88 protein-coding genes, 1 tRNA gene and 4 pseudogenes (1 of these 93 cut by a window edge) are annotated in these 106,695 nt (G+C 69.1%); 32 read left to right on the forward strand and 61 right to left on the reverse strand.

Annotated features, from left to right (window positions below; genetic code table 11):
* From ACIHCQ_RS18975 to ACIHCQ_RS18990, 4 genes are all read right to left on the reverse strand, one after another.
* Positions 1–3,277, reverse strand: partial view of a nitrate reductase subunit alpha gene (locus ACIHCQ_RS18975; protein ID WP_399663373.1) — the 5' portion only. 425 nt of this gene lie to the left of the window's left edge; the window shows 3,277 of its 3,702 coding nt (coding positions 1–3,277); it begins with the start codon at positions 3,275–3,277; its stop codon lies off the left edge, out of view.
* A gap of 643 nt (positions 3,278–3,920) precedes the next feature.
* The gene (locus ACIHCQ_RS18980) at positions 3,921–4,364 is read right to left on the reverse strand and encodes a pyridoxamine 5'-phosphate oxidase family protein (protein ID WP_399663375.1); all 444 of its coding nucleotides are present in this window, start codon (positions 4,362–4,364) and stop codon (positions 3,921–3,923) included.
* Positions 4,365–4,764: 400 nt separating this feature from the next.
* Positions 4,765–5,244, reverse strand: coding sequence for a hemerythrin domain-containing protein (locus ACIHCQ_RS18985; protein ID WP_399663377.1), 480 nt, complete (start codon positions 5,242–5,244; stop codon positions 4,765–4,767).
* A complete protein-coding gene (locus ACIHCQ_RS18990) occupies positions 5,237–6,478 on the reverse strand; it encodes an MFS transporter (protein ID WP_399663379.1) in 1,242 nt (413 codons plus the stop codon). The genes ACIHCQ_RS18985 and ACIHCQ_RS18990 overlap by 8 nt, the downstream gene beginning before the upstream one ends.
* 451 nt (positions 6,479–6,929) lie before the next feature.
* On the opposite strand from ACIHCQ_RS18990, the gene ACIHCQ_RS18995 reads away from it, so the two are divergent.
* The gene (locus tag ACIHCQ_RS18995) at positions 6,930–7,211 is read left to right on the forward strand and encodes a hypothetical protein (RefSeq protein WP_399663568.1); all 282 of its coding nucleotides are present in this window, start codon (positions 6,930–6,932) and stop codon (positions 7,209–7,211) included.
* A 311-nt stretch (positions 7,212–7,522) separates the two neighbouring features.
* Here ACIHCQ_RS18995 and ACIHCQ_RS19000 read toward each other — a convergent pair whose 3' ends face one another.
* Positions 7,523–8,395 carry a universal stress protein gene (locus tag ACIHCQ_RS19000; protein WP_399663381.1) on the reverse strand — a complete coding sequence of 291 codons (873 nt, stop codon included), beginning with the start codon at positions 8,393–8,395 and terminating at the stop codon, positions 7,523–7,525.
* A gap of 445 nt (positions 8,396–8,840) precedes the next feature.
* On the opposite strand from ACIHCQ_RS19000, the gene ACIHCQ_RS19005 reads away from it, so the two are divergent.
* Complete coding sequence (locus tag ACIHCQ_RS19005; protein ID WP_399663383.1) at positions 8,841–9,713, forward strand: universal stress protein; 873 nt, start codon at positions 8,841–8,843, stop codon at positions 9,711–9,713.
* Between the two features lie 251 nt (positions 9,714–9,964).
* On the opposite strand, the gene ACIHCQ_RS19010 is transcribed toward ACIHCQ_RS19005, so the two are convergent.
* Positions 9,965–10,444 carry a DsbA family oxidoreductase gene (locus ACIHCQ_RS19010; RefSeq protein WP_399663385.1) on the reverse strand — a complete coding sequence of 160 codons (480 nt, stop codon included), beginning with the start codon at positions 10,442–10,444 and terminating at the stop codon, positions 9,965–9,967.
* Positions 10,445–10,670: 226 nt separating this feature from the next.
* Between ACIHCQ_RS19010 and ACIHCQ_RS19015 the strand changes: the two genes are divergently transcribed.
* A complete protein-coding gene (locus ACIHCQ_RS19015; RefSeq protein ID WP_399663387.1) occupies positions 10,671–11,303 on the forward strand; it encodes a DDE-type integrase/transposase/recombinase in 633 nt (210 codons plus the stop codon).
* On the opposite strand, the gene ACIHCQ_RS19020 is transcribed toward ACIHCQ_RS19015, so the two are convergent.
* From ACIHCQ_RS19020 to ACIHCQ_RS19040, 5 genes are all read right to left on the reverse strand, one after another.
* Positions 11,260–12,573 carry a glycoside hydrolase family 30 beta sandwich domain-containing protein gene (locus ACIHCQ_RS19020; protein ID WP_399663389.1) on the reverse strand — a complete coding sequence of 438 codons (1,314 nt, stop codon included), beginning with the start codon at positions 12,571–12,573 and terminating at the stop codon, positions 11,260–11,262. The two genes, ACIHCQ_RS19015 and ACIHCQ_RS19020, sit on opposite strands and share 44 nt — an antisense overlap.
* Positions 12,574–13,097: 524 nt before the next feature.
* Positions 13,098–13,817 carry an IS6 family transposase gene (locus ACIHCQ_RS19025; protein WP_399663391.1) on the reverse strand — a complete coding sequence of 240 codons (720 nt, stop codon included), beginning with the start codon at positions 13,815–13,817 and terminating at the stop codon, positions 13,098–13,100.
* Between the two features lie 185 nt (positions 13,818–14,002).
* Positions 14,003–14,701 carry an ABC transporter ATP-binding protein gene (locus ACIHCQ_RS19030; RefSeq protein WP_399663393.1) on the reverse strand — a complete coding sequence of 233 codons (699 nt, stop codon included), beginning with the start codon at positions 14,699–14,701 and terminating at the stop codon, positions 14,003–14,005.
* A gap of 4 nt (positions 14,702–14,705) precedes the next feature.
* Complete coding sequence (locus ACIHCQ_RS19035) at positions 14,706–15,362, reverse strand: FtsX-like permease family protein (RefSeq protein WP_399663395.1); 657 nt, start codon at positions 15,360–15,362, stop codon at positions 14,706–14,708.
* Positions 15,308–16,147 carry a hypothetical protein gene (locus ACIHCQ_RS19040; RefSeq protein WP_399663397.1) on the reverse strand — a complete coding sequence of 280 codons (840 nt, stop codon included), beginning with the start codon at positions 16,145–16,147 and terminating at the stop codon, positions 15,308–15,310. The genes ACIHCQ_RS19035 and ACIHCQ_RS19040 overlap by 55 nt, the downstream gene beginning before the upstream one ends.
* Before the next feature lie 190 nt (positions 16,148–16,337).
* Here ACIHCQ_RS19040 and ACIHCQ_RS19045 point away from each other — a divergent pair, with 190 nt between their 5' ends.
* From ACIHCQ_RS19045 to ACIHCQ_RS19055, 3 genes are all read left to right on the forward strand, one after another.
* Positions 16,338–17,000: a response regulator transcription factor gene (locus tag ACIHCQ_RS19045; RefSeq protein WP_399663399.1), complete on the forward strand. Its 663-nt coding sequence runs from the start codon at positions 16,338–16,340 to the stop codon at positions 16,998–17,000.
* Positions 16,997–18,193 (forward strand): sensor histidine kinase, encoded by a 1,197-nt coding sequence (locus ACIHCQ_RS19050; RefSeq protein WP_399663401.1) that lies wholly within the window; start codon positions 16,997–16,999, stop codon positions 18,191–18,193. Before ACIHCQ_RS19045 ends, ACIHCQ_RS19050 begins: the two co-directional genes overlap by 4 nt.
* A gap of 193 nt (positions 18,194–18,386) precedes the next feature.
* The gene (locus ACIHCQ_RS19055) at positions 18,387–19,901 is read left to right on the forward strand and encodes a transposase (protein WP_399663403.1); all 1,515 of its coding nucleotides are present in this window, start codon (positions 18,387–18,389) and stop codon (positions 19,899–19,901) included.
* Between the two features lie 452 nt (positions 19,902–20,353).
* Here the strand turns inward: ACIHCQ_RS19055 and ACIHCQ_RS19060 are convergent, their stop codons facing one another.
* Positions 20,354–20,962 (reverse strand): TetR/AcrR family transcriptional regulator, encoded by a 609-nt coding sequence (locus ACIHCQ_RS19060; RefSeq protein WP_399663405.1) that lies wholly within the window; start codon positions 20,960–20,962, stop codon positions 20,354–20,356.
* A 121-nt stretch (positions 20,963–21,083) separates the two neighbouring features.
* Between ACIHCQ_RS19060 and ACIHCQ_RS19065 the strand changes: the two genes are divergently transcribed.
* The 5 genes from ACIHCQ_RS19065 to ACIHCQ_RS19085 all read left to right on the forward strand — a co-directional run bounded on the left by ACIHCQ_RS19065 (position 21,084) and on the right by ACIHCQ_RS19085 (position 26,001).
* The gene (locus tag ACIHCQ_RS19065) at positions 21,084–21,845 is read left to right on the forward strand and encodes an SDR family NAD(P)-dependent oxidoreductase (RefSeq protein WP_399663407.1); all 762 of its coding nucleotides are present in this window, start codon (positions 21,084–21,086) and stop codon (positions 21,843–21,845) included.
* Positions 21,846–21,876: 31 nt separating this feature from the next.
* Positions 21,877–22,281 carry a DUF4345 family protein gene (locus ACIHCQ_RS19070; RefSeq protein WP_399663409.1) on the forward strand — a complete coding sequence of 135 codons (405 nt, stop codon included), beginning with the start codon at positions 21,877–21,879 and terminating at the stop codon, positions 22,279–22,281.
* Positions 22,282–22,354: 73 nt separating this feature from the next.
* Complete coding sequence (locus ACIHCQ_RS19075; RefSeq protein WP_399663411.1) at positions 22,355–23,062, forward strand: type 1 glutamine amidotransferase domain-containing protein; 708 nt, start codon at positions 22,355–22,357, stop codon at positions 23,060–23,062.
* Positions 23,063–23,133: 71 nt separating this feature from the next.
* A complete protein-coding gene (locus ACIHCQ_RS19080) occupies positions 23,134–23,829 on the forward strand; it encodes a type 1 glutamine amidotransferase domain-containing protein (RefSeq protein ID WP_399663414.1) in 696 nt (231 codons plus the stop codon).
* 591 nt (positions 23,830–24,420) lie between these two features.
* Entirely contained in the window at positions 24,421–26,001 is a 1,581-nt protein-coding gene (locus ACIHCQ_RS19085; protein ID WP_399663416.1) for a sigma-70 family RNA polymerase sigma factor, read from the forward strand.
* A gap of 87 nt (positions 26,002–26,088) precedes the next feature.
* Here ACIHCQ_RS19085 and ACIHCQ_RS19090 read toward each other — a convergent pair whose 3' ends face one another.
* A complete protein-coding gene (locus ACIHCQ_RS19090) occupies positions 26,089–27,405 on the reverse strand; it encodes an LPXTG cell wall anchor domain-containing protein (RefSeq protein ID WP_399663419.1) in 1,317 nt (438 codons plus the stop codon).
* A gap of 382 nt (positions 27,406–27,787) precedes the next feature.
* On the opposite strand from ACIHCQ_RS19090, the gene ACIHCQ_RS19095 reads away from it, so the two are divergent.
* Positions 27,788–28,552 (forward strand): cobalt-precorrin-6A reductase, encoded by a 765-nt coding sequence (locus ACIHCQ_RS19095; protein ID WP_399663570.1) that lies wholly within the window; start codon positions 27,788–27,790, stop codon positions 28,550–28,552.
* 284 nt (positions 28,553–28,836) lie between these two features.
* Here the strand turns inward: ACIHCQ_RS19095 and ACIHCQ_RS19100 are convergent, their stop codons facing one another.
* Together ACIHCQ_RS19100 and ACIHCQ_RS19105 are read right to left on the reverse strand one after the other, a co-directional pair.
* Positions 28,837–29,490 (reverse strand): class I SAM-dependent methyltransferase, encoded by a 654-nt coding sequence (locus tag ACIHCQ_RS19100; RefSeq protein WP_399663422.1) that lies wholly within the window; start codon positions 29,488–29,490, stop codon positions 28,837–28,839.
* A gap of 1,488 nt (positions 29,491–30,978) precedes the next feature.
* Complete coding sequence (locus tag ACIHCQ_RS19105) at positions 30,979–31,395, reverse strand: MarR family winged helix-turn-helix transcriptional regulator (protein WP_399663425.1); 417 nt, start codon at positions 31,393–31,395, stop codon at positions 30,979–30,981.
* Between the two features lie 155 nt (positions 31,396–31,550).
* Here ACIHCQ_RS19105 and ACIHCQ_RS19110 point away from each other — a divergent pair, with 155 nt between their 5' ends.
* From ACIHCQ_RS19110 to ACIHCQ_RS19125, 4 genes are all read left to right on the forward strand, one after another.
* On the forward strand, positions 31,551–33,101 hold the full coding sequence (locus tag ACIHCQ_RS19110) for an MFS transporter (protein ID WP_399663427.1): 1,551 nt from the start codon (positions 31,551–31,553) through the stop codon (positions 33,099–33,101).
* 87 nt (positions 33,102–33,188) lie between these two features.
* A complete protein-coding gene (locus tag ACIHCQ_RS19115; protein ID WP_399663571.1) occupies positions 33,189–34,532 on the forward strand; it encodes an aldehyde dehydrogenase family protein in 1,344 nt (447 codons plus the stop codon).
* 88 nt (positions 34,533–34,620) lie between these two features.
* A complete protein-coding gene (locus ACIHCQ_RS19120; RefSeq protein ID WP_399663573.1) occupies positions 34,621–35,001 on the forward strand; it encodes a PPOX class F420-dependent oxidoreductase in 381 nt (126 codons plus the stop codon).
* A 106-nt stretch (positions 35,002–35,107) separates the two neighbouring features.
* Positions 35,108–35,632, forward strand: coding sequence for a hypothetical protein (locus ACIHCQ_RS19125; RefSeq protein WP_399663429.1), 525 nt, complete (start codon positions 35,108–35,110; stop codon positions 35,630–35,632).
* Positions 35,633–35,749: 117 nt separating this feature from the next.
* Here the strand turns inward: ACIHCQ_RS19125 and ACIHCQ_RS19130 are convergent.
* The 4 genes and pseudogenes from ACIHCQ_RS19130 to ACIHCQ_RS19145 all read right to left on the reverse strand — a co-directional run.
* Positions 35,750–35,971 (reverse strand): annotated as a pseudogene (locus ACIHCQ_RS19130) (transposase); the annotation flags it as partial.
* Positions 35,972–36,081: 110 nt separating this feature from the next.
* Complete coding sequence (locus tag ACIHCQ_RS19135) at positions 36,082–36,678, reverse strand: CAP domain-containing protein (protein ID WP_399663575.1); 597 nt, start codon at positions 36,676–36,678, stop codon at positions 36,082–36,084.
* Positions 36,679–36,704: 26 nt separating this feature from the next.
* Entirely contained in the window at positions 36,705–37,406 is a 702-nt protein-coding gene (locus ACIHCQ_RS19140) for a hypothetical protein (protein ID WP_399663432.1), read from the reverse strand.
* Positions 37,378–37,836: an RNA polymerase sigma factor gene (locus tag ACIHCQ_RS19145; RefSeq protein WP_399663435.1), complete on the reverse strand. Its 459-nt coding sequence runs from the start codon at positions 37,834–37,836 to the stop codon at positions 37,378–37,380. The genes ACIHCQ_RS19140 and ACIHCQ_RS19145 overlap by 29 nt, the downstream gene beginning before the upstream one ends.
* Before the next feature lie 477 nt (positions 37,837–38,313).
* Between ACIHCQ_RS19145 and ACIHCQ_RS19150 the strand changes: the two genes are divergently transcribed.
* Positions 38,314–38,688, forward strand: coding sequence for a GntR family transcriptional regulator (locus ACIHCQ_RS19150; RefSeq protein ID WP_399663437.1), 375 nt, complete (start codon positions 38,314–38,316; stop codon positions 38,686–38,688).
* Positions 38,689–39,355: 667 nt separating this feature from the next.
* On the opposite strand, the gene ACIHCQ_RS19155 is transcribed toward ACIHCQ_RS19150, so the two are convergent.
* The gene (locus tag ACIHCQ_RS19155; protein WP_399663439.1) at positions 39,356–41,623 is read right to left on the reverse strand and encodes an MMPL family transporter; all 2,268 of its coding nucleotides are present in this window, start codon (positions 41,621–41,623) and stop codon (positions 39,356–39,358) included.
* Positions 41,624–41,745: 122 nt separating this feature from the next.
* A pseudogene (locus ACIHCQ_RS19160) lies at positions 41,746–41,961 on the reverse strand (TetR family transcriptional regulator); the annotation flags it as partial.
* Here ACIHCQ_RS19160 and ACIHCQ_RS19165 point away from each other — a divergent pair.
* From ACIHCQ_RS19165 to ACIHCQ_RS19175, 3 genes are all read left to right on the forward strand, one after another.
* Entirely contained in the window at positions 41,869–42,315 is a 447-nt protein-coding gene (locus ACIHCQ_RS19165) for a hypothetical protein (RefSeq protein WP_399663583.1), read from the forward strand. The pseudogene ACIHCQ_RS19160 and the gene ACIHCQ_RS19165 sit on opposite strands and share 93 nt — an antisense overlap.
* A 333-nt stretch (positions 42,316–42,648) precedes the next feature.
* A complete protein-coding gene (locus tag ACIHCQ_RS19170; protein WP_399663441.1) occupies positions 42,649–42,924 on the forward strand; it encodes a hypothetical protein in 276 nt (91 codons plus the stop codon).
* Between the two features lie 59 nt (positions 42,925–42,983).
* Entirely contained in the window at positions 42,984–45,722 is a 2,739-nt protein-coding gene (locus ACIHCQ_RS19175; RefSeq protein ID WP_399663444.1) for a helix-turn-helix transcriptional regulator, read from the forward strand.
* Here the strand turns inward: ACIHCQ_RS19175 and ACIHCQ_RS19180 are convergent.
* The 16 genes from ACIHCQ_RS19180 to ACIHCQ_RS19255 form a co-directional block, all read right to left on the reverse strand.
* A complete protein-coding gene (locus ACIHCQ_RS19180; RefSeq protein ID WP_399663446.1) occupies positions 45,673–46,755 on the reverse strand; it encodes an XdhC family protein in 1,083 nt (360 codons plus the stop codon). The two genes, ACIHCQ_RS19175 and ACIHCQ_RS19180, sit on opposite strands and share 50 nt — an antisense overlap.
* Positions 46,756–46,759: 4 nt before the next feature.
* Complete coding sequence (locus tag ACIHCQ_RS19185) at positions 46,760–48,994, reverse strand: xanthine dehydrogenase family protein molybdopterin-binding subunit (RefSeq protein WP_399663448.1); 2,235 nt, start codon at positions 48,992–48,994, stop codon at positions 46,760–46,762.
* Positions 48,991–49,971 (reverse strand): FAD binding domain-containing protein, encoded by a 981-nt coding sequence (locus ACIHCQ_RS19190; protein WP_399663451.1) that lies wholly within the window; start codon positions 49,969–49,971, stop codon positions 48,991–48,993. Before ACIHCQ_RS19190 ends, ACIHCQ_RS19185 begins: the two co-directional genes overlap by 4 nt.
* 2 nt (positions 49,972–49,973) lie before the next feature.
* Positions 49,974–50,582, reverse strand: a complete 609-nt coding sequence (locus tag ACIHCQ_RS19195) for a (2Fe-2S)-binding protein (protein WP_399663454.1) — start codon at positions 50,580–50,582, stop codon at positions 49,974–49,976.
* Positions 50,583–50,812: 230 nt separating this feature from the next.
* The gene (locus ACIHCQ_RS19200) at positions 50,813–52,807 is read right to left on the reverse strand and encodes a ricin-type beta-trefoil lectin domain protein (RefSeq protein WP_399663455.1); all 1,995 of its coding nucleotides are present in this window, start codon (positions 52,805–52,807) and stop codon (positions 50,813–50,815) included.
* Positions 52,808–53,017: 210 nt separating this feature from the next.
* Positions 53,018–54,670, reverse strand: a complete 1,653-nt coding sequence (locus ACIHCQ_RS19205) for an RICIN domain-containing protein (RefSeq protein WP_399663457.1) — start codon at positions 54,668–54,670, stop codon at positions 53,018–53,020.
* A 184-nt stretch (positions 54,671–54,854) separates the two neighbouring features.
* On the reverse strand, positions 54,855–55,355 hold the full coding sequence (locus ACIHCQ_RS19210) for an ATP-binding protein (protein WP_399663459.1): 501 nt from the start codon (positions 55,353–55,355) through the stop codon (positions 54,855–54,857).
* Positions 55,352–55,498: a hypothetical protein gene (locus ACIHCQ_RS19215; protein WP_399663462.1), complete on the reverse strand. Its 147-nt coding sequence runs from the start codon at positions 55,496–55,498 to the stop codon at positions 55,352–55,354. Before ACIHCQ_RS19215 ends, ACIHCQ_RS19210 begins: the two co-directional genes overlap by 4 nt.
* A gap of 194 nt (positions 55,499–55,692) precedes the next feature.
* Positions 55,693–58,146, reverse strand: a complete 2,454-nt coding sequence (locus tag ACIHCQ_RS19220) for a ricin-type beta-trefoil lectin domain protein (RefSeq protein WP_399663464.1) — start codon at positions 58,144–58,146, stop codon at positions 55,693–55,695.
* A gap of 373 nt (positions 58,147–58,519) precedes the next feature.
* Positions 58,520–60,004, reverse strand: a complete 1,485-nt coding sequence (locus ACIHCQ_RS19225) for an RICIN domain-containing protein (RefSeq protein WP_399663466.1) — start codon at positions 60,002–60,004, stop codon at positions 58,520–58,522.
* Positions 60,005–60,647: 643 nt separating this feature from the next.
* Complete coding sequence (locus ACIHCQ_RS19230) at positions 60,648–61,538, reverse strand: carbohydrate ABC transporter permease (protein ID WP_399663468.1); 891 nt, start codon at positions 61,536–61,538, stop codon at positions 60,648–60,650.
* Positions 61,535–62,560 (reverse strand): carbohydrate ABC transporter permease, encoded by a 1,026-nt coding sequence (locus ACIHCQ_RS19235; protein ID WP_399663471.1) that lies wholly within the window; start codon positions 62,558–62,560, stop codon positions 61,535–61,537. The genes ACIHCQ_RS19230 and ACIHCQ_RS19235 overlap by 4 nt, the downstream gene beginning before the upstream one ends.
* Entirely contained in the window at positions 62,557–63,867 is a 1,311-nt protein-coding gene (locus ACIHCQ_RS19240) for an ABC transporter substrate-binding protein (protein WP_399663474.1), read from the reverse strand. Before ACIHCQ_RS19240 ends, ACIHCQ_RS19235 begins: the two co-directional genes overlap by 4 nt.
* A gap of 262 nt (positions 63,868–64,129) precedes the next feature.
* Positions 64,130–64,717 carry an RICIN domain-containing protein gene (locus ACIHCQ_RS19245; protein WP_399663577.1) on the reverse strand — a complete coding sequence of 196 codons (588 nt, stop codon included), beginning with the start codon at positions 64,715–64,717 and terminating at the stop codon, positions 64,130–64,132.
* Positions 64,638–65,006, reverse strand: coding sequence for an RICIN domain-containing protein (locus tag ACIHCQ_RS19250; protein ID WP_399663476.1), 369 nt, complete (start codon positions 65,004–65,006; stop codon positions 64,638–64,640). Before ACIHCQ_RS19250 ends, ACIHCQ_RS19245 begins: the two co-directional genes overlap by 80 nt.
* A 305-nt stretch (positions 65,007–65,311) precedes the next feature.
* Positions 65,312–65,473, reverse strand: coding sequence for a hypothetical protein (locus ACIHCQ_RS19255; protein ID WP_399663478.1), 162 nt, complete (start codon positions 65,471–65,473; stop codon positions 65,312–65,314).
* A gap of 596 nt (positions 65,474–66,069) precedes the next feature.
* Here ACIHCQ_RS19255 and ACIHCQ_RS19260 point away from each other — a divergent pair.
* Complete coding sequence (locus ACIHCQ_RS19260; RefSeq protein ID WP_399663480.1) at positions 66,070–66,837, forward strand: group II intron maturase-specific domain-containing protein; 768 nt, start codon at positions 66,070–66,072, stop codon at positions 66,835–66,837.
* A gap of 84 nt (positions 66,838–66,921) precedes the next feature.
* Entirely contained in the window at positions 66,922–67,254 is a 333-nt protein-coding gene (locus ACIHCQ_RS19265) for a hypothetical protein (RefSeq protein WP_399663483.1), read from the forward strand.
* Positions 67,255–67,305: 51 nt separating this feature from the next.
* Here ACIHCQ_RS19265 and ACIHCQ_RS19270 read toward each other — a convergent pair whose 3' ends face one another.
* The 10 genes and pseudogenes from ACIHCQ_RS19270 to ACIHCQ_RS19315 form a co-directional block, all read right to left on the reverse strand.
* Complete coding sequence (locus ACIHCQ_RS19270; protein ID WP_399663487.1) at positions 67,306–68,073, reverse strand: transposase; 768 nt, start codon at positions 68,071–68,073, stop codon at positions 67,306–67,308.
* A 1,161-nt stretch (positions 68,074–69,234) separates the two neighbouring features.
* Positions 69,235–69,308, reverse strand: a tRNA-Pro gene (locus ACIHCQ_RS19275).
* A 119-nt stretch (positions 69,309–69,427) separates the two neighbouring features.
* Positions 69,428–69,797 (reverse strand): annotated as a pseudogene (locus tag ACIHCQ_RS19280) (MmcQ/YjbR family DNA-binding protein).
* Positions 69,798–70,037: 240 nt separating this feature from the next.
* Positions 70,038–70,886: an ABC transporter ATP-binding protein gene (locus ACIHCQ_RS19285; RefSeq protein WP_399663489.1), complete on the reverse strand. Its 849-nt coding sequence runs from the start codon at positions 70,884–70,886 to the stop codon at positions 70,038–70,040.
* A complete protein-coding gene (locus ACIHCQ_RS19290) occupies positions 70,883–71,902 on the reverse strand; it encodes an ABC transporter substrate-binding protein (protein ID WP_399663492.1) in 1,020 nt (339 codons plus the stop codon). The genes ACIHCQ_RS19285 and ACIHCQ_RS19290 overlap by 4 nt, the downstream gene beginning before the upstream one ends.
* Before the next feature lie 55 nt (positions 71,903–71,957).
* Positions 71,958–72,827, reverse strand: coding sequence for an ABC transporter permease (locus ACIHCQ_RS19295; protein WP_399663495.1), 870 nt, complete (start codon positions 72,825–72,827; stop codon positions 71,958–71,960).
* A 459-nt stretch (positions 72,828–73,286) separates the two neighbouring features.
* Complete coding sequence (locus ACIHCQ_RS19300; protein ID WP_399663498.1) at positions 73,287–73,880, reverse strand: GTP-binding protein; 594 nt, start codon at positions 73,878–73,880, stop codon at positions 73,287–73,289.
* On the reverse strand, positions 73,858–74,229 hold the full coding sequence (locus ACIHCQ_RS19305) for a DUF742 domain-containing protein (protein ID WP_399663501.1): 372 nt from the start codon (positions 74,227–74,229) through the stop codon (positions 73,858–73,860). The genes ACIHCQ_RS19300 and ACIHCQ_RS19305 overlap by 23 nt, the downstream gene beginning before the upstream one ends.
* A gap of 2 nt (positions 74,230–74,231) precedes the next feature.
* On the reverse strand, positions 74,232–74,666 hold the full coding sequence (locus tag ACIHCQ_RS19310) for a roadblock/LC7 domain-containing protein (RefSeq protein WP_399663504.1): 435 nt from the start codon (positions 74,664–74,666) through the stop codon (positions 74,232–74,234).
* A 7-nt stretch (positions 74,667–74,673) separates the two neighbouring features.
* Positions 74,674–76,419, reverse strand: a complete 1,746-nt coding sequence (locus tag ACIHCQ_RS19315; RefSeq protein ID WP_399663506.1) for a sensor histidine kinase — start codon at positions 76,417–76,419, stop codon at positions 74,674–74,676.
* 649 nt (positions 76,420–77,068) lie between these two features.
* On the opposite strand from ACIHCQ_RS19315, the gene ACIHCQ_RS19320 reads away from it, so the two are divergent.
* Positions 77,069–78,109, forward strand: coding sequence for an iron-containing redox enzyme family protein (locus ACIHCQ_RS19320; RefSeq protein ID WP_399663509.1), 1,041 nt, complete (start codon positions 77,069–77,071; stop codon positions 78,107–78,109).
* Here ACIHCQ_RS19320 and ACIHCQ_RS19325 read toward each other — a convergent pair.
* From ACIHCQ_RS19325 to ACIHCQ_RS19340, 4 genes are all read right to left on the reverse strand, one after another.
* Positions 78,083–78,403 carry a CDGSH iron-sulfur domain-containing protein gene (locus tag ACIHCQ_RS19325; RefSeq protein ID WP_399663512.1) on the reverse strand — a complete coding sequence of 107 codons (321 nt, stop codon included), beginning with the start codon at positions 78,401–78,403 and terminating at the stop codon, positions 78,083–78,085. The two genes, ACIHCQ_RS19320 and ACIHCQ_RS19325, sit on opposite strands and share 27 nt — an antisense overlap.
* Before the next feature lie 17 nt (positions 78,404–78,420).
* Positions 78,421–79,086, reverse strand: a complete 666-nt coding sequence (locus ACIHCQ_RS19330; RefSeq protein WP_399663514.1) for a HemK2/MTQ2 family protein methyltransferase — start codon at positions 79,084–79,086, stop codon at positions 78,421–78,423.
* Between the two features lie 68 nt (positions 79,087–79,154).
* The gene (locus ACIHCQ_RS19335) at positions 79,155–79,985 is read right to left on the reverse strand and encodes a 2OG-Fe dioxygenase family protein (RefSeq protein WP_399663517.1); all 831 of its coding nucleotides are present in this window, start codon (positions 79,983–79,985) and stop codon (positions 79,155–79,157) included.
* Between the two features lie 57 nt (positions 79,986–80,042).
* Positions 80,043–81,164: a glutamate--cysteine ligase gene (locus tag ACIHCQ_RS19340; protein WP_399663520.1), complete on the reverse strand. Its 1,122-nt coding sequence runs from the start codon at positions 81,162–81,164 to the stop codon at positions 80,043–80,045.
* 295 nt (positions 81,165–81,459) lie between these two features.
* On the opposite strand from ACIHCQ_RS19340, the gene ACIHCQ_RS19345 reads away from it, so the two are divergent.
* Both ACIHCQ_RS19345 and ACIHCQ_RS19350 read left to right on the forward strand, forming a co-directional pair.
* Positions 81,460–81,909, forward strand: a complete 450-nt coding sequence (locus ACIHCQ_RS19345; protein WP_399663579.1) for a hypothetical protein — start codon at positions 81,460–81,462, stop codon at positions 81,907–81,909.
* 7 nt (positions 81,910–81,916) lie between these two features.
* Complete coding sequence (locus ACIHCQ_RS19350; protein WP_399663523.1) at positions 81,917–85,846, forward strand: AAA domain-containing protein; 3,930 nt, start codon at positions 81,917–81,919, stop codon at positions 85,844–85,846.
* A 40-nt stretch (positions 85,847–85,886) separates the two neighbouring features.
* On the opposite strand, the gene ACIHCQ_RS19355 is transcribed toward ACIHCQ_RS19350, so the two are convergent.
* A complete protein-coding gene (locus ACIHCQ_RS19355; protein WP_399663526.1) occupies positions 85,887–86,057 on the reverse strand; it encodes a hypothetical protein in 171 nt (56 codons plus the stop codon).
* 81 nt (positions 86,058–86,138) lie between these two features.
* Here ACIHCQ_RS19355 and ACIHCQ_RS19360 point away from each other — a divergent pair, with 81 nt between their 5' ends.
* Positions 86,139–87,359, forward strand: coding sequence for a right-handed parallel beta-helix repeat-containing protein (locus tag ACIHCQ_RS19360; protein ID WP_399663529.1), 1,221 nt, complete (start codon positions 86,139–86,141; stop codon positions 87,357–87,359).
* Between the two features lie 62 nt (positions 87,360–87,421).
* On the opposite strand, the gene ACIHCQ_RS19365 is transcribed toward ACIHCQ_RS19360, so the two are convergent.
* The 5 genes from ACIHCQ_RS19365 to ACIHCQ_RS19385 all read right to left on the reverse strand — a co-directional run bounded on the left by ACIHCQ_RS19365 (position 87,422) and on the right by ACIHCQ_RS19385 (position 93,548).
* Positions 87,422–89,158 carry an amylo-alpha-1,6-glucosidase gene (locus ACIHCQ_RS19365; protein WP_399663531.1) on the reverse strand — a complete coding sequence of 579 codons (1,737 nt, stop codon included), beginning with the start codon at positions 89,156–89,158 and terminating at the stop codon, positions 87,422–87,424.
* Positions 89,159–89,241: 83 nt separating this feature from the next.
* Positions 89,242–90,111 (reverse strand): carbohydrate ABC transporter permease, encoded by an 870-nt coding sequence (locus ACIHCQ_RS19370; protein WP_399663533.1) that lies wholly within the window; start codon positions 90,109–90,111, stop codon positions 89,242–89,244.
* Positions 90,108–91,091 (reverse strand): carbohydrate ABC transporter permease, encoded by a 984-nt coding sequence (locus tag ACIHCQ_RS19375; protein ID WP_399663535.1) that lies wholly within the window; start codon positions 91,089–91,091, stop codon positions 90,108–90,110. Before ACIHCQ_RS19375 ends, ACIHCQ_RS19370 begins: the two co-directional genes overlap by 4 nt.
* 20 nt (positions 91,092–91,111) lie before the next feature.
* Positions 91,112–92,356: an extracellular solute-binding protein gene (locus tag ACIHCQ_RS19380; protein WP_399663537.1), complete on the reverse strand. Its 1,245-nt coding sequence runs from the start codon at positions 92,354–92,356 to the stop codon at positions 91,112–91,114.
* Between the two features lie 175 nt (positions 92,357–92,531).
* The gene (locus ACIHCQ_RS19385) at positions 92,532–93,548 is read right to left on the reverse strand and encodes a LacI family DNA-binding transcriptional regulator (RefSeq protein WP_399663539.1); all 1,017 of its coding nucleotides are present in this window, start codon (positions 93,546–93,548) and stop codon (positions 92,532–92,534) included.
* 608 nt (positions 93,549–94,156) lie between these two features.
* Here ACIHCQ_RS19385 and ACIHCQ_RS19390 point away from each other — a divergent pair.
* Together ACIHCQ_RS19390 and ACIHCQ_RS19395 are read left to right on the forward strand one after the other, a co-directional pair.
* Positions 94,157–96,781 (forward strand): cellulosome protein, encoded by a 2,625-nt coding sequence (locus tag ACIHCQ_RS19390; RefSeq protein WP_399663581.1) that lies wholly within the window; start codon positions 94,157–94,159, stop codon positions 96,779–96,781.
* Between the two features lie 787 nt (positions 96,782–97,568).
* The gene (locus ACIHCQ_RS19395; RefSeq protein ID WP_399663541.1) at positions 97,569–98,141 is read left to right on the forward strand and encodes a hypothetical protein; all 573 of its coding nucleotides are present in this window, start codon (positions 97,569–97,571) and stop codon (positions 98,139–98,141) included.
* Between the two features lie 4 nt (positions 98,142–98,145).
* Here the strand turns inward: ACIHCQ_RS19395 and ACIHCQ_RS19400 are convergent, their stop codons facing one another.
* Positions 98,146–101,859 carry a helix-turn-helix domain-containing protein gene (locus ACIHCQ_RS19400; protein ID WP_399663543.1) on the reverse strand — a complete coding sequence of 1,238 codons (3,714 nt, stop codon included), beginning with the start codon at positions 101,857–101,859 and terminating at the stop codon, positions 98,146–98,148.
* A gap of 459 nt (positions 101,860–102,318) precedes the next feature.
* On the opposite strand from ACIHCQ_RS19400, the gene ACIHCQ_RS19405 reads away from it, so the two are divergent.
* Together ACIHCQ_RS19405 and ACIHCQ_RS19410 are read left to right on the forward strand one after the other, a co-directional pair.
* Entirely contained in the window at positions 102,319–103,494 is a 1,176-nt protein-coding gene (locus ACIHCQ_RS19405; RefSeq protein WP_399663545.1) for an acyltransferase family protein, read from the forward strand.
* 46 nt (positions 103,495–103,540) lie between these two features.
* Positions 103,541–103,882, forward strand: coding sequence for a hypothetical protein (locus tag ACIHCQ_RS19410; protein ID WP_399663547.1), 342 nt, complete (start codon positions 103,541–103,543; stop codon positions 103,880–103,882).
* On the opposite strand, the gene ACIHCQ_RS19415 is transcribed toward ACIHCQ_RS19410, so the two are convergent.
* Both ACIHCQ_RS19415 and ACIHCQ_RS19420 read right to left on the reverse strand, forming a co-directional pair.
* Positions 103,876–104,229 carry a VOC family protein gene (locus ACIHCQ_RS19415; RefSeq protein ID WP_215016539.1) on the reverse strand — a complete coding sequence of 118 codons (354 nt, stop codon included), beginning with the start codon at positions 104,227–104,229 and terminating at the stop codon, positions 103,876–103,878. The genes ACIHCQ_RS19410 and ACIHCQ_RS19415 overlap by 7 nt on opposite strands.
* Positions 104,230–104,302: 73 nt before the next feature.
* A complete protein-coding gene (locus ACIHCQ_RS19420) occupies positions 104,303–104,434 on the reverse strand; it encodes a hypothetical protein (protein WP_399663549.1) in 132 nt (43 codons plus the stop codon).
* A 23-nt stretch (positions 104,435–104,457) separates the two neighbouring features.
* Here ACIHCQ_RS19420 and ACIHCQ_RS19425 point away from each other — a divergent pair.
* A pseudogene (locus ACIHCQ_RS19425) lies at positions 104,458–105,018 on the forward strand (transposase).
* Positions 105,019–105,247: 229 nt separating this feature from the next.
* Positions 105,248–105,796, forward strand: coding sequence for a DUF1062 domain-containing protein (locus ACIHCQ_RS19430; RefSeq protein ID WP_399663551.1), 549 nt, complete (start codon positions 105,248–105,250; stop codon positions 105,794–105,796).
* A 227-nt stretch (positions 105,797–106,023) separates the two neighbouring features.
* Here the strand turns inward: ACIHCQ_RS19430 and ACIHCQ_RS19435 are convergent.
* Positions 106,024–106,695 (reverse strand): IS4 family transposase (locus tag ACIHCQ_RS19435; protein WP_399663553.1); only part of this gene is annotated, 672 nt, incomplete at its 5' end.

A 106,695-nucleotide genomic window follows, 5' to 3' on the forward strand; every position in this document is an offset into this window, starting at 1 on the left:
AGTGCGGGGTCAGATAGCGGACGGTGACCTCCGCCCGGCCGTTCTCGCGCAGGTGCTCGTCACCGTAGTGCCGAGGTGTGTTCAGCGGCGGCCGGAACACCGGCAGCTGCTCGCCGAGCTCGGTCATCCAGTCGTGGTCGACGAAGAAGTGCTGCCGTCCGGTGAGCGTGTGCCAGGGCTTCTTGTGCTCGGTGTTGATGACGAACGGGGAGTAGCGGCGGCCTCCGGTCTCGCTGCCCGACCACTCGTACGACGTGATGACGGCGCGCGGCTGGGTGCGGGTGTCGTCGAAGGTGATCCGCTCGGCCTCCCGCTCGGACGCCAGCTCCACCAGGCCCTTGCTGCCGGTGCGCTTCTCCAGCTCCCGGAATCCCTCCGTCGCCAGCCGGCCGTTGGTGGTGCCCGACAGGGCGAGGATGGCCTCGCACATGTCGGACGCGGTCGCCAGCGAGGGCCGCCCGGCGGCCACCCCGTCGCGTACGGTGCCGCAGCGGCGCCGCAGTTCCTCGATCTCCTGATTCGGGTGGACGGTGACGCCCTTGGTGGTGGTGCCCAGGGTGTCCAGCAGCGGGCCGATCGCGCGGATCTTCTGCGCGACGGCGGCATAGTCCCGCTCGATGGTGACGAGCTTGGGCATGGTGCGGCCGGGCACCGGTTCACACTCACCCGCCTTCCAGTCCCGGACGACACCGCCGGGCTGCGCCAGCTCGTCGGGGGTGTCGTGCAGCAGCGGCACGGCGAGGACGTCGGTACGGGTCCCGAGGTGATCGGCGGCGAGTTCGCTGAACCGGTCGGCGATGCCCAGGAATGTGTCGTAGTCGGTGCGTGCCTGCCAGGGCGGGGCGATGGCCGGTGTGAAGGCGTGCACGAAGGGGTGCATGTCCGTGGAGGACAGGTCGTCCTTCTCGTACCAGGTGGCGGCCGGGAGTACGACGTCGGAGAGCAGCCCGGTGGAGGTCATCCGGAAGTCCATGGTGACCAGCAGGTCGAGCTTGCCCTCGGGCGCCTCGTCGTGCCACACCACCTCCTCGGGGCGCGCCTCGGGGGGTGTCTCCTCGGAGCGTACGGCGCTGTCGGCGCCGAGGAGATGCCGCAGGAAGTACTCGTTGCCCTTGCCGGAGGAGCCCAGCAGATTGGCCCGCCAGACGGTGAGGACACGCGGGAAGTTGGCCGGGTCGTCGGGGTCCTCGGCGGCGAACCGCAGCCGCCCGGACTTCAGCTCGTCGACGATGTGGTCGGCGACCGGCCGGTTCGCGGCGGCGGCCTCGTCGGTGAGGTCGAGCGGGTTGCGGTTGAACCCGGGGTGGCCTGGCGTCCAGCCCATGCGGATGGCCTGGGCGAGGCAGTCGGCGAACGCCTTCCCCTTGAACCGGCCCTCGCCGAGCGGTGAGGCCAGCTCTTCCGGGCCGAAGGCCTCGTACCGCCACTGGTCGGTGTTGAGATACCAGTAGGAGGTGCCGGCCATGTGGCGGGTGGGCCGCTGCCAGTCGAAGGCGAACGCCAGGTGCTGGAGTCCGGTGAGGGGCCGGACCTTCTCCTGGCCGACGTAGTGGGCCCAGCCGCCGCCGTTGACGCCCTGGCAGCCGGTCATGGTGGTCAGCGCCAGGAAGGCGCGGTAGATGGTGTCGGAGTGGAACCAGTGGTTGGTGCCCGCCCCCATCGCGATCATGGAACGGCCGTTGGTGCGCTCCGCGTTGCGCGCGAACTCGCGGGCGATACGGGCGGCCTGCTCCGCCGGGACGGAGGTGATCGTCTCCTGCCAGGCGGGGGTGTACGGCTCGGTGGCGTCGTCGTACGAGGACGGCCAGGAGCCGGGCAGACCCGGCCGCTCGACCCCGTACTGCGCGAGCATCAGATCGAAGACGGTGGTGACAAGCCGGCCGCCGATCCGGCGCACCGGGACGCCGCGCATCATCACCGAGCCGCCCTCGGTGGCGCCCTCGTCGAAGCGGGGCAGGGAGACCTCGACCAGGTCCTCGGCCCGCTCCAGCAGACTCAACTCAGGCTCTATATCACCGAGTTCGAGGTTCCAGCGGCCTCGCCCGGCTTCCCCCCACCGGAAGCCGAGCGAGCCGTTGGGGACCACCGGTTCACCGGTGGCCCGGTCCAGGAGGACGGTCTTGAACTCGGCGTGCTCACTGCTCTCGCCGAGGTCGGCGGCGGTCAGGAACCCGTCGGGTGCCATGTCACCGCCGTCCCGCTCGCGGAGCGTCACCAGGAACGGCGCGTCCGTGAACTTGCTCAGATAGTCCTGGAAGTACGGCACCTGCCGGTCGACCAGGAACTCGCGCAGGATGACGTGGCCCATGGCCATCGCCAGCGCCCCGTCGGTGCCCGGGTGCGGGGCCAGCCACTCGTCGGCGTGCTTGACGTTGTCGGCGTAGTCGGGGCTGACCGCGACGACCTTGGTGCCGTTGTAGCGGGTCTCGGTCAGGAAATGCGCGTCGGGTGTGCGGGTGACGGGGATATTGGAGCCCCACATGATCAGATAGCCCGCGTTCCACCAGTCGGCCGCCTCCGGTACGTCGGTCTGGTCGCCGAAGACCTGCGGCGAGGCGATCGGCAGATCGGCGTACCAGTCGTAGAACGACAGCAGGGTGCCGCCGATCAGCGACATGAACCGGGCACCGGAGGCGAACGACGCCATCGACATCGCTGGGATCGGCGAGAAGCCCGCCACCCGGTCGGGGCCGTACGTCTTGACGGTGTGCACATGGGCGGCGGCGACCAGTTCGTTCACTTCGTCCCAGTTGGCGCGCACCAGCCCGCCCTTGCCGCGGGCCCGCTTGTAGGCCCGTGCCTTCGCCGGGTCACCGGTGATCTCGGCCCACGCCGCGACCGGGTCGCCGAGCCGCTGCCGCGCCTCCCGCCACATCTTCAGCAGCACGCCCCGCACATAGGGGTAGCGGACCCGGCTGGGCGAGTAGGTGTACCAGGAGAACGACGCCCCGCGCGGGCAGCCGCGGGGCTCGTACTCAGGGCAGTCGGTGCCGATGGACGGGTAGTCGGTCGCCTGGTGCTCCCAGGTGATGATCCCGTCCTTCACGTACACCATCCAGGAGCACGAGCCGGTGCAGTTGACCCCGTGGGTGGAGCGCACCACCTTGTCGTGAGCCCAGCGGTCCCGGTAGAAGCTCTCCCACTTCGGGTCGCCCTCGCCGAACACCGCGCGGCCGTCGGCGGACACCTCGCGGCGGGTCAGCAGTCGGCGGGCGGCGAGCGGCCAACTGTGTTCGGCGCCGGGCCCCGAAGGCCGCGCAATGCTCTCGTTCTCCATGGCACGGAACGCTAGGCGCGGCCCTGACCTCCCGCCTTGGGCCGAACGGCCCTGCCGAGCCGGCCGCAGGGCCCTCACTCGCGCCTTGAACAGGGCCTTTCGGCAGACGTTGAGGGCCGGTCGGCGCAGGTGCCGACCGCGGGCAGCGTCGCATGCTGTCGGTGATCGAACCGGAGGTTTGACGACGGCACACCAGCCGGCTGCCGTTCACCGGCCGCCCCGTGCCCGAGCCGGTTGTGGCGGACATGGTCAAGGGCGCGCAGGACGAGGGCGGACACCTGTTTGTCCCGGCGTCGCAGGGACTCGCCGGCTGCTCTTCCTGACCGCCGCGGCCGAGCAACGCAACGCCGCCGACCAGGCGCGCACCGCGGAGAGCCGGGCGTGGGTCACTGCCCCGGGAGCGGGCCCCTACGGCATCCCGGCCTCCGCGCTGGGAGCACAGGACATGGCAGGGCGGATGCCGATGCGCGACTTCGCGTCCGGCCGGCAGCAGCCGACCGACACCAGCGCGGAGGCCGGACCGGAGGGATGATCCGGAGGCGGCGCGGGCCTCCTCGGTGGCGGCACGTAAGAATGCCTCCGGATGTGCGACTCACCGCATCTGCGTCAGGCACCCTGCCGCGGGCCGGGCGCCCACCGGCACTCAGGACGACGTATCCGGCCCGGGCATGGTTGGTGCGCCAACAAGTTCCCGCCCCGTGAGCATCTCGGATTCGATCCGTAGGAAAACGCCGCCTGCCGCGTCCACCACCCAGGAACGAGGACCGGTCCGCGACAGCCGCTCATATTGGGCCTGATCGGTCACCACGGTGGCGCGGCCGGTGACAACGACGCTCCATCCCGACTGCCGCGCGGTGTCGAACTCGTCTGCCTCGAAGGCGACCACGACGCCGTCCACCGCGCGTACCAGGTCAGAGGTGGCCGACGTACGCAGCACTACAGAGGAGTCCGTGTCGAGGGAGAAATTGACCGGAAGGATAGCGGGCATCGCCTGACGGGTGAAGACAATGCGGCCGAGAGGCACTGTAGCCAGCCGGCGCAAACACTCCTGTCGATCGAGTGAGCGGAAGCCGTCGTTCTGGGACATCACCCCATTCTTCGACCCGCCGCTGGACGTCGCTAGGGCCGATCGGCCCTCATCTCTGCCCGACCTGACCCTGGGGTCGGCATCGGGCAGTTGCCGAGCGGGTAAGGGGTGTCCGTGCACAGCGCATGGTCGGCCGGGGAACGGCCGGCGCGCGTGACTGTCACCGGAGGGGTGGTTCCCGTGGCCGCAAGGTGTTCCAGCATGTCACCGGCGCGCACTGTGCGGCTCGGCAGGTCGTGGTCGGTCCAGCCGCGAGCGACTCTACGGCCACGGCCCGCTCGTCACACCACGAGAAACCGGTGAATGCGTACAGCGCATGGGTACGCGGACGGACAGCTACCCACACCCCCCGTAGCACGCCGTCGGTCATTCGGTCATTACGGATGGTCGGCGAGCCCGGTCACCCGGGCGGCGGCCGGGAAAGTGTGCTCCCCGCCTCCGCCCGTACAGCCTCGACCGCCTCCCACTGCTCGGTGGTCAGGTTCGCCAGCGCCGCAGGGAAGACGCCGTCCTGCTCCTTGAGGATGTGCTCCCGCAACAGCGCCAACGTATCCATCAGCCGGTCCGGCCAGTCCGGATCCTGCGGTGCGACAAGGTCGGCACCCTCGGCGAGAACCCCCTCGATGCGGCGGTGCTCGGCTTCCAGCGCGGCGATCTGATCGGGGAAGTCCCCGGCCAGGGCGGGAAACAGCGCGTGCTCCTCGACCTTCGTGTGAGGGCCGAGCACGGCCGCCACCTCCCGGGCGATCTGTGCCATTCGGGGTACGTCACCGTCGCGGTGAGCGGCGCGGACGCCGCTGATCAGGCTCACGACCTGGTCATGCTCGCGGGTCAGCTCATCAATGGAGACAAGGGACTGGCAGCCGCAGTACTCACACACACCGGTTCACTCCTCCTTCCGTACTCACACCGTGGTGTTCGGCGGAGCTGTGCCGGTGCCGGCGGCTCGCGCTGCCCGGCCCCTGACGATTCCCGTCGCGGCCTTCGGCGGCGGCGCGGACCCCGGTGAGCGTGTAACCCAGTGCCGCGGCAGCGACGATCGCGAGGAGGACGAGGCCGATCGCATACGAGTCGTAGGCCCCGTACAGCGAGCCCATCACCAGCGGTGGCAGGAAGCCGCCCAGTCCGCCGGCAGCGCCCACCACACCGGTCACCGAGCCCACCGAGTTCGCCGGGGCCAGCAGCGCCACCATCGCGAATGTCGCCCCGCTACCCGCGCCGAGGGCTGCCGCCAAGGCCAGGAAGGCGATGGTCCCCACCGGTGCCAGGGAAGGTGTGAAGGCCTGCACCGTCGACCCCAGGACGACGACCGCCAGCGACGCGGCAAGCACCCGGACCGGGCCCAACCGGTCCGAGAGCCAGCCGCCGACGGGCCGCATCGCCACCGCCACCAGCACAAACCCGGCCATCCGGTTCGCCGCGTCGGCCTGCGACAGCCCGTAGGCCGTCTTCAGATAGGTGGGCAGGTAGACGGAGAAGGCCACATAACCGCCGAACGCCACCGCGTACAACGCCGACGCCTGCCAGGTGATGCCCAGCCGAGCGGTGGCCGCCAGCCGGCGGACCAGCGGCTCGGTCGGCACCATGCGGCCAGGAGCGTCGCGCAGCAGCAGCGCGGCCACCGCCGCGTAAGCGACCAGCCCACCCGCTGTGATCAGGAACGGGGCCGCGGTCCCCCTCGCGTCGACCAGTTTCACCGTCGTCAGCGCACTGATCGCGGTCCCACCCATGCCCGCGCCGAAAACGCCGATGGCCAGCCCGCGCCGCTCCGGCGGGAACCAGGCGCTGACAAAGGGCACTCCGACCGCGAACGAGGTGCCGCCGATACCGAGGAAGAACCCGCCCACCAGCAACCCGGCCAGCGAGGTATGCCCCGCCAGCCCCAGATACAGAACCGGCACCACCGTGGCCGCCGACACCAGCGGGAACATGACCCGCCCGCCGAACCGGTCGGTCAGCGCCCCTACCGGGATCCGCCCCACCGCCCCGACCACCACGGGAACCGCCACCAGCAACGACTGCTGGAAGGAACTCAGCTCCAGGATCTCCTTGAACCTGGGACCCATCGGACTCAGCAGCGCCCACGCCCAGAAGTTCACCGCGAAACCAGTCATGGCCAGCGTGAGCATCAGGCCCCGCCCAGGCCGAGCGGGTGCGACCGGCTCAGGTGGCTCAACTGCCGCCCTTTCCGTCGTCCCTCCCATCGCCGGCTCCTTCTGTTGTCTGCCGTTCGTCCCGTCCACGGACGTCTCCTTCCAGCCGCGGCGCCGTGTGTACGGCACCGCAGCCCAGAGTCACCTGCCCGGCAGGGGGCTGGTAGGGCCCAGTGGCCTCCCCCGAGCGGGCCGGTTGTCCCCACCGCCCGCCCTTCCCTCGACGAGCCTTCGGTCTCGGTGACACAGGAGATCCTCGCCGGGCAGGAGGACGTCACCTGGGACGACGTTTTATGTCTCGTCGACGGACCGGGGAAAGTCGTCAGCACCCGCTCGACAATGTTCTCCGAGCGGGCCGGCTCCAACTCTCCGCTGCCTGGCCACCCCCGAAGGGCATCTGGACGGCAAGCGGATCACCGATTGCTTCGGCGAACACTTCTTCACCACGAACTTCTGGTTCGTGTGGTGCTCCACCCAGAACCTGGTCCTGGGCACCAACGGCTCCGTGGCCGACGACTCCGGGCCTCGGCTCGCACACCACCGCACCGCTGGCACCTCCCCCGGCGCTCGGACGCGTGGCTGTTCTGGCACCGACCGGCCGGGCAACCACACCGGCAAGCCTGTGACGGAGTGCTCCGGCTGGGAGATCCTCGATGAGATCCTGCAACCATCTCTCAGCACGGCTGGCACCTGATGTTCCCGAGCGGCCCAGCTGCCGCGGGACACCGTCTCCGTCGAACGTTCCTTCCGGACGCCGGCCGTCGACAAGCGCGCTTTCCTCGACGCTCTGCCCCAACAGGCCCTGAACGCTACGAGGACACCGGTCAGGTCTTGCGCACGGCGCAGAACGGGTTGGCACCGCCTCGGGCGGCGCCAACCCGCCATCCTGCCATTCGTTCAACCTCCCGAGGAGGTAAGTCCGTCGTGCCCGTTGGGAGCTCTTTCGCCGACGCTTCAATGCCGATCTACGGAGTTGTCACCGCGGCGTGGCGGCGCCGGAATGGTTCAGTCGTGCGGCACGACCGCGACGGGAGCCAGGGAGTGGTGCACAACCGCATGGGTGACGGGCCCGATGTGCGTGCCAATCCGTGTGTGACGGTTCCTGCGGCCCACTACGACCAGGCGGGCAGTGCGCGAGGCTTCCGTAAGATCCTGCGTCGACCTGCCTTGGTGGCACTGGCGGACGACGGGCACGGCGGGGTGCTTCTCCGTCCAGGGGGCGAGCGCCTCGTCGAGCGCTCGACGCCAATCCTTCGTCAGTTCGGTCAGCAGCAACGGCAGCGCGCCGGCCATGTCGGGCCCGTACACAGCCGGCCCCGCCCAGCTGTACAACACCCGCACCCCGCAGCCGTACCGGTCGGCTGAGGTGAAAGCGAACTCAAGCAACTCACTGCTCGGCTGGGACACATCCAGTCCCAGCACTACATCACCGGCCGGGCGTGGCGCCTCCGGCACGGCGGTGTCGTGCGGGCGGACGAGGACAGCGGGACGTTCTGTGCGGGCGAGTACGGCCAGTGAGACGGATCCGGCCAGAAAGCCGGTCAGACCGCTCAGGCCACGAGATCCCAGCACCAGCAGCTCCGCCTCATCGCCTGCCGCGCACAGAGTGGGGACCGCGTCTCCGGGAATCCAGGCCGTCTGCACCTGCAGGTCGGGATGGCTGCGCCGCAGACGCCTTGCCGCCGTACTGAGCCTCCGCTCGCCCCAGCCACGTGCCGCTGCGGGATCGACCAGTCGCGTGCGGCGGCCCTCCTCGCTGCTCCACGCGTGCAGCAGCCGCAGCGGTACTTCTCGACGACGTGCCTCCGCGGCGGCCCAGTCCGAGGCCGCCGCACTTTCCTGAGATCCGTCGATGCCGACGATGACGGTGCGGGACATGAACGGCTCCTGAATGCTTGAGGACGGGCCAACACTTTTCACAGTGGTCGACCCGCGCCGCACCTCATAGGGGCCACAGGTCCCTGCCTGGGGACGGACTGGCCCGGGACTGCGCGCCCAGTGGACGTGACCGTCTCGTCCACGGTCATTCGAGGCAAAGAGGCATGCGGCAGGCACGGTGGATACCTGAGGGAATGATGGCGCGGTCTGGCCGGACTGAGTAAGTGGGGTGGGCCGGTGGTTCCACCCGTGCCGGCATCGTGTCTCGCCGGAGTGGCAGCGGCAGGCCTCGGTCCGTCAGGAGTCACCCGGGCGCGCATTGTGGCTGAACGGGCCCGGGTGTCGGGCCGACCGGCCCTCCTCGAACAGCGTCGGTTCCCTGATGATGGGAGGACAGAAGGGCCGGCGACGTGGCCGTGCCCATCGAACCGACGGAGGCCATCCCATGACCCGCGCGATCGTTGTAGGAGTGGACGGATCCCCGGAAAGCCTGGCTGCGGCCGACTGGGCGGCACGTGAGGCCACGCTGCGCGGAATGCCGCTCCGTATCGTGCACGCCTGGCTCTGGGAGCCACTGGATGTACCTATTGTCCAGGACAGGGAAACGCAGGGCCAGTCGGCCATCGCCGTACTGCGAGAGGCCGAGACACGCGTAACCGGCGGGTACCCGAACCTGTCCGTCACCGCCGAAGTCGTGCCCGACACGGCGGTTGCCGCTCTGCTGAACGAGGCCGAACGGTCCGACATCCTGGTGCTCGGATCACGGGGACACGGCGCCCTCGTCGGCTTCCTGCTCGGCTCGTACGGCCAGCAGGTCATCGCGGCGGCGACGCGGCCCGTGGTCTCGGTCCGGATCCGCGACGGGGAGGCACGTGACCTGGACGGCGGTGAAGTCGTCGTGGGCCAGCAGGGCAGACCGGAGGACAGCAGCGCTGTCCTGGCATTCGCCTTCGAGGCCGCCGCCGCGCGAGGCGCGACGGTGCGAGCAGTGCGTGCGTGGAGTCTGCCGCCCGTCTTCGCGTACAGCCCGGGTTCCATGCTGCTCGCCGACGAGGCGGGAGGGCTGGAGCCGTTCGAGAAGAAGTCGCTGGCGGAGGCGCTCGCTCCGCTGCGGGAGCGGTTCCCCGACGTGCCGGTGATCGAGCACGTCGAAATCGGCAGCGCGGGACAGGTGTTGCTGTCGGCTGCCTCCCGCGCGGAGTTGCTCGTGGTCGGACGCCGGGTACGCCGCTCCCCCGTCGGCACTCACATCGGGTCCGTCGCCCACGCCGCACTCCACCATGCGACCTGCCCCGTCGCAGTCGTACCGCACGCCTGAGAAGCGGTCCTCCCCGCCGCTGGAACAGCAACTTCCGCTCCCTCCCGGACGCGGGGGCCCCGGCGCCTGCGCACGAGGCCGATGACTGAAGGAGCGCAACATGGACCAGGACCACACCTGACACCCCATCAGAACAAGCGTCAAATGAGCGTTACGGGCGTCATTTCAGCGTCACGATATCCCCCGTAACGCACACACCACACATAGCGCACACTCGAAAAGCGGCAGGTCAGACGGCCTTTGCCAGGGGCTCAAGGCATCCGGCGGGTCTGGTCCTCGGGTACGCCGGCCTCGGCACCGAGCCATACCAGCGTGTCGGGGTCGGCGACGATCTCACCCTCGCCCAGGTGGGCGCGCAGCAGCCGCTCGTGCATCTGATCGCCCAGCCCGTGGGCGGCGGCCAGGTGGCTCAGGGGGTGGGCGTCGATCGTGTTGACCGAGACGGACCGCTCCAGGTCGTACGTCAGGCCCTCGGCGGCGGCGAGGTCGCTGACCTGCCGGGTCATCGCCCGCACCTGGGCGGTCGACGCTCCGGTCTTCTTCGCCAGCATCTCGAAGGCGGGCTCGCGGTGGCCCTTGGGGTGGGAGGGGTCGAGCTGAAAGCTGTGCCAGTGCAGCTCGACCTCGTCGGCGTGCTGGAACCGGTCGAGCGCCGTCTCCAGACGCCGCTTGCCGATGTAGCACCACGGGCAGACGACGTCGGACCAGATGTCGATGCGCAGCGTGCTCACAGGACACACACCCCGTCCGTGCAGACGGCCGCGTTGTCCGAGCCGAGGTTCGTGAGGGGAAAGGTGGCCATTTGGGGACCCGGGTGGTCCTCGACCGCGGAGTCACGTCCGCCGGACGCGGGTTCGCCGGACGCGGGTTCGGCGGACGCCTCCGGGGTGTCGTTACGGAGAAGGGGGTCCCGCCCCGGACCTGCTCCGCCGCGACTTCACCGCACCGGCACCCGGGATGAAGCTGGTCGGCGACATCATCTACATCGCCACCGGCGAGGGCCGGCTGTACTTGGCGACCTGGCTGGACCTGGCCACTCGGGAGATCGTCGGTTACTCGATGGCCGACCACCACGCATCCCTGGTCGTGGGCGCGTTGCGGATGGGCGCCGGACGCGGTCGGCTCCAGCCCGGATACATCGCCCATTCGGACCACGGCAGTGAAGACACCTCAGACGAACACCGATGTGAAATAGGCTGGTTGGGGCTGCGGCAGAGCATGGTCCGCACCGGCTCGTGCTTCGACAACGCCGCCGCCGAGTCGTTCTTCGCACTGCTGAAGGAGGAGATCGGCACCCGCCAGAGGCCGACCGGGTCGGCGCCCGCACGGAGATCTTCACCTTCATCGAGACCTTCCTATAACCGCAAGCGACTGCGCAGACATCCAGTCCGGGGCTACCTCACCCCGCTGAGACCCGACAGCGACACGAGCAAGGACACGCCCTCGCAGCGTAAGCATCGAGTGTCCAAGATCACGGGGGAGCTTCACTGTCGCGGGTTCACCAGTACGTACTGCGCAGTGCTGTCGATCCCGCCGGGAGCCTCGGTCACGCCGTCACGAAGGTCGTCACGCTTCGAGCGGGAAGCGTGACGGTGAAGGAGCCGTCCGACACGCCGGTCGTGCCCTGGGGCGCGACGTTCCTGCTCGCGTCGGTCAGCCAGGACGAGACACTGGACGCCGTGCTGTTCGCCAGGGTGAACTGCTGGCTCACCGCAGAAGTCCCCTTGTTGATGACAACGACGACGACCGAGGACGTACCGCCCCGGTACGCCGAGACGTAAACGTTCGACGCCGGGTTCGCCGTCGCCTCGATCCGCACATATCCGGGGCGGACGAACCTGGCGAAGTGCGCCATGCAGGCGCCGCGCTTGCTGATCCGGCCGTCCTCCCGCATGGGGCCGTAGCTGCGCCGGATGTACCACCAGATGTACGCCTGGAACTCGGCGTTCACCATGGCGCGGTGGATGTGCTCTCCCACGTCGAGCGCCTGTGGCCAGAGGTCCGCCGAATCGCTGCTATTGGGGTAGTAGACCTCGGTCATCCAGAGTTCTTTGCCCGCGCCCTTTTGCTTGAAGAGGGGATAGGGGAAGTCCGCGGACGGCGTGCCGTAGAGGTGGGCCCCGATGATGTCCACGTTGGCGAGTGCCGCGGAGTCGTTGAGGATCGGGTCCGAGATGTTCTTCCGGTACTGGAAGGATTCGGGCGCGATGACCCTGGTGCCGATCGAGCCGGCGTTCTCCCGCAGGAACCGGACCATTTCGGCGGGAGTCCACCACGTCCAGTCCTGAGCGTAGTCGGGCTCGTTCTGCACCGATATGCCGTACAGGTTCACCCCGTTGTTCCGCATGAACGCGTTGAAGTCGTTGAGGTGCTGGGCATAGGCGCCGTACATGTTGTACCTGAGGCGTTTCGCGTTGGTCTGACTGCCGTGGACGAAGGTCTCGACCATGCGGGCGGGGGGATTCCACGGCGACGCGATGACGGTCGCACCGAGCTCGGTCGCGCGCCTTGCCGTCGCCACATCACGGCTCCAGTCCGCCTGGTTCTCGGGGACGGGGATCCTCAGCACGGAGAACCCCAGTCGGCCCTCGCCGGTGCCGAACGCCGTGTCCCGCTGTGCGGCTGTCAGGTCGCCGATCCAGGCCGTGTGGGTCATGCCGCCGAAGCCTCGGATCGTCTGCCGCCGCGCCGACGGGTCAATGACCGCCGTGGCGGCGGCCGTCACGGCCGCCGCTCCCGAAGCCCCCGCGGTCGACGTCGTGGCGGTGAGGACCGGCAGGGCCCCTATCGTCGCCAGGACGGTTCTCCGGCTCGGCGATCTCCGCTCGCTGCTCACGGGCTCATTGCGACCTTGCGTCATGTCTCCTCCTCTTGGCCGTCGGTGCTGATCCACGCCGCGCCCCCTATGGGAGCGCTCCCACTCTCAGGAATGACTACGCGCTAGTCTTGTTCGGGGAGGTGCTGCTGACCGTTGCCTCGGTCTGCCCTCGGCGACTCGGGACGACGCCACGACCGTTCGACATTACGAACGGCATGCGGAATTTCGCATATTTGGTAAGCGTGTAAATTAACGATTGGTCTCGCCACCGTCAAGCCTCAGCGCGCGAAGAAGCGCGGGTGGGGTACAGGGTCGTGTGACGTGCGTTCATCCGGACCTCCGAAAGGATCCTCCGGCATTTGACGCGCCGTGGCCGACCGTGGCCGCCCCGCTGGAAGACCGGCGGTTGCAGGTGATCGCGTACTGGCGGACGAATTGATCGTGGACGGCTCACAGTCGCGCCGCGTCTCCGCCGCGCGCTCGGGGGGCGGCGCTGTCACGTTATTGGGTGCGTGGGTCTCTGACGGCGTGTCGGGGCGTGGTGGGGGCTGGGTTTCGGGCCGGTGTCAGGCCTCGGTGGTCTGGCCGTAGGCGCCGGTGATCTGGTCCCAGATCGCGAAGCGGATGGTCATCTCGGCTCGGTGGCCGGGGGCACTCATCAGGTGGCGGCGGGGTCGGAAGTGGGGTGAGATGCCGCTGAACGCGGCCAGGAACTGCTGGGCGCCGCCGACGCTGCGGAAGCCTTTCATGGCGCGTTCGCGCTGCCTCGTCGGCTGATTACTGTTCTCGGCCCGGTTGTTCAGGCCCTTGTGGGCGCGGTGCTCGACGGAGGGCATGACCTCGCGGTGGGCCGCGCCGTAGGAGCGCAACTTGTCGGTGACCACCACCCGCGGCACCGAACACGTCTTCTTCATCAGGCTGCGGAACAAACGCCTGGCGGCGGCGGTGTCCCGGCGGTCCTGCATGAGAACGTCCAGCACCATCCCGTCCTGGTCGACAGCCCGCCACAGGTACTTCAGCTCGCCATTGATCTTGATGAAGACCTCGTCCAGGTGCCACTTGTCCCCGGGCCGGGGCTGCCTGCGGCGCAGGCCGTTGGCGTAGGTCTGCCCGAACTTGGCGCACCACCGGCGGACCGTCTCGTGGGAGACGAGCACGCCGCGCTCGAGCATCAGTTCCTCGACCTCGCGATACGACAGCGGGAAGCGGTGGTACAGCCACACGCAGTGCGCGATGATCTCGACCGGGTACCGGTGCCCTTTGTACGACGGCAGCGTACTGCCCACGGACAACCCCCTCCACCATGACCACCCAGAAGATCATCCCACCCAGGCAGTCAACGTGACAGTGCCCTCCCGGCTCAGCCGGAGGGAACTGCGCCGCCGGGGACCGCCACCCGGCGATCGCCCGCGTCCAGTAGCGCGAATCCGCTCCGAACCCACTTGGGAAACCAGGTGCGGGGAGACGTCGGCTACCGCGCGCTGAGCTTCCCCCGCTTGAGCTGCAACACATCGTCCGAGGCGTCCGCCACCTCGCGTGAGTGCGTCACCGCTATCACGCACTTGCCCTCGTCATGCGCCAGCTTCTGGAACACGGAGATGATCCCGGCCGCCGTCTCGTGGTCGAGGCTTCCGGTGGGCTCGTCGGCGAAAAGGATGTCGACCTCGCAGGCCAGTGCGCGGGCAATGGCGACACGCTGCTGCTGGCCGCCGGACAGCTGCAGGGTCTTGCGGTTCTGGTCGACGCGGTCCACGCCGAGCAGGTCGAGGAGTTCGACGGCGCGCTGCTTCTTGGGGACGCCCTTCACCCCGGTGATCTCCATGGCGGAGGTGATGTTCTGCACCGCCGTCATATAGGTGAGCAGGTTCAACGACTGGAAGACCGTGGCCACATGGCGGTTGCGGTACCGGCCAAGGCCCAGTTCGCCGACGTCCTGGCCCTGGAAGCGGACGCTGCCCGAGGTGGGCGAGTCCAGGCCGCTGGCCAGGAAGAGCAGAGTGGTCTTGCCGCTGCCGGAGGGGCCGATGACGGCGTACATGCGGCCGGGTTCAAAGGCGTAGCTGACGCCCTTGAGGACGGCGCGCTTGCGGTTGCCGCTTTGGTAGGTGCGGGTGAGGTCGGTGAGTTCGAGCACCGGGGACGAGCCGCCTGCTGTGGTCGGGGTGGTCATCGCGTCAGTCGCCCTTCGTGAGGATGTCGCGCGGGTGGAGGCGCAGCACTCGGGCGCCGGGGATCAGGGTGGCCAGAGTGGCGATGCCGAGGCCGGTGGCGCCGACCTTGCCGATGTCGGCGGGGCCGAGGTTGATGTCCATCTGGTCGATGGGCTTGCCTTCCGGCTCGTTGCTCTTGTTGGCGCCGCCCGTGGGGTCGGAGGGGTCGGGCTTGTTGGCCTCGTTTGCGGCTGCCTCGTTGGCGGAGGAGACCTCCCCGGAGAGAAGCTGGTTGCCGATGGCCTGGGAGAGGAACTGACTGCTCACGGCGGCGAAGCCGATCGCCAGGACCGCGCAGGCGACCACTTCGGCCAGGTGCTGGCCGAGCAGCTTGGGCTTCTTCTCGCCGAGGGAGAGCAGAATGCCCAGCTCCTTACGGCGCTCGCGCAGCGACGAGGCGACGATAAGGGCGAGGATGACGGTGCCGGCGAGGGCGACCAGCCAGACCGTGATGGAGGCGAAGTCGGCCGTCTTGTTGATCGGGCCGACCAGGGTCTTGTACTGCTTGTCGTTGACGGTCAGCGGGAAGATCTTGAGGTCGGCGCCGGCCGCCTGCGCGTCCAGTTTCAGCTGGCCCAGGTCGGCGGGGTCGCGCAGCGTGAAGGTGGCCTGGTTGAGCACCCCCCGTCGGCGCCGACCTTCTTGCTGTCGAGCCGGGTCGCGCCGCCCGGGGTGACGTAGATCTGGTTCGAGGGGGCCATCATCGGCGGGACGTACGTGCCAGTGTCGGCGGTGTTGTTCTGGTAGATGCCGCCGACGATGAAGCCTATTTCCTTGAAACCGATCCTGCCGTCGGGGTGCCGGACGATGGCCTTCAGCTTGATCTTGTCGGCGACCTTGAGGTGGTTGTCCTTGGCCACCCGCTCCTCGATGACGACCATGTCGCTCTTGCTGTCCGGCTTGATCCCGGAACCGGCTATGAGCTTGGAGTCGCCGTTGCGGAACGTCGAGACCGCGTCCAGATCACGGACCCCGTCGGCCTTGAAGAAGTCCGCGCCACGGTTGTCCTGCCCGGCTGGCGCGGGAACCGGCTGGTGCAGCTTGACCTGGTCTGTGGGTTCCGCGACGCTGTCCTTCCTGTAGTTGCAATTGGCCACCACCGAGGACTTGCAGATCTTGTCCACCAGGCTGCGGTGCAGATCACCCTCGGCACCGATCATGCCGGGCTGTCCCGAATCCTTGCGCTGCTGCATCCTCCCCGAGTCGAGCAGGGCATTCACATCCAGCTGCATCGTGGCCACCGCACCCACGCTGTTCTTCGCCGACGCGGCGGCGCGCGTCGCGGCCGACTGGATCAGGAACCCGGACAGGACCAGGGTGCAGATGACGAAGAACAGCCCGACCAGCATCAAGGTCTTGCCCAGATGGCCGGTCAGCCGCCACCACGCCCGTTTGAACAGATTCATTGCGTACGACAACTCCTTGCCCGGCGACTTTGCGAAATCTGGATGTGACGATAGCCAGTCGCCGTTTTGAGCCGTGTTTGCAAAGGGCGGAGGCCGGGCGCCCGCTCATACACGCCTCAAATCCCGTATCTGATAAATGTGGGCATCCGGGATGTCGAACGCTCAGAATTCATAGAAAGGGTTGCGGATCGTGCGGGTGCTGGTGGTGGAGGACGAGAAGTACATGGCCCGGATCCTGGAGATCGGACTGCGCCGCGAGGCCATCGCCGTCGACGTCGTGCACGACGGGGCGGCCGCCCTGGAGAGGGTCGCCGTGTACGACTACGACGCGGTGATACTCGACCGGGACCTGCCCGGCGTCCACGGCGACGAGGTGTGCCGCCGCCTCGTCGCCATGCGCCTGGAGTGCCGCATCCTCATGCTGACCGCCGCCGGACGCCTCGGCGACAAGGTTGAGGGCCTCGGCCTCGGCGCCGACGACTACCTCGCGAAACCCTTCGACTTCCCCGAACTCATCGCCCGGCTGCGCGCGTTGTACCGGCGTAGCCCCGTGGCGCACTCGCCCGTCCTCACCTTCTCCAATCTGTCCTTCGACACCCACCGACGCCGCGTCCTGCGCGCCGGGCAGGAGGTGCGCCTGACCCCGAAGGAACTGGCCGTCCTGGAACTCCTGATACGCGCCGACGGCGGCGTGCTGAGCGCCGAATACCTCCTGGACAAGGCGTGGGACGCGAACGCCGATCCGCTCACCAATGCGGTACGTCTCGTGGTGCACACCCTGCGCAAAAAACTGGGCGAACCCCAGCTCGTGCACACGGCGATCAGCGCCGGCTACTACCTGGGGGCGAAGTGAGACGGCCCTCCTGGCTGCGCCGAGTATGGCCGGCCCGCACCCTGAGCATCCACACCCGGCTCTTCCTCGGTTTCGCCGGCGCGCTCGCCGTCTCGGCGGCCCTGATGGTGGCCGTCATCTACTCCGGCATGCGTTTCCTGCCGACGTACGACTTCACGGACACCGTCGTCGTCACGGATCCCGGGGCCCTGCACGAGCTGCCCCATGCGGGGAAGCCGTTCCCCGAAGCCAGCTTGCCGCCCGGGGCCACGCCAGGCACCAGGGTAAAAGGGGCGATCAGCAGCAAGGAAGACGTCTGGAACACCGCGCTCCGGGTGTCCGTCGGCGGGCTGCTCCTGGTGATGGCGATCGGCCTGGTGGTCGGCTGGCTGCTGTCCAAACGGCTGCTCGCGCCGCTCGCCACCATCAGCCAGGCCGCCGCCAAGGCCGCCGACGGCCAGCTGCAGTACCGTATCAATGCTCAAGGCTCCGCCGACGAGTTGAAGCAGCTGGCCGACACCTTCGACACTATGCTGGCCCGCCTGGAAGAGTCCTTCGCCGCCCATCAGCGCTTCGCGGCCAACGCCTCGCACGAGCTGCTCACCCCGCTGGCCACCACACGAGCCGTCCTGCAGATCGCCGTGGCCGACCCATCCGGCGAGGAGTTCGCGGAGCTCGCCCCGATGCTGGTCGAGACGAACGAACGCAACATCACCATCGTCAAGGCCCTCCTCGACCTGGCCGCCGCCGGCCACGCCCCCTTCGACCCCGAGCCGGTCGACCTGGCGGCACTCGCCACGGCCGCGGCCGCCGAACGCACCTCGCAGGCGGCCCTAGCCGGCATCCGCCTGGAGGTCGACACCGAGCCGGACAGCACCGTCGACGGCAACGCCACCCTCCTGCGCCAGCTCCTAGTCAACCTCCTCAACAACGCCCTCACCTACAACACCCCGGGCGGCTCCGTTTACCTCGCGGTCCAGCGCGAACGCCATGTCGTCCTCGAGGTCGAGAACACCGGACCGCACGTCGACGAGGCCTTCGGCCAACGCCTCTTCGAGCCCTTCTACCGCCTCGAGCCCCGCGTCACCAGCGACCGCTCGGGCCACGGCTTGGGCCTTGCCATCGTTCGCTCCATCGTCCACGCCCACCACGGCACGGTCTCCGCGCGGGCCAATCCGGACGGGGGGCTGACCGTCCGGGTCGAGCTTCCCTAGAATCAATGCAGTGACTCTGTTGGTGATCTTGTGAGGGGTGCTGACAGGTCGTCTGTTCGGCGGTTTGCTGGAGGGGGCGGGGTGGGTTCTCGGGAGAGGGCCGGAGATGTCCTTGCGGGCGAGGAGTTACCAGCGGATTCCGACGCGGACGGTGTTGACGGCGCGAGCGGCGTGCCCGAAAGGCACGCCGGCGATGCTGATGCGGGACCGGCTGGATGTGGTGTTCGAGGACGAGGAGTTCGCGGACCTGTACCCCAAGGACGGGCGGCCGGGTCTGTCGCCGGGGCAGTTGGCGCTGGTGTCGGTGCTGCAGTTCTCGGAGAACCTGTCCGACCGCGCGGCCGCGAACGCGGTCCGCACCAGGATCGACTGGAAATACGCCCTGGGCCTGGAGCTGGACGATCCCGGTTTCGACCACTCGGTGCTGTGTGAGTTCCGGGCCCGCCTCGCAGAGGGCGACGCGGCCGACCGGCTGCTGCAGGTGATGCTGCACGACCTGGTTGAGGCCGGGCTGCTGAAGTCCGGCGGGCGGCAGCGCACCGACGCGACCCATGTGCTCGCGGCGGTGCGCACGCTCCGCCAACTGGAACTGGTCGGCGAGAGCCTGCGGGCCGCACTGGAACAGCTCGCCCAGGCAGCCCCGGACTGGCTGCTCGGGCTGGTCGAGCCGGAGTGGGACAAGCGCTACGGACGGAAGGTGGAGATCGGCAAGGTCCCCGGCGGGAAGGCCGGGGTCACCGCCCTGGCCGAGGCCTTCGGCCGCGACGGACGCAAGGTTCTGGCCGCAGCCTGGGCAACCGACGCCCCGCCCCGGCTCAGGGCCTTGACTCAGGTGGAGATCCTGCGGCAGGTGTGGGTGCACCACTACTACTGGGACGCCCGCGGGCGGCTGCGCTGGCGCGACGGCCGCACGCTGCCGCCCGCGTCGCTGCGGTTCGACCCCCCTATGGCACCGACGCGCACTACTGCGTCAAGCGGGACACCGCCTGATCCGGCTACCGAACCCACTTCACCGAGACATGCACGTCAAGCCTGCCGGAGGTGGTCGTGCACGTGGCCACCACGATCGCCCCGGTCCAGGACGGCGAACTCACCGCCCCAAATCCACGACGACCTGGCAGCGATCGACCTGACCCCGGCCGAGCACGCGGTCGACGCCGACTACGTCAGTCCCGCGCAGATCGAACGCGCCCGGCGGGTGCACGGCATCGCCCTGCTCGGCCCGGTCGTGCCCGACCACAGCCACCAGGCCAAAAGCGGGGCCGGCTTTGACAAGGCCGCCTTCGCCGTCGACTGGGACCACTGCCGGGCCACCTGCCCCCAGGGCGCCGCCAGCCGCGAACGGGGGCCCCTGCACATCAGCGGACACGACTACATCCAGGTCAAGTTCGACAAGGCCACCTGTCTGGCCTGCCCCGTCGGCCCCCAGTGCACCGACGCGGTCAGCGGTCCGCGCTCGCTCGCGCTGCTGCCCACCCGCGAACTGCACGAGATCCAGATGCACAACCGTCTGGACCAGCGCACCGAGGACTGGCAACGCCGGTACGCGATCCGCGCCGGCATTGAAGCCACCCTCTCCCAGAACGTCCGCACCTACGGCCTGCGCCGGACCCGCTACCGAGGCCTGCCAAAGACACACGTCCAGCACGTCCTGACCGGTCTGGCCTGCAACGTCACCCGCATCACCGACTGGATCACGGACCCGTAGAAAATCCACATAACCCGAACGAATCGGGCTTCGTCACTGCGCGGCACGGTCTTCGCTTCGTTGCCGCGACAGGTTCGGTTGCCGCGGCAGGTTCGGTTGCCGCGGCAGGTTCGAAGGTAACGCCAAGAGATCAGGGAGCAGGCGAGTTCGGCCGCCAAGCCAGAAAGGCTCTGCGGGACAGCGGTAACCCGTGAGCGATCCCACAAGCGCGTCGATCGGTTGGCGCGCGGACGGCGAGGGGGTTATCGTCGACTGATAGAACGACCGGTCTTCCTCCCTCTTGGGGAAGGGTCTTTATCGGCCTTCCCGGCCGGGCTGCCTCCAGGCGGAGATCTGCCAGTAGGTCGCCGATGCACGTCGAAGAGAGATCAAAAGGTTCCGTGAAACCAATCCGCGCCCCGGCCCAGCCGGGGCACCGTACAGAGCCGCTGCCTCATGCGGCTCCGACGGGGTCAGCCTCCCGACCGGATCAGCCGGACCGCGTTCAGCAGGGTCTCGTAGGCGGCCGCGGAGTCATCCAGGTAGCCGGCGGCCATCGCGCCGTCGTACAGCATCAGCAGCGCACCGGCGGCCGACTCCGGGTCGGCGTGGCCGAGCCTGGTGAGCAGTTCCTTGAAGAGGGTGCGAATCCAGTTCCGGTGGGTCGTCACCAGGCCGCGGACCGGGTGGTCGGCATCCGGGTACTCGGCGGCCGCGTTCAGGAACGGCGATCCGCGAAAGCCGCGCTCACGGGCGTGCTCGGCGATCGCCTCGAAGATGAGGTCGAGCGCTTCGGCGGGCGGGTGCCCGGCGGCCAGCGGTTCGGCCACCTGCTTGTAGTAGGCGTCCTTGGTCAGCAGGTAGGCCACGACCAGGTCGTCCTTGGAGGCGAAGTGCCGGTAGAAGGTCGCCTTGGTCACCCCGGCCTCGGCGATCAGCCGCTCTACGCCGATCGCGCGTACTCCCTCGTAATAGAACAGCCGCGACGCGGCCCGGACGAGGCGTTCGCGAGGAGGCAGGTCTCCTTCGATCGTGCTCGCCTGACGCTTGGGGTTGGTTGTCTTCTGCCCAGTAGTACTCACTTCCCCATTCTGCCCGTGGCCCGACCCTGAGTGGCCCCCACCCCCAGACGGCCTACCAGAGCCGCCACCCCCTATCCCGTACGGCCCGAGCAACGTGGCCGCGCATCGAAAGGTTTGAACGATGACTCGTCGTCTTGAAGGAACCGTCGCCCTGGTCACCGGCGCGTCCAGCGGCATCGGCCACGCCACCGCCCGCGAGCTTGCCCGCGAGGGCGCGTCCGTGGCCCTGGTCGGCCGGCGCGAGGACCGGCTCACCGACCTCGCCGCGGAGATCTCAAACACCGGCGGCACGGCCCTGGCCGTGCCCGCCGACATCACTGATGCCCAAGCCGCCGCGGAAGCGATCGAGCGGACCGTCGAGGGCCTAGGCCGCCTGGACACCCTGGTCAACAACGCCGGGCTGATGCTGCTCGGGCCCACCCCCGGCGCGGACCTGAACGACTGGCGGCGCATGATCGACATCAACCTCACGGGCCTGATGTACACCACCCACGCGGCCATCCCCCACCTGATCAAGGCCGCAGCCGAGGAACCGCGTCAGGTCGCCGACATCGTCAACATCAGCTCGCTCAACGGCCGCAACGCCTACGCCTTCTTCGCCGTGTACACCGCCACCAAGTTCGGCGTTACCGGCTTTAGCGAGGCGCTGCGCCAGGAACTGGCAAAGCAGCATGTCCGCGTGTCCGTCGTCGAGCCGGGCAGCGTCGACACCGAACTGCGTACGCACAACCCCGACGTCATCCAGCAGCAGATCGACGCCGCCCTGGGTGACATCGACCGGCTGCAGAGCCAGGACGTCGCCGACACCGTCGGCTACATCGTCACCCGCCCCCGGCACGTGGCTGTCGCCGAACTGCTCGTACGCCCCACCGAGCAGGCCTGACCACCAATCCCGAGAACCACAAGGAGTCGTGATGGCGGCCCGCAATCCTGTCGCAGCAGCCAACACCATCGTCTGTGTCTGCCTGCTGCTGGCCACTGCCATCGCGCTCGGAGACGGCCTGCAGCTACTGGCGCAGGGAGGCCCGGCGGACGCGGACAACGTGCACCGCTTCATGGCAGGCGTCTACATCGGCTGGACTCCGCTGTTCGCCTGGGCGGCGGCAACGATCCGCTGGCAGGGAGTACTCGTCTACTTCCTGGCAGTCCCGATCTTCCTCGGGGGCGTCGGTCGGCTGGTCTCCTTCGGCCAGTACGGCATACCCAGCCCAGAGGGAGTCTTCCTCGCCTCCGCCCTCCTGGAATTCATCCTCTCGATCGTCATCGTCTGGGCGCATTCCACCGCACTCAGATCCAGACGAGCGCTGGCCACTTCCTGAGGCACCGGTCATGTGCGGGTTGGTGGATCTGCCACACCCGGCCCCGAATGTGTCGTTGGCCAACAAAGGAGACGTGGAAGAAGTGAGACAGAAAAAGATCCTGGCAGTAGTAACCAATCAGGCCTCCTACGGGGCGAGCAAACACCGGACCGGCCTCTGGCTGGGTGAACTCGTCCATTTCTACGACAAGGCGGTTAAGGACGGCCACACCGTGGATGTGGTCAGCCCGGCGGGCGGTGAGGTGCCACTCGACCCCCGCAGCCTCGGCCGGTTGTTCGTCGACAGGACGGTTCGCAGATATCTCGACGACCCGGCCTTCATGGACGGTTTGAAATCCACCCGTTCTGTTGCCGAGGCGGGTCCGGACGACTACTCCACGATCTTCTTCACGGGTGGTCATGGAACCATGTGGGACTTTCCCGACAGTGCTGACTTGCAGCGAACAGCCCAGGCCATCTACGCCGGTGGTGGCATCGTCTCCTCGGTCTGCCATGGCGCCTGCGCCCTCATCAACCTCCAGGACACCGACGGGAACCCGCTCGTACAGAACCGCACCGTCACAGGCTTCCCGACGGTCGAGGAAAGACTGGCCGGCGTGAAGAGCAGGGTGCCGTTCCTCCTGGAGGCCGAACTGCGCGCGAAGGGAGCCAAGGATGTGCGCTCCACTGTCCCGATGACGCCGCACGCCGTGCGTGACGGCCGCCTGATCACAGACCAGAACCCGGCGTCCACCAAGGCCGTCAGCGACTTGATTCTCGGCGCCTTGGCCGAGACCGAGTAACAAGCAAAGAGACTTGGGGCGCCGGCATCCGCGGGGCGCCTCCCGATCAAACCTCTCCAGGAGACCGCACTATGTCGAAGATCCTTTTCGTGATGACCGGCGCCGACCACTGGACACTGGCGGATGGCAGCAAGCACCCGACCGGCTTCTGGGCTGAGGAGGCCGTGACCCCGTACCAGGCCTTCACGGCCGTCGGCCACGAGATCGTCGTCGCCACGCCCGGCGGTGTCGTGCCGCCCTTGGACCAAGGAAGCCTGGCGCCGCAGTTCAACGGCGGCAAGGAGGGCGCGAGGAAGGTGGCGGACGCCCTCGCCTCGATCAGCGAGATCCAGCACCCCGTCAAGCTGGAGGACGTCGACCTCGACGACTACGCCGCCGTGTTCTACCCCGGTGGCCACGGCCCGATGGAGGACCTGGCCGTCGACGCAGTCTCCGGCAAGCTACTCATCGACGTCCTCGCCTCGGGCAGACCGCTCGGCGTGGTCTGCCACGCCCCGGCCGCGCTGCTGGCCGCCACCAAGGCCGACGGCAACAACGCCTTCGCCGGCTACCGGCTCACCGGTTTCAGTAACGCCGAGGAGATCCAGGGCGGCCTTGCGGCCGGCGCCAAGTGGCTGCTCCAGGACCGCCTGGTCGAGATCGGCGCCGACTACCAGGAGGGCGAACCGTGGGCCCCGAACGTGGTCGTCGACCGCAACCTGGTCACCGGCCAGAACCCCGCCTCCGCCGGACCGGCAGCAGCCGAGATGCTCAAGAAGCTGACATGACGTAGCAGAGCACCCGCACCTGCTCCCGTACCCGCCTCCGTACGCAGGCCGCTGATTCCCCGCCTCATGCAGCCGATGGCTGAAGTTCCGGTCCCGCGCTTCCCAGGCTTACGTGCCCTGGACGTGCCTTGTGAATGGACCAGCGCACATCCAGACGGCGATCACGCCTCACCCGTGCTCCCGGAAGGTGTCCAACGCCTTCGCCGCGTAATTCCCAGCATGTGCTGCGGCCTTGGGCTCGATCCGATACGGCGCCGTCGGAGGACATCCGACTGAACGGCCCAGTGAGGAAAACCGCACCGGATGCGAACAGGCAGGCCGACGATGCCGCGCGTCCGACTCTCCGTGCATGTGCTCGGCTCAAGGAACGGCGCGATGTCGTGCGGCCTGCTGTGAGTCACGGCCGGCGGTCATGTCCCTTGGTGGTGTAGCTGATCGACCGACATGCCGGTCAGCGATACCTCTCGCTCGTCCGCACCAGCCCGTTGAACCCGCCAGATCACGGCTTCATAACACCCCGGGACGGCGTGCCCGCTGACCGCTCGTCGCCTTCGACAAGCCTTCCTGTCTGCCGCCCCTAGGATGATTATCATGCGCGACCGCACCTCCGTAGCCGCCGCTCCGGCAGCCGCCAGCGACGCCCACCTGACCGCCTTCATACGCAACGGCCCCCCGGACGCCGCCGACGCCGCGCTTGACGAGCTCTACCGGCGGCACCGCAGTTCGGTCATCGCCTATGCCCGCACCTGCACACGAGATACGCACACGGCGGAAGACCTGGCCTCGGAGGCGTTCGCCCGCGCGCTGCGCGCCGTGCGCCAAGGTGCCGGTCCCGAGGGGGCCTGGCGGCCGTATCTGCTGACCACGGTCCGCCGCACGGCCGCGTCGTGGGCCGCCACCGCCAACCGGATCGAGCTGTCCCCCGACTTCGAGACCTGGCTCTCCGAAGCGCCGAGCGGTGAGGAACAGGCGTTGCTGCGGGAGGACGCCGGTCTGGTGCAGCGCGCGTTCCGCAGTCTTCCCGAGCGCTGGCAGACCGCGCTGTGGCACTCGGCTGTGGAAGAAGAACCAGCGAAGCGGATCGCGCCACTGCTCGGCATCAGTCCGAGCGGCGTCGCGTCCCTCACCGCCCGGGCGCGTGAGGGGCTGCGTCAGGCGTACCTGACCGAGTACGCGGCGGACCCGACGATGTCCGACGACTGCCGGCACTTCACGGGCCTGTTGGCCGCCTCGGTCCGCCGCGGCGGGCGGCACGGCGCGCACTCAGGTCTCAAGCGCCATCTCTCGGGATGCCGCCGGTGTCGCCGTGCGAACCACCAACTGTGGGAGCTGAACAACTCGCTCAAGGCCGTACTCCCGGCGGGTGTTCTGCTGTGGGTGGGTGCCTCATACGGCACGAAGGTCGTGGGAGCGGCCGCGGTCGCCGGCTCCGCCGGCACGGGGTCCGCGGCCGGGACGACCACGGCCACCACAGGGGCCGGCACGACCGTCAAGGTCGCCGGCGTCGGCGCCGCCCTCCTCGCCGTATCGATCGGCGGCTACGCGGCTCTGCCCGACGGCAACGACCCACCGTCGCCGCGGCCCACCCTGGCGGCCACGCGACCCTCGCCCCCCTCGTCCCCCGCCCCCACCCGGAGCGAACGGCACGACCCGAAGCCCCCCGCCCGTACACCGTCCGCACGCGCCTCCAAGAAGTCGACTCCTCCCGCTTGGCAGCCGGCCGCCGACGACCGCGCCCAGCTGCCGATCGCGTCCACGGGCCGCTGCATGGACATTTCCACGGCCGAGGGCGCCGAGCCGTACGAAGCCGAGTGCGACGGCAGCCGTACGCAGCAGTGGGAGCTGCTCGTCGACCGTGCCGCGCAGGAGGCCCGTATCCGGAACTACGCGACCGGCATGTGTCTCACCCACAGTGGCGCGTCGACGGACGGCGCCTCGGTCCGCCAGGAGCGCGCGTGCGACTCCACCGCGGTCACGGCCCGGTGGACCTACTTCTTCCAGGCCTCCGGCACGGTCAACTTCGCTCAGAAGGGGAACACCACGTACTTCCTGGGCATCGATGAGTGGAACAGGGCCGACGGGCCTCACTCGCCTGCCATCGGCACGACGGCGAACTACTACGACACCGACTCCCTCCGGTTCCGTTACACAGGAGACGTCTTCAGCGGCTGACGAGGGCCACTCCTCGTGGGGACGTGTGAGGTTTCTGGGCACCTCCCTCCCGCGAGAGGTGCCCAGAACCGGTTCAGGAAGCCGGAGTCAGCGCGCGTGGCGAGCCATGGCCGCCCGCTTGCGGCGGAACTTCAGCAGAAACGCACCGCCGACCGTCAACAGCGCGGCGCCGCCCGCCGCCATGGGCAGGTAGTTGGTGGTGTCGGCGCCGGTCTCGGCGAGATTGGCGCCCTTCTGGCCGCCGGCACCGTCCGTGCCTGCCGCACCGTCCTCGTTCCGGGAAGCGACCGGCTCACTGCTGCCGGTCTGCGGTGCCGCGTCGTTGCCGGACTCGCCATCGGCCTTCGCGGGGCTCGGCACGCCATTGAGGCTGACCGCCACCGTCGCGGCACCGTCACCGGACTGCTTCACCTTGATCTCAACCTGGTGTGCCTTGTCGGTGAAGGCCGTGCCGGCCTTGAGAGCGTCATCGTCACCAGGCGTGGTGTCGATCAGGGTGGCGCCCCTGCCGAAGTCGCCGTTCTTCACGCGGTAGGCGTGCACGCCCGTGAGGCGATCGTCGAGCGTGCCGGACGCGCCGTCGCGCACCTCCACGATCAGGCTGTCCTGCCCGGCCGGAACGATCAGCGCGCGCACTCCGTCACCCGGTCCATGCAGAGAACGCATCGCGTACGTCCCGGATTTGGTGACCTTCACGGCTTCCCTGTCCGACAGCCACTTTGAGTGAATCAGCTCGGGCGCGGTCAGGCCGACCCCCACGCCGCCTCCCCCCATGGGGGTCTTGAAGCTGTAATCCGGCGTCTCCCGGCAGCTCGCCAGGTCCGAGTCCTCGCAGCGGATCCGCATCTGGTGGTTGTAGCCGAGGTTGTGGCCCAACTCGTGGGATATCACCGTCTGGTCGACTGTGCCGTCGCCGGTCGGAAGCCAGGTCACGCCGCCGCCAAGAGAGCCGAGTCCCCCGAAGCTGCAGCCCGCCTTCTCGCCGGGGAAGACCAGCGACAGGTGATCAAAGTCGTCCACCCACGTCAAGCCCTGTTCCTCCAGCGCCTTCCTCGTCAGCCCATAGATCGAGTCCTTGTCACAGCCGGCGGCCGGAATGTCGAGATTGATCGGGCCGATCACTCCGCCCTCACCCCCCGCGGCCGGCTTGAACGTGGTGGCTTGCCGGGTCACCTCGTTGTAGTACGAGTTCAGGGACCGGGTCTTGCCGAAGTAGCTGTTCTGCGCGTTGCTCCTGGCCTTCGCGGGGTCAGCGAAGGAGCTGTCGCTGAAGTTGATCAGCGCAATCTGGATCCGCCGCGGGGCGGGGCCGTCCGCGGCAGCGGCGGTGGACGGTGCCGTCGCAGCCAGTGCGACGGACGTGCAGGCGGCGGACATGAGCAGGGCGCCGCGAGGCACACGCATGGGAGGGGTCCTTCCGGTGGTTGAGCGGCTCGCGAGGTGCGAGCGAACTCCGAACTTGCACGGGGCTCCCGAGCGACGCTCATCGCACGAGTGCCCCAAAGGATCTGTCACCCGTTGAGGAGCGCAGCCGCCTTCTACCGTCCTGGCGCGTTATCCACTCGTTATACGGGGGTGCGAGTAGCGGAACTTCCATGGGTCTGGCCCCGGATCGCTCGATCCCGGGCCAGGGCTCTTCCGGTGGACCCTGCCGCAGGGCCCACCGTTGGTTCGCCCTGTCGTTGCACTCCCGGATTTCGCCGTCTGCTGCTCTCGCGGCCGTGCCGGGAGGAGCGCTACCTCACGTGCTGTCCTGTCTGCCCCGGCGTGCGGTCAGCCATCCGGGATCTCGTACGCTCGTCGCTATGCCCCCCATGTCCTGATCCTCGGCGGCACCGCCGAGGCGCGCGAACCGGCCGCCGCGCTCGCGGCGCGCCCCGGTGTCCGGGTCACCACGTCTCTCGCGGGGCGTGTGGCGCGGCCCGGGGCACTTGCCGGGGACGTACGCGTCGGGGGCTTCGGCGCGGCCGAGGGGCTGGCCCGATGGCTGCATGAGCAGCACGTGGACGCCCTGGTCGACGCCACACACCCGTTCGCCGAGACGATCACCGCCAACGCGGCGCGGGCCGCGGCGGCCACCGGGGTTCCGGCGGTGGTGCTGCGCCGCCCGGGCTGGCGGCCAGGCCCCGGGGACCGCTGGCACCTGGTCGACTCCCTGCACGCGGCGGCGGACCTGCTGCCGCGGTGCGCCAGCCGGGTGTTCCTGACCACGGGCCGGACGAGCCTGGCCGCCTTCGCCCATCTGAGAGACCGTCACTTCGTCGTTCGGTCCGTGGAGTTGTCCGAGCCGCCGATGCCCCCGCACACCGGAGTGCTGCCGGCGCGAGGCCCGTTCACCGCGGCCGACGAGTCCGCGCTGCTGCGCGAGCACTGTGTCGACGTACTGGTGACAAAGGACAGCGGGGCAGAGGCGACCGCGGCCAAGCTCATGGCCGCGCGCGAACTCGCGCTGCCCGTCGTGGTGGTACGACGGCCGTCCCTGCCGGACGGCGTGGCACCGGTGCCCGACGTGGCGGGCGCCCTCGCCCGGCTCGGCCTCAACCTGCCGTGAGGCACATGGATTTCAGGTGGACCGACGCCAACTGCTCCTGGAACGGCATCGGGTAGGCGGCCCGACCACGCCGGGTCGGCCACCGCTCCGGAGAACGCCGGCGAGCAAGTTGGTCGGCGGCAGTACGCCGACGTCGTGCGTCAACTCCGTGACCGGGGTTCCGGGGTCGCCGACCACGGCGACCAGCAGCCCGGCCCGGTCCCGACCGCCTCGGCGACCAGGCCCTCGCGTGCGAGCACCGCGAAAGTGGTCTGCGGTGGTGCCGACCACGACGGAAGAATGGGTTATGGGCGGGGTCTGCGGGCGTGGAGGACGAAGGCCGGGGGCGTGTTGCGCCATATGGTGCGGCTGGGGACGACCTCTTCGAAGCGGTTGGCCATCAGTTCGCGGAATCGACGGGCGGGGGTGAGGGGAACGGCGTGGAGGTAGGTGAACGCGGTGAAGGCACCCGCCGGGGCGAGCACCGCGGCTGTCGCGTCCATGAGCTGGTGTTGGGTGGCGGAGGGAAAGAGGGCCCAGGGCAGGCCGCTGACCACCACGTCTGCCTTCTCGATGCCGCGCTCATCCAGCAGGTGGCGCAGGTGTACGGCGTCGCGCTGGATGACCTCCGCTCCCGGGTGGCGGTGGCGCAGGCGCTGGGCAAGGAGTGGATCGATCTCGACAGCCAGGTGGCGGCCGCGGCCGCCCAGCCGGCGCTGGATCTCGGCGGTGAACGGTCCGGTGCCGGCACCCAGTTCCACCACGACGGGCTCGCCGCGTTCGGGCACCGGCGCGCAGACCGCCGCGGCCAAGTGCCGCGAGCTGGGGGCGATGGCCCCCATGCGGGCCGGTGCGCGCACCCACTGCCGCAGGAACAAGGTGTAGTCGTTCGGCTCCTGCAAAGGCCGCCTGCAGAGAGGACAGTGCCGGGCTGTGTGGTGCGCGGTGCTGGTGGTCATGTCGATGCCCTTGTCGGGGAGTGCGGGTGGTCGATCGCGTCGGCGTGAACGGGCAATGTGCTGTGGGTCCCGTCGGTGGCTCAGCGGTCGGTTCTGTTGAGGGCGGAAGGACTTGGAGGGCGATGTCGGCCGTGCAAGACGCCGCACCTTCTACGGCACTTCGCCTTCTCGGACGACCTGGCCGTGGCCGGTCTGCTGACCAGGGACACCTGCTATCGGGAGGTGGCCAAACCGCTGACCGCCGGGCACCCGCCCGCGGCGGCGCTCGATCTGGTCTTCGAGGCGATCCCCGTGCACGCGCGCGAGCGCGGTTTTCGCGGATCGCCGTTCACAAACGGGGCGCCGAGTACTCAGACGCCCTCCATCCGGTGCGCGGCCTGGTGGCTCTATCGGATGGATCCGCACCCTCTTCAGAGAGCTGTTGACCCGGCTCGGCCACGCCGCGGCGGAGTGGGCCGCCGGTGCGCTGCTGATGCTGTACGACGGCGTAATGGCCGCCCGACCGATCCGATCGGGAAGGTGACCCCAACGGGGGCTGGCGCGAGACCGGCCACCACGGTGTCGCGTACCGGTTCACGATCAGCCGACTGGGCGCGTGACGCCAGGCCGGCAAGAGGCTCACCGGCGGAGGCCACCTCGACCCTGGAACGGATTGGTTTCATGGAACTTGTCATCCCTGTTCGACGTGCACCGGGGACCCCGTGAGAGTCCTCCGGCTGGTGGCGGACCCGCTCGGACAGCCCAGGGGCCACTCTCATAGAAAGACCGGTCGTTCTACTTCTCCGACATTAGCTCCCACGAGGTCCTCGCGCCACTCGTCAACCTGATTTGAGGGGTCCCTCACTCATCCACCACTGACACAGAAGACCCCTGATGCCGCACACTTCGTGCCCGCACTGCAGCGGCTTCTTGGCGGTTCAGCCGGGCCGCATCCGGCCACGGTCACCCACCTGACCAGCAGTGACAGGCCGACCGCGCCGCGTTCTTGACCGCGACCTCGCAGAGGTCGACTGCGCGTGTGCGGGTCGGCGGCATCCACCTCAACGTCCGCTCGGAAGAGGCCCAGCCCGCATACTCGTCTTTGTCGGCGTACGCGCGGACGGCACCAAGGAGTTGGTCGCGCTCAAGGACGGCTTCCACGAGGCGGGCGAGCCCCGGGTGGACCTGCTGCACGACTACACCCGCCGGGGCAGGCGGGCTCCGGTCCTGGCGGTCGGCGACGAGAGTTCGGCTTCCGGAGGCCCCGACCGAGGTCTTCCCTGCCTACCGGCATCAAGGTGCTGGGGTCACAAGACGATCAACGCGCTCAACGCTCTGCCGAAGTCGGCCCGGCCCGGACCTTGTCAGACAGGGGGCTTCGTTCGGTCGGCGAGTTGCACGAGGACCCGCACCGAGAGACTGGGCCGCAGCCGGGCGGGTGGGATTACTGGGCCATGGTCGGCGCGTCAGCCACCGCTCGATTGCCCGACAGAGCGACACCAGCGCACATCAGTGCGGGAAGACCACCGTCAGCAGGTGGAAGAGCTCGGCGCGCTCCTCGTTGGACAGTTGGTCCAGGCCGGTCTGCGTCTGCTCCATCCGCTCACGGATGGTGTCGATCAGCTTCTGGCCCGCCTCGGTGAGGGCGACGTTCTTCACGCGGCGGTCGGTGGCGCTCACCTCGCGGCGGACCAGATCGCGTTTTTCGAGCCGGTCGATGATCCCGGTCATGTTCGATGCGTCGCAGGCGAGGGTGTGCGCGAGCGAACGCATCGAGGCGGGCGCGCGGCGCAGCACCGTGAGGGTCTTCGCCTGGCTGGAGGTAAGGCCCGTGTCGGCGGCGGCGGTCGCGAAGTCGGCGTAGTGCGTACTGACCGAGTGGGCGAGCAGCTCCATGAGCTGGGCCTTGGACGGGGTGGACGGCATGCCTGGAGGGTACGCGAAAAGCTTGAATCTCTCAACCTTTGACATCTGCCAGCTTCATATTGTTTGATGTCCTCAAGTATGGAGTACCTCGATGGTTTTAGTTCTCTCCCATCGACTCGTCCGTCCTTTGGCAACCTTCCACCGGAAAGAAGACCGTGAAGTCCTCCCTCCCCACCGCGCCGGAGCGCCGCACCGGCAGCCTCAGCCTCGTGCTGGTGCTGGGCCTCGCCGCCATGGTCGTGTCGATGATGCAGACCCTGGTCATCCCGATCCTCGGCATCATCCAGAACGACCTCGGCGCCACCACGGCCCAGGTCAGCTGGGTCACCACCGCCACGCTGCTGTCGGCCGCGGTCTTCACGCCGCTCCTGGGTCGTTTCGGCGACCAGCACGGCACGAAGCCGACCCTGCTCGGTGTGCTGGTACTGATGGTCGCCGGATCCGTGCTCGCCGCGACCACGAGTTCCATGCTGTGGCTCATCGTGGCCCGCGTGATGCAGGGCGCCGCCACCGCGATCTTCCCGCTCGCGCTGTCCGTGCTGCGCGCGGAGGTCGAGCCCGCGCGGCTGCCCGGCGCCATGGCCCTGGTGAGCGGAACGCTCGGGTTCGGCAGCGGCCTCGCCCTCGTGAGCGCCGGACTCCTCACCCAGGGCGCGCACCCCGACTACCACCAGGTCTTCTGGCTGGCCGCCGCCCTCGCCACCGCCGCGCTCATCGCGGTTGCGATCGCCGTCCCCGCGCCCCGCACCCGGACGGGCGGGCGTACCGACTGGCTCGGCGCCGCCGGCCTCGCCCTGTTGCTCGTCCTGTTCCTGCTGCCCATATCGCAGGGCCACACGTGGGGCTGGACCTCGGCCCGCACGCTCACCCTCTTCGCCGCCGGGGCCGTCACGACCGTCATCTGGGTTCTCGTCGAACGCAGGGTCCGCGACCCCCTCGTGGACATGAAGATGTTCGTCCACCGCCCGGTGCTCTTCACCAACATCGCCGGACTGCTCGTCGGATTCGCCATGTTCTCCCAGTTCATCGGCGTCTCCTATCTCGTCCAGACGCCCTCTGAGATCGCCGGCTACGGCTTCGGCGCCTCCGTCCTGCGCGCCTCCGTCGTCTACCTGCTGCCCTCCGCCCTCGTCTCGCTCGTCGCCGCGCAGTTCGGAGGCATGCTGGTGCGCCGCATCGGCGCGCGTCTCACCCTCGCCGCCGGTGCCGTCTTCGGTGTCGTCGGTTTCGCCTGGCTGACCTTCGCTCATGACACCACCCCGTCGGTGATCCTGGCCGGCATGGTCGTCGGCGTTGCCATCAGCTTCGGCTACGCAGCGATGCCCGCCCTGATCGTCGCCGGCGTCCCCCACCACCAGACCGGCATCGCCAACGGCATCAACTCCATCTCCCGCTCCGCCGGCAGTGCGATCGGCAGCGCGGTCATCACCTCGCTGCTCGCCTCCCAGACGCTCGACAACCTGCCCCCCGGGGTTCCCGCGCTGCCCGCCGAGAGCCAGTACACCCTGAGCTTCGCCCTCGCCGGCATGGCGTTCCTGCTGGTCATCGGCGTGGCCATGGTCGGCCTGGCGGTCCGCCGCAGGTCCCCCTCGCCCGCCACCGGCACGCCCGCCCCGTCGGGCGACGGCGATGTGCCCGCGACCGACACGCCCGCCGCGTCGAGCGACGGCGAAACCGTGCCCGCCCGCACGGCCGTCACCGCCTGACCGCACCACCTGCACGACCCCGGCTCCCCTTCCCCGGATGCCGGCCGGCTTTCCCGCGCCACCGAACAGGACACGACTGTGACTGACATCAAGGCAGCCTTCACCCTCGACGACACCTTCACCGCCACCGAAGCCACCGCGCTGGTGGACCGGCTGCGCGCCACCTTCCGCACCGGCCGCACCAAGCCCCTGTCCTGGCGCCGGCAGCAGCTGACCCGCCTGCGCGACCTGCTCACCGACAACCGCGCGGCGATAGCCGACGCCCTCTACGCCGACCTGCGCAAGAACCGCGCCGAGGCCGAGGCCATGGAGATCAACACCACGATCGTCGAGATCGACGACTACCTGGAGCACCTGGAGGAGTGGACCGCCCCGCAGCCCGCCCCTGTGACGGTGCCCGGAGTCCCCGGCAGCACCGCCCACACCGTCTTCGACCCCCTGGGCGTCGCCCTGGTCATCTCGGCGTGGAACTACCCGGTCAATCTGCTGCTCGTGCCCGTCGCGGGCGCGCTCGCCGCCGGGAACGCGGTCGTCATCAAGCCCGCCGACTACGCCGCCCGCACCTCGGCGCTGCTGGCCGAGCTGCTGCCCGCGTACCTCGACACCGACGCGACCGCGGTCGTCGAGGGCGGCGCACCGGAGACCACCGCGCTGCTGGAGCAGCACTTCGACCACATCTTCTACACCGGCAACGGCACGGTCGGCCGCATCGTGATGACCGCCGCCGCGAAGAACCTCACCCCCGTCGTGCTCGAACTCGGCGGCAAGTCACCGGTGTTCGTCGACCGCGACGCCGACATCGCCACGGTCGCGCAGCGCCTGGCGCAGACGAAGTTCGCCAACGCCGGACAGACCTGCGTCGCCCCCGACTACGTCCTGACCGACCCGGACACCGCGACCGAGCTGGAGGCCGCCCTGACCGTCGCACTCAAGGGGCTGTTCGGTGAGGACCCGCAGACGTCCGACGCCTACGGACGGATCATCAACGAGCGGCACTTCGACCGGCTGTCCGCACTGCTGGGCTCCGGCCGTACGGTCACCGGCGGGCAGACCGACCGCCCGGACACGTACATGGCCCCGACCGTGCTGGCCGATGTCCGGCCCGACGAGCCCGTGATGCAGGAGGAGATTTTCGGGCCCATCCTGCCGATCCTGACCGTGGCGGACCTGGGCGAGACGATCGCGTTCATCAACGAACGCGACAAGCCGCTCGCCCTGTACGCCTTCACCGAGAACGACACCACCAAGCGCCGCCTCGCCGCCGAGACCTCCTCGGGCGGCCTCAACTTCGGCCTGCCCATGCACCACCTCGCCGTGCCGACCCTCCCCTTCGGCGGTGTCGGCGAAAGCGGCATGGGCAACTATCACGGCCGCTACTCCATCGAGACGTTCAGCCACCGCAAGGCCGTCCTCGACGTCCCGCTGAGCTGAACCATCCCGGAAAGAAGGCACCCCCATGCGGTACGCCGCCGACGTGGCCAACGACCTCGAACGCAAGAGCAAGGAGCACAAACGCATCATGGACGACACGCTGGATCAGCTCGGCGCCGGCAAGTACATGCTCGTCACCAGCTACCGCAAGAACGGCACCCCGGTCGCCACCCCGGTGTGGGTGGTCCGCGACGGCGACACGCTGGGCGTGCGAACGCCCGCCGACTCATGGAAGGCCAAGCGGATCCGGGCACGCGGCGACATCCTCGTCGGCCCCTGCGACCTGCGCGGCAACCCGACGGGCGACCATGTCCCGGCCACCGCCGAGATCACCGACGAGGCAACCGGCGCCCGCTACCGCAAACTCATCGCCCGCAAGTACGGCATCCTCGGCCGCCTCATGATCCTCGACAGCCGACTCCGGGGAAGGGACCGCACGCTGGGCATCCGTGTGCGGCTCACGCCGTAACGAGCTGACGCATCATCAGTTCCCCGGGCCGTCTGTCGGATGGCCTTGGTGAATGCCATCAGACGGTCACGGCACACAAGAGCGAGCGATCAAAGGGGGTCGGATCATGGAGACAGCGCAGAGTCAGCAGCGGGCGGCACCCGGCACCTTCACCGCCTTCGCCCGCTTCGTCCTCTTCGGCGGCGGAGTGGGGCTCGCCTCCAGCTTCGCCGTGGCGGCCCTCGCCTCCTGGATCTACTGGGGCCTGGCCAACGCTCTGATCACCGCGGTTTCCACGCTCCTCGCCACCGAGTTGCATGCCCGCTTCACCTTCGGCGCAGGCGGGCGCGCGACCCGGCGCCAGCATGCGCAGTCGGCCGGGTCCGCGGCCGCCGCGTATGCGGTGACCTCCGTGGCGATGCTTGTCCTGCAGCAACTGGTGGCGACACCCGGTGTGGTGCTCGAGCAGGTCGTCTACCTGTCCGCCTCCGCACTCGCCGGTGTCGCGCGGTTCGCGGTGCTGCGCCTCGTTGTCTTCGCGCGGAGCCGCTCGCAGGTCGCGGCCGCCGTCCGCACCGCCCGTCCCGTGCACGCATCCGCGGCCCGCGCCGCGGCACCCGCCGGCCCAATGGTGCTGGGCCACGCCGCCTGACCGTTCCGCCGGCGGCCCGCCGCGCGGGACGGGCAGCCTCGCCATGGACCGACGTCCACATCACGCCCCAGCGGCGGGGCCAGTTCCCCTCGTAGCGTCTGGCAATGCCGCGTCTTACTCCAGGCGGTTGATGCACCGTTCGACGGTAATGCGCTGTTTGTAGGTCTCGCCGTCGAATGGCCGGTAGCGTCGCTGGTCCGCCGGGACCGGGATCACCGCCTGGATGCCACGCTTGCGCAGATGGTCGCGGATCGCGCGGGACGAGTACGCCTTGTCCGCCAGGACCACATCCAGCCTGGTGCGCGGCCGAGCACGACGTCGGGGAACACGCAGGCGGCCCTGACATCGGTGAAGGCGGGCGCATCTCCGGCCGGGCCCCCTCCTTTTTGCGGGCCCCGGCCGCGGGCTGGTCAGCTGGACCAACGACCGGCGGATCCGAACACAACTACCTAGTAGTCGATGTTGAGAGCAGAGATGAGTCCGCTCGGGCCCACGGCAATTCCGGCGCCGGCGTTGCGGGAACTGGGGTGGGTGAGGGCTGCCTTGTGCCCGGGGCTGTTGAACCAGGTCTCCATCATCTCCTCAGGTGTGGCGGAGTTACCGGGGGACCAGTAGAGGACTTCGTAGCCGCAGTGCTCGCTGGGGCCGGGCTGTCGGGCGGCGTTCTTGTCCGCGCACGCCTGGGCGGCTTGCACCTGTTGGGCACTCTCCTTGACATCGGGTAGTCCCAGCGCACGGCGACGTTCATTGAGCAAGGCGATCAGCCGGGATGTCAGTGACGGAGCGGTCGTGGTCGTCCTGACGGTCGGTTTCGGGGCTGAGGCGCGCGTGGGCGGCGTTGTCTGCCTCGTGGGTCGCACACCGGTCGGCTGCGGACTGGTAGCCGGCGGGGATGACGGCGAGGCCGTGGATTTGGCTGTGGCTGACCTCGTAGGGAATGCGGTCGGCGACGGCGTCGAGGATTCGGATGCTGACTCGGGCTCCCCCTCGGGGGTGGTGATCGCCCGCGCCGGCTGGTGCCCGGTGTCCGGCGACAGGATGGCCATTGCCGCGCCGGTGCCTCCGGCGGTGATCAGTGTGACGGCGGCGGCCACGGCGGCACGACGCCGCCTCGGTATGCGGCGTTGTATTCGCAGGCTGCGGCGTCCAGGCAGATTGCCGTTCCCCGGCGTGCCAAGGACGATGGTGTCCGCCCCGACGACGGGTACCGGCCGCCGGTGCCCGGGGCGGCCTTCCCGCTGTGCTGGGCCAACTCGGCGGGGCTACCCAGATCTGTGTGCACGGCCAGGTCCGAGGGACCACCTGTACCCGTTTGCACGCCGGTCTCGAAGGCTGCGTTCTGGGCGGGCAAGCCGTCGTCCCCGACGGGCGCGAGCCCCGCGAGGCCGGACAGCGCCCCGGCCGATGCCACCAGGCCCAGGCCCGCCAGCAACTTCTCGGCGGGTAGCAGGCCGGCCTGCAGGCGCGAGCAAAGCGTGCAGTCGCGGGCGTGCCGCGCGATCCGCTTGCGCCACAGCGCCGACGGGACGCCGTCCCAGAGCCCGATGCCGTCGTCGAGCAGCGCACAGCGGGGCACCGCGGCCAGCGCCCGCACCACCAGGCGGGCCGTCTCCAACTGGGCCTTCATCCGCTGCACCCGCACCGCGGTGTGCTGCGGCGACAACTGAAGCGCCGCGGCCACCTCGCCCCGGGTCAGCTCGCCCGCGGCCTCCAGCCACCACAGCGCCAGAAGCTCCCGGTCGGCGTCATCCAGCCAGCGGGTGGCTTCGGCCACCTCCCGCCGCTGTCCCTGAAGCCCCAGCTGGACAGGTCCACGAAGTCTGCGCCGGGGTCGGCCACGTCGCAGAGGTCCTGCAAGCTGCAACGGCCGGCGCTGCCTGGCGGGTGTGCCAGTGGCTGCGGATCCGGTTCATCGTGATGGCCACCAGCCAGGACCGGAAGTGTTCTGGATCGCGCAACGAGCCTAGCCCGCCGAGCGCACGGAGCATGGTCTCCTGCACCACGTCGTCGACGTCGGCGTCCCCGTTCAGTGCCCGGCCCACGATGTTGTACACCAACGGCAGATATGCGGCGACCAGCTCATCCTGTGCCCACAGGGCCCCCTGCCGGGCCGCCTCGACCAACGCAGCGTCTCGTTCCCCGCTCGCTTCCACGACTGACCACTTCCTTTCCCCGTGCTCGAAGTGCCGTGCCTTGCCCGTCATATGGGAGACCCCGGCCCGAGGAGTGGGATAACAACAAGCGCGCCGCGAACCTCATCCCCAGGCTCGAAGCACGGGACCGGCCGCCTGCTGTGAAGTGCTGAGCATGGCCACTCATCCAACTTGTATCGAGCCATTGACACAAGATCCCTCCCCCGGGGCATCTTGTACTTACCACTCGATACAAGCCGGTCTTGCGGCAGGCAGCGTCCGCTGCCGCCGATGCAGGCCGCGCAGCCGCCATCACTCACTGGGGTCTTCATATGCTCGATACCCACCAGCCCGCCTCCGCGCCCACGCCGACCGCTACGCCCGCTGGGCCGGTCTGGCTGTCGGCGTCGTGGCCGCACCGCTATGGGCCACCATGGACATCACCAATTACGGCATCAGCAGCTTCGACGCCGGCGTGCCCCTGGTGAGGTCCCTGATCATCTTGGCATGGGCCCTGTTCACCGTAGTGGTGCCCCGGACGGCCCGACGATGACTGCACTCGCCGTCCGCGTCGACACGACCAGCCCGGTACCGCCGTACGAGCAGATCCGCGCCCAGCTCGCCGCCCTGATTGTCACCGGCCGACTGACCAAGGACGAGCGCCTGCCGACCGTACGTCAGCTCGCCGCCGACCTCGGCCTGGCACCGGGCACCGTGGCCCGCGCCTACCGTGAGCTGGAGGCCGCGAAACTGATCCGCACCCGCCGTGGGGCGGGCACCCGGGTCGCGACACCCCCGTCCGAACCACCCCGCCCCGGCCCGGACCAACTCGCCACGCTGGCCCGGTACTTCACTTCAGCTGCCCGCGCGCTGGGCGCCGACACCGAAGCCATCCTGACCGCCATCCGCGAGGCCCTGGACTGACGATGGCCGGCCCCGCCACCCGTGTCGACAACACCAGCCCGGTATCGCCGTACGAGCAGACTCGCGCCCAGCTCGCCACCCTGCCTGGGCTCTTCGGGGCATGAGCCCCCCGAAATCAACCCATTGGCACGTAAGGAACCCCCGACACGTGAACCTGCGCAAGCACCAGGACAAGTACAACCCCTCAACCGAACACGCCACCAGCGAGAGAACCTGATCAAGCCTTACTAGAGCTGTGCGGGCCGCGGGAACGGGCACGGCTGAGGTCCGGTACGGCTTCGGCCCTTCGGGAACTCCGGGCAGAGGTTCAAGGGTCGACGGCTGTGTCCCACGAGAGGCGGCCGACCCTCGGTAAGCGGAAACACGGGCTGCGGGGCCGGAACTGAGGCCACCCGTTTCACCTGTGAGTGGATCACCTGGCTCGGGGTCTACCGCCTCACCGGAAGCGTACGCGGGGCGACAGCGCATGCCAGCCGGTGAACGATGTGAGAGCCGTGTGCGGGAGAACCGCATGCACGGTCGAAGCGGCGGGGACTGGAAACGAAGCGGAAGCCACCGCGCCAGTCCCCGACCCCACAGAGAAGCCCTCCGCCTACCGATAGCGCCCCCGGTCTGATGAGGTGCTCACCGCACACCATCAGACCGGGGGCCGCCTAGGTCTGAGCACTCAGAACTTCACCAGTTCCCGCTCCGCATCCGGATCCGCACCCTTCGAATCGCCCAAGCCGGGCGAGCCCGACGAGTGGGCCGAGTCGCCAAGCGTCCGCAGCCCTTCCCCCTCGACATCCACGTTCGGCAGCACCCGGTCCAGCCACTTCGGCAGCCACCACGCCTTCTTGCCGAGCAGGGCCAGCACGGCCGGGACGATCGCCATCCGCACGATGAACGCGTCGAAGAAGACCGCGATCGCCAGGCCGAAGCCGATCATCTTGACCATCGCCTCGCTGGAGCCGATGAAGCCGGCGAAGACCGCGATCATGATCACCGCGGCGGCCGTCACGACCCGCGCGCTGTGGTTGAAGCCGGTCACCACGGCCTGGCTCGCCTTCTCGCCGTGGATGTACGCCTCTCGCATCCGGGTGACGAGGAACACCTCGTAGTCCATCGCGAGGCCGAAGACCACACCGATCATGAAGATCGGCATGATCGCCACGATGGGGCGGGTCTCCTCGACGCCCACGAGGTCGGCCATCCAGCCCCACTGGAAGACCGCGACCACAGCGCCGAGGGCTGCCATCACGCTCAGCAGGAAGCCGAGGGCCGCCTTCAGTGGGACGAGGATCGAGCGGAAGACCACGACCAGCAGCAGGAACGCCAGGCCCACGACCAGGGCCAGGTACGGGATCAGCGCGTCGTTCAGCTTCTGCGCGACGTCGATGTTCATGGCAGTGGTGCCGGTGACCAGCACGTCCGCGTCCGTGTCGGCCTTGATCTCCGTGCCCGCGTCCCGGATGCCGTGCACCAGCTCCTCGGTGGTCACCGACGACGGCTCGGAGTCCGGGATCACTGTGATCGTCGCCGTGTCGCCCGCCTTATTGGGGGCGGCCGGCATCACGGTTGCGACGTACTTGAGGCCCTTGATCTGGTCGGTGACCTCAGTGAATGCGGCATCCGGGTCATCGCTCGCCTTCGCGTCGACGACGACCACCAGGGGGCCGTTGAAGCCGGGGCCGAAGCCCTCGGACAGCAGGTCGTACGCCCGGCGCTGCGTCGTCGAGGTCGGCAGCGAGCTGTCGTCCCCAATGCCCAGATCCATGGAGGCAGCGGGGATGGCGGCGGTGCCGAGGCCCACGATGCCGAGGAGTAGGACGGCGATCGGACGGCGTACGACGAACCTCGCCCAGCGCGTGCCCATGTTGGGCTTGGCCTTGGCCGAAGCGGCCTTCCGCGCGGCCCGGGCGCCGCCCAGGAACTTGCTCTTCTCGCCCGCCGGCTTGACCCTCCGACCCGCGTAACCGAGCAGCGCGGGGATCATCGTCAGTGCGATGAGTACCGCGATGGCGACCGTGCCCGCGGCCGCCACGCCCATCTTCGTCAGCATCGGCATGTTGACGACGGCCAGGCCCACCAGCGCGATCACGACCGTAAGGCCGGCGAACACCACCGCCGAGCCCGCGGTGCCGACGGCCCGGCCGGCCGCCTCCTCACGCTCGCGGCCCTCGGCCAGTTCGGCCCGGTAGCGGGAGAGGACGAACAGGGCGTAGTCGATCCCGACCGCCAGGCCGATCATCGAGGCCAGCGTCGACGTGGTCGAGCCCAGTTCGAGCGTGCTGGCGAGGGCGGTGATCGCCGAGACCCCGATGCCGACGCCGATGACCGCCGTCAGCAGCGGCAGGCCGGCCGCGACCAGTGAGCCGAAGGTGATGACCAGGACCACAGCGGCGACCGCGATACCGATGACCTCGCCGGTGCCGGTCTCGGGCTGCGCCAGGAGTGCGTCACCGCCGACCTCCACGGTCAGCCCGGCGTCCCGCGCGTCCTGCGCGGCCTCCTCCAGGACTTCCCGGGTGCCGTCCTCCAGTTCCATGCCGGGGACCTTGTACTTGACCGACGCGTAGGCGATCGTGCCGTCCTTGCTGACGGCGTCGGCCTTGTACGGGTCGGCGACGGAGGCGACCTCGGAGCCTTCGCCCAGCTCGTCGACCGTCTTCTGCACGGTGTTCCTGTTGGCGGCGTCCGTCATCTTCTCGCCGGCGGGTGCCTTGAAGACGACGCGGGCGGTGCCGCCGTCGGCGCTCATCCCGGGGAAGCGCTGTTCCAGCAGGTCGAAGGCCTTCTGGGCCTCGGTGCCGGGGACGGAGAAGGACGTGTTGCCCGCCGCGGGGGCGCTGGCAGCGCCGAAGCCCGCGAGCGCCAGCAGTGCGACCCATATGAGGGCGACGAAGTGCCGTCGCCTGAAGGCGAGTCGGCCGAGTCTGTAGAGAAACGTGGCCACGAGGGCGTACTCCCAGTCAGGTCGTGGGGTGTTCAGGGCAGGGGTGATCAGCCCGGCGGGGAGGCAGGGTTGATCGGCCCGACGACGTGAGCGGTCACGTCAGGTGCTGAGTGCGGGGTTTGTCAGGCGGTGGGCGCGCCGAGGGCGGGGAGGGCCACGGCGTCGATGTACGTAAGAAGGAGGAAGTAATGCGTCGGCGGCTGTTCGTCGATCAGCGTGTGAGCGGCGAAGGCGCCGCTCATCATGTGCATCGTGAACCTGATGGCCGGGGTGTCCGCACGGACCTCACCCCGGTCGACCGCCCGCCGCAGCATGGGACGGTACTCCGCCATCACTGGGAGACAGCCGAACCGCCGGCGGCCGGGCACGCGCCCGCCGAGGCGATCGACCTCATCCTGGAGGCCATCGCCGAGCGCGCGCGAGCGCGGCTTTCGCGGATCGCCGTTCATGAGCGGGCCGCCGAGTACTCGGCCGCCCATCCGGTCCGCGGCCTGGTGACGACCCACCGGAACCGGATCCGCACCCTTTTCGGGGAGTTACCGACCCGGCTCGGCCACGCCGAAGCGGAGTCGGCCGCCGGTGCACTGCTGAAGCTGTACGACGGTGCGATGGCCGCCGGCCACCCGGACGACTCGACGGCGGCGCACAAGACCCTGCTGGACGCGGTCCGATTGATCCGATCGGGAAGCTGACCCCAACGGGGGCTCGCGCGAGACCGGTCACCACGGCGTCGCGTACCGGTTCGCGACAGCTGGCTGGGCGCGCGGCGTCCGGCTGGCGAGGAGCTCACCGACGGGGGCCACCTCGACCCTGGAGCGGATTGGTTTCATGGAAGTTCTTCATCCCTGTTCGACGTGCACCGGGGCCCCCGCGAGAGTCCTCCGGCTGGAGGCGGACCCGCCCAGACAGCCCAGAAGTCACTCTCCAGAAAGACCGGTCGTTCTACCGCTCGACAATAGCTCCCCCGAGGTCTTCGCGCCACAATTCGACCCGATTGAGAGGTCCCTCACTCATCCGTCAGTGGCATGGGAGACCCCCGGCGCCGGAAGTGCCCGAAGATCAGCGAGGTGCTGCCACTGCTGTACGTGCATGGCCAGCAGTGGCAGGCCGACCGCGCCGTGTTCTTGACCGCGACCTCCCGGAGGTCGACTGCGCGGGCGCGGACCGGCATCCACCTCAACGTCCGCCTGGAAGAGGCCAAAGCCTGCGTACTCGTCCTTGTCGGCGGCCACGACGAGGATCTCCGCGGCGGTGTCCACGCCGATGCCGAATATGACCGCCAGCGCGTTCGAGGCCGATGACGAACCGGTCTGGTTGCACAGGCCGACATCCCAAGGCCCGCCCCAGGTAGCCTCACCACATGCTCTACGGGCGGCAGGAGGAACTCCAGGCACTGAGCCGGCTTGTCGCCGAGGCCAGTGCGGGCCGGGGCCGAGCGTTGATCGTGCAGGGGGATGCCGGGGTCGGGAAGACGGCGCTGCTACGGCGGGCCGTTGCTGCGACCGACAGCGGCACGCGTGTACTGACCTGCTCGGGCGTCCAGGCCGAAGTCGCCCTGGCCTTCAGCGGACTGCAGCGGCTACTGACGCCGCTGCTCGACCAGTTGCCGGAGCTGCCGGACGATCAAGCCGCCGCGCTGCGCAGCGCGTTGGGCCAGTCCAGCGCGCCCGCCGCGGATCTGATGGTCCGTACGGCCGCGCTGTCCCTGATGGAACGGGCCACGGCCCGCACCCCCCTGCTGCTCGTCGCGGACGATCTGCACTGGCTCGATCTGGCCACCGCCGGTGTGCTGCTCTTCGCCGCCCGCCGCCTCAAGGGCCGCTCCATCGCCTTCCTCGCCGCCGTCCGCGAAGCCGGGGAGGCCACCCAGGACCTGCCACAGCTCACACTCCGCGGGCTCGCCCCGGACGCCGCGTCCGCCCTCCTCGACGAGCACGGGTGGGGGACACCGGGTCCGGCCAGGCGCGCCGTCGCCGCCGCCGTGGGAGGCAACCCGCTGGCGCTGCAGGAACTGATCCGGCTCGGCAGTCCGGCAGAGGTCGCGGAGAAGGTCGTGCTCACCGGCACTGCCCCGCTCAGCCTGCGCCTTCGCGAGGTCTTCGCCGAACGCACCCGGGAACTGCCCGAATCGGCCCGCACCCTCCTGCTGGTGGCGGCAGCGGAAGACAACGGCCACACCGCCACCGTGCTCGCCGCAGCCGGACGGCTGGCGGTCGACGAGCAGGCACTGGACGTCGTGGAGGCCGCCGGGTACCTGGAGGAGGTGTCGGGTGCCCGGCTGCGCTTCCGGCATCCGCTCGTACGGGCCGCGGTGTACGCCGACGCCTCCTCTCGCCGACGTGCGCTCGCGCATCGCGCGCTGGCAGACGAGCTGGCGACGCAACACCCGGAGGGCGGGCAGCACGAACGGGCCGTGTGGCACCGCGCGCTCGCGGCCACCGGCCCCGACGAGCACCTGGCCGAAGCGCTGGAAGCCAGCGCGGAGACGGTGCGCCGCAGGGGTGGACTCGCCGCGGCCGCGGCCGTACTGCACCGAGCCGCGCTGCTGAGCCCCACGGAGCAACAGCACACCAGGCGGCTCGCCGCCGCGGCCCACGCCGCCTGGAAGTCGGGCAGCCCGCAGCTCGCCCACCCCCTGCTGAGGGAGGCGCTGTCCCGGCCCGCGGACGCCGAGACCCAGCTGGAACTGGACCGGCTACGGGGCATGATGGAGCTCTGGGGCGGCGATCAGCAGGCGGCAGCAGCCCGGCTCCTGGCCAGTGCGGGCGCTCTGGCCGACCGGTCCCCCGAGAAGGTGGTGACCCTGGCCTTCATGGCGGTGGACGGGGCGCTGCGCGCCGACCTGACGGACGAGGCCCTGCGGGCCGCGCGGCTCATCGAGGCCGCCGGCGGCGAGGATCCCGGGTATGCCCGGTACGGGAGCTGGCTGGCGGACGCAATCGTAGGCCGTCCCCTGGACGGGCTGACCCCCTGGCGGATCCTCCAGGCCGCGCCAGAGGGCCTCAGCCGCAACGATGCCCACCTCCACGTGTGGCCCGCCGCGCTGAGCAACCTCGGGCCCTCCCCCCGGATGGCCCGCTCCTTCATCCTGGAAGCCTGCGACCACTTCGCAACGTCCGGCACGCTGGCGGTCCGCGGACTCCTCCTGTCGTGGCTCGCGGACCTGGAGTACCGGACCGGACTGTGGCCCGAGTGCGAGACGCACGCGCAGGAGGGATTGCGGATGGCCCGGGACGTCGGGCAGCCCGTCCTGGAGGCGGACCTGCTTGCGGTGCTGGCCCTTATGTCCGCCGGGCGCGGCGAGGCTGCGGATTGCCGCGCGCACGCCGAACGCGCCCAAGCTCTGGCGGTGCCGCAGGGCAACAGGTCGGCGGCGGGCACCGCGCAGTGGGCGCTGGGGCGGCTGTCCCTCGCCGCCGGCGACTACGCGGAGGCCTGTGAACGGCTGGCGGCGCTCGGCGAGCCAGGCTCACCGTTCGCCCACGGCCGGGTGGCCCGGCAGGCCATCCTCGACGTGGTGGAGGCGCAGGTGCGCGCGGACCGCAGGGAAGCCGCCGAACAGTCGGCGCGGGCGTTCGAGGAGTGGTCGGAGCAGAGCACTCTGGCCTGGCCCGAGCTGTCCCGGCACGGCATCCGCGCCCTGCTCGCGGAGGGAGACGCGGCGGACAAGCACTTCCAGGCAGCCCTTTCGGCTGCGGGCGCGGCGGACGCTCCGCTCGCCCGGGGGCACACGGCGCTGCTGTACGGCGAGTGGCTGCGGCGGAACCGGCACGAGGGCGAGGCCAGAGCACAGCTGCGCTCGGCCCTGGAGACGCTGGCGGGCCTCGGGGCGCGGGGCGAGGCGGAGCGCGCCCGCGCCCAGCTGCGTGCGGCGGGCGGTGCGCCAGGGCGGCGTGGCGGCGATCCATCGGCTCGGCTGACGGTCCAGGAGCTGCAGGTCGCCCGGCTGGCAGCGGAGGGGCTGAGCAACCGGGAGATCGGCGCGCGGCTCTCCTTGAGCCCGCGGACCGTCGGCTACCACCTGTACAAGGTGTTCCCGAAGCTGGGCATCAGCAGCCGCTCCCAACTGCGCGACGCGGACCTGGATGCCGTGGGCTGACCCGTACGGCGACGAGTTGGGCCGCGATCGCCGTGGCGACCTCGGCCGGGGCGCGACCGCCGAGGGGCAAGCCGATCGGCGAGTGGATCGCCGAGCGCCCCGCCTCGTCGAGTCCGGCGTCGCGCAGCCGTCCGCTCCGGTCACGGACCGTCGCCGCCGAACCGATCGCGCCAAGGTAACCGACGCCCACGTCGGCGGCTTCCAGCAGCGCCGGAACATCGACCCGCGCGTCGTGCGTGAGCACCACGACGGCGGAGCGGCCGTCGAGCGCGCCTTCGCCGCGCAGGGTGCGCAGCCCCGTCTGCGGCAGCCCGGGGAGCACCTCCACACCGGCGTCCCGTGCCTGCGCCGCGAACACCGGGCGGTGCTCCAGAACGACCGGCCGGTAGCCGAGCTCGCCGCCGATCCGGGCCAAGGGCCGGGCCACCGGTGTCCAGGTGACGATCGCCAGCAGCGGCGGGGAGGCGTGTGCGGCGACGAAGACGTCCGGATGCGGACCGGAGCCAAGAACCGCGGTGCCGCCTTCGGGTAGCAGACGCCGCGCCGCCGCCTCGGCATCGCGGTCCACCTCGCCCGCGCCGACGCTGCCCTCCCGGCCGCCGTCCGGCAGCACGACCAGGTGGCCGGGGCCGGCGCTGCTCAGCCGGACGGCATGAGCGACGGGGCGCCCGGCCCCGACCGCCGCGGCCAGGACGGGCAGCCACCAGGCGTCGTCCGGCGGCACCGGCTCGATCCAGACCGTGATCGTGCCCCCGCAGGTCAGACCGACGTCGAACGGTCCGCTACCGGGGCCGGCGGGCCCGTAGCGGCGCAGCACGGGGCGGCCGTCGCGCAGCACGTCCTGCGCGGTCGCGGCGACGTCGGCGTCGACGCAGCCGCCGCTGATCGCGCCGAGCACCGCGCCCTCTCTGTCGACGGCCATCGCCGTGCCCACCGGCAACGGCGTGCTGCCGACCGCGTCGACGAGGGTGGCCAGGGCGAACGGCCGGGACTCGCGCCACCACCCCGCCAGCTGCGGAAGTATGTCGCGCACGGCGTCAGCCCACCAGCTTGTCGGGGGTGATCGGCAGGTCGGTGATCCGCTTGCCGGTGGCGTGATGAACGGCGTTGGCGATGGCCGCGGCGACGCCGACCGAGACCACCTCGCCCATGCCCTTGCTGCCGTGCGGATGCGCGATGGTGTCGGGCTCGTCGATGAACAGCACCTCAATGTCGGGGACATCGGCGTTCACCGGGATGTGGTAGTCGGTGAGCGCGGGGTCGATGTAACGGCCGGAGACCGGATCGGGCGTCAGCTTCTCCATCAGCGCCCAGCCCATGCCGAACACGATGCCACCCTGGGCCTGGTTCCTGGCCGCCTTGTGGTTGGTGATCCGGCCGACGTCGAAGACCGCCACGTGCCGGGTGACGCGGACCCTCGGCAGGTCCGGGTCGATCCGCACCTCGGTGAAGTGCGCGCCGAATGTGGCCACGGCATGGGAGGTCCGGGGGGTGTAGCTTGCCTCGGCCACAACCGGCTTGCCGTCGTGGCGGGCCAGCAGGGCACGATACGTCTCCCCGCGCTTGGTGTCGTCCCGGTGGAACAGCCTCCCGTCGGCCGCCTCGACCTCGCCGTCCGCCAGCCCGTACAAGGGCGAGTCCGGGTCGGTGACGGCCATCCGCACCGCGGCCCGGCGGGCCTTCTCCGCGGCGAGGTGGACAGCGGAGCCGGTGTAGCCCGTGGTGCGCGAGCCGGCGTTGCCCGCGGTCCTGGGCAGATCGGTGTCGCCAAGGCGGACGGCCACCCTGCCCAGGGGCACCCCCGTGCCCGCCGCCGTGATCTGGGCAACGAGTGTGAGGGCCCCGGTGCCGATCTCCTGTGTGGCCGTGCGCACTTGGGCCGTCCCGTCGGCGCGGATCTCCACCTCGGCCCGCGCCTGGTCGGGGATTTCGCCGCGTACGGCGGTGGCCATGCCGTAGCCGACCAGTTCGCCGCCGTCGCGCATCGAGCGGGGCTCGGCCGTGCGCCGGGCCCATCCGAAGCGCTCGGCTCCCATCTCGTAGGCCTGAAGGAGGTGCTTGGCGCTCCACGGCCTGCCGCTCAGCGGATCCGTGGTCAGGTGGTTGCGGCGGCGCAGCTCCAGTGGATCCATGCCGAGGCGGTAGGACAGTTCGTCCATGGCGCTCTCCAGGGCGAACGAGCCGGGGGCGTCGCCCGGGGAGCGGAGGCTGATGGACGGGCCGATGTTCACCTTCGCGATCTTCGCGTCCACGGCCAGGACCGACGCGGCGTAGGAGGAGGCGGTGGAGATGATGGCGGGCTCGGGCCGGTCGCCGCGCACCTCGGTCGCGTTCACGGTGTCGTGGAGGATTACGGCGAGCCTGCCCTCCCTGCTGGCACCGAGCCGGATGCGCTGGACGATCGGCGGTTGGTGGCCCGTCGAAGTGAACACCTGCTTGCGGCTGAGCACGAGTTTGACGGGGCGTCGGACCACCCTGGCCGCGTGCGCCGCGAGCAGGGAGTGCCCCCACACGTCGGTTTTGTTGCCGAACGCCCCGCCGACCAGCGGGGACAGCACCCGGGCGCGTTCCGGCGGCAGCCCGAACACGGCGGCCACGACCTCCCGGTGGCCGTGCACGTCCTGGCTGCAGTCGTGCAGCGTGAGCGTGCCGCCCGACCAGTCGGCGACCACGGCGCCCGGCTCCAGCGGCACGTGGCTGAAGTGCGGCACCCGATAGGTGGAGTCGATACGCACGTCCGCGCCGGCCAGTGCCGCCAGCGGGTCGGCGCCGGGCGGGAGCACCAGGTGCTGCGGCCATGGCGGCCTGATGAGGCGTCCGCTCGCGGTATAGGCGTCGGGCAACGCCTCCTCGAACGTAGGCACGGGTTTGTGCACTTCGTAGTCGATGTCCACGAGCGACGCGGCGTGCTGGGACTGCTCCAGGCTCTTGGCGACGACGATCGCGAGGTGCTGCCCGTAGTAGGTGATCTTGTCGTCGGCGAGCGGGAAGCGATTCTCGAGGTAACCGGTGTCGGCGGGGGTGCTCCGCCACGGCATCCGGTCGCGGTGGGTGATGACGGTGAGCACGCCGGGTGCGGCCAGGACACGGGTGGTGTCGATACGGTTCACCCGGCCCGCGGAGATCGTGCTCGTGACGATGGTGACGTGCGCCATGCCCCTCAGGTGCACGTCCGCGGTGTAGCGGGCCGAGCCGGTGACCTTGTCGCGCGCCTCGACGCGGTTGACCGGCGCGCCGATCCCGGATTCGGGAACCTCGGTCCTGGACCTCATCGCGCACCTCCGAGTTCGGTGAGCGCCCGCCGCACGACCGCTTGGGCCAGCTTCACCTTGTACGTGTTGTCGGGGCGCGGGGCCGCGCCTTTGGTCGCCGCGCGGGCGGCCGCGTCGATGGCGTCCTCGTCGAAGGGCCGGCCGAGCAGGGCGTGCTCCGCCGCCCTCGCCCGCCAGGGCTTGGGCGCGACGCCGCCCAGCGCGATCCGGGCCGAGCGGACCGTGCCGCCGCGCACCTCCACGGCGACGGCGGCGGACGCCAGCGCGAAGGCGTACGAGGCGCGTTCGCGGAACTTGACGTAGTGGGAGTGCGCCGAGGAGGCACGGCCCGGCAGCTCGACCGCGAGGATGATCTCGTCGTCGCGCAGCATGACTTCACGCTCGGGCGTGCGGCCCGGCAGTCGGTGGAAGGCGTCGATGGGAATACGTCGCTCCCCACGGGGCCCTCGGACGACGATCTCGGCGTCCAGTGCCTGGAGCGCGACGGCGCAGTCGGACGGATGGACGGCGATGCAGGAGCCGCTGGTGCCCAGGATGGCGTGTCGGCTGCTGTCACCCTCCAGCGCCGCGCAGCCGGAGTCCGGCTCGCGGCGGTTGCAGTCGAACTCCGGCTGTCGGTAGTAGGGGCAGCGCACCCGCTGCAGGAGGTTGCCGCCGAAGGTGGCGCGGTTGCGGATCTGCGGGGACGCACCCGAGCGCAACGCCTCGACAAGGACGGGGAAACCCCGCACAACCCGCGGGTCGTCAATGGCATTACGGCACAGCGCGCCGATGCGCAGCCCGCCGTCCGGCAGGGCGGAGATCTCGTCGAGGGCGAGCCCGTTGAGGTCGATGAGATGGCTCGGTCGGCGAATGCCGTCGCGCATCAGGGTGGTCAGATCGGTGGCCCCGGCGATCACCTCTGCCTCGGGGTGGCGGGCGAGGAGGCCGACCGCCTCGCCGACGCTTCGTGCGCGAACGTACTGGAACGGCTGCACGCCTACCGCCCCTTCGCCATCGTGGCCGAGGCCGACGTGATCGCGTCCCTGATATTGCAGTAGGCCGCGCACCGGCACAGGTTGCCGCTCATGGCTTCGGGGATGCGGTCCTCGGTGATCCCCGGCTGCTCCTTCTCGAGCAGCGCGACAGCCGACATGATCTGTCCGGAGGTGCAGAAACCGCACTGGAACGCGTCGTGGTCCATGAAGGCCTGCTGCACGGGGTGCAGGCGGTCGCCGTCGGCGATGCCTTCGACGGTGGTGACCTCCTGTCCGTCGTGCAGGACCGCGAAGGTGAGGCACGACAGGACGCGCTGTCCGTCGAGCAGCACGGTGCACGCCCCGCACGCCCCCTGGTTGCAACCCTTCTTGGGGCCGGTGACGCCGACCTCGTCGCGCAGGGTGTCGAGGAGGCTGCTGCGCGGGTCGACGGCGAGCTTCAGGCGCTCGCCGTTGACGGTGAGGGAGACCTGTCGCATCGCTTCGGCGGCGGGCGTGCCCTCCGCCGGTGTCGCGGACAGGTACGAACCGGCCGCTACGGCGGCTCCGACGGCCAGTCCACCGCCGACCACGACGCGGCGACTGGGTTGTGGGGACACCTCGTCCAGCATGGAGTGCGCTCCTTTCTGTTCGGGCTTTCAGCCTTCGCCCTGGTCGTTCCGTTTACATCTGTCACTTCGACCGGTCTCGTGGCCACGCCGCCCCTCGGGGTGGGCGAACACCGCTGCGGGCACGGCGGGCTGTATGACGCAGCGGACGGCAGGCTGGTGCCGGCCGTCCGCATCACCTGCTGGCTGTGCCGCGGTTCGCACGCCTCACCGCGTGGCCGTTGCGACGTATGTCAGGTGAGGGTCCACTTCTGGTTGGCCTGGCCCTTGCACTGCCACCGGATCAGCTGGGTGCCGTTGGCGGTTGCCGCGCCAGAGGCGTCCAGGCACTTGCCCTTGAGGTCGGTGATGGTGCCGTCCGAGTGGACGGTCCACTGCTGGTTGGCGCCGCCGTGGCAGTCCCAGATGACCACCTTGTCGTCCTCGTTGTCGTCTACGGCGTCGAGGCACTTGTCGCCGTAGACGACGAGTTCGCCGCGCGAGGTCTGCTGGAAGGTCTGGTTGCGTCCGCCGGAGCAGTCCCACAACTGTGGCTTGGGGGTGGGGTTGATGCGGGCGTTCTTGTCGATGTCCACACAGCGGTTGGAAGCGGCGCCGACGAGGGCCGCGCCGTCGGTGCCGGGGATGCCCTGGACGCGGAGGGCGTCGATGTCGGGGGTGGTGCTGCCGGAGACCGCCGCGAACCTGACTGTGTTCGCCCCCTTGGCCAGGTGCGTGAGCAGGGAAACGGTCCGATAGGTGGTGGCCGAGCCGGTGGGCGGGAAGGCCACGACGTACTTGTACTGGCCGTTGACCTGGATGGTGGCCTTGCGGGCGGTGCTGCCGCCGTTGGCGTAGGTGATGTCGACGAGCTTGGTGCCCGCCGTGGAGGCGGTGACGTTGCTGAAGGTGGGGGTGGCGGCGGTGGTGGTGTCCTCGTACGTCGAGCCGGAGGCCTCGGTACCGGAAACGGTCAGCAGTACCGCGTCGTTCGCCGGGACGGAGGTGGTGTAGCTGGTCGCGAACGATCCGGCGTCGGTGCGGCTCCAGGCGTTGCGCACGGTGGCGGAGGCCGGGGTCAGGCCGAGGTCGGCCCAGCGGACGGTGATGTTCGCGTCGGAGCCGGTGCGGTTGAGCAGCATGACCGCGCGCTTGCCGGTGCCGGAGAGGACCTTGCCGTACACCCGCAGGCCCCGGGTGTCCTCGGCGACCTTGACGCCCTGCAGGCCGCGCGGGTCCTGGTTGACGGCGAGGACCTCGGGGTTGGTGAGGATGTCGCGGGTCTCCGCGCTCATGGTGGCGACGTTGTTCCCGGCCAGCAGGGGGGCGCCGGCGATCGACCACAGGCTCATATGCAGCCGGTTGCGCTGGGCGGTCATTCCGTTCACGCCGACCATCAGCATGTCGGGGTCGTTGTAGTACCCGGTGTGCTGGGCCGCGGGCTGCAGAGCCTCGTCGAAGTTGTAGTACATCTTGGTCAGCTGCGGGGTCTCGTCCTTCTGCAGGATGTCGACGCTGGTACGCCACAGGTCGCCGTATCCCGGCGCCCAGTTCCACGGCAGTCCGGAGCCCCACTCGCAGAACGACAGCACCAGCTTGCGACCGGTCACGGCCGAGGCGGCCTCGTTGGCGGCGGCGATCTGCTTGTACGTCGTCTCCTGGTCCAGGCCCTCCTTCTTGCCGCCGCAGAAGTCGATCTTCACGAAGTCGAAGCCCCAGCGCTGGAAGGTCTCCAGGTCCTGCTGGTAGTGGCCCTCCATACCGGTGTTGGGCGCCGCCGGCCGGGTGGTGGGGTGGTAGTAGCCGCAGCCGTCCTTGCCCGCGTCGGTGTAGATGCCGGCCTTGAGGCCCTTGCTGTGGATGTAGTCGGCGATCGCCTTCATGCCGCCGGGCCACAGGTTCTCGTCGACGACGATGTTGCCGTTCGCGTCACGGGCGCCCTGCCACCAGCCGTCGTCGAGGTTGACGTACTTGTAGCCGGCGGCGGCCATACCCGAGGAGACCAGGGCGTCGGCCTGCTGCTTGATCACGTTGTGGTCGATGCTGCTGAAGAAGCTGTTCCACGACGCCCAGCCCATCGGCGGCGGGGTGACACCTGTCTGAGAGGTGCTCACGGCAGCCGGTTCGGCGGACAGGGGCGCCGAAGACTCCGGCCGGTCGAGGGTGGCCAGGCCGGCGAAGGCGAGTACGGCGGCGAGCACCTGGACGGTGATGCGCCTGATCCAACTTCGTGCAGTGGTGTGGGACATGCGGCTCTCCAGGGGGAAGGGTTCGTTGAACGTTGTGGCGGCCAGTCCGTTCGCCAGTTCGGGGGCGAGCGGATCATGCGGACCGTGCCGCGGCCGCCGCGCAACAGCCGTTCTACGTCGGCGTGCGCGGGCGGGCGCGGCAGGGCCGGGTCGTGCGCGTTGCGTCCGCGCTCTTGAACAGCGGGGCCGCCGAGGCTCCGCGCCACGGTGTTACGGCGTGAGCTGGGCGAGGTTCACGGCGTTGGCCATCGCCTGATAGCCGGCGTCGTTGGGGTGTATGTGGTCAGAGTCATATGCGGGGTTGAGGCGGTCGGGGTTGCTTGGGTCCTGCATCACCTTGTCGAAGTCGATGAAACCGTCGAAGGCGCCACTGGTGCGGATCCACTGGTTGATGGCTTTGCGGATCTCGTTGCCGGAAACCGACCAGTAGTTGAACCCGTAGTAGGGCATGATCGTGCCGCCGATGATCTTCACGCCGGCGGCGTGGGCTTGGTTGATTACGCTCAGCAAGCCGTCCCTGAGAGCCTCGAAGGTCAGGCTGGACCCGTTCGGGCCGGCGTTGTTGCCGATGTCGTTGATGCCCTCCAGCAGGATCACGGTTTTGACGTTGGGCTGGCCGAGCACGTCCCGGCCGAACCGGCTCTTGAGGCTTGGGTTGGTCCACCCGGCGTCTGTCAGTATCCGGTTGGAGCCGATGCCGGCGTTCACGACGCCGAGGGTGGGGCCGCCGGAGGCGGAGTTCATGCGCCGGGCGAGGTAGTCGGGCCAGCGGCGGTTGGCACCCCAAGTGGAACCGACGCCGTCGGTGATGGAGTCCCCGACGCACACCAGGGTTCCGGTGGCGGTCGAGGAGATGACGTCCAGGCCTTCGAGGAAGTACCAGGACGACTTGTTTGTCGGGTAGTTGCCGAGGCCGTCTTCGGCGACGTGGTTGCCGGAGGCGACCCAGGCCCGCTGCTGTGCCTCATAGTGCCAAGTGGCGGCGGGGGACGTGCCCGACACGTGGAGGCTCACGAGCTGGTTTGTGTCCGCGGCCACGTCCATCGGGATCGGGTCGCTGGCGATGTCCTGCCCGGCGGGGATGGTGACGGAGGCGCTCTTATTGAAGAGGACGGTGCGATGGGTGCCGGGGACGGCGGTGCCGGGGGTGCTGCCTTCCCTGGCGAGGTCGACGGCGTCGATGGTCAGCGGTCCGGTGCTGTAGCGGTTGCTGAGTCGGACGCGGAGCTGGGACCCCGCGACGGTGGTGTGTGCGACCATGCGGATGCTCTTGTCGGTGAACGATTCACCGTTTTTCATCAGGCCGACGGTGTAGGTGCCGACCCGTGTGAGCGGGGCGGAGACCGGGGTGAGGGTCCAGCGCTGGTTGTCGCCTCCATTGGACGTCCACTGGATGATCTCGTTGCCGTCGTTAACCAACGACTGCTTGTTGTCGACGACCAGGCCGTTGGCGGCGTTGACAAGGTTGTAGGCGTCGCCGGCGGGCTGGAGCTTCCATTGCTGTTTGCCGGAGCCGTCGCAGGGGTTCTGGACGAGCTGCGGAATGAGGCTCTGCGGGGCGGGTGTGTCCAGACACAGGCCGCTGTTGGCGCTCCTGATGGTGTAGGCGCCGGAGCTGGTCCGGGTCAGCAACCATTGCTGGTTGGCTCCATTGTTCCACGTGTATTGGATCACGGGTGCGCCGGGGGCGGTCGAGGCGAGTTTGACGTCAATCAGCTTTTCGCTCGCGACGTTCGTCAGGGTGTATACGGTGCCGGAGACGGGAGCTGCCGAGGCCGCGTGGGCCGTAGCGCCGGTCCCGGTCAGGGCGCATGCCGCGAGGCCCATGCCGACCGGGACCGCGAGACGTCTGGTTATTCGCATGAGAACCTTTTTCTTGGGTCTTTGCGTGGTGAGGGGCCCGGCGCGGGGCATCCGAAGGTCCGGCAGTCCACCTCTTGCCGCCAGCCCCATGGCTTCTGCGTGATCAGCACGTGCGTTCTCGCCCGGGGTGCCGTCGATCCGCGCAGGTGTCTGCCCGGGACCACGGAGCTCGAAGGAGCGGGGTTCAGTGGGCAGGGCCGGGGATGGCGAACCAGACGGATTTGCCGTCGGCGGGGGTTGAGTAGAGGCGGGTGGGGTGGACTGCGCAACGGCCCCCGGAGAGCCGCGCGATGATGCCGAGACCCCGGCCGCCGTCCAGCAGCGTCCCCAGCTGGTCCGGGTCGGCTCCAGCGGCGAGCCGGGCGGCGATGATGTCGAGTTGGTCGCCGGTGTCTGCGATTTCGATCAACAGCGGGAGCCCAGCGTGGGAGACGATCCGCAGCTCGCAGGGGCCGGGCGCGTGGATGGTGGCGTTCGTAGCCGCCTCGGAGACCATGACGGCCAGGTCTTCCAGCCGGCCTGGATCGTTGATGTGCTCGGCGAGCTGGTCGAGCACGACCTGGCGGGCGTGCCGGACCGGGTGGGGTGCGCCGGTCAGGTCCCAAACAGTTGTGTGCCGCTCGTCCATCCGGTCAGCGGGGTCGGCTGTGCGGGGCGGGTCGGTGACGGAGTCGGGGGCGCTCACCACGGTGCCGCCTTCGGTGCGTGGCCGCGGACGACCGTCAGCCGCAGACCGATGATGCCGATGAGACGGGCGCGTTCCTCGGCCAGGTTCCGGGCGCCGAAGACCACGCACGTCCTTGCGGACACTGGTCTGGGACTGATCATGTCGCACGTCCTTCTCGGGAGGGAATGGCCCTGTCGCGCGAGCCGACTACACCGTGATCCTCGAGTGGCGGAGATCAGATCTGATGGCGTCGGCGACGGCCACACGGACAGAGGAGCGGCAGGGGGATGCCGCTGTTGGATGTGTCGAGGTGGGGCGGAGATCTCCTGGATGACAGGGGATCTCCGCCAACTTCCTAGACGGGGAGCTTCCACTTCTGGTTGTTACCGCCGTTGCAGGTGTAGATCTCAACCTCGACAGGGCTGGTGGCGAACGCCGGGACGTCCAGGCATCGCCCGGACTGTGTGCCGCGGAGGCTGCCGTCGGCTAGCTGCGTCCACTTCTGGTTGTATCCACCGTTGCAGGTGTAGATCTCAACCTTGGTGCCGTTCGTCGTGGCCTTCCTGGGGACATCCAGACAGAAGGTGCCGCCGATCCTGATCGTGTCGTCGGCCGGGTTGTAGGTCCAGGTCTGCGCGAAACTGTTGTTGCACTGGTAGGTCTTCACCCGAGTTGCATTCTCGAGCTTGCCTTCGGGGAGGTCCAGGCACATGTTCGAGATGCCCGAAGGGATGGCGCCGACACGCTTGGGGGTCGGATCGGTCCCGGGCGCGACCAAGAAGGCGTCGAACTGCTGCGTCTTGTATCCGCTCACTGCCGTCGCGTCAACGGAGTCGACCGTGCCCAGGCCGGCGCGGCCGTGAGCATAGGTCGAGTCGGTTACGCTGCCCAGCACTGTGCCGTCGACCTTGGCGGTGATGGTCGATCCCTGCATGGTCAGGGCGACGGAGTGCCAGCGGTTGGTGCCGAGGGCCGCTGTGGTGCCGCTCTTCAGGGTGGTGAAGTTCCACTCCTTGTCGCTCTTGAGGATCGACCAGGCACCCGTGTCGCTCACCCGCAGACGGTACGCCTCCAGGCCGTTGTTGTTCCTGCCCTGCATGCCCACGCGGCCAAGGAGTTCCACTGCGCCGGGTTGTTCCAGCATGGCGTCCGCACTGACGGTGTAGTTGCTCCACGCGTCGTCGCCCATGAAGGTGTACGGCGCGTCGTACTTCTCGTTGGTCCAGCGGATCGGCGTGGCCGTGGCCATCTGACGCAGGCACGTGCCCCCGCGTCCGCCACCGCAGGTCACGGTCTCGAAGGCGCCGTTCATGTCCGTGAAGTACTTCGGAGACTCGGTGATGCCCGGCGTCTGGAAGTCGTTGTACTGCGGCAGGCTCAGCGAGCCGACCGCCGGCGGTGTCGTCGCGGCCTTGCCTCCCCCGGCCTTCGTGGTCAGCGTGTAGACGCGGCCGGGCTTCAGGGTCACGGTGTACTTGCCGTCGGAGGGGGTGACATCGGTGGTGTGCGCAAAGTTGTCATCACCGTACGAACTGTCCGAGTTCGTGTTGACGTTCGTGGCCCACACGTGAACCTGACCCGTTGACAGCCCGCCGGTGACCTGGACATCCAGGGTCTGCTCGGCGGTGGCCTGCGTCGTCTCGATGATCGTGCTGTAGTGACCACCTTCGGGTGCTCGCAGCGTCACATAGCTGCCGTTGGAGCGGTCACCACCCAGATAGCCACTGGCGGAATCCTGGTACCGCCATCCGACCTCTGTGAACTGTGTCGTGTGGGCCATGACCCAGGTGGTCTTGCCGACCCGGTAGTGGCCCGACCAGGGCTGGTTGGCTGACACAAGTCCATTGAAGGCGAAGTAGGTGTTCGGGTAGAGCGCGCCTATCAGCGGCCAGTTGTAGTACGAGGTCATCCGACCGTCGATGTAGTCCCGGTTGAGAGCCCGCGCCACGTTCGCGGCGCCCGCCTCGGTGTCCTGTGATCCGTTCTCGCTGGCCCACAGTTGCTTTCCCATGTTCTGGGCCTTCTGGTTGCGGTTCCAGTCAGACAAGGGATCTGTTGTGTTGTACTCGGGGCAGGCGGTGGTCGCGTGGTTGTTGCCGATGGCTGCCGTGCCCGAGTAGCCGCACGGGTAGTGCACGCCGATGACGTCCACCGCCTCCCGGAACGCCGCGTTTCTCTCCATCTCGTCGACGACATCCCAGTTGTGCTCAGCTGCCACGACCTTGGTCGCGTAGCCCTTCGACTTGAGGGCGTTCTTGAGGTCGACGAACCACCAGGCTTTCCACCCCCGCTCGTTCCAGCCGCCGAGATAGTCGATCTCCAGGTTGTTCTGCTTTGCGCAGTCCATCCAGCGCATCAGGTAGTCGATCGTGTCGTTGGTCCAGAAGTCCCCGCCGCCGACCCAGCCCGGTGCGCCCCAAGCCAGGGCGGAGAACGTGATGTTCGGGTTTCGGGCCTGGGCCTCGCGGGCCAGCCACCACTCATAGCCGGCGTCGCAGTCCACCTTGCCCCTGGTGTGCTCGTGGCTGGGTTCGGCGCCGTCGGTGGAGTTGGTGTCCCCTCCGATCTCAAGCTTGAGTGCCTGCAGCGAGGCGCCGACGCCGGGCTTGAACAGGTAGTCCAGGATCTGGCTGCGCTGCGGTTCGGGATAGTCGACCAGCAGTCGAGTGTTCCCTCCACCTCCGCTGATCGCGCCGGCTCCGTCGAACACCCGGCCCGGCTTGGTGCCGTCGACGGTGATCGATGTCGAGACTGCGGCGTATGCGCGGGGAGTCGCCACCCCGGATATCACGCTCAGTATCATCGCCATAACTGCGAACAGGGCATAATGGCCCCGGGATATTCGAAGCACGCTGGCTCCTTACGACTTCGAGGGGTTGGGATGCGCACCCGCCCCGATGCCCTGACCCCCGGCGGCGGCGCGGCGCCGTGATGGCCGTTGTCCACTGACGGCAAGGGGGATGAGCTAGGGTTCGGGCCGGGGCGGTGCAACCGTCTGTGGCAGGACTGGCACTCGTACGGCTCGCAGTGTTGGGTCCGGATTTACCTGGGCGTCTTGCATGGCCAGAAGCATGAGCATGGCCCACGGGCTCGACCATCGACAAACCGAAGCCGTACATGGACATTCGCAAGGCGCGATGCAGGCGTCGGGCGGTGTGCACAACCGCGTCGGTCCAGGGGGGTCAAGCGGTGAGCCGCTTGAACTGCTGGTTGGTGCCGGTTCCGCACTTGAGCTGGATGAGGCGGATGTCCCCGGCGGAGCCCTCCGGGACCTCCAGGCAAAGTCCGCTGTGCCGGGCTACCAGGCGGTAGTAGCCGTTGCCCTGATCCTCGAACTTCCATTGCTGGTTGTGGCCGCTGCCGCAGTTGTACTGGTTGACGAAGGCCTTTGCGGTGGAACCACCCTCGACATCCAGGCACTTGCCGCTGTGCTGGGCGAGGATGCGGTAGTAGCCGCCGCCCGCGTCCTCCAGACGCCACTGCTGGTTGAGGCCGCCGTTGCAGTCGAATTGGATGACGTGGGCGTTGTCGGCCGCGGAGTTGTCCTTGACGTCGACGCAGTTGTCGCTGTGCCGGGCCACGAGGTTGTAGTAGGGGCCGCCGCCCACGCCCTTGACCGTCCCCGCCGCCGCGTCGATTTCGACCTTGGGGTACCAGGGCAGGTTCATGGTGGTCTTGGTCGGGAAGGTCAACGGCAGCCAGACGTACGTGGAGTCGTTGACGGGGCCCTTCCCGTTCATGGCGGCGCCGGCCCACCGGTCGCCCATGTACAGGAACGAGGTGTTGCCCGACGTGCCCTCGATGGGCAGGACGAACGTGGTCTGGGAGTTGTAGGCGATGCCGTCACCGACCTCCTTCATCTCCGTCCAGGGGCCGGCGATGCTGGCGGCGGTGGCGTACATCTGCTGGTTGGGATTCCAGCCGCTGAGGCCGGAGGTCAGCATGAAGTAGACACCGTCACGTTTGAACAGCGCCGGGGCCTCCCGCTTCTGGCCCGGCCAGGGGTTGGCGACCAACGGATTGTCGGCGTACCCGGTGAAGTCGGCGTTGAGCTTGTAGATGCGCAGGTCGGCGTTGTCCTGGGCGGCCGTTACGTGGTAGGCGGTCTCACTTCCGTCCGCGTTCTTGTCCACGTACAGCGTCATGTCCCGGGACTCAGTGGTCTGGGTGGTGTCGTTGCCACTCGGCGGCTGGAAGCTGCTCAGATAGTCATAGGGACCCTCGATCTTGTCGGAGACGGCGACGGCGGCCCTCGACTCGACGTAGTCCGTGGCGTTCTCCTTGTGCATCCACATGACGAACTTCTTGGTGGTGCTGTTGTAGATCACCTTGGGACGCTCGATCTTGGCGGACTTCAGCTCGGGATCGCTCGCCTGGTTGAGGGCATCGCCTACCCACTCCCACTTCTTCAGGTCGGCCGACTTGTAGACGGAGACGGCCTTGAAGGTGTAGTTCGGGTGGCGGTTCTCACCGAACCAGTAGTAGTAGCCATCGGTGTGCTTGATCATCCCGCCGCCGTGTGCGTCGACCGGGTCGCCATTGGTCCCGATGAAATCGTTGGGGTTGTCCAGGGTGACCGGGGCGGCCTGGGCGGGCGGCGCAACCACCAGTAGTGCGAGCACGCTGGCGCAGGCAGCCAGCAACGGCGTGAGAAAACGTCTGAGCATCGTTGCTCCTTCGTGAACGGGAGGGCGGCTTCGGGAAGGAGAGTCGAACCCACCCTCGGGCGGCTCTTGGTCCCATTCGTCGATCTGTGCTGGGCTTGATCGGGAATGAGGGTTGACCCCACCCTGGTCAGGGGCTGACATGCCGTGCGGGGTGGGGCCAAGATCGAGGGATTGGAAGTGGGGTGCGTCCGCTGTCGGCCTTCGGCCGAGTCCCGTTCAGCGGACTTCCCGGAGGTGTTCGACGGCAGCTCGGCAGGATTCTGGCGAGGCCGTCGTCACCGCAGTCGGCGACGCCGTCATCGGCGCCCCGCCGGCGGCTGCTGGTGCGGGACAGATGGGGGTTCGTCGGCTGCGAGAGGGACTCAGGTGAAACGAGGGATGCAGTCCGGGCAGATGGAGAGCGTCCGGTCGGGGGCGCTCGACCACTGGATGAGGCCCACGGAAATGGGGGCGTCTGTCCAGCGGTTGCACCTGCAGCAGAGGTCGGCATTCATCTGTCCGGAGTCTCCTGCTCTTGATCGGGATGGATGTCGTGGGGCGTGGGCGCTCGTGCTGGAGAGGGACAGCTGCCGCTCTGTGTTCAATACCCGCTCCAGGGGAATGAGGGTGGGAAGGCGGAACGGGGGGCAGCGCGAGCCGACTATCAGCCCTTGTTGGCGCCGAGGGTGAGCCCGCTGACGAACTGGCGCTGCAGCACGAAGTACACGATCAGGACCGGGATCGCGGTGAGCAGGGCGCCGGCGGCGATCAGGTTGGGATCGGTGAAGTACTGCCCGGAGAGGTTGTTCAAGGCCGAGGTGATCGGCATGTTCTCGCCGGTCGAGATCAGGACGATGGCCCAGAAGAAGTCGTTGTAGATCCAGATGGACAGCAGCGTGGCCAGGGCCGCCATCGCCGGGCGGCACAGCGGCAGGGTGATCTGCCAGTACTGACGCCATACCGAGGCGCCGTCCACCAGCGCGGCCTCGGTCAGCTCGTGCGGCAGGGAGCGCATGTAGTTGCTGAGCACGAAGGCGCAGAAGCCGGACTGGAAGGCCACATGGATCAGCACCAGGCCGAGCGCGGAGTCGTACAGCTTGCCGCTCATCGTGATGCCGGGCAGGTCGACCAGCAGATACAGCCGGTACAGCGGGGTGATGATGACCTGCTGCGGCAGCAGATTGCCGGCCGTGAAGACCAGCAGCAGCGCCAGGTTGAGGCGGAAGTCGAAGCGGCTGACGTAGAACGCGACCATCGAGGACAGGAACAGCGTCAACAGCACCGCCGGCACGGCGATCAGCAGCGTGGTGCCGAAGTAGTGCAGCATGTCCGACTGCTGGAAGGCGTTGGTGAAGTTGTCGAGGCTCAGTTTGTCGGGCCAGGACACGTAGCCCTTGGTGCTGGTCTCTCCGTACGGGCGCAGGGCCGCGAGGATCGCCCAGAGCAGCGGGGCGAGCCAGGCCAGTGCGGTGCCGGCAAGGAAGATGTGCAGCAGGATCCGGGCCGGGCGCAGGGGGGTGCGCTGCTTGCTGAGCGCGGCGGGGAAGGTGCTCACGATCGCCGCTCCTTCCGGAAGGTGGCCACCAGGTACGGGATGATCACGGCGAGCGAGATCAGCAGCAGCACGACCGCGATGGCGGAGCCGTATCCGATGCGGCTGGACTCGCCGATGATGTTGTTGGTCACGAGGATCGAGAGCAACTCAGTGCCTTCGGCGCCCTTGTTGAAGACGAAGACCAGGTCGAAGGCGCGCAGGGCCTCGATGATCGTGACGACCAGGACAATGGTGTTGGTGGGCCGCAGGGTGGGGAAGACGACGTTCTTGAACGTCTGCCATTCGTTGGCCCCGTCGAGCGCGGACGCCTCCCGCAGCGCGGGGTCGACGCCCTTCAGGCCTGCCAGGTAAAGGATCATAAGGTAGCCGGTGTGCCGCCAGCACGCGGCGACCAGCACGGCCCAGAGGTTCAGGTCGGGGTCACCGATCCAGTCGATGTAGTGACCGGGCTTGTTGGCCCCGATGAGGCTGTTGATCAGTCCGGTATCGGGGTTGTAGACGAGCTGCCAGACGAAGCCGATGACGGCGAAGGACATCACAACGGGCAGGAAGAAGGCCGCTTGGTAGACCCTGCTGAACCGGATCTTCTTGTCCAGCTGTACCGCCAGGAACATCCCCAACGGCATGGGTACGAGGATCAGAACAGCGAGCCAGATGACGTTGTGCTGCACGGCGGGCCAGAACTGCGGGTTGCTGGTGAACAGTTCCCTGAAGTTGTCCAGCCCGACCCACTTGATCGAGTCGAAGCCGATGCCGTCCCAGGTGGTGAAGGCCAGCCCGACCGAAGCCAGCGCGGTGACCCACACCAAGGCGATGTGCAGGACGGTCGGCACGCCGACCATGAGCCAGAGAGTGAACCGGTCGCGTCGGGTCAACAGCCGTCGGTGCCCCTGTCGTACCCGCCGGCTCCTCCCCTTTGCCAACTGCGTCTCCGGGGGCCCCGGGGGCGGGGACGGGGGATTCGTCGCCCCCGGGGTGCTCGTGATTTCGGTCCCGGTACCGGTGTTCCGTGTGACAGTCATGAGGAAGCGAAGATCCTCTTCTTCTGGCGCTCGATCGACGAGAGCAGGCTGTCGATCCCCTTCGGATCGCGGATGAACTTCTGCAGCGCGGGCTGCATCACCGTGGCGGTGAAGTCCGGGCGGCTGTCGCGGTCCATGAACTGCGTCAGGTGCTTCGCGCCGGAGATCATCTCGTACGCCTTCTTCTGCAGCGGGGTGTACGAGGAGGTGTCCGCCGTCCTGGAAGCCCCGACGACACTCGGGTCTGACTTGAGGTAGAGCGCCTCGGCCTCCGGCGTGCCCAGATACTCCAGCAGCTTGACAGCACCGGCCTTGTTCCTCGGGGCCTTGGAGAGCATGAAGCCGTCAGTCGGCGCCTCGACGGTGTCCTGCCCGTACGCCGGGTCGATCTCCGGGAAGGCGAAGAAGTCGAGGTCCTCCAGGGCGGCCTTGTCGGTGAACTGCTGGGCCACGAAGGTGCCGAGGAGGTACATGCCGGCCTTCTTGGAGGCGAGCGTCTGGGCGGCGTCCTGCCAGGTGCGGCCGACGGCGCCCTCCTGGTGGAACGGGAGGATCTCGGCCCACAGGTCGAAGGTCTTGCGCACCTTGGCGTCGGTCCAGGAGGCCCCGCCGGCCATCAGCTCGACGTGGAAGTCGTAGCCGTTGGCGCGGAAGTTGATCTGGTCGAAGGTGCCCATCGCGGGCCAGGCGTCCTTGTCGCCAAAGGCGATCGGGACGAGCCCGTCCTTCTTCATCTGCTTGCACAGGGCAACGAAGTCGTCCCACTTGGTGGGAACTTCGTAGCCGTACTGCTTGAAAACGCTCTTCCGGTAGAACAGCGCCCAAGGATACGTGTACAGCGGGACGAAGTAGTGCTTGCCGTCCTCGCCCTGGCTGAGCACCTTCATCGCGACGGGGAAGTTGCTGCCGATGGTCTTCCACACGTCGTCGATCGGCGTGGCCAGGCCCTTGGCCGCGAAGAACTGCATGCGGTATCCGGCGAACCAGTGGAACACGTCGTCCGGCGTGCCCTGCAGGTAGGAGTTGATCTGCTCCTGGAAGGTGTTGTGGTCCTTGGTGTTCACGTCGACCGTGATGCCGGACTTCTTCTTGTAGGCCGCGTAGATGTCGGCGAACGCCTTCTTCGGCACAGCGTCCGACGCGTTGGAGCCGACCGTGACGGTCTTCGGGTCAGTCGCCGTGGCGCTGCCGCCGCAGGCGCTCAGCAGGGGAAGGCCGGCGCCTAGCGCTACCGCCCCGCCCAACCCCCGCAGCAGCGTGCGTCGATTGAGGCCGGGAGTGGAGAGACCAGAGGAAGAGAGTTGCATGACGACTCCTGAGGCAGAGCGGCGGTCACGGGAGGGCACAAGGTCGATCAGAAGCAAACGAGATCAAACAGTGGGCCCCATGAGAGCGGTTCGACCTACCGAACGTCAAGAGGTGCGCATCACCTTTCTCTGGCCCCTACGAAACCGGTGACCTGGGGAAAACGCTTTCCCCGGGTGCCAGTTGTGGGATTCCCGCAGGCTGGTGCGATGGGTGCGCTCCCATGGTGCGAAGGCGCCTGTGTCGCACATCGAGCAAGCAGCCTCAAGACATGCAAAGAGCCTGAACATGGTTGCCGGCGGCGGCCCAGGCCTGCTCCTGGGCCTCTTGGTGCCAAGTGGTGCCGGGAAACGTGCCCGACAGGTGGAGGCTCACGAGCTGGTTTGTGTCCGCGGCCACGTCCATCGGGATCGGGTCGCTGGCGACGGCCTGCCCGGCGGGGATGGTGACGGAGGCGCTCTTGTTGAAGAGGACGGTGCGATGGGTGCCGGGGACGGCGGTGCCGGGAGTGCTGCCTTCCTTAGCGAGGTCGACCGCGTCGATGGTCAGCGGTCCGGTGCCGTAGCGGTTGCTCAGCCGGACGCGGAGCTTGGATCCTGCGACGGTGGTGTGTGCGACCATGCGGATGCTCTGGTTGGTGAAGGATTCTCCGTTGGACATCAGGCCGGCGGTATCGGTGCCGACCCGGGTGAGCGGGACGGAGACCGGGGTGAGGGTCCAGCGCTGGTTGTCGCCTCCATTGGACTGCCACTGGATCATCTCGTTTTCGTCTTCATCCAACGACTGCTTGTTGGCGGCGACCAGGCCGTTGGCGGCGTTGACAAGGTTGTAGGCGTCGCCGGCGGTCTGGATTCTTCCATTGCTGGTTGCCGGAGCCGTCGCAGGGGTTCTGGACCAGCTGCCGAGTGGAGCTCTGCGGGGCGGGAGTGTCCAGACACAGGCCGCTGTTGGCGCTCCTGATGGTGAAGGCGCCGGAGCCGGTCCGGGTCAGCAGCCATTGCTGGTTGGCCCCGTTGTGCGAGGGCCACTGGACGACGGGTACGCCGGGGGCGGTCGAGCCGTATTTGACGTCCATCAGCATGCCGCTCGTGCGTTCGTCAGGGTGTAGACGGTGCCGGAGGCAGGGCCTCCGAGGCCGCATGGGCCGTAGCGGCGGTCCCGGTCAGGGTCCAGGCCGCAAGGCTCAGGCCGACCGGGACTGCGAGAGATCTGGAGAATCGCAAATGAGAGCCTCTTCCTTGAGTCTTTGCGTGACGAAGGGGGCCGACGCGGGGCGGCCGAGGTTCGCGGGCTTTCGAAGCGGTGGTGCATCGGCGCGCGGCAGTCGGTGTCGCGTTCGCGGGTGGCCCGGTGCGAGTTGTCGGCCGCCAAGAACCGCTGCGCGGTCTTCGCGTCGCGCTTGGAGCCCGACAGGGAAGCGGCGGTACGCCGCCGCGGGGATTTCCGCTAGCTGGACTTCCACTTCTGGTTGTCGCCGCCCCAGCACAGGTCATAGACCTGGACCGGGACGTTGTCGTGGCCGAACTCGGGAACGTCGAGGCAGCCGTTGCCATCGACATTGCGCAGGATGCTCGTGTATGGAGTCGAGGGCGACGGACTTCCGGTCACTCGCCGTGCCGCTGCCGCCGTAGGCGCTCAGCAGGGGATACCCGCGCCGAGCCCAACCGCCCCGCCCCCGCAACAGTGTGCGGCGGTCGGGGCCGGGAGAGGAAAAGCCGGAGGAAGAAAGCTGCATGGCGACTCCTGGGGCAGAGCAGCGAGCCCATGGGTTGCAGACCAAGGGCATAAAGACGATCAGAAGCGAACGAGACCAAACAGGGGCTTTATGAGATCCGTTCGGCCTACCGAACGTCAAGAGTCGTGCATCCCTTTTTCTGACCCTACGAAAACCCATGACCTGGGGAAACTGCTTTCCCTGAGCGCCGTTGATGGATCCCCGCAGGCCGAGGGTGGCGGGTGCGCTCCCATGGCTCGACTCGGCCTGCCTTGCGCATCGAGCGAGAACCCGTGAGATACACCGGGAGTCTGAATTTGATTCAGACTCACCCCCGCGTCGGCGCTCGGAGACGCGTGGGCTGTCGAGCGAGAGGGCTTCACGGCCACGACATGCCGGTCTGTGAGGCGCGGCAGCCGCACATCGGGCACGGCCGATGTGGCGAACATTGCCGATCCAAGAGGAAGACGCGGGCAGCGAATGGACACGCTTGCTCAGCAACGTGGCCCTCTCTGTCCTGGACGAACACATCGCCCAGGGCCCGGGAGGTCCGGCGAGCACCTTCAACGACCGCCAGAAGCGCCGCCGTCGCGGGCTGCCGAACTACCGGCTGATCCGTTACGCGGACGACTGGTGCCTGGTCGTGTCGGGCACCAAGGCCGACGCGGAGTTACTCAAGGAAGAGGCCGCCCAGGTCCTCTCCACGATGGGCTTGCGTCTGTCGCCGGAGAAGACGCTGGTCACCCATATCGACGAGGGCCTCGATTTCCTTGGCTGGCGCATCCAGCGCCATCGCAAGCGAGGCGCCAACAAGCACTACGTCTACACCTACCCCGCCCGAAAGGCCCTCGCGGCCGTGATGGCCAAGGTCAAGACGCGGTGCCGCAGAACAGGCACGGACGTGCCGTTCGACACCCTGCTCATCTGTCTCAACCGGATGCTGCGGGGCTGGTGCGCCTACTTCCGGCCGGGAGTGTCGAGCGCCGTCTTCCAATACCTGAGCTCATACGTCTGGGGCCGGGTGATCTGGTGGCTTCGGCGCAAGCACCCCCGGATGAACTGGAAGGACCTGCGCCGTCGCTTCTGCGGCGGCGGCTGGTGGCCGGCCAGCGAGGAACGGGAACTGTTCAGCCCGGCGAAAGTGCACACCACGCGCTATCACTACCCGCGGATCAGTCATTCCCTCCCCATGGCCGATCACGGGATGAGGACAACCCTCAAGAAATCACCGGGGCTTGTGGAGCGCCCGTTGCGTTGAGAGGCGCACGGCGGGTGCGGGAAGCGGCCCGGAGAAACGGCCCGGCCGAAAGGCCGGGACCGCGCTCCGGGCCGACTTCACGCCATGGATCTGGAAGACCCCGGCTTCCACCACAGCGTGCTCGCCGACTTCCGCGAGCACCTCACCGAAGACGGCCGGGCCGACCGCCTCCTCGACCTGGCACTCGCCCGCCTGAAAGAGGCAGGGCTGGTAAGCGAGCGCACTACGCAGCGTACCGACTCCACCCATGTCGTGGCCGCGGTGCGCGACCTGACCCGGCTGGAACTGGTCACCGAGGCGGTCCGTGCCGCGCTCGAAGAAGTAGCCCGCACAGCCGGACACCTGCTTGTCGGCCTGGTCGACGAGGAATGGGGACGCCGCTACGGCCGCCCGGTCCGCCTGAGGCTTGTCCCGTAAATGGTCTCTGACTGGGTGCGGACGTGGTCGGTGGTCAGTCCGGCCGCTCTCCTATCCGGCGAGGTTGAGGTTGTGCAGGCGGGCGATGCCGAGCATGGCGTGGTGGACGCCGTCGCCTTTGAGGCGGCAGTCGCGGAGGATCTTCCAGGTCTTCATGCGGGCGAAGACGTGCTCGACGCGGGCGCGGACCTGCTTGTGGGACTTGTTGTGGGCCTGCTTCCAGTCGGCCAGCTCTTCGCCTTTGCGGCGGCGGTGGGGCATGAGGAGTCCGGTGCCGGGATAACCGCCGTCGGCGATGGTCATGGTGTTGCCGACGGCGGCTTTCGCACCGGATTCCTCCCATGCCTTGCAGTCGTTGCGGTTGCCGGGCAGGGGTCTGCCGACGACCACGACGAGGCGGGTGTCGGCGTCGATGACGACCTGGTGGTTGGTGGAGTACCGGTAGTTTTTGGACTGCTCGGCAACCGTGTGGTCACGGGTGGGCGCCAGGGTGCCGTCCACGATGAGCACCGTGTCCTTGCGGAATCGCTTGCGGGGTTGGAGGGCGAGGAGCGGGCCGAGGTGGTCGATGATGCGGTCGGCCGCAGACTTCGAGACACCGAACAGCCGGGCGAGCTGGCGCATCGTCAAGTTTGTCCGCCAGTAAGCCGCCACGAGCAGAACTCGATCCTCCAACGGAAGGCCCCACGGGCGCCCCTTACGGACCGGATCTGCACCTTCACGCCGCAGCGCGGTCACCAACTTGCCGAAGGAACACGGGCTCAGCCCCGTGAACGGGGCTATCCAAGACGGCTCCGACGCCGTGATCACACCAGCCACAGCAAGATCATCTCACCCGCGACCAGTAGTTACGGGACAAGCCTTAGTGGCTGGGCCCAATCACTGGCTCCCCGGGGCGATCGGCACCAGCCGCGTCCGCCCTCCACCATCACCGTGGCATAAATCCGCAGGTCAGCACCATGGGCACGACCAGCCATGTTTTATGGCTCCTGCCCAGGACTCGAACCTGCGGCCAAGCCGCTGCGGTGCGCACCATCCCGCTGCCCCGTTCCCAGAGCGGCGGGACCGATCGCCTGTTGCGTAGGACTCGTCTTCCGTCAGCTCCACCGACGCGCGGTATCAGTCCGTCGAAACCTTCGCGTGCTCCGCGAGAAGGTTGACCGTCGGCGCTTCGATGAGGACTTCTGTTTTCGCCTTGTGCCGACTTGGGGACTCGAACCTGCGGCCAGTGCCGTCTGCCGCGTCAGCCGGATAACTGCTACTGCCTGCGCCATCCCTTGTTCCCAGATCTGGATACAGGGACAAGAACCTGCGCGGGTCGTTCCGACACAGTGCCGTGCGCGATCACCCTGTACGTGGGGAACACGAAGCGCCGGCCACTCCCCCCGGCCACCCCCGCCGAGGCGCGAATGACCACGTCAGCGCCGGCCACAAGTAGCGTCTACGTACGTTCCGGAGTCGACCTCCCGCCTGCCAGCCACAGTCGAGGCCACAACCTCTGGTCTCCCCCATCCCAGCAGGCCGCCTACTGCGCGCAACGGCCCTGTACCGCTCCTTGCCCTCAGTCATGTGGACACCAGGATCGGGTCACACGCCGACGCCGCCCCGCTGACCTGCACAGACTTCTCCGGGAGCGTTCAAGACCTCGATGCGTCGTCCACCCGGACCGGGATCCCTCGCAGTCAAGGGGACATTTACTGGACCCCAAGAGGGGGCCGTCCGCACGACCCCACATGAACCGATGGGAGCACCCCGACCCCTTGACCAGAAAAACGGGGAGCACCAGGCCCCAGCCCGTGGGAGCAGCCGCAGCTCGACCCGATTGGGCGACCCGTGGTCAACCACCGATTGACCGCGATCGCGGCGCTTGGGAGCGATGGGAGCACGGGGAGCGGAAGAGCGCTCCCACACCGCGCCCGGACACGCAAAAGGGGCCATCCAAAGATGGCCCCTCACCTGCGACAACGCAGAAACACGCTGTCGGGACGACAGGATTTGAACCTGCGACCCCTTGACCCCCAGTCAAGTGCGCTACCAAGCTGCGCCACGTCCCGATGCCCGTTGGACCTGCGGTTTTGCCCGGCCGAACGTGCATCAGAAGAATACCGCACTTCGACCGGTGGTCACGAACCTCTTTCGCGCCCCGCCCCTGGCCAGGGGACCACCGATCCGGTCAGCCTGTCCGCATCTGCCCCAACTCGGGGTGCGCGTCGAGCAGCTTGCGCGGCGCGGCCTGGCGCCAGGAGTCCAGCAGGATCGCGGACAGCTCCTCTTCGTCCTCCAGCGCCGCCAGGCGCACTCGCAGCCAGGCGTAGTTGTCGTCGTGCCCGTCCCGTAGGAAGAATTTCCCGGGCTCGGAGAGGATCAGCTCCTCCCGGTCCTCCTTGGGGCACTTCACCCCCATCACCTTGTCGTCGTCATCGAGCGAAGCGAAGATCCTCCCGCCGCTCTCCAGACGGAAGGTGGGCATGCCCCCAGGAGAGCTTCTCCATCGCCCCGGGGAGCGAAAGTGCGAGTCTGCGTACGTCGTCGGCAGTGGCCATGCAAAGACCGTATGACGCGGCACTGACACTCGCCCGGCGGTCCGCCACCGCGCCTCGCGTTCAGCGGCCTGGGCACCGCGCACACCCAGGATGCGCCGCCACAGAGGCACTTCCGACCCATCGCCCCCTGTCAAGCGTGCGCCTACGCGGTGTGACGCATCAGGGAAAACGCTTTCCGGCCCCGTACCACCCTCCGCCGGGGGTGGTACGGGGGCTCATTGATGGGATCGGTCCCTGTGCTCACTCCTGCGCGGACGCCGCGCCGAGCAGGCGCCGGATATGGCTGGTGGCCTCGCGGAACTCCGGCCGTCCCATCGTCTCGATGTAGTTGCGCTCGGCGGGCAGCCCCACCTCGATGATCTCGGTGATGGTGCCGGGCCGCGGGCTCATCACCACCACCCGGTCGGCGAGGTAACACGCCTCCGAGATGGAGTGGGTGACCAGCAGCACGGTGGTGCCGGTCTCCCGCCAGATGCGGTTGAGCTCCATGTTCATCTGTTCGCGGGTCAGCGCGTCCAGCGCGCCGAACGGCTCGTCCATCAGCAGCACCGGCGGCTCGTGCAGCAGCGCCCGGCACAGCGCCACCCGCTGCTGCATACCGCCGGACAGCTCGTGCGGATAGGCGTCCTCGAAACCGCTGAGACCGGTCATCTCGATCAGTTCGTCCGCGCGCCTACGGGCCGCGTCTCCCGGCATCTTGCGCATTTCGGCCTGCAGCAGGATGTTGCGCCGCGCGGAGCGCCACTCCAGCAGGGCCGCGCGCTGGAATACGTATCCGATGTCGGGGCGCGCGCCCCGCACCCGCTCGCCGTTCAGCAGGACTTCGCCCGCTGACGCCTTCAGCAGCCCGGCGACCAGCTTGAGCAGCGTCGACTTGCCGCAGCCCGATGGGCCGACGATGGCGACGAACTCCCCCGCCGCGACATCGAGGGAGACGTCGCTGAGCGCGGTGACGTCCCGGTTCTTCGTACGGAAGCGGACGGCGACGTCCTCGATGCCGACCGCCGGCGTCGCCCTGGCCGTGGCTGCCTCGCTGTCCTTGTTCATTTCCAGCGGCTCCCGCACCGTTGTGTCCCTTGCCATCGTCATCCCTTCAGCGCGCCGGCGCTGTCCATGTAGTCCGCGGGTGCCTTGGGGCTCTTGACGAGACCCGCCTCGGCGAAGACGTCGATGGTCTGCTGCCAGTCGGCCTCGGCGTTGACTCCCGGTGCCTTGCCCTTGGTCGCGTCGGTGTGCAGCAGGGTCAGCGTCGTCTTGAACTGCTCGGCGAGGACCTCCTTGGGCGGCAGCTGCTCACTCGCGCCCTCCATCGCCGCGACGGCCGGGTCCGGTGCCTTCTCCGCGGCGGCGAAGGACTCGCTGACGGCCCGCACCATCCGCTTGGCGACATCGGCCTTGCCTGTCAGGGTCTTCTGGCCCGCGATGAGGCCGTTGGAGTAGAAGTTGAGGCCGTTCTCCGAGAAGCGCAGGTAGCCGACGTCCTTCTTGGCCTTGTTCTGCATGGTCGGGCCCTGGTCGCTGGCGTAACCGAGCAGTCCGTCCGTCTTTCCGGAGATCACCGCGGCGATCTTGCCCGCCGGGTCGGTGTTCTGGACCTTGACGTCCGACTCCTTGAGGTTGTTCTTCTTCAGGAAGATCGGGAAGGTCTTGGAGAGTGCGTCACCCGCGGTTCCCGCGATGGTCTTGTCCTTGAGGTCGGCGGGCGTCTTGATGCCCTTCGACTCGAAGAACTGCACGGAGGAGGGCGTGGTCTGCAGAAAGACCCCAAGGCTCTTCACCTTTACGCCCGCGTCGACGCCGGAGAGCAGGGCGGGGGTGTCAGCCCAGCCGAAATCGGTCTGTCCGGCGCCCGTTGCCTGGACCGTCTTCTGGGAGCCCTGGCCCGCCTGGATGGTGAGATCGATGCCGTGCTTCTCAAAGATCTTCTGCTGCTTGCCGTAGTAGAACGGCGCGTGTTCTCCGTACGGGTACCAGTTCAGCGTCAGCGTCACCTTGTCGAGCTTCTTGCCGGACTCGCTCGTCGTCTTGTCGGAGCCGTCCTCACCACAGGCCGTGGCGACCAGGAGCAGCGGAACGAGGCCGATGGCAATTCTGCGGGCAGTCATGGCTGGTCCTATCTAAGGGGCCGGTCGTAGGGCAGGGGGCCGCAGGAGCTGCGAGTCAGTACGCGGTGGTGACACTCGCGTCGCGGCGGCTGGCGTGCCACGGGAGCAGGAGCTTCTCGGCGATCTCCACGAGAACGAAGAGGATGACGCCGATGAGCGACATCACGAGCAGCCCCGCGAAGAGCATCGGCGTGTCGAGGTTTCCGTTGGCCTGGAGGATCACGTACCCCAGTCCCTCGTTCGCGCCGACGAACTCGCCGACGACGGCACCGGTCACCGCGAGCGTAACGGCCACCTTGAGACCCGAGAAGAGATGCGGCAGCGACGCCGGGAAGCGGATTTTGACGAAGGTCTGCCAGGGGCTCGCGCCCATGGTGGCGGACAGTTGGAGCATTTCCGGGTCGACCGCCTTGAGCCCGGTCACCATCGAGATGACGACGGGGAAGAAGGCAATGAGCACGGCGATGAGGATTTTCGGCGTGATGCCGAAGCCGAGCCAGACGACGAACAGCGGCGCGATCGCGATCTTGGGCACGACCTGGGCAAAGAGCAGGATCGGGTAGAGGGTTCGCTCGACGGTCGACGAGTAGACCATGACCACCGCGGCGAGTACGCCGATACCGACGGCGATCACAAAGCCGAGCAGTGTCTCGTACGTGGTGACCCAGGTGTGCTCCCAGAGGTAGGCGGTCTTGCCGGTCAGGACGTCGAACGTCGCGCCGGGCGAGGGGACGAGATAGGGCTCGACCAGTTCGGCGGCGGCGATGACCCACCACACACCGAAGCAGGCCAGCAGCAGCGCTACGGGCCGCCAGCTCTGGTCGGCGGCACGGATGGCCCGCTCCCGCGCGCCTGGCTTGCTCCGCTGGGCGACACCCGCCACTTTCGCGGGCGTTGCCTTGGTGATGCTCTGGCTCACGGTCAACTCCTCTGGGCTCCGGACCGGTCAAGAAGAGCCGTCTGGGACTGAGTTGGGACGGGTGGGCAGTGCGTGGGGACTGCGGTGTGAAAACGGTTCCAGAAAGCGCTTTCTGACGAGGTGTCGCCACGCTATTGACTACCTGTACGCAGGGTCAATAGGCCGGCCCGAAGTTTCGGGGGATGCAGTGAGTGAACGTGCGGCACGGGCCCACTCGACCCTGCGCGCCCAGCGCTCCCGCGCCATCCTGCGTACGGGGCGGCCCGCGAACTGCTCGCCCGGACGGCACGGACGGCCCGGACCGTCGGCTTCACTCAGTCCACCCGTCCCGCCTGCGTCTTCGCGGTGACCGATACGGGAACTCTCCCCGCCGCTGACCGCCATGGGGCAGGACCTCATGGCGGTCAGCGGTGGGGAGGTGGTCCTGCGCGCCTGCGTGGCGCCGCCGCCTCCGCCTCCCCGGGCTCAGTCCTCGTCCGGCACCTCAGCGGTGGTGAGCAGGTGCTGAACGAGCGTCATCAGCGTCCCGATCCCCGAGCTGGAGATCCGCGCGTCGCACAGCACGACCGGCACCTCCGGCTTGAGGCCGATCGCGGCCCGTACCTCTTCGGGTTCGTAGCGGTAGGAGCCGTCGAACTCATTGACGGCGACGATGAATCCGATGGAGCGCCGCTCGAAGAAGTCCACGGCGGAGAACGAGTCCTCCAGCCTGCGCGTGTCGGCCAGGACGACCGCGCCGAGCGCGCCCGCGGCGAGCTCGTCCCACATGAACCAGAACCGCTGCTGGCCGGGCGTGCCGAAGAGATAGAGCACATGGTTCTCGTCCAGGGTGATCCGGCCGAAGTCCATGGCGACCGTCGTGGTCGACTTCGACTCGATGCCGTCCAGGTTGTCGGTCGCCACCCCGGCCTGGGTCAACAGCTCTTCGGTACTGAGCGGTTCGATCTCGCTGACCGCTCCGACGAAGGTCGTCTTGCCCACCCCGAAGCCACCCGCGACCAGGATCTTCAGGGCCGTCGGGAACAGTTCGACGGGGTCAGAGTCGTCGTCGTAAGCCATCGAGCACTGCCTCCAGCAGGGAACGATCGGTGGATGTGTCGGGGCGGCGAGGCGGGTGCGCGGTGACCGCACCGCAGTCCACGAGGTCGGAGATCAGCACTTTGGCAACGGCCACGGGAAGCTTGAGGTGCGCCGCGATCTCGGCGACCGAGATCGGCGCGGCGCACAACCCGAGCGTCTGGGAGTGCTCGGGGCCGAGCGTCGACCGAGGCCGTGTCCCCGTGGCCAGCACCAGGGAGAGCAGATCCAGCGCGGCCGTGGAATGGGTGCGGCCCCCACTCACCGTGTACGGGCGGACGAGCCGGCCGGCCGCTTCGTCCAGCAACGGCCCGTCATGGGGGACCGGCACCACTATCGCCTCGCGATGCTCGGCGCTCCCGCCGGGTGTCTGGCCGGGGTCGCCAGATACGGCCGTACGCTCTTGACCAGCATCGCCATCTCGTAGCCGAGGACAGCGGCGTCCGCCTCGCGCCCGGCGAGCACGGCGAGGCAGGTGCCGGAGCCCGCGGTGGAGACGAACAGCAGGTTGGAGTCGAGTTCCACCACGACCTGGCGCACCTCGCCACCGTCACCGAACCGCGCTCCGGCGCTGCGGCCCAGGGAGTAGAGGCCGGAGGCGAGCGCCGCCATGTGGTCGGCGCTGTCGGGGTCCAGGCCGTGTACGGATTTCACCAGCCCGTCGGAGGAGAGCAGTACCGCACTCTGGGTGTAGGGCACGCGCTGGACCAAGCCGCTGAGCAGCCAGTCGAGGTCCGAGGCGTGGCCGTTCGGCACTTCGCTCACCATGGCGCATCTACTCCTTGGGGGTTTGGTTGTCGTGGCGTTGGGGGGCGGCGTTCTCGGGCGCGGGGCTTGCGGGTGCGGGATCCCGGACCGGCTGGGACTCGGCGAGGCCGATACCGCGCTGGAAGGCGGCCATGAGGCCCGGGTCGTGGAGGGGGTGGTCGTCATCGTCGTTGCGGGGCGGCGGGGCGGCCCTGAGCTGGGGGACGAGGTGTTCCTGGCTGCGCCGCCTGGGCAGTTGGGGGCGGCCCATGGTGCCGCGCACGACTCCGCCCGGTGATGGCCCGGTCGCGGACGGCGCGGAGTGGTTGACGCCGGGGACGGCTGCGGCCGGGTTGGGACGGTCGCGCTGTTCGCCGCGTACGGGGAGGGGGCCCGCGCCGGGCGAGCCGACTGAACCGGGTGAGACGTGGACCGGCCGGGCGGCGGAGGAGGAGACGGCGGGGCCCGGCGTCTCCGCGTCCGGCTCGGCGCCGAGCAGCCTTTGCGGCAGTACGAGGACGGCCTGGACGCCGCCGTAGATATTGGGCTGGAGCCGCACCGCGATGCCGTGCCTGCGGGCGAGCGCGGCCACGACGAACAGACCGATCCGGCCGTCCTGGAGCAGCTGGGCGACGTTCACCTGGTCGGGGTCGGCGAGCAAGGCGTTCATTCTGTCCTGCTCGCCGACCGGCATGCCGAGGCCGCGGTCATCGACCTCGACGGCCAGTCCGGCCGTGACGTGCTGGGCGCGCAGCAGCACTTGGGTGTGCGGGGCGGAGAACAGCGTGGCGTTCTCCACCAGTTCGGCCAGCAGGTGGATCACATCGGCGACGGCGTGGCCCTGCAGCGTGCCGTCGATCGGCGGCACCAGTTTGACCCTCGGGTACTGCTCCACCTCGGCGATCGCCGACCGGAGCACCTCGGTCATGATGACGGGCTTGGACCACTGACGCCGTGAGACGGCGCCGCCGAGGACCGCGAGGTTCTCGGCGTGCCTGCGGATACGGGTGGCGAGGTGGTCGACGTTGAAGAGGCCCTTGAGCAGATCGGGGTCCTCGACGCCGTTCTCCAGCTCGTCCAGGAGCTGGATCTCGCGGTGGACCAGCGACTGGAGCCGCCGGGCCAGATTGACGAAAACCTCGACCTTCTGTTCATTGCCGACGCTGCTGGAGAGCCGGGACGCCTGCACCACGGCGACCACGGCGGTCTCGTGGGAGCGGCTCAACTCCTGTGCCAGCAAATCGAATTCGTCTCCGTCCGGGGGTACGGGGGCCGACGCGGGGCGGGCGGGCAGGCCGCCGCCCCGCCTGAGCTGCTCGACGACGGCACGCAGGTCGGCCTGCCCGCGCACGGTGGACCGGCGCAGGGCCGTACAGCGGTCGTGTACGGACGAGGCCAGGCGGTCCGCGCCCATCGCCGCCGCCGCCACGGAAGCTATGGCGAGCACGGCGGAGGCGGTCATCACGGCCCACAGGCCGGAGGACGGCCGGGGCGCGGCGGAGTGGATCGCGAAGACCACGGCGATGGCGCCGCTGAGCGCGGTCACAAGCGTCGGGAGGACCGCGGTGCGCAGGAGTTGCGGGCGTATACGGATGTCCGCCGGCGTCACGGTGCGCGACGACACGGTCTGCGACGAAGCGGTGCGCGGCGCCGTTCGCGACGACGCGGTTCGTGGCGGTCTCCGCGCTGACGACAGAGGGCGGGAGCCTGGCCGGCCGTGCCGCCCACCCTCACGGCGATCGGACCGCACGGTGAGTGCGCGTAGTGGAGACATCAGCGTCCTTGGCACGTGGGGCCCCAGGAATCGGCGTACGGCTGGCGGTCGGCTTCGGCGCAGCGGAGGGCCCGGCGCATGTACGCAGCATGAGCCCACCGTTGATCACCGACCACACACGGTAGTCGCCGAGCAGTCACATGCGACAGGCAGTTGACAAACTTGCCCGCCATTCGTCCCGCTCTGGTATGAGGCCTCGCACTCCAGCCCGAAAACGGACGCTGCCGAGTCAGGCGCTCGGCGCCACCTCGGTGGCGCACTGCCTGAGCGGACTGTGCAGAGGCGCCCGCTCTGCGCAGGCCATACCCTCACAGGCTGGTCAGGACAGGCGCGCCCCGGTGTTGGTGCGGCACAGCTGCCGATAACCGGCCTGCCGGTCAGCCTTCGACGCCGGTGTCGCCGTGGGCCTGTCCGACGGTGCCCGCAACTGTCGCGGCTGACCTCGTTGGACCAGGCCGAGCCCGCTGTCGTGCGGGAACCGTCCGGGTTTGCCCGCCCGGCGACGCCGCCGGATGCCCGCCGGCCGCGTGGAGTTGCTCGCGGGTGCGGACGCCCACCCGCTGCCGTACGGTCGGGAGTGACGAGACTCTGGCTACAGCGCGCCCGGACGCGACCGCGCTGATGTTCCCCACCACCGAGGAGAGCCACCGTGCCCGAGAGCGTCACGGCACCGCACACGCACGCCCCCCTCCAGGGCCGGACGGAGGCGACGCTCCCGCAGCCTCGGGGACCACTGTCGGCGGTCGTGCTCGATGCCCTGCGCGCACCCCCTCCCGGGCCCGCGGCTCTTCGCCGCCTGTGGGTCGACGACCGCGCGGCGTTCGGCGATGATCTGCAACTCGCACTGCACGTTTGCTACGAGTTGCACTACCAGGGTTTCTCCAGCGTCGATGCCGTCTGGGAGTGGGACGCCGAGCTGCTCGGGCTGCGCGGCCGGATGGAGCAGGTCTTCCTGGCCGGGCTGCGCGCGGCGACCGCGGGCGGCGACGACGTCGCCGGGGAGCTGGACGCCCTGCTGGTGGAACCGGTAGGCGGCGCGGGGCTCTCCCGCCATCTGTGCGAGCACGGCGAGTGGTGGCAGATGCGCGAGTCGTTCGTACACCGCTCCATCTACCAGCTCAAGGAGGCCGACCCGCAGATGTGGGTGGTCCCGCGGCTGCGGGGGCGGGCCAAGGCGGCGCTGGTCGCCGTCGAGTACGACGAGTACGGTGGCGGCCGCGCGGAGCGCCTGCACGCCCAGCTCTACGCCGACCTGCTCGCCGGAGCCGGTCTCGATCCCCGCTATCTGCACTATCTCGACCACGTGCCCGCGCCGTCCTTGGCGATCGTCAACGCGATGTCGCTGTTCGGGCTGCACCGCGCGTTGCGCGGCGCCCTCGTCGGGCACTTTTCCGCGGGCGAGATCACAACCGCTTCCAGCGCCGGGCTCATGGTCCAGGCACTGCAGCGGATGGGCGCGGATGACGCCTGTGTGCATTTCTACCGCGAGCACGTCGAGGCCGACGCCGTGCACGAGCAGGTCATGCGGCGCGATGTTGTCGGCGGGCTGCTCGATGACGAACCGGAGTTGGCCGGGGACGTCGTCCTGGGCATTCAGGTGGCCGAGGTGCTGGGGAACCGGCTCAGCGACCACCTGACGCGCGCCTGGGAAGCCGGCCGCTCCTCACTGCGGCGGCCCCTGCCGGGGTGAGCCCGCCGGCGGGCGACGGCGGTGGCTGGAGTCGCACCACGGGTAGGTACCGCTGCGGCGGCAGGCGCACAGCGCGATCATGAAGCGGTCGGAGCTGACGGTCCGGCCGTCGGCGAGCACGACCTCGACGGGCCCCTCGATGAGGATCGGCCCGTCCGGGTCGATGACCACGCGCCGCGGCTCGGGCGAGCGGGGCGCTGCCGGGCCGGACCCCGCCTCCGGGGGCGGCTGCCCGTCCTGCGCCGCACACCGCGGGCAACGCGGCCCGGCCTCCGGCCCGCAGGAGTTCGCCACGGAACAACCACCCCTTCTCATCCCGGCTGGTCGGCGCGGACCACCACCAGCTCCTCCTCCCGCTGTCCGGGAGCGATCAGCCCTTGTGCCTCCAGCCACGCGGCCCGCGCGCTGAGGACAGGCCCGAACGGCTGCCGGCGCCGGGCCACGACCGATGCCTTCAGCCCTGCCTCGCCCAGCATGTGCAGCGTCAGATCCGGTCCGCACAGGGCGGAGTGCACCAGCAGCATCGTGCCGCCCACGCTCAGCAGCCGCGGTGCCATGGTGCACAACCGGTCCACATACAGCCGTCCGTCCGGCCCGCCGTTCCAGGCGCGCGCCCGCCCCGTTCCGGCGGCGCCGCCATCGGGGCAGGGAACGTACGGCGGGTTGGCCGTCACCACGTCGAACCGCCGGCCCACCGCGCAGGCGCGGAAGTCGCCGTGCTCGACGCGGATGGGGAGGCGGCGCAGGCGTGCGTTGCAGCGCGCGGTCAGCACGGCCGGATACGAGGTGTCGACGGCCCACACCCGGGAGGCGCCGAGGCGCGCTGCCGTCACGGCGATCAGGCCGGTGCCGGTGCACACGTCCAGTACCCGGGCTCCGCTGGGCACGGTCGCCTTCGTCAGCGCCTCCCGCAGCAGGTGGGAGTCGCCCTGTGGCCGGTACACCCCCCACGGCCACGTCGGCCTGAAATATGACACCGCAGACACCTCAGACAGCGTGTCCTCAGACCCCGTGCCGGATGCTTGCTGCCGGCGGAGGCGGGCGTTCACAGCATCGGCGCGAACGGCGCCACGCCGACGATGAGGATGCAGCGCTCGCCGGGCCCGGGGCCGTCCCCGAGCCGCACCGGGGCGACGTAGTGGGTGACCCGCGGGTCGTGGACCGCGTAGGTTTCCAGCGGGTCCACCAGGGTGAAGCGCGCGTGGATCTCGGCGGGCGGCAGGTCCTCGGGCTGCCGGTCGAGGCCGTCCGGGGAGGCGATGACGTTCTCGCCGCCGCGGACGTTGGCGCATCTGATCAGGTGCGCGAAGGTGAACGTCGCGCGTCCGCCGTCCTGGTGAAGGCAGTTCGGGGAGGACACCGCGATCTCGTCCCGGTCGCGCGCGGCGAGCTTGATCATGTGGACTCCGGCGTACAGGGGGCTCCTGCCCAGCTCGTCCAGCCACAGCGCCTGCTGGATGTCGAACCGGATGAGGTGAAGCAGCAGCGGGTTGACGCGGAGCGCGGCCGGGACCTCCGGGAAGCGGCGCCGCATATGGGCGTACTCGGGGTTGTAGCCGTGCTGGTCGTACTCGGTGACCGAGCCGTGCGCGGCGTCGGGCACGCCCGGGATCCAGGACAGCTCCGCCGTCCAGGGCAGGTACACGGCGTGGGAGTACCTGCGGAAGCGGTTGGTCGTTGGCGCGTACGGGTCCACCGGCAACTCGGCGAAGGCGTCGGTGATCTGCCGCAGCTCCTCGGCCCGCCCGTCCCCGTCCGGACCGAGGGCGAGGTCCTGCGCGCGGTAGCGCGCGAAGCCCTTCCCTCTGAGGTCACCGGAGCCGCCGCGCGGGCTGGGTGCGGTCATCAGGCTGTGCCCGTACTGGCTGCCATCCATGTGTGTCCTCCGGGGCCGGGCCGCGGTGGTCGCTCTTCCAGCATGCTGGGACATTCCTCATCGCGCCTCCTGGCGGAGCGACACCGGTGCGGCGGGCCCGGCGCCGTCCGTCAGGGTGACGAGGTCGTCCACGACGCCGGTGAGACCGCGGTGGCGGGCGGCGGAGGCGCGCTGCTGCTGAGCACCGGTGCCCCGCGTGGCGAGGCGCCGCAGGAAGGCCATGACCGTGTCGGCGTCGCCGTGCTCCTCCAGGGCTGGGCGCACGTGGTCGACGAGCCGCCTGGCCTGCACCGGTGTCGGCAGGATCCGGCCGGTCAGCGCGTCGACGCCCGCGCCGGGCCAGCCGTCGCGCGCGGCCCGCCAGTACGCGGCGCGCAGCAGCTCGCCAGAGGTCCGCGGGCCTGGATCGCCGCGCAGGACGAGCGCGGTCGCGGTCACCACGAGCGCACGGACGAGCGCCGCGAGAGCGACGGTGTCGTCGGCGTCGGGCGGCACGTCCATGGCCCGGATCTCCAGGGTCGGCAGCCGCGGATGGGGCCGGATGTCCCAGAACGGAAGAGTGGCATCGAGCATTGCCTCCGATTCCTCCATGGCGGTGGCGAGCTGCTGGTAGTGCTCCAGCGACTCGACGTACGGCGGCGGGCCCAGGCACGGGAACCGGCCCCGGACGACGGCGCGCCAGCTCGCGTACCCCGTGTCGCGGCCGCCGTGGAAGGGCGAGTTCGCGCTCAGCGCCACCAGCAGCGGCAGCCAGGGCCTGAGGTGGTTGCCGACCAGCGCCGCCGCCTCGCGGTCCGCCACCTGTACGTGGGTGTGGAAGGCGCAGACGACGAAGTCCTCGAGCATGGTCCGGTACTGCTCCATCCCGGCCCGGTAACGCGGATGGTCGCCGATCTCCGCCGGGCCGGTCCCGCCGATGACCGGCGTCCCCGAGGCGCACAGCCGCAGCCCCTCCGCCTGCGCGGCAGCCGCGACGACCGACCGCGCCCGGATCAGGTCCTGCCGCAGCTGCGCCGGGCCGGGACAGGGCGGCGTCTTCACCTCGATCTGGTACTCGGTGAACTCGCCGCAGACGAGCTCGCCCAGCAGCACGGCGGCCCGGGCGACGACCCGGGTGCCCGCAGGCGCCACGGCTCGGCTGCCGGGGTGTACGAGAAGGTGCTCCTCCTCCACTCCCACCGGCGGTGGCTGCCCCGGAGCCGTCGGGCGTGGACCTGCTTGCTCTGGAGTGCTCATCCCCCAGAATCGCGCGAATGCCCTCCCCTGTCGCGCCGGCCTGCGACTCGACGCCCCGGGGCCCGGCAACCCACCTCACATTCCACCTGCTGCGAGAGGCCTGTGACCCATCGCTTTCACGCCAACAACCCGCGGCGTTTCGGAAACACCTGTGCCACCTGTCGGACCCACGGACTAACGTCATGCGCCCGTGCCTCCATCCGCTGCACGGAAGACCGAGGGGAAGCGCGTGACGACCATGCCCGAGGACCGGACCGGGTACCGGATCTCCATCATCGACGAGGACTCGTTGCGCTCACGCAAGGAAGCGCGCGAACTCCTCGCCGAGATCGCCGACGCCGACCCCGGGGCAGCCCTGGACGTGCCCCGGCAGCGCGGCGCGGCCCGTGACACGGACAAGGGCGGTGGGCTGTCCGCCGACACCATCGCGCTGGTGTTCAGCGCAGGCTCGCTGGTCGCCGCCGGGGTGCAGGTGTGGCTGGCCCGGGTGCCGCAGCGGACCGTCATCGTCAGCCGGCCCGACGGCGCGACCCTGCACATCACCGGCAAGCAGGCCCGCGAGGACGACGAGCGGATCGAGCGGTTCCTCACGGGCGACGCCGGGGCCGCGAACGACGCGAGCAGCGCAGGCGACGAGCGCGCCGAGAACGGCGACGGCAGCAGCGGCAACGGCACGGCGGCGGGCTGAGCGCGATATGACCGACAACGACCGGTACGCCATCCTCATCGGCGTATCCACGTACGACAGCGACGCCTACCACGACCTGCCGCCCGTCCGCGCGGACCTGCACTACATGCGGGCGGTGCTGGAGAACACCGAGATCGGCATGTACAACGACTGCGCGATGGTCGCCGAGCCGACGCGCGCGGAGATGCTGCACGCCATCGAGACGTACCTGGAGGAGCGGCAGCCGAGTGAGACTGCCCTGCTCTACTTCAGCGGGCACGGCGAGTTCTGCGAGGACGACAACCAGCTGTACTTCCTGACCCGCGACGCCGACCCGGACGACCTGCCGGGCACAGCGGTGCCCGCCGAGTTTCTGGAGCGGATGCTCCAGTCCTGCCGCGCTTCCTCGAAGATCGTGCTGCTGGACTGCTGCTCCAGCGGCTCCGTCGTACAGGGCTGGAGCGCCAAGGGCGCCCCGGGCGAAGACCTGGACCGGCAGCCCGCGCCCAGCACCCTGCTCCGGCCGACCGGCGTGTACTTCATCACCGCGTCCGACGCCCTGCAGTCCGCGTCCGCGATGTCGCCGCCCGGGTCCACGCTCGGCACCTCCCGGTTCACCGGGGAGATCGTGGAAGGACTGCGCAACGGCCGGATCAAGGGCAACAGCTGGATCACTCCGGACGACCTCTTCGACTACCTGACCGCACAGATGGCGCGCAACGGCGTACCCGAGGAGCAGCGGCCCACCAAGTCCACGATCCGGGCCACGCGGAGCCTGCCCTTCGCGCGGTCGGTGGCACGCCCCGTCCACATCCCGGCACTGCCCCGCGACGCCGCCGAGGCGGCCCGGTACTCGCCCGCCCTGCTCAAGGCGCGGGAACTGGCGGCGCTGGAGGCGCGGGACGGCATCGACTGGCAGCAGCTGCTGCGGTACTACGTGCACTGCCTGGGCGCGCAGGCGGCGGCCGGCATGCTGCCCGACCGCGACAGCGGGCTCGACTCCAAGTACTTCCTGTGGCACAAGGGCGAGGAGACGATCCAGTCGGGGCGGGGCGCCGCCCTCCCGGCTCCCGCGCGGCTGCCCAGGCCGCAGGCCAGGACAGGCGGGACAGGCGGGACAGGCGGCGACGCGGGCGCGCAGCAGGAGTACTGGTACGGCTATCCGGCAATCACGCTGCCCGTGCGCGACGGGGGCCGGGGACGCCGTACGGCGGTACAGGTGGCGCCTCTGCTCCTCCAGCAGATGGAACTCGCACCGGACGAGGACGGCCGGGACGTGCTCCGCCCGAGCGGCGTACCGTCCCTGCACACCGGCGTGATCGCGGAACTGCTGGACGCGGGCGACGCGGCCGACCTTGTCGCGCGCTGGCAGCCGGCCTGGCAGGAGGGCAACGACGCGCAGATGCTGCGCGCCGTGCGGGAGTTGCTGGAGGAGCTGGGGCTGCCGGAGCTGGAGCCGCTCGACCCGGCCGCGCTCAGCGAGCAGTCGGTGATGCAGGCGCTGCGGCCCGGCGCGCACAACGCTGCGGTGCTGCTGGCGCCGTCGGGTGTGGAACTGATCGCCACGCAGGCCCTGGTGGACAACCTGCTGCAGATGTCGGTGCGGACCGGGCAGATACCCGGCACCGCGCTGGACGCGCTGCTGACCGGTGGTGAGGCCGGGGCGGGGACCGCGTCCGCCGTCGTGGTGGCGCCCGGTCCGTGCAACGAGAGCCAGGAGCTGGTGGTCGCGTCGGCGATGACCCGGCCGCTGACCGTGGCGACCGGGCCGCCCGGCACGGGCAAGAGCGAGGTCGTCACGGCCGTCGTCACCACCTGTGTCACCGCCGGGCAGTCCGTCCTGGTCGCGTCCACGAACAACGAGGCGGTGAACGTCGTGGCCGAGCGCTGCGACGCCATCGCGCCGGGGCTGATGATGCGGACGGGTAACTCCGAGGCGCTGGAGCGGGAGGCGGCGAAGCTGGAGCGGCTGCTCGGCGAGCCGGTACAGGCCCCGCGGCGCGGTTCGGCGACGGTGGGCGGGGAGCTGCGCAACACCCGGGAGCTGGCCGCCGGGCAGCGGGCGGAGGCGGAACGCCGAGTCGGCGAGGAGGGGCGGCTGCTGGAGCTGCTCCGGGAGCGGGAGGAGCGGGCGGGCGCGCTGGAGCTGGAGCTGCCGCTGCTGGAGGCGCTCTGGGCGGGCGGGGACGGCGTCGCCGCGCTGGACCGCTGGAAGGCGAGAGCCCGGAAGGTGGCCGGGGCCCGCCGGTGGCAGTTCGGCCGGTGGCGCAGGGGGCGGGCACTCGCCGCGCTCGTCGCGGCGGCGGCCGACGCCCCGGAGGGGGCGCCGTGGCCACGGTGGGCGGCCGAGCGGCCGGTGCCGCCCGAGCTGCTGGTGGCCCTGGCGGACGCGGTCGCGGTGGAGCGGGAGCTGCGGGAACTCGTACCGCGTCATGCCGACTGGGACGAGGCGGGGTTGAGGCACGCGCGGCTGGCGACGGCGGGCGCGCTGTCGGACTTGTCGGCGGAGCTGTCCCGGGCCCTGTCCACCGAGGCCCTGACGAAAGGGCATGCGCTGATGGGGCAGCGGCTCCAGGCGCTGCGTGGCCGTTCTGGGTTCCAGAAGAGCCAGAAGAACCTGATGGCGCATATCAAGGGCTGGGGCATCAGCACTCACTCGGTGCGGCAGCTCGAACTCACCCCGAAACTGTTCGACCTCGTCGTCATCGACGAGGCGAGCCAGTGTTCCATCCCGTCGGTACTGCCACTGCTCTTCCGGGCCCGGCGGGCACTGATCATCGGTGACCCCATGCAGCTGGGGCACATCCCCGGCATCTCGCCGCAGCAGGAGCGGCAGGCCCGGGTCAGGGCGGGGCTGAGCGCGGCACAGTTGGAGGATCACCGGCTCGCGTACCACGTGTACTCGGCGTACCACGCGGCGGCGCAGCACGGCGAGTCGGCGCTGCTCCTCGACGAGCACTACCGGTGCCACCCGGCGATCGCCGATGTCGTCAACGGCTACTGCTACGCGGGCCAGTTGCGGGTACTCACCGACGTACGGCGGCAGGTTCCGGCCCTCGACCCGGTGGGGGCGGCCGACCCGGCGCCGGTGCTGGGCTGGGCGGACGTACCGCATGGCGAGTCGGCGCGGGGCGGCGACGGGCGGTCCTGGCGCAACGCGGCCGAGGCGAAGGCGGTGCGGCGGGTGGTGGACGAACTCCTCGCCCGGCTCCCGGAGGATGCGACGGTGGGCGTGGTGACACCCTTCCGGGCGCAGAAGGAGGCGCTGGGGCAGGTGTGGCGCGACAACGACCGCGTGCGGGTTGGGACGGTGCACGCCTTCCAGGGCGGGCAGCGCGACGTCATGGTGCTGAGCCCGGTGGCCACACTCAACACCCCTCCGCGGACGACGCACTGGGTCGCGAGCCAGGTCAACCTGTGGAACGTGGCGGTCACTCGGGCCAAGTCGCAGCTGATCACCGTGGGGAGCCACGCGTTCTGGCAGGGGCAGAGCGGTCTGCCGGCGCTGCTCGCGGGACGCTCGGTGCTGCTGGGGGCTGGTGCCGGTGAGGACCACAGGCCGGGTGGCGCTACGGGTGGCGCTACGGGTGCGACCGGTGCGACCGGTGCGGCCAACCCGGTGACCGCCTTCCGCGAGGAACTCGCCGACCGGCTCCAGCGGTACCTCGGCAGGCGCGGGATCACCGACCTGGAGCGGGCGGCGGTGGTCGGCGGGCACACGGTCGACCTGCTGTTCACAACGGCCGGGGAGAACACGGCGGTGCTGATCGACCCGGGCCCGCCACCCGGCCGGGACCCGGCGCGGCACCTGCGACTGACGCACGCGCGGGGCGACCTGCTGACCGGACTGCCGTCCGGTGGACACGGGGCGAAGGCATGCGAGGTGAGCCGGACGGTGCGGGTGCCCGCGTGGCGCGTCCTGGCGGGCGAGGACATGCTGGCGCCGCTGCTCGACTGAGGCCGGTCATGGTTCGTACGGGATGGGCAGTGCGTCCGGTTCAGCTTCCGCTCAGGCAGCCGGCGACGAACGTCATGTGCTGGATGTTGCCGTCAGCCCGGTTGCGCGAGAGGCAGCGCGAAACCGACGCGCGTACGGCACGCAGGCTCGTCGGCCTGACCATCAGGTCCAGGCGTTCATAAATACGAACAAGAATCATGTACGCGCCCATTGACGTGTCCAGAGCAAGACTCCTAGCGTCACACAGCAAGCGCTTTCCCATCAGTGCACGGCCGCACCCTGGAGTCGAACCATGCGCCTGAAACCCGTCACCCTGTCCACCGGCCTCCTGGCCGGCTTCCTCGTCCTGTCATCCGGAACCAGCGCACACGCCGGACCCACACACCTCGCCGTGCAGACCGGCAGTCAGGTGCAAGCCACCGACCTGTATGTGGCGAGTAACGGCACTGACAGCAACCCAGGGACACTCACCGCCCCACTGAAGACGATCCAGCACGCGGTGAACCTGGCGCAGGCAGGGACCACGATCCAGATCCGGGGCGGAACCTACGCACCGAGCACGAACATCCAGCTGCTCAAGAGCGGCACGGCGAGCCAGCCCATCACCCTGCGCAGCTACAACGGCGAGCGCGTTCTCATCGACGGCGAGAGCATGCCATACACGCCGGGAGCGGTGGGCTCGTCCATCCCCCGTCCCGAGCGTGGCGCCGTCCACATCGAGGGGGAGCACTGGCGGCTGATCGGCCTGGAGATCATCCACGGCCCCTACGGCGTGTTCGGCCTGGACACCAGCAGCAATGTCTTCGACCGCCTCGTCACCCGGGACAACTACGAGTCCGGGTTCCACCTCCAGGGTGCCTCCAGCAACAACCAGATACTGAACCTGGACAGTTACGGCAACCGCGACCCGCGCAAGAACGGCGAGAGCGCCGACGGCCTGGCCATCAAGGAAGGCTCCGGCAGCGGCAACGTCGTGCGCGGTGCCCGGCTGTGGAACAACGCCGACGACGGCCTGGACTACTGGATGTTCGACAACTCACCGATCCTCACCGAGAACTCCCTCGCCTGGGGCAACGGGTTCAACCGGTGGAACCTGCCCGACTACCAGGGCGACGGCAACGGGTTCAAGATGGGCGGCAACGGCGTGGCGGCCAACCACACCGTGCGCAACAGCATGGCGTGGGACAACTCCGCCGGCGGCTTCGTCGACAACAACAACCCGGGCAAGATGCAGATCGACCACTGCACCGCGTGGCGCAACCCCAAGACGGGGTTCAACTTCAACCGTTCCTCCAGCACTCTCACGAAGAACCTGGCGGTAGCCAATGGCACCGACGCCTCGCTGGGCTCGACCTCGACCGGCAGCGGCAACTCCTGGAACCTCGGCGGCACCTGGTCGTTCGCCGGCACCAACGCCGGGACGATCACCGGCCCCAGGACAGCCGCCGGCGCCATCCCGTCCTCCAACTTCCTGCGCCCCAGCAACAGCGCGGACGTCGGGGCACGGTTCTGACCGTGCCGCAGGTGCGGCGGGCGGTTCGCGCCAACTCTGCCAGGAGGAAGCCGGCGCACCGCTCACCGATCGCCTCGGCGTGCGTGTGCTTCGGCGAGGAGGAGGTAGCTGCTGGCGGTCCAGGTGTAGGCGCGGTCGCGCAGGCCCGTTCCCGTCAGGGCGTCGAAGTTCTCGGCGAAGCCGTGGGTCTCGCACAGGGCGCGGAAGCGGGCGCTGATCTCGTCCGCCAGCCGGTGGTGGCCGCTGCGGCGCAGGCCGTCCTCGATGAGGACCGTGGCGGGGGCCCATATGGGGCCGCGCCAGTAGCCGTCAGCGAGGTAGTGCGGTGAGGCGGGCAGTTCGGTGGCGAGGCCGTGCGGGGTCAGGTGAGCCTCGATGCGGCCGGCCAGCACACCGCTGACGTCGTCCGGCAGATGCTCGCCCAGCACGATGGGCATCAGGTCGAGGAGGCTGGAACTGTTCCAGGTGTCCCCGGTGTCGACTCCCCGGGCGACGAACCGGTCGCCGGTCCAGAGCTGGTCGAGCATCGCCGTCTGGGCCGCCTCGGCGGCCCGCGTCCACTCGCCGGCCTCGTTCGGCCTGCGCAAGTCCGTTGCCAGGCAAGCCAGTTCGTGCAATTGAAGGATGAGGAAGGCGGCCAGGTCAGCGGTGACGACCACGCGCTCGGGGTCGAAGGTGGTGGCGTTGTCCCAGCCGCTGTCGTTGCCGTGCTGGTAGTGGGGCAGTTCGGCGCCCGGTGCTCGCCGGGCGGTGAGCCAGAAGTCCGTCCAGCGTTCCAGCCTGTCGTACGTCTCGGTCAGTTCGGCCTGGCCGAGCGGCATGGTCAGCCGACGGCGCAGGCGACCGAAGGCCCAGCCGTGAATGGGTGGTTTGACGAAGTTGTAGAGGATCTCGGAGTGGGTGACCGAGTCGGGCAGCGCCCCGGTCTCGTCCTGGTGGTCGAAGGGCAGGTGGTACTGGTCCCAGGCCAGTTCGGGGCATCCAGGGGCCAGGGCAAGGGCGTTGAAGCAGTGGTCCCAGCTCCAGACCTTGTCCATCCAGTGCTTGGACATCAGTACGGCGGGCCGGGTGACCAGGCCCGCCGGGCGTACGGTCGCGGACCACACGACGTAGGCGGCGAGTTCGGCGGCCGGTGTGGCGGGCGAGCGCCAGCCGGCCACCGTGTCGGCGAAGTCCGCGAAGGAGTTCCGCGCGGCATCGGCGATCGTGCCGAAGGCCGCCGCGGACGCGTACGGCGGGCGGGCCGTGTCGAGCTCCTCGACCGCGATCTCCCAGGGACCGTCCGCGTCGGCGGCGACGGTGAGGCCACGGTCACCACCGCCCAGAGCCTGTGCGCCGAACGTGTCGGCCACCGTGCCCGACAGCACGGTGACGCGGTAGCGGCGTCCGGTTTCGTACGAGGTGAACACGTGCGCGTCGGCGGCCGCGTCGCGGAAGAAGTACGTGCCGCTGAACGGGGTCAGCGCCCGGGCCGCCGCCGAAACGCGCAGCGGCAGCCCCGTACCGCGCAGGCGTACGGTGTCCGGCGACTCGTAGGCGAGGTCGACGCGGCCGGCCGCGCTGATCCAGCTCAGCAGGCCCGGTGTCGCCTCCACGCGGGTCTCGGCCCGCTCGCCCGTCGCCCTGTCGAGCGGCACCAGACGCAGGACGGCATGCATGCCGTTCTGGTGCGACACGAGGTGGAGGTCCTCGGCATAGGTCTTTTCCGCCACCACGGGGGAGAAGCCGAACCAGGATCCGTGCGTGCTGAACGGGATGTCGTGGACGGAGAAGGCCGGGCCGGATCGGGCGGCGGTCATGCAGCTTCACTCGTTTCTCGGGCAAGGGTGGCCGACCGTCCGACGGACGGACGGTGGAGCCATGACGAGGTGGAAGGAGTCAGTCAGTCCTTGACCGCACCGGCGGTCACTCCGGCGGCGACATAGCGCTGGGCGAGTACGAGGATGACCGCGGCCGGCAGCGAGGCCACGACGGCGGTGGCCATGATGGCGTTCCACTCCTGGTTGTTGTTGCCGATGTACTGGTAGATGCCGAGGGTGATCGGTTCGTGGGCGCCGCCGTTCGCGAGGGTGCTGGCGAAGACGAAGTCGGACCAGGACCACAGGAACGCGAACAGGGACACCGTGACGATCGAGTTGCGGCTCATGGGCAGCACGATGGACCAGAAGGTGCGTACGGGCCCGGCTCCGTCCGTCTTGGCGGCCTGGAGCAGTTCGCCGGGGATGCCGGACATGAACGCGGTGAAGATGAGTACGGCGAAGGGGACGGCCAGGGTGGAGTCCGCGACGATGAGGCCGGGGACCGACTGGAGCAGGCCGAGGCTGAGATAGATGGCGTAGAAGCCCATCGCCATGATGATGCCGGGGATCATCTGGGCGACCAGGAAGAGGAAGCTGAGCACGCCGCCGCCGCGTGGCCTCAGTTTGGCCAGGGCGTAGCCGGCGGGCGCGGCCAGCGCCACGGTCAGCACGACCGTTCCCAGGCCGATGACCAGGCTCGTGGCGAGATAGGGAAGCTGCTGGTCGAGGACCGCACGGTAGCCGTCGAGCGTGCCGTGGACGGGGAACAGGTCCGGGGGCGACTTGCGCATGTCCTGGTCGCGGGTGAAGGACACGTTCAGCATCCAGTAGACCGGGAAGAGCATGACGGCCGTGAGCGCGAGGCCCGTGGCTGTCTGCCACCAGGTGGTCCGGCCCCGACGCGGACGGTGGCGCGGTCGTGGTTGTGGTTGTGGTGTGGTCGCGGTGGTCATGAGACGTACTGCTTTCGCTGGACCCTCAGGTACACCAGGCCGAAGACCAGGGCGGCGACGACGAGCAGGTTGCCGACGGCCGCACCGGGGCCGAAGGCGGGGAGCAGGTTGCCGAAGCCGAGCTGATAGGACCAGGTGGCGAAGGTGGTGGTCGAGTCCGCCGGGCCGCCTTTGGTCATGATCCAGATGATGTCGAAGACCTTGAGCGTGTAGACCAGGCCCAGCAGCAGGGTGATGGCGGACACCGGGCGCAGCAGCGGGAAGGTGATGCGCCAGAACCGCTGCCAGGCGTTCGCGCCGTCGAGGGCCGCCGCCTCGTACAGGCTCGTGGGAATCGACTGAAGACCGCTGTGGAGCACCACCAGGTTGAAGGGGACGCCGATCCAGACGTTCGCGATGATCACGGAGGTCAGTGACCACGACGGCGAGGTCAGCCAGTTCACCGGCCCGATGCCGACGGCGTGCAGGGCGGCGTTGACGATGCCGGAGTCGCTGTTGAGCATCCACGACCAGGTGGAGGCCGACACGATCAGTGGCAGCAGCCAGGGCACCAGGAACAGGGCCCGCAGGGTCGCGGAGAGCCGGAAGTGCCGGCTGAAGAAGACCGCGAGAGCCAGGCCGATCGCGTACTGGAAGACCAGCGACACGGTGGTGAACACCACCGTGTGCAGGAGCGCGGGGCCGAACGTCGGGTCGTCGAAGACCGTCAGGTAGTTCTCCAGGCCCGTGAAGGGCGCGTCGCCCTGGACGAAGGAACGGACGGTGTAGTTCCTGAGGCTCAGATCGACGTTGCGGTACAGCGGATACGCGTAGAAGAGGATGAGGTAGAGGGTCACCGGGGCAAGGAATCCCCAGGCGGCCCACTGCTGGGAGGTGGGACGGCGCCGTGGCGCCGTGCGTGCCGGGGGCGGGACGGCGGTCGCCGCCCCGTTCCGGTCATGCGCGGTCCGACGGTCCGGCAGCTGTGTCGTGCGGTTCATCAACGGACCCCGGGTTCTGGTTACTTGACGGCATCCTGCGCCGCGGTGAGCGCGTCCTTCGGCGACTGCGACCCGCTGAGGGCGGACTGGACCGCCTTCCACATCTGCTCGGAGATCTTGGGGTACTTGGTGCCGAGGTCGTCACTGGTACGCCCCTTGGCGGCCTTGACGGCGTCCACCCAGGGCTTCAGCTCCGGGTTGGCCGCAACCTGCTTGCCCTGCACCTCGCCGGTGGGCGCGACGTAGGACAGCGTGGTGTCGGTGGCGAGCAGGTTCTGCGAGTTGGTGAGGCAGGACACAAGCTTCTGGGAGGTGGTGTAGCGGCCGGTCTGGCCCTGCACCGGGATGGTGACGAACTCACCGCCTGTCGGGGCGGCGGCGTTGCCACCCTTGGCGGCAGGGATGGGGATGACCCCGTACTCGAAGCCGGCCTTCTCGGCGTTGGCGAGCTGCCATGTGCCGTTCTCGGCGAACGCGTAGTCACCGCTCGCGAACTCCTGCCAGCTCGTCGTCTGGGTGTTGTTGATCACCGAGTTGGGGGCGTAGCCCTTCTTCAGCCAGTCGCTCCACAGCGACAGCGCCGAGACGGCCTCGGACGAGTCGAGTTCGGTCAGCTTCGCGCCGGAGCCCCAGAACCACGGCAGGAACTGGAAGCTGCCTTCCTCCGTGCCGATCGCGGAGAAGGTGATGCCCTTCTTGCCCGCCTTCTCGACCTTCGCCAGCGCCGCCGTCAGCGAGGCCCAGTCCTTCACCGAGGCGACGTCCACGCCTGCGGCCGTGAGGACCTTCTTGTTGTAGTACAGGGCCAGGGTGTTGGCGCCGATCGGCGTGCCGTACGTCTTCCCGCCCGCCTGACCGGCCGCGAGGAGGTTCGGGTCCGCCTTCGAGGTGTCGAGCTTGTTGTCGTCGGTCGTGGTGAGCATCCCGCCCTCGGCGAGGGTCGACACGACGGGGTTGTCGACGATGAGCACGTCGGCGGAGTTGTCCTGTTGCGCCGCCAGCAGCGCCTTGTTGGTCAGGTCGCTGGTGTCGAACGCCGTCCGCTTGATCTTCACACCGGCTTCGGTGCCGCAGTTGTCCAGCAGCTTCGCCCATGCCGAGCTCTTGTCGAACTGCGGGTAGGGGTCCCAGATGGTGTAGGCGCCGCCGGCCTCCGACTTGCCGGACGTGTTGCCGTCGCCGGAGGAGCATGCGGTGGTGGCGGCGGTGAGGGCGACGACGGTCATGGCCGCGGCGGCGAGACGGCGTCCGGTGGATCTGTTCATGGGGCTGTTCCTCTTGGTTTTGGCATGGGTGTGCCAGGGAGGGTGATGGGAGGGCTTGTGCGAGGGGATGCGACGGGAAGGGTGGGACGCGGAGGGTGTTACTGGTTACAGGGGCGGCGGTCAGGGGTTCGTCTCGGAGCCGGATTTGGCCTGTACGTCGCCGGGTGACCTGGTGCTAGCGCCCGGTGCCGGCGGGCCCGGTGCTGGCGCGCAGTGAGATCGGCGGCGCGAGCAGGTGGTGCCGGGCCGGCGCGTCGGGCTGGTCGAGCCGCTCGACCAGCAGCTCGACGGCGAGGCGGCCCATCTGTTCCGCAGGGACGTCCGCGGCCGTGAGCTGCGGAGTCATCGTCTCCGCCCACCGGCTGGCGACGACCCCGGTGACGGAGAAGTCTCGCGGCACATGGCGGCCGGCTGTGGCCAGCCCTCGGTAGAGGCCGCCCAGCGCGGCCTCGTTCAGTGTGACCAGCGCCGTGGTGGCCGGATCGTCGTGCAGGATCCGCTCCAGACATGCCTGGCCGGAGGGTGCGTCGTCACCGCAGCAGTACGTCCGGCTGGTGAGTCCGCGCTCCGCCGCGGCCTTGGCGAAGCCGTCGAGGCCCCGGTGAGCGGATTCGTACCCGGCTCGCAGGAGCTGCTCGGGTCGGTTGACGAAGGCGATCGTGCGGTGCCCGAGGTCCGCGAGGTGGTGGACGCATGCCTCCGCCAGCGCGGTGTGGTCCAGGCCGACCCACCAGCCGTTCTCCGGATGTGCTGTGCGGCCGATGGCGACTGCGGGGAAGCCCACCGAGGTGAGGTGGTCGAACCTGTCGTCCTGGAGCCGGAGCTCCATCAGGATCGCGCCGTCGACGCGGCGCTCACCCAGGAGCCGCTGGAACGAGCGGTCGCTGTCCATACCGCTCGGAGAGAGCAGCACGTCGTAGTCGTAGGCCGCGGCGGCCTCGACCACACTGCCGATGAAATCGAGCTGCATGCCGGTGTAGTGGTCACCGGCCGGAGGGAAGACCAGACCGATGGTGTTGGTCCGGCCGTTGGCCAGGGCGCGCGCACTCGCGTTGGGCTGGTAGCCCAGCTCGTCGATGACCCGCTGGATCTTCTGGCGGGTGTCGTCCGACACCGGGCGCTTGCCGCTCAGTGCGTAGGACACGGTGCTCCGGGAAACACCGGCCCGCTTGGCGATCTCACCGATGTTCACGGGACTCCTTACTCGAACCGGTTCGTAGATCTCGGAAAGGAGACCGTCGTCGGCCGCAGGTACTGGGGGGCACGATATCGATGGCGCCCGGCTGTCGAACCGGTTCGCGTGATGTGAAGGTAAGAGGAAGCCACGGGGGTGTCAATCCCCCTGCCGCACTTCCCGTAACTGCCGCGAAACGCCACCGAGGCAGCACCTGCCCCCGCCCGCAACCCCAGGTAACGCCTGCCACCTGCGAGTACCGGGCTCTCGCGGCTCGGAACACCCGGGCAGCGGGCCGACGCGCCTCAGGTTTCTGTGTCGCGGGTATTGCTGGCCGGTTTTCCTTGGTGCTAGCTTCCCGATCCGGCGGCGTTCGAACCGGTTCGACTGTTCGGCCTATCGATGGACACATGGATCCGTCGCGGCACGGATTGCCCTGTACGTCGGTACGGGGCCCACGGCGGCACACGGTTCCGGTACGCCCGCTCGTACGGCATCGCCGCCCGCCGCCCGCCCCCCGTCTCACGCCTCACGCCTCACTCCTCTACGAAGCCACGGAGATCCCCTTGCGCCCCAGAAGAAGAACGGAGGGAGCCGTCGCCATCGCTGCGGCCGTTCTCGCCACCATGCTTGCCATCCCCTCGGCCGGCACAGCCCAGGCCGCGGAGCCGGAACGGCTCGTCATCGACCTCGCCACCGACACCGGCGCCTTCCACGGCGGCGCCAGCGGCACGCTGTACGGCATCTACGGCGACGGAGCGCCGAGCCGCAACCTCATCGAGGGCATGAACGTCCGCACGGTGTCCACCAAGGCGCAGGACGGCCCGCAGCACCCCGGGGCGGACGCGCTGGAGATCCTGCCGCCGTTCGTGGAATCGGGCGGCAAGGACGTCTACATCTACATGACCGACATCTACCGGGGCTTCCCGTACGAGTGGCCGGGCGCGAACGGTCCCGCGCGGCTCACCGACTTCAAGGAGAAGCTCAAAAAGCAGGTCCAACAGGTCCTGACCATGGGCGACTACAAGGACCACGTCGTCTACGTCCCCTTCAACGAACCCGAAGGGAACATGTTCGGCACCGGCAAATGGAGCTACAACGGGACCTCCTGGCTCAACGATCCGCAGCACTACTTCGCGGCGTGGAAGGACACCTACCGCCTCATCAGGGAACTGGACCCGGACGCCCGGATCGCGGGCCCCAACACCTCCCTCCTCTACAACCAGGTCAAGGGCTTCCTGCAGTACGCCAAGGCCAATGACGTCGTCCCGGACGTGATGACCTGGCATGAGCTGTCCAGCCCCGCCGCGGTCCGCACAAGCGTCGCGAAGTACCGGCAGTGGGAACGGGAGATCGGGATCGACCCCCTGCCGATCAACGTCAACGAGTACGGGCACAACTACCACCTCTCCGTGCCCGGCCAGGTCGTCCAGTGGGTCTCCGCCATCGAGGAGTCGAAGATCGACGCCGACCTGGCGTACTGGAACATCGACGGCAACCTCAACGACTCGGCCGTGGACGCGAACAAGGGCAACGGCCAGTGGTGGCTGTTCAACGCCTACGGCCAGATGTCCGGGCACACGGTCCAGGTGACCGCTCCCCATCCCAACCAGCAGTACACGCTCCAGGGCGTGGCCACGCTCGACGAGGACAAGAAGCAGTCCCGGACGATCTTCGGCGGCAAGAGCGGCGACGCGGACATCGTCTTCGACAACATCGACCCCGAGCTGTTCGGGACGACGGTGCGCGCCACTGTGCAGGAGATCCCGTGGACCGGGCAGGTCGGCGACTCGGCGCAGCCGCTGCGGCTGGCGGACCAGGAGATCGCGGTCGGCGAGGACGGCACAGTGACACTGCCGATGACCGGCATGAACGAGATGTCCGCCTACCAGGTCATCCTCTCCCCGGGCGGAGACGGCGGAGTGCCGGCCACACCCTCGGTGAGCTGGCGGAAGTCCTACGAGGCGGAGAACGCCACCTACACCGGCAGCGGCTACTCCAAGAACGGCCCTGAGGGCACGCCGTCCAATGTCGGGAAGTTCGCCACGTCCGGCAACTACAACGTCGGCGGGCTGCGCACCGGTTCCGACGGGGTCCTCGCCTTCGACGTGGACGTCCCGCAGGACGGCACGTACGACCTGAGCGTCTTCGCCAACTCCTACAACCTGGACGGCCGGGTGAAGGAACAGGGCCCGACCAACGTCTTCCTGCGCGTCGACGGCGAGGACCCGCAGGAGCTGCGGCTGCCGCTCGGCTACAAGTGGGTGGTCTGGGGCCACACCGGCACCACCGTGAAACTGACCGCCGGCAAGCACCGGATCACGCTCTCCGCGAAGGACGCGGACCTGGGCGTCACCAAGGGCGACGCGATCATCGACAAGATGGACCTGGCGCTGCGCGACGAGCACGTGACCGCGCCGGCGATCTACGAGGCCGAGTACGCCACCCTCACCGGAGCCCGGCCCGGCTACACCTACCCCAGCGCTTCGGGCCCGGGTGCTGTCGCATTGCCCAAGAACGCCTCCGCGACCTTCTGGGTCCACTCCCCCACCGACGGCGAATCCACGGTGTCCATCGACCACCTCGGTGGCGGAAGGGCAAGCCTGTCGCTCAACAGTGAGGAGCTCGACCTTCCGAAGACCGGAAGCGGCAAGCCGGGTACGGAGACGGTCAAGATGTTCCTGTCCGGCGGCATCAACAAGATCACCGTCACCGGCACCTCGCGCGAACTGGTACTCGACCGGCTGCGGGTGTCGCGGTCGCAGGGCACTCTGGTGCCCACCGTGTACCAGGCCGAGGACGGCAGTGTCGCCGGGGCGGCTCGGACGACCGACCAGTACACCTTCGCGGCGAACGGCAGGTCCGTCACCGACATCGGCAACGGGACCGCCAACTCCCTCACCATCGACGTGGTGGCCGCCACGTCCGGGCGGCACGCGGTGACCATCCGCTACTCCAACGCCGAACAGGCACCCGCCACCCACTACAACCCCGACCCGATCGCACGCCACGCCGACCTCTCGGTGAACGGCGGCCCGGCCCACAGGATCCTGTTCCCGACCACCTTCCACTTCAACGACTTCCGGGACCTGACCGTCCCTCTCACGCTGAAGAAGGGCACGAACCGGATCACCTTCACGGCCGAGGAACTGCCGGACTTCAACGGCGACACCTACAACCAGTACGACCAGCGATCCCCGTACGCGCCGGTGATCGACCAGATCGGCGTCACGCCACTGACGAAGAAGTAACCCTTCGGATGTCCGACACGGGCAACCCAGCCGGGCGCCGGCCCGGACCTGCCGGGCCGGCGCCCGGCCGCAGCGGCCTTGGCGACGGCCGCCATGCATCGGCACCATTCCGGCTGTCCTCTTCGCTCCGTGGCATCATCAGTCGGCCGCAAGATCCAGCGCAGCCGATTCCACCGGCGGCCATACCGGCCAGCCACCCGCGACGGGCTCGGCCACCGACCGCCACCACGGAACCACCGCTGACGTGTCAGCCGGCTCGAACGGCTCACCCGGCCGAGGCCCGGCACTGGCCATACCAGGAGGCAGCAACGGGCCGTGACGCTCTGGCGGTCCGTGCGGCGAGCAGTAGGCGCAACAACCACCCATGAGGCACTGCGCCTTGGCTGGCCTTCGGCTCTGTACGGCCCTCTCCACCCGCTCTTGGCCCCGTGCCGTCGGCGCGTAGCTCTCCGCCTGCCGGTTCAGCGCTGACCGGGATGCGGTCCAGCGAACTGATGGAGCTGACGGCCGGCTGTCGCCGCACGGACGATACCGACGGAACGGGCCTGGCCCGGCACCGATTGATCAGCAAGGTCGTCCAGGGGCGTCAGCGGGGCGGCGAGGTCGACGAGTGGGTCGTCGTCGAGGAGGTCACCCGCGTCATCGGCCCGGCCGGGCGGCGCCCAGGCCGTCCTGCTGGCGGGCCCTCGCATCCCGGCCGGGGAGAAGGACCGGCTACAGGCCGAGCACGAGCGGTCCATGCGGGTTCTCGAAGAGATCGACAACGCAGTCGGAAAGGCCGGATGGCATGGCACTCAGCCACCAGCAGCGCGACCTGATCGAGCGGCGCATCCACGCGGCCAACGACCGGCTGCCGGCCGGGCAGATCCCGCCCGGCGGCGCCTGCGACGTCAAGGCGCTCGCCCGCGATGCGGGCATTTCCCGCGCGTCCCTCTACCGGACCTGGGGCCACCTCAAGGACGAGTTCGAGAAGCGCCCGGCAGCCGCCTGCTCGGCGGGCCGGCAGCCCGACCCGCGTGAGGCCCGCATCGCACCGTTGCGCGATCCAAACCAGAGGCTCACCAGGAAACTCGTGCAAATTCACACGGAGTTGCACGAGCTCAGGGAGCGTCAGCGACTCCTTCGGTCCGCCCTGGCCGCTAAGGACGACGAGCTCCAGCGGCTCCGCCGCGAGCTGAGCACGTTCAGCAGGACATCCCTGGCTCCCGTCCCGGAACAGCGGGAGGGCGACACCACCAGCCGAGTAAGGTGGCACGATCCCGACGTTCAGGTGCCGGTCGGCCACTTCACGCCGACCGCGATGACGCCCGCGCCGCCTCCGGCGCCCCGCAGGCCGCCGGATTGCGTGGTGATGCAGTGAGGTCCTATCGCGCGGCCGGTGGGCAGCCGGTTTCAGTGGACTGGTCGTGCAGGTAGCGGGACTGTTCCAGAGGGGTGAGAGTGGTGTCGATGGCCTCGCAAATGTTGCGGATCGCGCGGGCCGGGTTGGGCAGATCGACGTTCCACAGCCCGACCGAGCTGCCCGCGCTGATGGCCAGGGTCCGTCCGTCCGGGCTGAACGCCACTGCTGCGGGCGAGCGGGTCGGCAGGGTGATTCTGGCCTGGCTGGTGGCGAGATCCCACAGCTGGACTCCTCTTACGCTGCTTGCGGCCAGGGTGCGTCCATCGGAGCTGAAAGCCAGCGACGCCACCTGACCACTGACACTGAAGCTGTCTTGGAGCTGACCGGTGCGCGCATCCCACGTCTTCACGACTCCGTTACTGCCGCTTGCGGTGGCCAGGGTGTGCCCGTCTGGGCTGAACGCGAGGGACAGCGGGCTCCGGGCGCCCGGCTTGATGGTGCGCTGTGCGCGGCCGGTTGCGGCGTCGAGCAGCGTGACCTGTTCGCCGCCGGCCCCGATGTCCACGACGGCAAGTGTGCGGCCGTCCGGGGTGAACGCCACCGCCCTTACGGATTGGCCGTGGCCGGTGTGGGCGGTGTGTAGTACGCCGGTTGAAAGGCGCCAGATCCGCACCGACCCGTTCTCACCGACGATGGCGAGCCGTGCCCCGTCGGGACTGAAGACCGCCGTGTCGATGGCGCCCAGGGCACGGCTTCGGCGAAGGCGGCCCGTGGCGACATCCCGGACCTCGATCACCCTGTTCTTGCCGGCCCTGGCAGCCAGGGCGCGCCCGGTCGGGCTGAACCCCACAGCCCCGAGGCGGGAACCCGTGAGGGGCAGCTGCTTTCCCCGGAGCGCAAGGTCGGTGTCGGCCGCCAGTGTGGCTTCTCGATCGCCGGTCCTGACGTCCCAAAGCTGTACCGACCCACGGCCGGGCGGCCCTTGGCGAACCGTGGCCATCGTCCGTCCGTCCGGACTGAATGCCATGTCGGAAATGTACGTGCTGGCATGGCCTGACAGAGTGGTCTGCGGGTGCTCAGCAGACAGGCGGTGGACGCGAATGGTGGGGTCCAAGTTGCTGCTGGTCACCAGGGTGCGGCCGTCCGCGCTGAGGGCCACGTTCATGACCCCCCGTCCGTGGTGACCGGCGGTCACGGTTGCCCGCGCTGTGCCGGAGGCGGTGTCCCACAGTCGCACCGTGTCCCCCTGGCCCGGGATGGCGAGGGTCCGCCCGTCCGGGGCGAAGGCCACCTCGTTCACTCCGATGGGACCGTCGCTGATGGTGCGCCGGACGATGCCAGTGGCCACCTCCCGCAGTTGCACCAAACCGTCGGTGCGGACAACCGCGTATGTCCGGCCGTCAGGGCTGAAAGCCACCGCATCGCCCTCAATCTGGCTGTCGTGGGCGGTCCGGGGGCGGCCGGTGGCCACGTCCCACACCCGTACCAGTCCGTTGAGGCTTACCGCGGCGACGGTACGTCCATCAGGGCCGAAGGCGACCGCCTGCGGGTCGGAACGGCTGGTGAAGCGCGTGCGGCCGGTGGCCACGTCCCACACCCGTACAGCCGCCGGGGAGGCGGCGGCCACGCTACGACCGTCAGGGCTGAAGGCCATCCCACGTACCGAACCGTCGGGGACGGTGAGGGTTCTGAGTTTCCTGCCGGTGACCGGATCCCACAGGCCTACCATTGCGCCGGTGCCACCGGCGGTAGCGACGGCGAGGGTGCGTCCGTCGGAGCTGAACGCCGCGACTTCGCTGACGTTGTGGCCAGTGAACGTGTGTCGGAGGCGGCCTCCGGGCAGATTCCAGATCCGCACTTTCCCGTCTCCGCTGTGGGTGGCGAGGGTGTGTCCGTCCGGGCTGAGGGCGATGGAATCCACGGGTTTGGTGCCGCTGATCAGGCGCTTGCGCAGCGGCAGCGCCGCGGCGGCATACAGCGCGGCGGTGGCTTCGCGGGTCGGGCTGGTTCGGTAGGCATGGACAGCGAGCAGTGAGGCGAGGTCGGGTTCGGAGTCCAGCAGTGCACTGGACTGGGCGGCCAGTTGCCGGGACTGGGCCAGGTGCTGGGCGGTGACCGCGCTCTGCCACTGCCCCACGGCGAGGCCGGCGGCGACGAGGGCGAGGCACAGGGCGGCGGTGACCGCGGTGAGCACCAGCCGGTACCGGCGACGGCCCTTCTGCTCGTGGTCGCGGCTGGCGTCGAGGAAGGCGTGCTCCAAGTCGGTCAGGTCCTCGCGCGGTGCGTCGCCGAAGTGTTCCTGGGCGGCGGAGAGCCGGCTTCCCCGGCCCAAAGCTCCCTTTTCGCGACCCAGTTCCTGCCAGGCGTGGGCCGCTTCGGTCAGGTTCCGGTGCACACGCAGGCGTTCGCGGTCTTCCTCGATCCATCCGCGCAGTCGGGGCCAGGCCGTGATCAGGGCCTCGTGGGCTATCTCGACCGCGTCGCCGTCCAGGGTGAGCAGCCGCGCCCCGGCGAGTGCCTCTACCACCTGGGCGGTGTCATCTCGGCCGGTGCCGGGCAGTTCCGCGCGCTTGACGGGGCGGCGGGTGTCGGGGGTGCCGTCACCGGGGGTGACCAGGCGCAGCAACACCCGGCGGGCGGCAGCCGCCTGGTCTTCGGTGAACCGGCCGTAGACCTTCTCGGCGGTCTTGGCGATCGCACCGTCCAGACATCCGGCCGCCTCGTATCCCGCCATGGTCAGTGTCTTGCCGCGGCGGCGGCGCCAGGTCTCCAGCATCGCGTGGGACAGCAGCGGCAGCCCACCCGGCGCGTCGGCGACCTCCTTGACCAGCTGGGTGGTGAGGGCGCGTTCCACGGTCAGTCCGGCGGCCGTGGCCGGCTTGACGACGGCGTCGCGCAGTTCCGCCTGACTCATCGCTCCGGCCAGGAGGTTGGCATCGCGCAGTGCGTCGGCCAGGTCGCGGTGCTCGGCGCAGCGGCCGTAGAAGTCGCCGCGCACCGCCAACAGCACCCGCAGGCGGCTCTCGGGCTGCCGGGCTGTCAGCAACAGATCGATGAAGCGAGCGCGCTCGGCCGCATCGTGGCAGAGGGTGAAGACCTCCTCGAACTGGTCGACGATCACGAACGTGTCCGCCCCGGCGCTGCCGTCGCGGGGAATTGCGGGTGTGAGGAGGGGGGCGTGGCTTCGGGCGGGGCGTTCGCCCGGTGTCAGGATCCTTATCGCGGCCGGGCGCAGGCCCGGCTCCTGAGCGCGCCGGAGGACGGGTATCAGGCCGGCCCGCAGCAGGGAGGACTTGCCGCTGCCGGAGGGGCCGATGACCGCGGCGAACCGCCGACGGCGCAGCAGGTCGACCAGGTTGGCGGTGAGCTGTTCCCGGCCGAAGAACAGGCCGCTGTCCCCGGTCTCGAACCGTGCCAGACCCCGGTACGGCGTGAGTGATCCGTCGTCGTCCCGAGAGCCGTCACCGGCGGACTCCTCCACCGCCTCCTTCCACCGGGCTTCCCATTCCGCCGGGTCTCCACCGCACGCCCCCACATAGGCCAGGGCCACCGGCAGCGTCGGCAACTGCTCGCCCGCCGCCGCCTGCGACAGCGTGGTCACCGAGTAGCCCGCCCGCTGGGCCAGCGACCGGTAGGTGATCCCGTCCGCCTCCGTCCTCAGCTTGCGCAACTCGAACGCGAACCGCTGCACCGGACCCGCCGCCGGATCCACCGGCACCTCACGACGCCCCGCCACACCTTCACCCCCTCCAGCCGCCCCTGCAGCAGAGCGCGCAGCCAATCCATACACCTCTATGACACCCGAAAGGCTCGCGCGCCCCGTTCCATTGTTCGGCCGCCAGAACGGTACTGCCGAACAATGCTCCAGCCGCTGAACTCGGTGATGCGAGCGGCGCGGGGGACCGCTCTGCGGGGAACGCGCTGCTGGTCGTCGGCGACCGGCAGGGGCGGCCTGCAAGCGCACCCAGCAGGTCCACGTCGCCCCGGGGCAGCCGCCTGGGTCCCTTCAAGTCAAGATCCCCGCCCATTGCGGACCGCGCCGACACCCGCCTCACGACAAGCCCAACGAACACCTCACCAAAGAGGACTTTGTCTACGCATGGAATCCCCACCCCTAGTCCCCGCTTCACCGGCGCATTCACTCTCCGCCACATCAGGATTACCAGCTGCCATCGCGACGGCCGGTCCGTCGCGGTTGGGCTGGCTGGACGCGTTGCGCGGCATCGCCGCACTCATCGTGGTGTTCGACCACTCGTCGTATACCTTCATGGCGGACTTCCGGCGGGAGTTGATGCCGCAGTTCAACACCAGCCGCTACGGCATCATGGTGTTCTTCCTGGTGAGCGGCTACATCATCCCCGCGTCGCTGGAGCGCCGGGGCTGTGTCCGGACGTTCTGGATCGGACGGATCTTCCGTGTGTACCCGCTGTGGGCGGCTGTCGTCACTGTGCTCCTTGCCGTCAACCTCTTGGGCATTGCGGAGATGCGTGACCTCGGTCAGCAGAGCGCTGTCACCGTGGCTGTCGCCCACGCCACCATGCTCCAGGAGTTACTGGGGACGCCCAGTCTCCTGCTCGTCCTGTGGACGCTCTCCTACGAGATGGCCTTCTACCTGCTGATCGTCGCACTTTTCACGGTTCGCCTTCACCAGCGGTCTGCGGCGGTCGCGGTCATCTTGGCCGTGCTCGCCGCTGTGAGCGTGACGGCAGGGGTGGTGCTGCCGGCCTCTGCCCTGTCCGGCCTGGTCGGCACCGGCCCGCTGATCGTGTTTGCCTCGATCGCCATGGGGGTCGCCATCTGCTGTGCGAGTGCCAGGTCACCCGTGCTCCGGGGGTTCGGGGGTGTGTTGGGCGGGGTGCTGGCGCTCGTCCTGGTTCCGTTCAATGGCACGGTCCCGCTGTGGGAGGGCTTGGTGATCCTCGCCGTGATGTTCCTCGGCACCGCCGTCTACCGTGCCGAGAACGGTCAGAGCACCTGGCACTACGCGGCTGGCACTGCCGTCATGGTGGTCGCCTGTGCCGTGGGGAGTGCGTACTGGTACGGCGACGGCGACCACTTCACACGGCGCGGCTGGATCGTCGCACTCCTGCTGGCTGTGCTCACCTTCGGCGCCGGACTGGCGTCGCGCCGCCGGCGCATACCGCGGATGCTGACCGGATTGGGAACGATCAGCTACTCGGTCTATCTGGTGCATCCGGTGCTGCTGGCGGTGATCGACAGCACGGTCGGCCGACGGCGGCAGGACAATCTCGTGCTCGAAGTGGCGTTCTTCACCGTGCTGCTGCCCTTGTGCCTGCTGACCTACCGTTACATTGAAGCGCCGAGCCAGACCTGGGGCCGCAGGTTGGCACGCCGCGTGCAGCCACCGTGACGAGCGCCCGTGCCGCACCGGCTTTGCGGTGCCACTGCTGACGCGTGTGTACCCGACACGGGCTGACCGCCGGGCAGCGTGTGATCAGGTCGAGCGGCGGATCCGAGCCGCCGTCGACCGCCTGCCGGCCGGGCACCAGCCCGATCCCCGCCAGGCCCGCATCAGCCGGCTTCGGGACATCAACGAGCGGCTCGCCGGCGAACTCGCCCGCACCAACACCGAGTTCACCCTGCTCAAGGAGCGGCATCGACTACTGCTGTCGGTGCTCGCGGCCAAGGACGACGAGCTGGAACGTCTGCGCCGTGAGCTGAGTACGTTCGCCGGTACGCACGCCGCCCGCTCGCAACGACGGGCAGGGGGACAACGCTCAGTCAGGAGTTTTTACTGACGCCGCTGGCCAAGGACACAGAACTCGTTGCCTTCGGGGTCTGCCAGTACAACCCACGATTGATCACCCTGGCCAATATCAACACGCTGTGCGCCATGAGCCACCAGACGAGCCACCTCGGCGTCCTGGTCATCAGGCCTGAAGTCGAGATGCAGTCGGCTCTTAACCTTCTTGCTCTCATCAAGCCGGACGAAGTCCAACCCCGGCAGGCGATCCGGCTCCGGGCGGATCTCGAACTCCTCATCAGAGGAGTGGACCACAACCCAACCAAGAGCCGTAGCCCACCACTGCCCCAAGGCCACCGGATCTACCGAGTGAACAATTACCTGTTCCCATTCCAAGGTCATCCGCTGAGCTTAGACCAGCCAAGGTTTCGAAAGCAGGTGCTCAAGGCGTCGTCCCCCTGCCCCGCCGCTGATGTCACACCACGGTGATCAGCAGCGCGGAGACCAGCAACGCGGCCTGGTGGAGGGCCTGGTCAGTGAGATATATGCCGTTCATGCCCGCGGCCTTGAGCTCGGCGAAACCCTTAGGGCCTGTCCGGCGGATCACGTGACTGGTTCGGGCCGGGGTCGTTGCGCCCGTCGTGGGACGGGGGAGATCTGACGAACGACGAGTGGGCCCGGCTGAAGCCACATTTATCCAAGGCGGGCCAGCGGGGCGGGCGTTGGAAGAGCCACCGCAAGGTGCTCGACGGGATCCTCTTCCGGGAGCGGACCGGAGTGCCCTGGCGGGATCTGCCTGCATGTTTCGGCAAGTGGAAGACAGCGTGAATGCCACCTCTTGTCGCGCCCACCAACACGCCCCGACAGCACCGCCCCGACGAGGGACTCGCACGCTCCCGGGGCGGACTGACCTGCAAGATCCATCTGGCCGGTGAAGGTGGGCGCCCGCCCGCTGTCATTCGTGATCACACCAGGGCAGTGGGGCGACGCACCGCAGCTCATTCCAGTCATGGAAGGCATCCGCGTCACCCGCTGGGGCGGCGGGTCGCCGGCTTCGACAAGATGATCTACAAGCGTAGGAGCGAGGTCGAGCAGACGATCAACAGGCTCAAGAGCTTCCGGGCCGTGGCCACGAGGCACGACAAGCGGGCCTACGTTTTCCACGGCACCGTCACCGTCGCCGCGATCTAGCTCTGGCTTCGTCCATGATCCGCCGGACAGAACCTGGCGGTGAGGCGCTCGAAAACCAGTGGCACAGCGCCGCTGTGCGCCATTACCGTGCTGCCGAACCAAGTCGTCTAGGCAAGGACGTCCCGTTGTACACCCTGTGAGACCTCCCGAGAGCTGATGTGTCGCGCGTCGCGCATGTGCGCCGCGCTCCTTTTTGCTGCGGACTTCTCACTGAAACCGGTGTACTTCTGTGCTCAATGACTGGGTGGTCATGCCCACCTGCCTGCCGACCGTTCTCCGCCGTTGCCACGCGTGCGCGTCCGAGCGCTTCCGGGCAAACGGCAAATTTCGCGTCAACGCAAACCACAAGCTCCTCGACGCCTGGCTCCTCGTGCTCTGTACCGCTTGCGGGGACACGGCAAAGCTCACAGTCCTGGAGCGAATGAACGTGCGCTCCATACGACCTGGGCTGCTGGACCGGATGCATGACAACGACCCTGGCCTGGCAGCTGAGCTGCTCCAGGATCCGGTCTTGCGGCGCCGTAATCGCATCGCCCTCGACTGGGACAACGCCTGGCGCCTCGACACCGGCGGATCGGATCACCTGGACCGCGAGGTGATCGACATCTCGGTCCGCTTTGCGGCGCGGATCCCTGTCCGGCCGGTACGACTGATCGCTGAAGGTTGCGGTCTTTCGCGGGCCGAGGTCGAGAGACTGATCACGGAGGGGAAACTCGTTTCGGCAGTCCGGCTGAGCGGCAAGCTCTCCGGCGACTTCACCTTCACGCTCAAGCGCTGAGCCCTCCTCGGGACCACGGGCCTGTCCGGCAAGATCCGCCGGACAGGCCCTAGGCCCAATGCTGGTGACTTTAGGTTGTTGCTGGCTGGGCGATGGTGACCGTCGCTGGGGCTGGTAGTGGCCAGTTGCGATGTGCGGCACGTTTGAGGGGCCAGTTGGACATCTTGCGTTTGATCACGCGGGGGCAGGTTCGGTGGCGGCGTGTGGGCAGCAGGCGTTCGGCGATCTCAGCCAGGGTGCGGGTCAGCGCCTGGGCGAGTGTGCCGGGGGGAAAAGGCCGCCTGGGCGGGGACCTGGCGGCGCACGATCCGTAGGGACCGGGTGAAGGACATGCGATCGGGGTCGAGACCGTGCTCCAGGGCGGCCTGGTGCATCAGCTGCCGGATGGCGTGATGAACGAGGAGGAAGCCGTAGATCTCCTGTTCCACGCCCCACGGGTACTTCGAACGCAGGAGGAGTTTCGGGCCGCGCTGGTGAGTTTTGATCTCGTCCAGTGTGGTCTCGATCTCCCAGCGCTGGGCGTAGAGCGCGGCCAGTTCCCCGGCGGGCGCGTGCTGGGGGTCGAGCAGGGTGGTCAGCAGACGGTAGACGGTGGCATCGCCGGTGCGGGCGAGGGTGTACTCGATCACTCGGACCACCACAGGGTTGCGGCGGCTCTTGCGGTCCCGTTCGGCGTGGACCGTGCTGAGATAGGAGCCATCGGCCAGGACCTGCACGACGGGCAGGGCCGCGCTCTTGCGCATCCGCCACAGCAGGTCCGCGCCGGTATCCCGCGCGGCCTGCCACAACTCGAACCCGTAAAAGCCCCGGTCGGCCAGCAGCAGCATCCCTGCCCCAAGCTCGCTGAACAGCTGCCGCGACAGCACCTGCTCGCTCACCGACAGCGGCCCCACCGCCGC

It is taken from the genome of Streptomyces sp. NPDC052236 (assembly GCF_044548015.1).
In the GTDB taxonomy this organism is placed as follows: domain Bacteria; phylum Actinomycetota; class Actinomycetes; order Streptomycetales; family Streptomycetaceae; genus Streptomyces.

Coding starts and splice junctions, on each gene's coding strand:
- ACIHCQ_RS19235 (WP_399663471.1), bottom strand. CDS start 62,560: ATGACTGTCACACGGAACACCGGTACCGGGACCGAAATCACGAGCACC.
- ACIHCQ_RS19360 (WP_399663529.1), top strand. CDS start 86,139: ATGCGCCTGAAACCCGTCACCCTGTCCACCGGCCTCCTGGCCGGCTTC.
- ACIHCQ_RS19375 (WP_399663535.1), bottom strand. CDS start 91,091: ATGAACCGCACGACACAGCTGCCGGACCGTCGGACCGCGCATGACCGG.
- ACIHCQ_RS19020 (WP_399663389.1), bottom strand. CDS start 12,573: ATGACGCAAGGTCGCAATGAGCCCGTGAGCAGCGAGCGGAGATCGCCG.
- ACIHCQ_RS19345 (WP_399663579.1), top strand. CDS start 81,460: ATGCCCGAGGACCGGACCGGGTACCGGATCTCCATCATCGACGAGGAC.
- ACIHCQ_RS19300 (WP_399663498.1), bottom strand. CDS start 73,880: ATGGCTTACGACGACGACTCTGACCCCGTCGAACTGTTCCCGACGGCC.
- ACIHCQ_RS19200 (WP_399663455.1), bottom strand. CDS start 52,807: ATGTCCCACACCACTGCACGAAGTTGGATCAGGCGCATCACCGTCCAG.
- ACIHCQ_RS19125 (WP_399663429.1), top strand. CDS start 35,108: ATGGAGACAGCGCAGAGTCAGCAGCGGGCGGCACCCGGCACCTTCACC.
- ACIHCQ_RS19185 (WP_399663448.1), bottom strand. CDS start 48,994: ATGAGGTCCAGGACCGAGGTTCCCGAATCCGGGATCGGCGCGCCGGTC.
- ACIHCQ_RS19015 (WP_399663387.1), top strand. CDS start 10,671: ATGAAGCTGGTCGGCGACATCATCTACATCGCCACCGGCGAGGGCCGG.
- ACIHCQ_RS19335 (WP_399663517.1), bottom strand. CDS start 79,985: ATGGATGGCAGCCAGTACGGGCACAGCCTGATGACCGCACCCAGCCCG.
- ACIHCQ_RS19265 (WP_399663483.1), top strand. CDS start 66,922: ATGGATCTGGAAGACCCCGGCTTCCACCACAGCGTGCTCGCCGACTTC.
- ACIHCQ_RS19355 (WP_399663526.1), bottom strand. CDS start 86,057: ATGGGCGCGTACATGATTCTTGTTCGTATTTATGAACGCCTGGACCTG.
- ACIHCQ_RS19310 (WP_399663504.1), bottom strand. CDS start 74,666: ATGGTGAGCGAAGTGCCGAACGGCCACGCCTCGGACCTCGACTGGCTG.
- ACIHCQ_RS19000 (WP_399663381.1), bottom strand. CDS start 8,395: ATGTCCCGCACCGTCATCGTCGGCATCGACGGATCTCAGGAAAGTGCG.
- ACIHCQ_RS19070 (WP_399663409.1), top strand. CDS start 21,877: ATGGCGGCCCGCAATCCTGTCGCAGCAGCCAACACCATCGTCTGTGTC.
- ACIHCQ_RS19065 (WP_399663407.1), top strand. CDS start 21,084: ATGACTCGTCGTCTTGAAGGAACCGTCGCCCTGGTCACCGGCGCGTCC.
- ACIHCQ_RS18990 (WP_399663379.1), bottom strand. CDS start 6,478: ATGACTGGTTTCGCGGTGAACTTCTGGGCGTGGGCGCTGCTGAGTCCG.
- ACIHCQ_RS19085 (WP_399663416.1), top strand. CDS start 24,421: ATGCGCGACCGCACCTCCGTAGCCGCCGCTCCGGCAGCCGCCAGCGAC.
- ACIHCQ_RS19030 (WP_399663393.1), bottom strand. CDS start 14,701: ATGACCACCCCGACCACAGCAGGCGGCTCGTCCCCGGTGCTCGAACTC.
- ACIHCQ_RS19215 (WP_399663462.1), bottom strand. CDS start 55,498: ATGATCAGTCCCAGACCAGTGTCCGCAAGGACGTGCGTGGTCTTCGGC.
- ACIHCQ_RS19250 (WP_399663476.1), bottom strand. CDS start 65,006: ATGCGGCCTCGGAGGCCCTGCCTCCGGCACCGTCTACACCCTGACGAA.
- ACIHCQ_RS19175 (WP_399663444.1), top strand. CDS start 42,984: ATGCTCTACGGGCGGCAGGAGGAACTCCAGGCACTGAGCCGGCTTGTC.
- ACIHCQ_RS19415 (WP_215016539.1), bottom strand. CDS start 104,229: ATGACCTTGGAATGGGAACAGGTAATTGTTCACTCGGTAGATCCGGTG.
- ACIHCQ_RS19100 (WP_399663422.1), bottom strand. CDS start 29,490: ATGACCACCAGCACCGCGCACCACACAGCCCGGCACTGTCCTCTCTGC.
- ACIHCQ_RS19205 (WP_399663457.1), bottom strand. CDS start 54,670: ATGCGAATAACCAGACGTCTCGCGGTCCCGGTCGGCATGGGCCTCGCG.
- ACIHCQ_RS19395 (WP_399663541.1), top strand. CDS start 97,569: ATGGCACTCAGCCACCAGCAGCGCGACCTGATCGAGCGGCGCATCCAC.
- ACIHCQ_RS19315 (WP_399663506.1), bottom strand. CDS start 76,419: ATGTCTCCACTACGCGCACTCACCGTGCGGTCCGATCGCCGTGAGGGT.
- ACIHCQ_RS18980 (WP_399663375.1), bottom strand. CDS start 4,364: ATGTCCCAGAACGACGGCTTCCGCTCACTCGATCGACAGGAGTGTTTG.
- ACIHCQ_RS19225 (WP_399663466.1), bottom strand. CDS start 60,004: ATGCTCAGACGTTTTCTCACGCCGTTGCTGGCTGCCTGCGCCAGCGTG.
- ACIHCQ_RS19055 (WP_399663403.1), top strand. CDS start 18,387: ATGCTGATGCGGGACCGGCTGGATGTGGTGTTCGAGGACGAGGAGTTC.
- ACIHCQ_RS19090 (WP_399663419.1), bottom strand. CDS start 27,405: ATGCGTGTGCCTCGCGGCGCCCTGCTCATGTCCGCCGCCTGCACGTCC.
- ACIHCQ_RS19390 (WP_399663581.1), top strand. CDS start 94,157: ATGCTTGCCATCCCCTCGGCCGGCACAGCCCAGGCCGCGGAGCCGGAA.
- ACIHCQ_RS19290 (WP_399663492.1), bottom strand. CDS start 71,902: ATGACTGCCCGCAGAATTGCCATCGGCCTCGTTCCGCTGCTCCTGGTC.
- ACIHCQ_RS19105 (WP_399663425.1), bottom strand. CDS start 31,395: ATGCCGTCCACCCCGTCCAAGGCCCAGCTCATGGAGCTGCTCGCCCAC.
- ACIHCQ_RS19240 (WP_399663474.1), bottom strand. CDS start 63,867: ATGCAACTCTCTTCCTCTGGTCTCTCCACTCCCGGCCTCAATCGACGC.
- ACIHCQ_RS19040 (WP_399663397.1), bottom strand. CDS start 16,147: ATGAATCTGTTCAAACGGGCGTGGTGGCGGCTGACCGGCCATCTGGGC.
- ACIHCQ_RS19195 (WP_399663454.1), bottom strand. CDS start 50,582: ATGCTGGACGAGGTGTCCCCACAACCCAGTCGCCGCGTCGTGGTCGGC.
- ACIHCQ_RS19380 (WP_399663537.1), bottom strand. CDS start 92,356: ATGAACAGATCCACCGGACGCCGTCTCGCCGCCGCGGCCATGACCGTC.
- ACIHCQ_RS19170 (WP_399663441.1), top strand. CDS start 42,649: ATGGGAGACCCCCGGCGCCGGAAGTGCCCGAAGATCAGCGAGGTGCTG.
- ACIHCQ_RS19120 (WP_399663573.1), top strand. CDS start 34,621: ATGGACGACACGCTGGATCAGCTCGGCGCCGGCAAGTACATGCTCGTC.
- ACIHCQ_RS19080 (WP_399663414.1), top strand. CDS start 23,134: ATGTCGAAGATCCTTTTCGTGATGACCGGCGCCGACCACTGGACACTG.
- ACIHCQ_RS19150 (WP_399663437.1), top strand. CDS start 38,314: ATGACTGCACTCGCCGTCCGCGTCGACACGACCAGCCCGGTACCGCCG.
- ACIHCQ_RS19220 (WP_399663464.1), bottom strand. CDS start 58,146: ATGGCGATGATACTGAGCGTGATATCCGGGGTGGCGACTCCCCGCGCA.
- ACIHCQ_RS19370 (WP_399663533.1), bottom strand. CDS start 90,111: ATGACCACCGCGACCACACCACAACCACAACCACGACCGCGCCACCGT.
- ACIHCQ_RS19135 (WP_399663575.1), bottom strand. CDS start 36,678: ATGGCCATCCTGTCGCCGGACACCGGGCACCAGCCGGCGCGGGCGATC.
- ACIHCQ_RS19365 (WP_399663531.1), bottom strand. CDS start 89,158: ATGACCGCCGCCCGATCCGGCCCGGCCTTCTCCGTCCACGACATCCCG.
- ACIHCQ_RS19145 (WP_399663435.1), bottom strand. CDS start 37,836: ATGACGGGCAAGGCACGGCACTTCGAGCACGGGGAAAGGAAGTGGTCA.
- ACIHCQ_RS19350 (WP_399663523.1), top strand. CDS start 81,917: ATGACCGACAACGACCGGTACGCCATCCTCATCGGCGTATCCACGTAC.
- ACIHCQ_RS19285 (WP_399663489.1), bottom strand. CDS start 70,886: ATGACGATGGCAAGGGACACAACGGTGCGGGAGCCGCTGGAAATGAAC.
- ACIHCQ_RS19005 (WP_399663383.1), top strand. CDS start 8,841: ATGACCCGCGCGATCGTTGTAGGAGTGGACGGATCCCCGGAAAGCCTG.